137 protein-coding genes, 1 tRNA gene, 1 riboswitch and 1 other annotated feature (1 of these 140 running past the window's edge) are annotated in these 115343 nt (G+C 37.5%); of the genes, 20 read left to right on the plus strand and 118 right to left on the minus strand.

The window, feature by feature from the left end; translation table 11 throughout:
- Positions 1-84: 84 nt before the first annotated feature.
- From AC1Q6O_RS11565 to AC1Q6O_RS11575, 3 genes are all read right to left on the minus strand, one after another.
- Positions 85-720, minus strand: coding sequence for a hypothetical protein (locus tag AC1Q6O_RS11565; RefSeq protein ID WP_025114447.1), 636 nt, complete (start codon positions 718-720; stop codon positions 85-87).
- A gap of 222 nt (positions 721-942) precedes the next feature.
- Complete coding sequence (locus AC1Q6O_RS11570) at positions 943-1275, minus strand: hypothetical protein (protein WP_025114446.1); 333 nt, start codon at positions 1273-1275, stop codon at positions 943-945.
- A 13-nt stretch (positions 1276-1288) separates the two neighbouring features.
- Entirely contained in the window at positions 1289-1621 is a 333-nt protein-coding gene (locus AC1Q6O_RS11575) for a DUF1827 family protein (RefSeq protein ID WP_492401251.1), read from the minus strand.
- A 163-nt stretch (positions 1622-1784) separates the two neighbouring features.
- Here AC1Q6O_RS11575 and AC1Q6O_RS11580 point away from each other — a divergent pair, with 163 nt between their 5' ends.
- Entirely contained in the window at positions 1785-1931 is a 147-nt protein-coding gene (locus AC1Q6O_RS11580; protein ID WP_196243923.1) for a hypothetical protein, read from the plus strand.
- Positions 1932-2160: 229 nt separating this feature from the next.
- Entirely contained in the window at positions 2161-2358 is a 198-nt protein-coding gene (locus AC1Q6O_RS11585) for a hypothetical protein (RefSeq protein ID WP_492401253.1), read from the plus strand.
- Between the two features lie 59 nt (positions 2359-2417).
- Here the strand turns inward: AC1Q6O_RS11585 and AC1Q6O_RS11590 are convergent, their stop codons facing one another.
- From AC1Q6O_RS11590 to AC1Q6O_RS11735, 30 genes are all read right to left on the minus strand, one after another.
- On the minus strand, positions 2418-2669 hold the full coding sequence (locus AC1Q6O_RS11590; RefSeq protein ID WP_342550456.1) for a hypothetical protein: 252 nt from the start codon (positions 2667-2669) through the stop codon (positions 2418-2420).
- 16 nt (positions 2670-2685) lie between these two features.
- On the minus strand, positions 2686-3489 hold the full coding sequence (locus tag AC1Q6O_RS11595; protein ID WP_492401254.1) for an SAR2788 family putative toxin: 804 nt from the start codon (positions 3487-3489) through the stop codon (positions 2686-2688).
- A gap of 1 nt (position 3490) precedes the next feature.
- A complete protein-coding gene (locus AC1Q6O_RS11600; protein ID WP_492401427.1) occupies positions 3491-4378 on the minus strand; it encodes a S8 family serine peptidase in 888 nt (295 codons plus the stop codon).
- 431 nt (positions 4379-4809) lie between these two features.
- Positions 4810-5478, minus strand: a complete 669-nt coding sequence (locus AC1Q6O_RS11605; protein WP_492401256.1) for a M15 family metallopeptidase — start codon at positions 5476-5478, stop codon at positions 4810-4812.
- Positions 5475-5882 (minus strand): phage holin family protein, encoded by a 408-nt coding sequence (locus AC1Q6O_RS11610; protein ID WP_492401258.1) that lies wholly within the window; start codon positions 5880-5882, stop codon positions 5475-5477. Before AC1Q6O_RS11610 ends, AC1Q6O_RS11605 begins: the two co-directional genes overlap by 4 nt.
- A gap of 141 nt (positions 5883-6023) precedes the next feature.
- Positions 6024-6587: a hypothetical protein gene (locus tag AC1Q6O_RS11615; RefSeq protein WP_096365131.1), complete on the minus strand. Its 564-nt coding sequence runs from the start codon at positions 6585-6587 to the stop codon at positions 6024-6026.
- An 80-nt stretch (positions 6588-6667) separates the two neighbouring features.
- Positions 6668-7819 (minus strand): siphovirus ReqiPepy6 Gp37-like family protein, encoded by a 1152-nt coding sequence (locus tag AC1Q6O_RS11620; RefSeq protein ID WP_492401260.1) that lies wholly within the window; start codon positions 7817-7819, stop codon positions 6668-6670.
- A 65-nt stretch (positions 7820-7884) separates the two neighbouring features.
- A complete protein-coding gene (locus tag AC1Q6O_RS11625; RefSeq protein WP_492401262.1) occupies positions 7885-8400 on the minus strand; it encodes a hypothetical protein in 516 nt (171 codons plus the stop codon).
- Positions 8401-8620: 220 nt separating this feature from the next.
- Positions 8621-8935: a hypothetical protein gene (locus AC1Q6O_RS11630; RefSeq protein ID WP_480205180.1), complete on the minus strand. Its 315-nt coding sequence runs from the start codon at positions 8933-8935 to the stop codon at positions 8621-8623.
- 21 nt (positions 8936-8956) lie between these two features.
- Positions 8957-10531, minus strand: a complete 1575-nt coding sequence (locus AC1Q6O_RS11635; RefSeq protein WP_492401264.1) for a hypothetical protein — start codon at positions 10529-10531, stop codon at positions 8957-8959.
- An 11-nt stretch (positions 10532-10542) separates the two neighbouring features.
- Positions 10543-11406, minus strand: a complete 864-nt coding sequence (locus AC1Q6O_RS11640; protein WP_492401266.1) for a phage tail family protein — start codon at positions 11404-11406, stop codon at positions 10543-10545.
- A 15-nt stretch (positions 11407-11421) separates the two neighbouring features.
- Positions 11422-15975, minus strand: a complete 4554-nt coding sequence (locus tag AC1Q6O_RS11645; RefSeq protein WP_492401267.1) for a phage tail protein — start codon at positions 15973-15975, stop codon at positions 11422-11424.
- Between the two features lie 5 nt (positions 15976-15980).
- Positions 15981-16292, minus strand: coding sequence for a hypothetical protein (locus AC1Q6O_RS11650; RefSeq protein WP_492401268.1), 312 nt, complete (start codon positions 16290-16292; stop codon positions 15981-15983).
- Positions 16293-16327: 35 nt separating this feature from the next.
- A complete protein-coding gene (locus tag AC1Q6O_RS11655) occupies positions 16328-16798 on the minus strand; it encodes a tail assembly chaperone (protein WP_492401270.1) in 471 nt (156 codons plus the stop codon).
- A 65-nt stretch (positions 16799-16863) separates the two neighbouring features.
- On the minus strand, positions 16864-17634 hold the full coding sequence (locus tag AC1Q6O_RS11660) for a phage major tail protein, TP901-1 family (protein WP_492401272.1): 771 nt from the start codon (positions 17632-17634) through the stop codon (positions 16864-16866).
- A gap of 43 nt (positions 17635-17677) precedes the next feature.
- Entirely contained in the window at positions 17678-18121 is a 444-nt protein-coding gene (locus AC1Q6O_RS11665) for a DUF3168 domain-containing protein (protein ID WP_492401274.1), read from the minus strand.
- Positions 18118-18534, minus strand: a complete 417-nt coding sequence (locus tag AC1Q6O_RS11670; RefSeq protein WP_492401276.1) for an HK97-gp10 family putative phage morphogenesis protein — start codon at positions 18532-18534, stop codon at positions 18118-18120. The genes AC1Q6O_RS11665 and AC1Q6O_RS11670 overlap by 4 nt, the downstream gene beginning before the upstream one ends.
- Entirely contained in the window at positions 18534-18857 is a 324-nt protein-coding gene (locus AC1Q6O_RS11675) for a phage head closure protein (protein WP_492401278.1), read from the minus strand. Before AC1Q6O_RS11675 ends, AC1Q6O_RS11670 begins: the two co-directional genes overlap by 1 nt.
- On the minus strand, positions 18844-19170 hold the full coding sequence (locus AC1Q6O_RS11680; RefSeq protein ID WP_375106061.1) for a head-tail connector protein: 327 nt from the start codon (positions 19168-19170) through the stop codon (positions 18844-18846). The genes AC1Q6O_RS11675 and AC1Q6O_RS11680 overlap by 14 nt, the downstream gene beginning before the upstream one ends.
- Positions 19171-19178: 8 nt before the next feature.
- Positions 19179-19337: a DUF7302 family protein gene (locus AC1Q6O_RS11685; RefSeq protein WP_261612740.1), complete on the minus strand. Its 159-nt coding sequence runs from the start codon at positions 19335-19337 to the stop codon at positions 19179-19181.
- A gap of 13 nt (positions 19338-19350) precedes the next feature.
- Entirely contained in the window at positions 19351-20214 is an 864-nt protein-coding gene (locus AC1Q6O_RS11690; protein WP_171365569.1) for a phage major capsid protein, read from the minus strand.
- Positions 20215-20243: 29 nt separating this feature from the next.
- Positions 20244-20909, minus strand: a complete 666-nt coding sequence (locus AC1Q6O_RS11695) for a DUF4355 domain-containing protein (RefSeq protein WP_492401281.1) — start codon at positions 20907-20909, stop codon at positions 20244-20246.
- 281 nt (positions 20910-21190) lie between these two features.
- A complete protein-coding gene (locus AC1Q6O_RS11700; protein WP_492401283.1) occupies positions 21191-21673 on the minus strand; it encodes a hypothetical protein in 483 nt (160 codons plus the stop codon).
- 212 nt (positions 21674-21885) lie between these two features.
- Positions 21886-22905, minus strand: a complete 1020-nt coding sequence (locus AC1Q6O_RS11705; RefSeq protein ID WP_492401285.1) for a phage head morphogenesis protein — start codon at positions 22903-22905, stop codon at positions 21886-21888.
- Positions 22902-24311, minus strand: a complete 1410-nt coding sequence (locus tag AC1Q6O_RS11710; protein ID WP_492401287.1) for a phage portal protein — start codon at positions 24309-24311, stop codon at positions 22902-22904. Before AC1Q6O_RS11710 ends, AC1Q6O_RS11705 begins: the two co-directional genes overlap by 4 nt.
- Before the next feature lie 12 nt (positions 24312-24323).
- On the minus strand, positions 24324-25589 hold the full coding sequence (locus tag AC1Q6O_RS11715; protein ID WP_492401289.1) for a PBSX family phage terminase large subunit: 1266 nt from the start codon (positions 25587-25589) through the stop codon (positions 24324-24326).
- The gene (locus AC1Q6O_RS11720; RefSeq protein WP_492401290.1) at positions 25586-26491 is read right to left on the minus strand and encodes a terminase small subunit; all 906 of its coding nucleotides are present in this window, start codon (positions 26489-26491) and stop codon (positions 25586-25588) included. Before AC1Q6O_RS11720 ends, AC1Q6O_RS11715 begins: the two co-directional genes overlap by 4 nt.
- A gap of 193 nt (positions 26492-26684) precedes the next feature.
- The gene (locus tag AC1Q6O_RS11725) at positions 26685-27353 is read right to left on the minus strand and encodes a hypothetical protein (protein ID WP_492401292.1); all 669 of its coding nucleotides are present in this window, start codon (positions 27351-27353) and stop codon (positions 26685-26687) included.
- A 223-nt stretch (positions 27354-27576) separates the two neighbouring features.
- Positions 27577-28068, minus strand: a complete 492-nt coding sequence (locus AC1Q6O_RS11730; RefSeq protein WP_492401293.1) for a hypothetical protein — start codon at positions 28066-28068, stop codon at positions 27577-27579.
- A gap of 184 nt (positions 28069-28252) precedes the next feature.
- Positions 28253-29527, minus strand: coding sequence for a hypothetical protein (locus AC1Q6O_RS11735; protein WP_492401295.1), 1275 nt, complete (start codon positions 29525-29527; stop codon positions 28253-28255).
- 604 nt (positions 29528-30131) lie between these two features.
- Between AC1Q6O_RS11735 and AC1Q6O_RS11740 the strand changes: the two genes are divergently transcribed.
- Positions 30132-31229 (plus strand): AAA family ATPase, encoded by a 1098-nt coding sequence (locus AC1Q6O_RS11740; protein ID WP_492401297.1) that lies wholly within the window; start codon positions 30132-30134, stop codon positions 31227-31229.
- Between the two features lie 21 nt (positions 31230-31250).
- Entirely contained in the window at positions 31251-31988 is a 738-nt protein-coding gene (locus AC1Q6O_RS11745) for a hypothetical protein (protein ID WP_492401299.1), read from the plus strand.
- 59 nt (positions 31989-32047) lie between these two features.
- On the opposite strand, the gene AC1Q6O_RS11750 is transcribed toward AC1Q6O_RS11745, so the two are convergent.
- Complete coding sequence (locus AC1Q6O_RS11750) at positions 32048-32467, minus strand: hypothetical protein (protein WP_492401301.1); 420 nt, start codon at positions 32465-32467, stop codon at positions 32048-32050.
- Positions 32468-32799: 332 nt separating this feature from the next.
- Between AC1Q6O_RS11750 and AC1Q6O_RS11755 the strand changes: the two genes are divergently transcribed.
- Positions 32800-33513: a stalk domain-containing protein gene (locus tag AC1Q6O_RS11755; RefSeq protein ID WP_486417240.1), complete on the plus strand. Its 714-nt coding sequence runs from the start codon at positions 32800-32802 to the stop codon at positions 33511-33513.
- Between the two features lie 50 nt (positions 33514-33563).
- Here the strand turns inward: AC1Q6O_RS11755 and AC1Q6O_RS11760 are convergent, their stop codons facing one another.
- From AC1Q6O_RS11760 to AC1Q6O_RS11875, 24 genes are all read right to left on the minus strand, one after another.
- A complete protein-coding gene (locus tag AC1Q6O_RS11760; RefSeq protein WP_492401304.1) occupies positions 33564-33977 on the minus strand; it encodes a RusA family crossover junction endodeoxyribonuclease in 414 nt (137 codons plus the stop codon).
- A gap of 10 nt (positions 33978-33987) precedes the next feature.
- Entirely contained in the window at positions 33988-34803 is an 816-nt protein-coding gene (locus AC1Q6O_RS11765) for a DNA adenine methylase (RefSeq protein ID WP_492401306.1), read from the minus strand.
- A 77-nt stretch (positions 34804-34880) separates the two neighbouring features.
- The gene (locus tag AC1Q6O_RS11770; protein WP_492401308.1) at positions 34881-35060 is read right to left on the minus strand and encodes a hypothetical protein; all 180 of its coding nucleotides are present in this window, start codon (positions 35058-35060) and stop codon (positions 34881-34883) included.
- 22 nt (positions 35061-35082) lie between these two features.
- On the minus strand, positions 35083-35580 hold the full coding sequence (gene ssb, locus AC1Q6O_RS11775; RefSeq protein ID WP_492401310.1) for a single-stranded DNA-binding protein: 498 nt from the start codon (positions 35578-35580) through the stop codon (positions 35083-35085).
- On the minus strand, positions 35577-36281 hold the full coding sequence (locus AC1Q6O_RS11780) for an NUMOD4 motif-containing HNH endonuclease (protein WP_427534470.1): 705 nt from the start codon (positions 36279-36281) through the stop codon (positions 35577-35579). Before AC1Q6O_RS11780 ends, ssb begins: the two co-directional genes overlap by 4 nt.
- Positions 36278-36544: a hypothetical protein gene (locus tag AC1Q6O_RS11785; RefSeq protein ID WP_492401312.1), complete on the minus strand. Its 267-nt coding sequence runs from the start codon at positions 36542-36544 to the stop codon at positions 36278-36280. The genes AC1Q6O_RS11780 and AC1Q6O_RS11785 overlap by 4 nt, the downstream gene beginning before the upstream one ends.
- Positions 36541-36729 (minus strand): hypothetical protein, encoded by a 189-nt coding sequence (locus tag AC1Q6O_RS11790; protein WP_036220856.1) that lies wholly within the window; start codon positions 36727-36729, stop codon positions 36541-36543. Before AC1Q6O_RS11790 ends, AC1Q6O_RS11785 begins: the two co-directional genes overlap by 4 nt.
- Positions 36722-36895, minus strand: a complete 174-nt coding sequence (locus tag AC1Q6O_RS11795) for a hypothetical protein (RefSeq protein ID WP_492401315.1) — start codon at positions 36893-36895, stop codon at positions 36722-36724. Before AC1Q6O_RS11795 ends, AC1Q6O_RS11790 begins: the two co-directional genes overlap by 8 nt.
- Entirely contained in the window at positions 36867-37100 is a 234-nt protein-coding gene (locus tag AC1Q6O_RS11800; protein WP_492401317.1) for a hypothetical protein, read from the minus strand. Before AC1Q6O_RS11800 ends, AC1Q6O_RS11795 begins: the two co-directional genes overlap by 29 nt.
- A gap of 32 nt (positions 37101-37132) precedes the next feature.
- Complete coding sequence (locus AC1Q6O_RS11805; RefSeq protein ID WP_492401319.1) at positions 37133-38008, minus strand: DnaA ATPase domain-containing protein; 876 nt, start codon at positions 38006-38008, stop codon at positions 37133-37135.
- Positions 37938-38702, minus strand: a complete 765-nt coding sequence (locus tag AC1Q6O_RS11810) for a helix-turn-helix domain-containing protein (protein ID WP_492401321.1) — start codon at positions 38700-38702, stop codon at positions 37938-37940. The genes AC1Q6O_RS11805 and AC1Q6O_RS11810 overlap by 71 nt, the downstream gene beginning before the upstream one ends.
- 50 nt (positions 38703-38752) lie before the next feature.
- Positions 38753-39046: a hypothetical protein gene (locus AC1Q6O_RS11815; protein ID WP_492401322.1), complete on the minus strand. Its 294-nt coding sequence runs from the start codon at positions 39044-39046 to the stop codon at positions 38753-38755.
- Positions 39047-39078: 32 nt separating this feature from the next.
- Positions 39079-39279: a helix-turn-helix domain-containing protein gene (locus tag AC1Q6O_RS11820; protein ID WP_492401323.1), complete on the minus strand. Its 201-nt coding sequence runs from the start codon at positions 39277-39279 to the stop codon at positions 39079-39081.
- Between the two features lie 196 nt (positions 39280-39475).
- Entirely contained in the window at positions 39476-40213 is a 738-nt protein-coding gene (locus AC1Q6O_RS11825) for a PD-(D/E)XK nuclease-like domain-containing protein (protein ID WP_492401325.1), read from the minus strand.
- 19 nt (positions 40214-40232) lie between these two features.
- Entirely contained in the window at positions 40233-41135 is a 903-nt protein-coding gene (locus AC1Q6O_RS11830) for a hypothetical protein (protein WP_492401327.1), read from the minus strand.
- Positions 41136-41207: 72 nt separating this feature from the next.
- Positions 41208-41492, minus strand: a complete 285-nt coding sequence (locus tag AC1Q6O_RS11835) for a YqaI family protein (RefSeq protein WP_342550495.1) — start codon at positions 41490-41492, stop codon at positions 41208-41210.
- Positions 41489-41698 carry a hypothetical protein gene (locus AC1Q6O_RS11840; RefSeq protein ID WP_342550496.1) on the minus strand — a complete coding sequence of 70 codons (210 nt, stop codon included), beginning with the start codon at positions 41696-41698 and terminating at the stop codon, positions 41489-41491. Before AC1Q6O_RS11840 ends, AC1Q6O_RS11835 begins: the two co-directional genes overlap by 4 nt.
- Before the next feature lie 192 nt (positions 41699-41890).
- Entirely contained in the window at positions 41891-42025 is a 135-nt protein-coding gene (locus tag AC1Q6O_RS11845) for a hypothetical protein (protein ID WP_261612760.1), read from the minus strand.
- A complete protein-coding gene (locus tag AC1Q6O_RS11850) occupies positions 42009-42251 on the minus strand; it encodes a hypothetical protein (RefSeq protein WP_342550497.1) in 243 nt (80 codons plus the stop codon). The genes AC1Q6O_RS11845 and AC1Q6O_RS11850 overlap by 17 nt, the downstream gene beginning before the upstream one ends.
- Positions 42248-42766: a helix-turn-helix transcriptional regulator gene (locus AC1Q6O_RS11855; RefSeq protein ID WP_342550498.1), complete on the minus strand. Its 519-nt coding sequence runs from the start codon at positions 42764-42766 to the stop codon at positions 42248-42250. The genes AC1Q6O_RS11850 and AC1Q6O_RS11855 overlap by 4 nt, the downstream gene beginning before the upstream one ends.
- Positions 42767-42946: 180 nt before the next feature.
- Positions 42947-43297: a hypothetical protein gene (locus tag AC1Q6O_RS11860; protein ID WP_171365603.1), complete on the minus strand. Its 351-nt coding sequence runs from the start codon at positions 43295-43297 to the stop codon at positions 42947-42949.
- Between the two features lie 41 nt (positions 43298-43338).
- Complete coding sequence (locus AC1Q6O_RS11865) at positions 43339-43566, minus strand: hypothetical protein (RefSeq protein ID WP_193832800.1); 228 nt, start codon at positions 43564-43566, stop codon at positions 43339-43341.
- A gap of 14 nt (positions 43567-43580) precedes the next feature.
- The gene (locus tag AC1Q6O_RS11870; protein WP_342550499.1) at positions 43581-43805 is read right to left on the minus strand and encodes a hypothetical protein; all 225 of its coding nucleotides are present in this window, start codon (positions 43803-43805) and stop codon (positions 43581-43583) included.
- Between the two features lies 1 nt (position 43806).
- Positions 43807-44604 carry an ORF6C domain-containing protein gene (locus AC1Q6O_RS11875; RefSeq protein ID WP_171365606.1) on the minus strand — a complete coding sequence of 266 codons (798 nt, stop codon included), beginning with the start codon at positions 44602-44604 and terminating at the stop codon, positions 43807-43809.
- A gap of 68 nt (positions 44605-44672) precedes the next feature.
- Here AC1Q6O_RS11875 and AC1Q6O_RS11880 point away from each other — a divergent pair, with 68 nt between their 5' ends.
- Entirely contained in the window at positions 44673-45032 is a 360-nt protein-coding gene (locus tag AC1Q6O_RS11880) for a DUF2513 domain-containing protein (RefSeq protein ID WP_342550500.1), read from the plus strand.
- On the opposite strand, the gene AC1Q6O_RS11885 is transcribed toward AC1Q6O_RS11880, so the two are convergent.
- A complete protein-coding gene (locus AC1Q6O_RS11885; protein ID WP_342550501.1) occupies positions 45016-45498 on the minus strand; it encodes a hypothetical protein in 483 nt (160 codons plus the stop codon). The genes AC1Q6O_RS11880 and AC1Q6O_RS11885 overlap by 17 nt on opposite strands.
- 18 nt (positions 45499-45516) lie before the next feature.
- On the minus strand, positions 45517-45759 hold the full coding sequence (locus tag AC1Q6O_RS11890; RefSeq protein ID WP_492401332.1) for a helix-turn-helix domain-containing protein: 243 nt from the start codon (positions 45757-45759) through the stop codon (positions 45517-45519).
- A 166-nt stretch (positions 45760-45925) separates the two neighbouring features.
- On the opposite strand from AC1Q6O_RS11890, the gene AC1Q6O_RS11895 reads away from it, so the two are divergent.
- The 3 genes from AC1Q6O_RS11895 to AC1Q6O_RS11905 all read left to right on the plus strand — a co-directional run bounded on the left by AC1Q6O_RS11895 (position 45926) and on the right by AC1Q6O_RS11905 (position 48111).
- The gene (locus tag AC1Q6O_RS11895; RefSeq protein ID WP_342550503.1) at positions 45926-46336 is read left to right on the plus strand and encodes a helix-turn-helix domain-containing protein; all 411 of its coding nucleotides are present in this window, start codon (positions 45926-45928) and stop codon (positions 46334-46336) included.
- 108 nt (positions 46337-46444) lie between these two features.
- On the plus strand, positions 46445-46933 hold the full coding sequence (locus tag AC1Q6O_RS11900; RefSeq protein ID WP_342550504.1) for an ImmA/IrrE family metallo-endopeptidase: 489 nt from the start codon (positions 46445-46447) through the stop codon (positions 46931-46933).
- 2 nt (positions 46934-46935) lie between these two features.
- Positions 46936-48111: a tyrosine-type recombinase/integrase gene (locus AC1Q6O_RS11905; RefSeq protein WP_492401335.1), complete on the plus strand. Its 1176-nt coding sequence runs from the start codon at positions 46936-46938 to the stop codon at positions 48109-48111.
- A 94-nt stretch (positions 48112-48205) separates the two neighbouring features.
- Here the strand turns inward: AC1Q6O_RS11905 and AC1Q6O_RS11910 are convergent.
- Positions 48206-48279, minus strand: a tRNA-Arg gene (locus tag AC1Q6O_RS11910).
- A gap of 223 nt (positions 48280-48502) precedes the next feature.
- On the opposite strand from AC1Q6O_RS11910, the gene AC1Q6O_RS11915 reads away from it, so the two are divergent.
- The gene (locus tag AC1Q6O_RS11915) at positions 48503-49249 is read left to right on the plus strand and encodes an SDR family NAD(P)-dependent oxidoreductase (RefSeq protein ID WP_089985742.1); all 747 of its coding nucleotides are present in this window, start codon (positions 48503-48505) and stop codon (positions 49247-49249) included.
- Positions 49250-49325: 76 nt separating this feature from the next.
- Positions 49326-49994 carry a hypothetical protein gene (locus tag AC1Q6O_RS11920; RefSeq protein WP_492401338.1) on the plus strand — a complete coding sequence of 223 codons (669 nt, stop codon included), beginning with the start codon at positions 49326-49328 and terminating at the stop codon, positions 49992-49994.
- 41 nt (positions 49995-50035) lie between these two features.
- Here the strand turns inward: AC1Q6O_RS11920 and AC1Q6O_RS11925 are convergent, their stop codons facing one another.
- From AC1Q6O_RS11925 to AC1Q6O_RS11985, 13 genes are all read right to left on the minus strand, one after another.
- The gene (locus AC1Q6O_RS11925) at positions 50036-50725 is read right to left on the minus strand and encodes a YqjF family protein (protein WP_008179141.1); all 690 of its coding nucleotides are present in this window, start codon (positions 50723-50725) and stop codon (positions 50036-50038) included.
- A gap of 58 nt (positions 50726-50783) precedes the next feature.
- Positions 50784-50957, minus strand: a complete 174-nt coding sequence (locus AC1Q6O_RS11930) for a DUF2639 domain-containing protein (protein WP_008179143.1) — start codon at positions 50955-50957, stop codon at positions 50784-50786.
- 100 nt (positions 50958-51057) lie between these two features.
- Positions 51058-52572: a protein adenylyltransferase SelO gene (locus tag AC1Q6O_RS11935; RefSeq protein ID WP_492401341.1), complete on the minus strand. Its 1515-nt coding sequence runs from the start codon at positions 52570-52572 to the stop codon at positions 51058-51060.
- A 70-nt stretch (positions 52573-52642) separates the two neighbouring features.
- Positions 52643-53146: a metallophosphoesterase gene (locus AC1Q6O_RS11940; RefSeq protein ID WP_025114542.1), complete on the minus strand. Its 504-nt coding sequence runs from the start codon at positions 53144-53146 to the stop codon at positions 52643-52645.
- 12 nt (positions 53147-53158) lie between these two features.
- Entirely contained in the window at positions 53159-53752 is a 594-nt protein-coding gene (locus tag AC1Q6O_RS11945) for an XTP/dITP diphosphatase (RefSeq protein WP_089985737.1), read from the minus strand.
- A gap of 1 nt (position 53753) precedes the next feature.
- Entirely contained in the window at positions 53754-54500 is a 747-nt protein-coding gene (rph, locus tag AC1Q6O_RS11950) for a ribonuclease PH (RefSeq protein WP_025114540.1), read from the minus strand.
- A gap of 131 nt (positions 54501-54631) precedes the next feature.
- On the minus strand, positions 54632-55429 hold the full coding sequence (gene racE, locus AC1Q6O_RS11955; RefSeq protein WP_008179152.1) for a glutamate racemase: 798 nt from the start codon (positions 55427-55429) through the stop codon (positions 54632-54634).
- 10 nt (positions 55430-55439) lie between these two features.
- Positions 55440-55892, minus strand: coding sequence for a MarR family winged helix-turn-helix transcriptional regulator (locus AC1Q6O_RS11960; protein ID WP_008179154.1), 453 nt, complete (start codon positions 55890-55892; stop codon positions 55440-55442).
- Positions 55893-55966: 74 nt separating this feature from the next.
- Positions 55967-56188 (minus strand): helix-turn-helix domain-containing protein, encoded by a 222-nt coding sequence (locus AC1Q6O_RS11965; protein ID WP_004226437.1) that lies wholly within the window; start codon positions 56186-56188, stop codon positions 55967-55969.
- 188 nt (positions 56189-56376) lie between these two features.
- Positions 56377-56841, minus strand: coding sequence for an acyl-CoA thioesterase (locus AC1Q6O_RS11970; protein ID WP_492401429.1), 465 nt, complete (start codon positions 56839-56841; stop codon positions 56377-56379).
- Between the two features lie 248 nt (positions 56842-57089).
- Positions 57090-57869, minus strand: coding sequence for a succinate dehydrogenase iron-sulfur subunit (gene sdhB, locus AC1Q6O_RS11975; protein ID WP_008179159.1), 780 nt, complete (start codon positions 57867-57869; stop codon positions 57090-57092).
- A 5-nt stretch (positions 57870-57874) separates the two neighbouring features.
- Positions 57875-59629, minus strand: coding sequence for a succinate dehydrogenase flavoprotein subunit (gene sdhA / locus AC1Q6O_RS11980; RefSeq protein WP_008179162.1), 1755 nt, complete (start codon positions 59627-59629; stop codon positions 57875-57877).
- 65 nt (positions 59630-59694) lie between these two features.
- Positions 59695-60303: a succinate dehydrogenase cytochrome b558 subunit gene (locus tag AC1Q6O_RS11985; RefSeq protein ID WP_008179164.1), complete on the minus strand. Its 609-nt coding sequence runs from the start codon at positions 60301-60303 to the stop codon at positions 59695-59697.
- Positions 60304-60575: 272 nt separating this feature from the next.
- Here AC1Q6O_RS11985 and AC1Q6O_RS11990 point away from each other — a divergent pair, with 272 nt between their 5' ends.
- Positions 60576-61010, plus strand: coding sequence for a YslB family protein (locus AC1Q6O_RS11990; protein ID WP_008179166.1), 435 nt, complete (start codon positions 60576-60578; stop codon positions 61008-61010).
- A gap of 90 nt (positions 61011-61100) precedes the next feature.
- Here AC1Q6O_RS11990 and AC1Q6O_RS11995 read toward each other — a convergent pair whose 3' ends face one another.
- From AC1Q6O_RS11995 to zapA, 14 genes are all read right to left on the minus strand, one after another.
- Entirely contained in the window at positions 61101-62327 is a 1227-nt protein-coding gene (locus tag AC1Q6O_RS11995; protein WP_089985735.1) for an aspartate kinase, read from the minus strand.
- A gap of 131 nt (positions 62328-62458) precedes the next feature.
- Positions 62459-62637, minus strand: a riboswitch (Lysine riboswitch).
- A gap of 92 nt (positions 62638-62729) precedes the next feature.
- Positions 62730-64520: an excinuclease ABC subunit UvrC gene (uvrC, locus tag AC1Q6O_RS12000; RefSeq protein ID WP_008179169.1), complete on the minus strand. Its 1791-nt coding sequence runs from the start codon at positions 64518-64520 to the stop codon at positions 62730-62732.
- A 119-nt stretch (positions 64521-64639) separates the two neighbouring features.
- The gene (gene trxA / locus AC1Q6O_RS12005; RefSeq protein ID WP_008179170.1) at positions 64640-64951 is read right to left on the minus strand and encodes a thioredoxin; all 312 of its coding nucleotides are present in this window, start codon (positions 64949-64951) and stop codon (positions 64640-64642) included.
- A 127-nt stretch (positions 64952-65078) separates the two neighbouring features.
- Positions 65079-66389 carry an amino acid permease gene (locus AC1Q6O_RS12010; RefSeq protein WP_043990579.1) on the minus strand — a complete coding sequence of 437 codons (1311 nt, stop codon included), beginning with the start codon at positions 66387-66389 and terminating at the stop codon, positions 65079-65081.
- A gap of 95 nt (positions 66390-66484) precedes the next feature.
- Positions 66485-66717: a binding site (T-box leader), on the minus strand.
- Positions 66718-66869: 152 nt separating this feature from the next.
- Entirely contained in the window at positions 66870-67847 is a 978-nt protein-coding gene (locus AC1Q6O_RS12015; RefSeq protein WP_008179173.1) for an electron transfer flavoprotein subunit alpha/FixB family protein, read from the minus strand.
- 37 nt (positions 67848-67884) lie between these two features.
- Positions 67885-68658: an electron transfer flavoprotein subunit beta/FixA family protein gene (locus AC1Q6O_RS12020; protein ID WP_008179174.1), complete on the minus strand. Its 774-nt coding sequence runs from the start codon at positions 68656-68658 to the stop codon at positions 67885-67887.
- Positions 68659-68774: 116 nt separating this feature from the next.
- A complete protein-coding gene (locus AC1Q6O_RS12025; protein ID WP_008179175.1) occupies positions 68775-69548 on the minus strand; it encodes an enoyl-CoA hydratase in 774 nt (257 codons plus the stop codon).
- Positions 69549-69562: 14 nt separating this feature from the next.
- Positions 69563-70144 (minus strand): fatty acid metabolism transcriptional regulator FadR, encoded by a 582-nt coding sequence (fadR, locus tag AC1Q6O_RS12030; protein WP_025114529.1) that lies wholly within the window; start codon positions 70142-70144, stop codon positions 69563-69565.
- A 148-nt stretch (positions 70145-70292) separates the two neighbouring features.
- The gene (locus AC1Q6O_RS12035) at positions 70293-71987 is read right to left on the minus strand and encodes a long-chain-fatty-acid--CoA ligase (RefSeq protein ID WP_008179179.1); all 1695 of its coding nucleotides are present in this window, start codon (positions 71985-71987) and stop codon (positions 70293-70295) included.
- 426 nt (positions 71988-72413) lie between these two features.
- Positions 72414-72827 carry a DUF350 domain-containing protein gene (locus tag AC1Q6O_RS12040; protein WP_008179180.1) on the minus strand — a complete coding sequence of 138 codons (414 nt, stop codon included), beginning with the start codon at positions 72825-72827 and terminating at the stop codon, positions 72414-72416.
- Between the two features lie 22 nt (positions 72828-72849).
- Complete coding sequence (locus tag AC1Q6O_RS12045) at positions 72850-75216, minus strand: endonuclease MutS2 (RefSeq protein ID WP_008179182.1); 2367 nt, start codon at positions 75214-75216, stop codon at positions 72850-72852.
- Positions 75217-75234: 18 nt separating this feature from the next.
- Positions 75235-76944 carry a DNA polymerase/3'-5' exonuclease PolX gene (polX, locus tag AC1Q6O_RS12050; RefSeq protein WP_090002295.1) on the minus strand — a complete coding sequence of 570 codons (1710 nt, stop codon included), beginning with the start codon at positions 76942-76944 and terminating at the stop codon, positions 75235-75237.
- Between the two features lie 59 nt (positions 76945-77003).
- Complete coding sequence (locus AC1Q6O_RS12055) at positions 77004-77543, minus strand: CvpA family protein (RefSeq protein ID WP_012295574.1); 540 nt, start codon at positions 77541-77543, stop codon at positions 77004-77006.
- A gap of 5 nt (positions 77544-77548) precedes the next feature.
- Positions 77549-77809: a cell division protein ZapA gene (zapA, locus tag AC1Q6O_RS12060; RefSeq protein WP_008179187.1), complete on the minus strand. Its 261-nt coding sequence runs from the start codon at positions 77807-77809 to the stop codon at positions 77549-77551.
- A 135-nt stretch (positions 77810-77944) separates the two neighbouring features.
- On the opposite strand from zapA, the gene rnhC reads away from it, so the two are divergent.
- Positions 77945-78871 (plus strand): ribonuclease HIII, encoded by a 927-nt coding sequence (rnhC, locus tag AC1Q6O_RS12065; protein WP_090002297.1) that lies wholly within the window; start codon positions 77945-77947, stop codon positions 78869-78871.
- Between the two features lie 203 nt (positions 78872-79074).
- On the opposite strand, the gene pheT is transcribed toward rnhC, so the two are convergent.
- The 3 genes from pheT to AC1Q6O_RS12080 form a co-directional block, all read right to left on the minus strand.
- Positions 79075-81492, minus strand: a complete 2418-nt coding sequence (pheT, locus tag AC1Q6O_RS12070) for a phenylalanine--tRNA ligase subunit beta (protein ID WP_090002298.1) — start codon at positions 81490-81492, stop codon at positions 79075-79077.
- A gap of 12 nt (positions 81493-81504) precedes the next feature.
- The gene (pheS, locus tag AC1Q6O_RS12075; RefSeq protein WP_089985730.1) at positions 81505-82542 is read right to left on the minus strand and encodes a phenylalanine--tRNA ligase subunit alpha; all 1038 of its coding nucleotides are present in this window, start codon (positions 82540-82542) and stop codon (positions 81505-81507) included.
- Between the two features lie 393 nt (positions 82543-82935).
- On the minus strand, positions 82936-83700 hold the full coding sequence (locus AC1Q6O_RS12080; protein WP_090002300.1) for a TrmH family RNA methyltransferase: 765 nt from the start codon (positions 83698-83700) through the stop codon (positions 82936-82938).
- A gap of 196 nt (positions 83701-83896) precedes the next feature.
- Between AC1Q6O_RS12080 and AC1Q6O_RS12085 the strand changes: the two genes are divergently transcribed.
- Positions 83897-84292 carry a (deoxy)nucleoside triphosphate pyrophosphohydrolase gene (locus AC1Q6O_RS12085; RefSeq protein ID WP_090002302.1) on the plus strand — a complete coding sequence of 132 codons (396 nt, stop codon included), beginning with the start codon at positions 83897-83899 and terminating at the stop codon, positions 84290-84292.
- Positions 84293-84299: 7 nt separating this feature from the next.
- On the opposite strand, the gene AC1Q6O_RS12090 is transcribed toward AC1Q6O_RS12085, so the two are convergent.
- From AC1Q6O_RS12090 to AC1Q6O_RS12100, 3 genes are all read right to left on the minus strand, one after another.
- Positions 84300-85277, minus strand: a complete 978-nt coding sequence (locus tag AC1Q6O_RS12090) for a sensor domain-containing diguanylate cyclase (RefSeq protein WP_008179216.1) — start codon at positions 85275-85277, stop codon at positions 84300-84302.
- Between the two features lie 27 nt (positions 85278-85304).
- Positions 85305-86096, minus strand: coding sequence for an alpha/beta fold hydrolase (locus AC1Q6O_RS12095; protein ID WP_090002306.1), 792 nt, complete (start codon positions 86094-86096; stop codon positions 85305-85307).
- A gap of 150 nt (positions 86097-86246) precedes the next feature.
- Positions 86247-87596: an FAD-binding oxidoreductase gene (locus AC1Q6O_RS12100; RefSeq protein WP_090002308.1), complete on the minus strand. Its 1350-nt coding sequence runs from the start codon at positions 87594-87596 to the stop codon at positions 86247-86249.
- A 163-nt stretch (positions 87597-87759) separates the two neighbouring features.
- On the opposite strand from AC1Q6O_RS12100, the gene AC1Q6O_RS12105 reads away from it, so the two are divergent.
- The 3 genes from AC1Q6O_RS12105 (at position 87760) to AC1Q6O_RS12115 (ending at position 89658) form a co-directional block, all read left to right on the plus strand.
- Positions 87760-89169, plus strand: a complete 1410-nt coding sequence (locus tag AC1Q6O_RS12105; RefSeq protein WP_089985724.1) for a glycoside hydrolase family 18 protein — start codon at positions 87760-87762, stop codon at positions 89167-89169.
- A 117-nt stretch (positions 89170-89286) separates the two neighbouring features.
- Complete coding sequence (locus AC1Q6O_RS12110; RefSeq protein ID WP_107922400.1) at positions 89287-89454, plus strand: YfhD family protein; 168 nt, start codon at positions 89287-89289, stop codon at positions 89452-89454.
- A 12-nt stretch (positions 89455-89466) separates the two neighbouring features.
- The gene (locus AC1Q6O_RS12115) at positions 89467-89658 is read left to right on the plus strand and encodes an H-type small acid-soluble spore protein (protein WP_089985723.1); all 192 of its coding nucleotides are present in this window, start codon (positions 89467-89469) and stop codon (positions 89656-89658) included.
- A gap of 50 nt (positions 89659-89708) precedes the next feature.
- Here the strand turns inward: AC1Q6O_RS12115 and AC1Q6O_RS12120 are convergent, their stop codons facing one another.
- A complete protein-coding gene (locus AC1Q6O_RS12120) occupies positions 89709-91859 on the minus strand; it encodes a bifunctional diguanylate cyclase/phosphodiesterase (RefSeq protein ID WP_255319015.1) in 2151 nt (716 codons plus the stop codon).
- 190 nt (positions 91860-92049) lie between these two features.
- Positions 92050-92640 carry an RNA polymerase sigma factor gene (locus AC1Q6O_RS12125; protein WP_170844094.1) on the minus strand — a complete coding sequence of 197 codons (591 nt, stop codon included), beginning with the start codon at positions 92638-92640 and terminating at the stop codon, positions 92050-92052.
- 188 nt (positions 92641-92828) lie between these two features.
- Here AC1Q6O_RS12125 and sspI point away from each other — a divergent pair, with 188 nt between their 5' ends.
- Entirely contained in the window at positions 92829-93038 is a 210-nt protein-coding gene (sspI, locus tag AC1Q6O_RS12130; protein WP_008179231.1) for a small acid-soluble spore protein SspI, read from the plus strand.
- Positions 93039-93116: 78 nt separating this feature from the next.
- Positions 93117-94496 (plus strand): FAD-binding oxidoreductase, encoded by a 1380-nt coding sequence (locus AC1Q6O_RS12135; RefSeq protein ID WP_090002310.1) that lies wholly within the window; start codon positions 93117-93119, stop codon positions 94494-94496.
- A gap of 40 nt (positions 94497-94536) precedes the next feature.
- Here the strand turns inward: AC1Q6O_RS12135 and AC1Q6O_RS12140 are convergent, their stop codons facing one another.
- The 12 genes from AC1Q6O_RS12140 to AC1Q6O_RS12195 form a co-directional block, all read right to left on the minus strand.
- Positions 94537-95049, minus strand: a complete 513-nt coding sequence (locus tag AC1Q6O_RS12140; protein WP_025114512.1) for a GNAT family N-acetyltransferase — start codon at positions 95047-95049, stop codon at positions 94537-94539.
- A gap of 17 nt (positions 95050-95066) precedes the next feature.
- The gene (locus tag AC1Q6O_RS12145; protein WP_090002312.1) at positions 95067-95774 is read right to left on the minus strand and encodes an amino acid ABC transporter permease; all 708 of its coding nucleotides are present in this window, start codon (positions 95772-95774) and stop codon (positions 95067-95069) included.
- A gap of 11 nt (positions 95775-95785) precedes the next feature.
- Positions 95786-96490 carry an amino acid ABC transporter permease gene (locus AC1Q6O_RS12150; RefSeq protein WP_090002314.1) on the minus strand — a complete coding sequence of 235 codons (705 nt, stop codon included), beginning with the start codon at positions 96488-96490 and terminating at the stop codon, positions 95786-95788.
- A gap of 24 nt (positions 96491-96514) precedes the next feature.
- Positions 96515-97339, minus strand: a complete 825-nt coding sequence (locus AC1Q6O_RS12155) for a transporter substrate-binding domain-containing protein (protein WP_090002316.1) — start codon at positions 97337-97339, stop codon at positions 96515-96517.
- Between the two features lie 19 nt (positions 97340-97358).
- A complete protein-coding gene (locus AC1Q6O_RS12160) occupies positions 97359-97637 on the minus strand; it encodes a glutaredoxin family protein (protein ID WP_008179243.1) in 279 nt (92 codons plus the stop codon).
- Between the two features lie 12 nt (positions 97638-97649).
- Positions 97650-98663, minus strand: a complete 1014-nt coding sequence (locus AC1Q6O_RS12165; protein WP_090002318.1) for an LLM class flavin-dependent oxidoreductase — start codon at positions 98661-98663, stop codon at positions 97650-97652.
- Positions 98664-98709: 46 nt separating this feature from the next.
- A complete protein-coding gene (locus AC1Q6O_RS12170) occupies positions 98710-100038 on the minus strand; it encodes an LLM class flavin-dependent oxidoreductase (protein WP_043990573.1) in 1329 nt (442 codons plus the stop codon).
- A gap of 185 nt (positions 100039-100223) precedes the next feature.
- Positions 100224-101120: a LysR family transcriptional regulator gene (locus AC1Q6O_RS12175; protein WP_008179249.1), complete on the minus strand. Its 897-nt coding sequence runs from the start codon at positions 101118-101120 to the stop codon at positions 100224-100226.
- 304 nt (positions 101121-101424) lie between these two features.
- Positions 101425-102390 carry an ornithine carbamoyltransferase gene (argF, locus tag AC1Q6O_RS12180; RefSeq protein ID WP_043990574.1) on the minus strand — a complete coding sequence of 322 codons (966 nt, stop codon included), beginning with the start codon at positions 102388-102390 and terminating at the stop codon, positions 101425-101427.
- A 313-nt stretch (positions 102391-102703) separates the two neighbouring features.
- Positions 102704-104215 carry a thiol-activated cytolysin family protein gene (locus tag AC1Q6O_RS12185; protein WP_089985715.1) on the minus strand — a complete coding sequence of 504 codons (1512 nt, stop codon included), beginning with the start codon at positions 104213-104215 and terminating at the stop codon, positions 102704-102706.
- Between the two features lie 214 nt (positions 104216-104429).
- Entirely contained in the window at positions 104430-105518 is a 1089-nt protein-coding gene (locus AC1Q6O_RS12190) for a M42 family metallopeptidase (protein ID WP_008179256.1), read from the minus strand.
- A gap of 97 nt (positions 105519-105615) precedes the next feature.
- On the minus strand, positions 105616-106101 hold the full coding sequence (locus tag AC1Q6O_RS12195) for a dUTP diphosphatase (RefSeq protein WP_090002320.1): 486 nt from the start codon (positions 106099-106101) through the stop codon (positions 105616-105618).
- 105 nt (positions 106102-106206) lie between these two features.
- On the opposite strand from AC1Q6O_RS12195, the gene AC1Q6O_RS12200 reads away from it, so the two are divergent.
- Positions 106207-106599, plus strand: coding sequence for a hypothetical protein (locus AC1Q6O_RS12200; protein WP_008179260.1), 393 nt, complete (start codon positions 106207-106209; stop codon positions 106597-106599).
- A 27-nt stretch (positions 106600-106626) separates the two neighbouring features.
- Here AC1Q6O_RS12200 and AC1Q6O_RS12205 read toward each other — a convergent pair whose 3' ends face one another.
- The 10 genes from AC1Q6O_RS12205 to coaE form a co-directional block, all read right to left on the minus strand.
- Entirely contained in the window at positions 106627-106890 is a 264-nt protein-coding gene (locus AC1Q6O_RS12205; RefSeq protein WP_008179262.1) for a DUF1294 domain-containing protein, read from the minus strand.
- Between the two features lie 132 nt (positions 106891-107022).
- Positions 107023-107382, minus strand: coding sequence for a 50S ribosomal protein L20 (rplT, locus tag AC1Q6O_RS12210; RefSeq protein ID WP_004226314.1), 360 nt, complete (start codon positions 107380-107382; stop codon positions 107023-107025).
- 55 nt (positions 107383-107437) lie between these two features.
- A complete protein-coding gene (gene rpmI / locus AC1Q6O_RS12215) occupies positions 107438-107638 on the minus strand; it encodes a 50S ribosomal protein L35 (RefSeq protein WP_004226312.1) in 201 nt (66 codons plus the stop codon).
- 31 nt (positions 107639-107669) lie between these two features.
- Positions 107670-108173 (minus strand): translation initiation factor IF-3, encoded by a 504-nt coding sequence (gene infC, locus AC1Q6O_RS12220; RefSeq protein ID WP_025114499.1) that lies wholly within the window; start codon positions 108171-108173, stop codon positions 107670-107672.
- A gap of 414 nt (positions 108174-108587) precedes the next feature.
- Complete coding sequence (thrS, locus tag AC1Q6O_RS12225; RefSeq protein ID WP_036119505.1) at positions 108588-110519, minus strand: threonine--tRNA ligase; 1932 nt, start codon at positions 110517-110519, stop codon at positions 108588-108590.
- A 429-nt stretch (positions 110520-110948) separates the two neighbouring features.
- Positions 110949-111878: a primosomal protein DnaI gene (gene dnaI / locus AC1Q6O_RS12230; protein ID WP_492401433.1), complete on the minus strand. Its 930-nt coding sequence runs from the start codon at positions 111876-111878 to the stop codon at positions 110949-110951.
- 27 nt (positions 111879-111905) lie between these two features.
- A complete protein-coding gene (locus AC1Q6O_RS12235) occupies positions 111906-113270 on the minus strand; it encodes a replication initiation and membrane attachment family protein (RefSeq protein WP_492401360.1) in 1365 nt (454 codons plus the stop codon).
- 16 nt (positions 113271-113286) lie between these two features.
- On the minus strand, positions 113287-113757 hold the full coding sequence (gene nrdR, locus AC1Q6O_RS12240; protein ID WP_008176873.1) for a transcriptional regulator NrdR: 471 nt from the start codon (positions 113755-113757) through the stop codon (positions 113287-113289).
- A gap of 182 nt (positions 113758-113939) precedes the next feature.
- On the minus strand, positions 113940-114962 hold the full coding sequence (locus AC1Q6O_RS12245; RefSeq protein ID WP_008176871.1) for a glyceraldehyde-3-phosphate dehydrogenase: 1023 nt from the start codon (positions 114960-114962) through the stop codon (positions 113940-113942).
- A 205-nt stretch (positions 114963-115167) separates the two neighbouring features.
- On the minus strand, positions 115168-115343 hold the final stretch of the coding sequence (gene coaE, locus AC1Q6O_RS12250) for a dephospho-CoA kinase (protein ID WP_089985710.1). The gene runs 418 nt beyond the window's last position; the window shows 176 of its 594 coding nt (coding positions 419-594); its start codon lies beyond the right edge, outside the window; the stop codon is at positions 115168-115170.

The following is a 115343-nucleotide window of genomic DNA, read 5'->3' on the forward strand; positions in this document are numbered from 1 at the left end:
AAGCGTGTGAAATTTTACTGATCGTAAAATTTCACACGCTTTTTAATTTAGAGGTGGGTTTTGTCCCAGCCTCTTTTCTTTTATTTATTTTGGATAAGTGATATATTTAGCAACTGTTGGCGCTGAAGTGTAAGTACCACCACTAAATGAATTACCAAATTTATCTTTATAAGGTTTTTGAACAAACTTGACTACTGTTTGTACTCCCCCGATAACAGGTGTATAGGTTGTCGTCAGAGTATCACCTGCTCGTGGGTTAGGGAATGTAATTTTTGTTGATGCAGCTTGTCTTGTACCAAAGAATATAGAAAGAACCGAACCCAACATCGAAGCATACATTCCAATACCTGTGATAGCTCCTAATAGGAATAGTTCACCATCTTCAACTTTTTTCACATCCGCTGCTTTGTATGTGTATTTTTTTTCCTTTACAGCTTTTAAGAATACATTGCGATAAATAAAGTCGTACGTTTGACCATTGTTAGACTTAATATGAACTTTATATTCCCCAAAGTACGGAACTTCAAATGTGAAAGATCCCTTTTTATCATCTTGTTTATATGTCTTGGAATAAACAATTTGTCCATCTCCAGGACGTTGGATGTCAATACGACCATTATAACCAATACCACCACTACGACTCCATGATACTTTTAAACTCTTCTCCCCTGTTTGTGAAACGCTTAAATTAAAATCAGTATTTCCATTATTAATTGACATAAATAATTTCCTCCTTGTGATTGTTTAATTGGTACATCTTAATAATAGACTGCCCACAATGACCAAAACTCTGTAAAAAATACATAATTATTCCATTAAATATCTATCAAAACTCTATATAAGCAAAAAAAAATAACCAGGTACTCATTCGAGCGCCTGATTATTAGTTTATTGCTTCTGGAACTTTATAAAAATCAAATTCCTTAAAGATACTCTTGGTAATCATTTAGATTCGTTAACTAATGATTTATCTTTATCTACAATTTTTCCATCAGCTGTCCATACATACTCATCTTCACTAGACATTATATTTCTTAATTTTAATAATTGATTAACTACTACATCTAAACTCTCCACATTATTAAAAGCAAGTGTTACAGGTGCATCATTTAGGCTTAATGGTTTATCAAATGGCAATTCTGTTCCGATAGGTACAGGGTTAATTTTAGTGAATTGAATAGCACCAGAATCTCTTTCTTTACTACACCCTATACGAACACCTATATCTCCTCTGCCAAATAATATTTGAACAGAACTATTGTTTAATATTGGCATGACAAATGCTCCCTTATTTCTTTATTTTATTAACCTTTGAATTTAAATGCATAACACCACTATTTCTATCCAAATACCGGTTTACATTTTCTTCTTTTAAAACATGGTCAATTGCATACTCAATTTCCCATTCTTGAATATCTCGATAGGGATTAGAAACACTTGCATGGACTGACTTTTCACTTTCACTATGTATAATTACCGTCCCTTTGTGTTCGTATATCCTTACAATAACATCATCAAAAAAAGCGTTAGATATTTTTTCAACTAAATCTGGCCTACCCTTTGTTATTTCTTGAAATTTTCTTTTATTTGATAATGTACTTTTAAAATTTACCAAAGCCATTTTAATCTCTCCTTTAACAGAACGTTTGTTTGCATTAATAATAGAACGAACGTTTGTTTTTTGCAATGAAATAAATTGGATTTTGTGGTAAATAAATGAATTTAAAGGTTGATTTATTATATACCACGGTATATAATAAAAGTATAGAAAGGAGGTGAACAAAGTGGATTATGATAAGATTCTAGCTTACCTAGTAGCTATCGCAACAATTGCAAACTTGCTTACAAGTTCAGCGAAAAACATAAGCGATATGAAAAGTAAGAAAAAAGAAAAGCGACGCTCTCCCGGGAAGAAGAATCGTCGCAAGTAACTCTTAGAAGGAGGTTAGCGCCTCCTTCCCTATAATCTTATCACATCCTAATCATTATGAAAAACATCGGATATGTAGTTGCTTTAGCATTCGCTTTGTATATCTTAACTGATATGGTTGACTGGAAAGAGCCGAAGTTTTTTGATTACTCAATGATAGCCATCTACTCATTGTGTGTAATATTAGTCATTGTAAATATCGTTGTATATTTTATAAAAAGGAGAGGATAATGGTGCCTGATAACAAAACATCTGAAGCACAGAAACGGGCTACACAGGCTTACCGAGAAAAAAATAGAGATAAAACAAGGAAACAATCCGCGAAGAGTTCTGCTAAGACGTATATTAATAAATATGCTGATTTTGAGGACTTGAAGGAATTAAAGCAATTAATTGATGCAAAAGAAAAGGAATTACAAAGTGAATAAACACAAATTGCCCAGGCTCAAAATTAATTGAGTACCTGGGCTTTTTTTCTTACTTTTATTTATATGGATTGTATGTTTTTTAATTGGTCCTTGTAATCCCAATTTTGCGGTTTCTTATCTTCATTAAACCATTCACAGTTGTTTTCAATCCAATTATTTCGAAATTCCTCATATGATATACCTTCACTCATATCATCAAATCCAAATTGGAAACCACAACACCCACATATTTCAAAAGATGGATTTGAAAATTCATTGTAAGGCTGTTTTTCTAACCCTTCAAAACCACAAACAGGACAGATATTCGACACCTAAAATCACACCTTTCTATTGTCTATCATAATATTTCTTGCCATCTTTAGGTTTAAAGAAAGTTTTGAGATACCCATCACTTCCTAAAACTGCAAATTCATTAGTAGATTTATTGTAAAAAACTCTATCTCCATCACTTCTTTTTTTACTTAGAACATCATCACTGTCTGAACCTATTAAATCTTGCGCAAGTTCTAAGTACTCACTTTGAGAAATATTTCCAAACTCTTTACCATGTTTCTTGTAATGTTCTTTTAAAAGGTCTGTGGATTTAAAAGCTAATTTTCTTACTGCTGCTTTTATAGCTTCTTTAGAAAGCCATCTTAATGCAGCTCTAACTCCAACACTAATAATCGCTGCTATTACTACTGGTATTACAGAAGCATGTAGCTCAGTAGTGTTAAGATCCATAGTTTCACCAGTCTCTGAATCTACTAATGTTGCTATAAGTTTATCTTCATCATATTGATGTACATTTACAAAATAACTTTTATCTACTTGTTCATTATTATCATCCAAATAACTTACGTCAACACTTACATTATTTTCATCACTAGCTACAACAGAAGTATTAACAGTAGAAGATTCATTTTCAACTGTTAGATCTACTTTAACTTCTCCTTCATTGTATTCACCAACTACATTTACTTTCTCTAACAATTCTTGACCTAATTTTTCCCCAATAATTTCATTAGTAATTTCTTGTAGGTTTGAAGATTGATCTATATTTGCACTAGCTTGGGGACTATCAATAAATAAAGTCATAATTAAACAAAACGTCAAATAGAATAAGAAACCTTTTTTAAACAAAACTAACACCTCATTTTATTTTTAATAAACCATAACCATAAGAAGAATCATAACCATCTTCTCCTAAATCAATTACATTATTTTTACCGAGATTTTTTTCAAAATTATTATCTTTTAGCAGTTTTGCTATTGCTCCTGTAACATAGGCAGCTGCAAAAGAGGTCCCTGTAAAAGCAGAATAACCTCCAGTATTATCAGTTGATAATATCTTATAACCAGGTGCAACATAATCGATTTTTCCTGTAGCAGATGAATTTAATAGTTTTAAATCTTGATTAATACTATTAACTGAGATTACCCCCTCATATTTGGCAGGATAATCTACTCCAAGTCCATAAGTATTTCCAGCAGCAGCAACTATTATAATGTTGTAGTCTAAAGCACGATTAATAACTTTTTCTAAACGCTTATCCTTAGTCTGAAAACCAAAACTTACATTAATAATATCTATCTCGTTTGTAATACACCACTCAACAGCATCTATAAAATCATCTATAGTACCATTACCTTTTCCATTAAGAACTTTTAGGTCAAATATTTCTACATTTGAAACGATTCCTTGAATTCCAAAATCATTACTTTGAGCAGCTATAATACCTGCAATTGCAGTACCGTGGCCAAAATCATCAATAACTGCTTTTTCAGGTTCCACAAAATTTACTGCATTTTTTTCTGATATATTTAAATCTGGATGCGATTTATTAATACCACTATCAATTATTGCTACTTTTAGTAATTTGTGATCTGATGCATCTTCTACTTGCGATAAATCTAAAGTTGAAGCTTTAGAAACTGGTAGATTAGTTAAGTTTCTATCAGGAGAAACATTTTTGCCATTATCCTCAATTAAGAAAAAACTTACAAGTATTATACTTACATAAACAATAAATCTATAAATTAAATATCTCTCCTCTTATGTTTGAATTAACACTTGTTGACTAGTCAATATTAGCTATTGTGCTATTTAGCAAATTTTATTATTCTCGCGAGCAAATATTATCCTATCATTACCAATATATCCAATTCAATATTATATTCACGCCACTTTTTTGACGGTGTGAACGCCATTAATTTGGCGCTATTCAAAGGAAATCCGTAAATTCCGCCAAATCACGCCACTTATCCCCATATTTTTTTAGTTCTATATATACATTTATAGTGTTAACTCAATTTTACACTTGACATTTTCAATAAAAACAAAAATTATTTTTACTATTATATTAATAACAAGTTCATTAATTTGACTATTGACATACCATATATATTACTATTCATATTATAGTTTTTTGTACTAAACGCTAAACGCCCATTACCAATTAAGGTAACCTATTAAGCACTTCGTTGTGCAATGATAATTTTTAAACCTTCAAAATCTCCGCCAGTCAATATACCAGCGTCGAATTTATCAAGCCATGACTTATCAATAAGCTTTTTATCTACTGCTTGTTTGAGGTAGTCGCGTACTGCAGCTTTTGTTGTATCGTTTGTGAATTTCATTGTGCTATCATCCTTTTCTGTTGGTTTTTGTGTATCTTCAATAAGCTGTACCTTTACAGCACTACTTGTCGGAATTACTACTTGCCCTTCTAATTTATAGCCTGCAGACATCTTCCATGTCGTCGGAATTTCAAAATGAGGTGCATCATACTGACCTACTGGCCAATAGCCTCCCCAAGTGATTCCTAACTTTTTAGCAATTGCCCCAACCTTTGAAAGAGTAGAAATATCATATAAATTTCGTGGAGGTGCTACAGCGATATCCCAAGCTCTACGTGAAGTGTGATTACTATTTCGTGTCCAAGTAACTACTTGTCCTGGTCTTGTTCGACCTTGTTCATACAAATAATTCTGTCGTCCTTGGCTACGGTATGTCTCTGTGATGAAAATGAAGTCTATATCTGCCTTGTAGCATTCTTGAAAGAGCAATTGACAGGCTGTTTGTGCGGCTGCTGTTAATTCGCTTAGATCTCGACATGTTGTTGTTACACTTGTACTCATTTTGCATTTTCCTCCTTCGCATTGAAGATTTCTAAAGCTTTTTTTACTGGTGCAGGCATGTCCACTCCGAGTTTGGCTGAATTTTCCCCTAAGCTTACTAATTCGTTTAAGATGAACATCAATACCACAGCATCAGGAATAATTTGCCCAATTGAAAAGCCTTGGTCTTGAAGTACTAAATAAATTAAGTTAGCTACTACAATCCAAACCCACATCATGCCTTTTTTAATGATGCCTTGATAGCCACGCTTGCTACTGATTGTTCCCCAGTTAGCAGCCATACCTGATAGAAAATCGATTGCATTAAGAATTAAAAGTACCGTCATTAATAGCCCCCAACCGCCTACAAGCCACGACACTACTCCGCCTATTGTGCTAAGTAAAAATTTAAATGATTGTTCCATTTATCCACGTCCTTTGCCCTTTTTAGTGAAAATAAAAAACCATGAGAAGCATCGAGGTTCAGTACAATGTACCGTTGCCCATCTCGATTGCTCTCATAGCGCATAATAAAAGCACCCACAATAAAGGGTGCTAGTAATTTATTATTCACTGATTTCTTCAACTATCTCTGACATTAGTCGATTAGAAAAATCGAATTTCTTTAATAAGATACTAGTAGAAAATATCTTCAAATGAATCCAAATGTCTGTTAATAAAATTCTTATTTTACGCTCATTATCAATTTGACCTAATTTAGACTCTATCATTCTAACATTGATTTCATGTCCTTTTAATAACTCATTGCTCAATCCAGTTTTTAATTTAGAATATATATTATTATCTTTACCATAGTCTAATTTATGAGCGAACCCATTCCTTACCTCATTTAATTTCAAAACTGCGTCATAAAGAGGTTTATCCATAATTCCTAAACTATACACTATGTTTAATTTATTTTTAAAACCTTGGAAATTAGGGTACTTAAAAATAGATTGTATTATAGTATCTAATTCTTTTTCAGCGTATAAGTGCATTCTCAAAGTTACTAATAACGTATCTTCTTTTTGCATTTCAGTAATAATTTTTTCTTTTTCTTCTTTACTATTCATTAATTTAAAAGTTATTAATTCACTTACTTTTACATAAATCCTTAAATTTTCTTCCATATTCCACCTCCAACTATAATAGTAATTTAGTAAAGAACCCAATGCAATGCCTCAAAAAATAACGCTAGCTTATGCTGCTTTTACTTCTTCAATTCATATTTGAACGCATTAATCTCTCGTCTCATCTTACTTATGAAGGTAGGCTTATCATTATCAAACACGACCTCAATCTTTCGTTTGCCGTATTCATATATTTCTTTTACAGCAGTTATTCGTGTATCCATCGTGACACCCCATCCTTTATCACGAACAGTAACCACATCACCTACGTTGAAATCTTTACAGTAAATTAATCTTGATGTAGTAAGTATCTGCCCACCTAAGTAAATCTCTTGAGCATGCTCAGATAACTTTTCGTTACCACGCTTGTTTAAATCAGCTAGAACCTTTTCAACCGGACGTGGGTTTCCCTCATCATCTTCCTCTGATACATCCCTGGCATCCACAAACATTTCATATCGGTCAGCACCTACAGCATCACCAATCGAAATAATTCTTCGCTCGACGCCTTCACCCTGACCTGCTACGACTGCGAAGTTCTTATAATCCAAATCACTTTCGGTGTATTCGAGGGATTCAATCGTCTCGAATTCCGTTGAGAAAATAGCTTGTGGCAGCCCCGTTTGATTGGCTGCTAGGTTTCTTCCTTCTTTCACAACGAATACAAAACGTTTATTTTTCAAATCAAGCTCAATGTTCCAAGCTAATCCATGAAGCTCTGATAATTCCGTGAGCTTTTCATTTAATGGGTCATACCTTGAGTTTTCTTCAATGGCTGGACCCTTGTTTCGGTTAACACCTAGCACTAATCGTGGAAAGATACGAGCTGGATCACTCGGAGTTATCATCTGCGTGTTCACAAAATGACGCATTACTGTTTCTACATTACCTGTTACACTTTCATGGGTCTTTCCTGCTACCGGATAGATAAGTCGCTGAGACGTGAATGTTTTTAATGATAAGGCTTTAATGCTCCAGTTCTCCGTTTGCTTGCCGTTTTCATCTAACTCAATTTCTCGATGCCTGATGATGTAAGCTTGATCTAATCGATTGTAAGGGAAGATGATATTACCTTTAATCAATTTATCAGCATGCTGTAGGTAACGATTGATTTGAAGCTCTAGCTCTCCAATACCTGACCATGAAATACCTATTTGAGCTGATGAGTATCGGTCAACCTCACCTAATAAGTTAAAATCATCATCAATGATTCGTAATGGGATATTTTGCATGTGGTCACCTTCTTTCACATAATAAAAGCCCTCCACATTAACTGTGAAAGGCAAACTCCTAAGCACTATTTATCCTCTGATATCTTAGCTACTTCTCTTACTTTAATAAGTAATTCATTAATTTTTAATACATCCTGAGCTGAATAATAAACCATTTCGTATAAATCTTGGTGCTCACTACTTAATAAATTTTGAATTTGTTCAGAATCAATTGAACTCCAATATTTACTTCTTGCTTCTTCAAGTAACGATAAATTACCATAGTAAACCAATAATTTACTTATATCTGCACTTGGTAACTCACCTCTTAATTTCACAATTAAGCTTTGATACTGTTCTGATAAATTCGTGTATTTATTTTTTATGGGTAGTTTACTATCAATTCCTTGTATATTCAAAGCATCAATGGATTTTTGAAAATCATAATAAATTATGCTTGCAACTTCAATACTCTCTTGTTTTGACTCATATTTAACAAGTTGTATTGAAAAAAAGTAAGTCAATAAACTACCAATTACTACCCCTAAAACTACTTCTGAAATTGTTTTTAATAAATTAAGAGAGTCTTTCTTATTACTCATTTTTAATCCTCCTTTCGCCTTTTTCCACAATTCGACAAAAAAGAAAGGATTTCCTCTATCTTTAGACATAAAAAATAACGCTAGCTTATGCTGCGTTTACTTGTTTACTATTCATCTAAAATTACTTGTTTGTAAGGTGCAGGTACATCTTCAACCGTAATGCGTTTCATTTCAATCAAAAATATATAACCTCTTAATTTTGGTGCGAATACTGTCTCCATTAGGCATCACCTCCCGCAACTAAAATTGTTTCCCACAGATCGGCTACACTACCTTTTAGTGCTTGATTCTCCTTTTCTAACTCATCAATTTTCTTTAGAAGTTGATAAGCTGGTACAATCTGCTTTGTTGTAGATGATGCAGTAACGTTTCCATCTTGGTCTACTCTATCAACAGTAATAATAAATTCAAGTTCCATACCGATATCGAAACTATCACTCTTAGCAATGGAATGACCTTCAACCACCGACTCTGGCTCTGTTTCGTGAATTTTAATCACTAACTTTGTATCATCATCGTATTCTAAATAAAACATCTTATTCACTCCTTTTTCTTGTTATACTTGCACGACTGTACCTAACGGATTTGAAGCGAAACAGATAGCAAGTACATCACTAGTTGCCCACGTATCTGGATTTGTTCTCCCACGGGCGTATAATTGCACTCGATCACCATTATTTATATCAAAAACCTCTGAATAGAAAGTACCTGAACTACTATTATTGTCTCTTATAATACCTTTTGGTACGCCATTGATATATATTTGACCATAGACATGTTCATAACCTTTTCCAGTTCCTGAGCCATACAGATCAAATGTAATTCTGACTCTGCCACTGAAATTACATATAATTTCTTTGATTTTTTTAAAATCGCTCGTGTATTGCACTGTATACCCTACTGATGCTACAACAGCCGCATCACCAACACTAGGCGTTGGTGAACCAATAAGATTACCTGTTACACCATCAATAGTTACACCATTCTTGATGTTACTAGGAATCAATTGAGATAAATTCAATGTACCTGACTTCACTCCATCAGGTGAACCAAACGTCTTGCCTTGTCGTACATCGTTTGCTGTAACTGTTCCATACTCCCCCCCTTCATCCGCTAAGAGAAAAGATGCTCCATCATAAGTGACAGAGTATATTCCACCAGCTTTTAAATTTCCGGCACTTAATGCAATACCACCATTTTTTCTGAGGGGTTTGGCACCTAGACCATTAACATTCAAAGTGGTTGCCCCTGTATTTGCTGTAGTATTTTTAAATCGTAAGGTGAATCCTTCTGTTAAAGTAGCCGGTGCAGGCGTTAACGTGACAACTAACGTATTTGTACCCGTTGCAGTACCATAGTTATTATGTTTAACTAAATCAGCTATATGTGGGTTAACTGTTTGCTCTAAACTCGCTATTCTAGCTGCTAAATTAGCTGCTACATTTTCATCCAATATATCTTTAATCGATTCAATCCAAGTTAAATATTCTTGTTTCTGAATTGCTTGCCACGTCTCAAAATCATTTTTCTGTTGTAATTGCCATGCTTCCATATCATCTTCAAGCGTCTGTTTCTTGAGATTAAACCAATAATCCCACTGTTGCTGAAACACGCTTGTAGGCACGCTAATAAGCGAATAAACGATACCACATAAATCTTCTTTCATACGTTCATCTACAAGTTTTAGAGGCTCTAAGGAAGATGTATTTTTGGTTAGTCGTATTTGTGCTAACGACAATTCAAATACGTACTGATCTCGTTGCAAATACGGAGGTACTGGGTTGGTAGCTGATACCCCTTCTTTTACAAACAGTCTGATGAATCGAGCGTTATTTCGTTTATCCAAACGCAAGACAATACGGTCAATGCGGTCTAAGTTTGACTCAGGTAGACCATGCGTTAAAAATAATGGTGTTGTATTTTGATATTGATACCCTTGTATTAATGCCTCACCAGCCTCTACATACGTCTGCATGGTGCCTGCATTTACCTTTACTTGTAGATTAGGTGTGCCGTTCTTGTGTAACAGCCCACTAGACAGCACATTACCAAAGTAATCGGCAAAGTCACTCGCATAGTGCCAACGTTCATCACCTGGTGCTGAGTTAAAAAACTTAAATATTTCAGCCACTTTAATCCCTCCTAAACTGCGTTATAGCGCTTGTGATAACTGATGTTTACAATTGCTCCTTGGACGTCATTATCAGCCGTATAATTGATGTCGTTTTCTCCTAGCTGAAGTTTAAAAAATACACTGTCTAAATGGAGCCAGTTTATAACGTTTCTTCGAGATCCATCTTCATCAACGAATTCAACCGATTTTGTTCCTGGTGTTGTATCTATCACCATCTTTTCACCTTCAGCGAGTGTTTGGTTGACCTTAATGAACTCACCAGTTGTTATATTTTCGATTTTCGGGTTGGTTGCAGGTCCATAAAACTCTATATAAAGTGGTGCCGCAACATCTCCATCATTGTTTATGATTCGTCTATCTCGTTGCATCCCCATCTGAAAAGGACCACTAAATGGGAACTGAAATAACGGTTTGAATGCTGGTTCTTCCTCGATTTTTAAACTGCGCCAATATGGATCTGGTGCTACGAAATTGATCATGCCTTTTTGTAATGTTTTAGCCCTGCCTTCACCATCCGGGAAAATCGGTACACTAGATGCGACTACTAAAATTTCGCGTACTAAGTATTCATTTTCATAACGTAGAGTGCCTGGACCCAACTTAGGATTGACGATACGTGCTAATTCTGTTCTCCGTCTTGATACCGTTTCATATCCGCCCTCGTCTACTGCATTAACAATAAGAAATGTAATATCAATTGGTCGTTCCTCTAGCAATACATCGATTAAGGTGCTCCCATCTTCGTACGGTACCCGTTGTATTTGTAAATTGGCTGGCACATCACCAAGTCCTGTAATTTCTTGCAAATAAAAAGGAGGACAGCCAAATGTGACGGACTCTCCAAAGCGATTTGTGTATGTGACTGTCTCCACAAGACGACCTCTCCTTTATCTAAATGGTATTTGTTGAGCAACACGTTTCAATTCCCGTGCATTTTCTGATGGGCTTAATGGCGTTGGTGAATGTAAGTTCACCACTTGATGTACTCCTCCACCATTCGTACTTTGTCCACCTTCACCATTTACATCAACATCTACTTTTACTTTGTGTTCAATCTCGGTTTGAATGGCATCGATGGCACCATTGATGTCGTTAATAATATCGCTAACTTCAACGTGAGGTTGAATCCATTCAGCTACTCTTTCAGCAGCTTTAATGGCATCCGATTTCATATCAGCTAGACCGATAATAATCCCTTTCACCAAGTTATGACCAATCATCTTTTTACCCCAACGGCTCGGGCTATGAATATCTAGCGCTCCTTGAATAGTAGCTTTGATACTATCTGCAATGGATTGAGCTTGTGCAAGTAAATCAGGCGTTAATTCTGATAACCCTTGTTGCATACCTTTAATAACATTACGGCCAATCTGAGGCATTGTAGCAACCATCGCATTAAACTGATTGACAGTACCTGTACGCACTTCTTTAATTTTGTTGGCCCATTCCGTTTTATAGGTATCTAACTGCGTTACTGTTTCAGCTGTTAATTCTTCAATCTTTTTAGCTGTATCTTCTTTCATCCCAGTTAACTCTAACTCTGCTTGGGAACGTGCTAGGTTAGATTTCTCTTGCCATAATGCTACATATTCAGCAAGTTGAGTAGCACTCAATGTATTTAAGGCTGCAATCTCAGCAGAAGCAGATGGACCTAACGCTTGTAGTTCAGATAATAACCCTTGGTCAATTCCTTTTGCACCTAACGCTTGTAGATTAGCTGCCCATTCTTTAAATGCCTCGTTCTGCCCTCTCAAGTTATCGATTAACTTTTGTCCTGATACTGCTGCTTTCTCTTCCATTTCATCAAAAATACCAGCAACACTATATAAGGACTGAGTCCGCGATTTAACTGCATCCTCATATTCTTGAGTAAGTGCTTTGGATCCATCGATTAACTTTTGATTAGCCTCTTGAATCTTGGATGTATATTCTTCATTGAGAGATAACAGTTTTTCATGAATTTCTTTCTTTGTTTGTGCTACTTTTTCTTCGTAGTAAATACGTTCCTCACTACCTGCTTTGTACTGCTTCATGTACTTTTCATAAGCTGCTAGTTCCTGAGTAAGTGACAACTGATTGAAATTCTTTTTACGCTCAATGTAATTTTTCTCTTTTTCAAACTGCTCTTTGGCAAGTTCGGCCATAGCTTTGTTGTAGTTATTTTGCGCTTTAATACGTTCTTTCGTATTTTCCTTAAACAGAGTAGTTGCATACTTCCAGTACCCTGCTTGTTGTTCAGTAGACCATAATTCAAGGGATTCTTTGTTAGACACATACTGCTCTAAAGCTTCTAACGTTTCAGCTTGCGACTTACTTCTTGCTTTTGCCAGTGCATCAGCTTCTTGTTTGGCTAATTTCTGACGACTAGCTGCTGCATCAGCCAAGATGTTGTTAATTCGTAGTTGTTGAGCTTTAGTGTTTGTTTGCGTCTTTTTAGATGATGATGCTTTGATAACTGAAATTTGTTGTTCAGTTTTACGGTCAAGATCAGCACGTTTCTTAGCATAATCTTTTTGAATGGCAAGAGCATTCGCACTTGTATTGGACGTTGAATTTTTAACAATATAATTAATGTTATCCATCGCGGATTTTGTTGTTGTAATAGACTTACTGAAATCAGGGATAGCCTTACCAGCCATGATATTCGTTGCCTTTTGAACCACATTAGTAGCAGAGTCGATACCCTTAGCGACACCGATGGGAATCCATTTAGCTAAAGCAATCATGACGCGTGATGGTGAATGGATGCCTAGTTTTTTTCGTAGCCACTCTGGTAGTAATTCAGCTAGCTCCATAACTTTTGCTTTTACCTTGCCGAACCAGTTATTGATCCCTGTTACTAAACCAGCTACAATGTATTCTCCAATCTTCACTAGACTAATGTTTTCTAGGAATGATTTAGCTGCATTCCATCCATTAACGACAGCCGTTTTGACATTCTCCATCGCTGTTGAAACAGTGTTCTTAAATCCATTCCATATTGTTTCAATGACATTTTTAATGCCATTCAGTATTGTAGAGACTGTATTTTTAATGCCTGTCCAAATGCTTTTGATAACGTTGGCAATAGCATTCAATACGGCTGAAATGAAATTTTTAATCCCATTCCAAACTGAACGGACCAGACCAGTGATGCTTGTAAACATATTATCTAAGAATGAAGCGATGCTACGCCAAATACTCATGAAAATCGATTTAATGCCTGAAAGAATGGAATCAAAAAACGACTTTATCCCTTTCCATATAGCCTTAATCGATGTTCCCATTCCGGTGAAAATAGTATCAACGGTATTTCTTATAGTAGCTAAAGTGTTCGTAAAGATACCTTTAATCGTTGTCCAAATGCCTTGTAGGAATGTTTTTGCAGTGGAACCAAACGCTTTAAGTGGTCCGAGTAATTTACCTACAAAGTAGAGGTTCACAACACCCCATACAGCTTGTAATGCTCCGACTAAGATTTGCTTAACGCCATCCCATACACCTTTCCAATCTCCTTGGAACAAAGATGTGAACACCTTTACAATACCTAGAATTATGTTGACTGCACCCTTAATGACATTCATTATCGCGTCCCAAGTAGAGACAATCAAAGCTTTCACAACAGGCCATACGAACTTCATGATAGCTCCAATGACTGTCATAGCTGTTGTCACCACATCCCCAATAAACTTCCAAATTGTAGATGCAGTTGCCTTAATGCTTTCTTGATTTTCATTCCAAAATGACGTTATCTGTGTCCAAACTGACATGATCGAGTTTTTAATTGCTGTTACCGCCATGGATATCCCTGTTTTAATTACTTCCCAAACGGCTTGAACTTGTGACCTGAATTTTTCGTTAGTTTGATATAAGCGTACTAAGATTGCGATAAAAGCGACTATAGCTAGAATGACTAAACCTACTGGATTTGTAATCATACCAAACGCTTGAATAATAGGTCTTGAGAAGTTTTTAAGAATACCACCTATTTTCGTCATTGTTCCACTAAAATTAGTGAACAGTCCCCCAACACCCTTTAAAGCTTTCCCTACACCACCTGTAATGGCAGGACCTAATCCTTTAAAAAGCTCTCCAAACGCAATAATATTCGGAACAACCGCAAGTAAAACTCCACCAATTGAAATAAAACTTGCTATTAGAACTCCTATCATTCTGTTACTTTCCATTCCACTGTTCATGAACTCTAGAATACTATTCACAATATTCATCAGCCCTGCACCAACTGGAGCCATACCGATGCCCAAGTTCACTAAAAAATTAGTAAGGTTACCGATTAGTTGCAAAACACTAGGAGCTGTTTGCTGTACGTAAGATAAGAATGTTTGGAATCCTTGGTTTTGTGAAAGGCTAGCTGACCATTCCTTAAATCGCGCCATCATTGCGACAAGACCATCCATCATACCTGATGATGAACCAGCAAATGTACTAAAGAAATAAACTATGCCTGCTGTCGCATCTCTGAAGATTGCTCTAATCTTTGGCATATTTTCATTTACATAATCCATAAATGATTGGAATTTGGAACTACTCGAAAGGCCATTAGACCATTCCGCAAATCGTGCTGTCATTTCTTCAAAGCCTTTTGCTGTCGATGCTGTCAAAGGGGCAAATGCCACTAACATACTTGCTAGCCCTTTAAATAGGTTCCCCATTGATCTCGTTACTGTTTTCAGCATTGGGGCCCCTGTTGTGTTCAAGTAATCTAGAAACTTCTGAATAGGTGGTGTGCCAATGGCTGTGTTCAGTTGCGTCATCAAACTAGATACTGCCTGAGCACTTGATAAGAATAATGGTCTTAACTTCGTTAATAGAGTGTTTGTTATTTGCATGGCACTCGTAAATGCATTTAATACTGGCTTTTCTGTTTCTTTTACAAGCGATTGATACGTTTTCTTCATGTTGTCGAAAGAAGATTTGGCATTCATTTGAGCTGACGTTAATTTTGCATTTTCATCAAACAACTTTTTAATGGTTGGTATTGCAACTGCCGCAAATGCTCCAGCTGATACACCTGCACTTATGAATGCTCCAGCTAAAGCAAAGGTTGAACCTGCTATTGTACCGATCATTGGACCAAGGTTAGCAATAGCTACTCCAATATTCGCTATAAGTGGTGCAATCATCGGTAAAACAGCAATCAATGAGCCGGTTAGGGTGTGTTGCATCAATTCACCAAAGGCACGAATATCTGTGGCAATACGTTGTATCTTTCTTTGGAAGTTCTCTATTCGTGCCTCTATTTTAATGACGACCCTTTCTCGAACTAATGTAGCTATTCGCGCTCGAATTTCGGCCATACGACGGTTAAACTCGGATACATCTGCTCCAACATCTACGTTCACATCATTTGCAGTAGTACGTATCGTGTTTTGGACTTGTCGCATACGAGCCATAAATTCTGTGATACGTGCACCAATACGCGCTGTAAAGTTACCGTTCATCTACCTCACCCCTTCTTATTAAAGTTTTCAGCCCATTGTTTCATCGCTTCTTGTGCCTTGGCATGTCGAGTTGTATCAATTTTCTTCGACTCTTTCCACGCATTATCACCGTCAATAATTCGCTTGCGAGCACTTCTAGCGTCAAACAAGTCCTTCTCAATGTTCAACTTTTTCTTATTAGCAGCGATACGATGAAAAATAGCCATACGAGCCATGTTTTCTAAGTCGTCAACATCTTGGAGAAGAGCACCTTTTTTAAATGCTTTGTACTCATTAGGCGTCCACGACATAATGAGATCTACATCGTAAATCTTCATGTGTTGTGCAACGTCTGTAAGTACTTCCAGCCATTCTAGTCCGTCGACTCGGTTGTTTCGCCCAATAGCTCTGCCTTCGCGTCCATTAGCATTCGAATGCCCTTCTCGTTCTCGGCTTTCTCCTCGTCTGATTTGCCCATTGTTTTGAATAGCTCTAAGTTCTTCCAAAACGTCTTCACACTTTTTTTGAAAAAACCCGATGCATTGATTTCTTGGAAAGCCTCTTTGAATAATTGATCTGTGTCTCCGTACTCATTAATACGATCCTCTAGAGCTGCTTCAATATCTGCAATACTTGGACGCTTTTGCAAATGTGCTAACCCACAGTCCCAAAACGCTTTTAATGCATCTAAATCGAATTGTAGAAGCCCTGTATAGATACCGTTAAAACCACCAACTTCATTTCCACTCTCGTCTGTTTGGTTGTAATTTTTATCTGCTAGATTTTTAAACGCAAAACCAAATTTCGCCTCTTGTTGTGTACCTGCAATTGTTAATGTAGCCATGTTATATAGCCCTCCTAATGTTGTTTTTTAAGTAAAAGAAAAAAGCACCCCTAAGAGTGCTTTGATTAGGATGCAGTGACTGTTACAGCGACTGTCGTTGTTTTGCCACCACTTGCTGTTGTAATAGTAATTGTTGCTGAACCTTCGGCCACACCTGTGATTAATCCAGCAGGTGTCACTGTAGCGATTGCCACGTCACTAGAAACGAATGTAACGTTTTTATTAGTCGCGTCTGCTGGCAGAACAGTAACTGTTAGCTGACGAGTGCTGCTTACTGCTACAGATGTTGTTTGTGGAGTAACCGATACACTATCCACTGGAGCACCTTCCGTTTGATCTTTACCAAATTCCCCTGTTTTCTCTCCAGGTGTTTCGAAGCCATACGCTGCAAATTCAATTACCTCTTGTGGAAGTTTAGGTAATTTCCCTTGTTTCGATTTACCGATGACTTGTAATGTTGCAGAGAGCTCTTGGAAACCATCACCTGGTGAAGACTTCTCCACCGATTCAACTAATGTGTAGGCAAAATTTGCATCATGCGTATCATCATCATTTACTTTTAAATCAACTTCCCACACTTTTAATTGCTTTTCATTTCGAATTGCATCGAGAATTGCTTTTTGTCCAGGATCATTTTTATCACCATAAGCAGTGATTTCGAATGACTCACTTGATTGCCCATAAGCTAAAATACGTCCAAATTTAGTTTGCTCATCTACTAATTCACTCTCAAGTGAGTAACTATTTTCAGTAAGATTCCCGATTAAGAAACCATCTGAGCCAAGTGCTGCGTCTGCTAATTGTACGAGTAAGACCGTGTCTTTACCGTTTTGCATAAGTGTTTTCCCTCCTAAAATAAAAACAGCCCATTTAGGACTGTCAGATGTTTTGTACTTTATATTGAATTGTTAGAATGCCATGCTTTACACCAGGGCTGTTATCGTCAATAACACGAGAATCACCTCTTGTGATACTTAATACTCTCGCACCTGGTATCGAGTAGTTTCGAGCCATTAGAGCCTGCTGACAAGCTGTTAACATCTCATACGTTTTACGTTTGCCACTGTAATCATCGTTATCCTTCCACCATGTGTGTATCGTAAAAGTAATGGTTTCGATATTACTTGTTTTGGTATCAGATGGGCTCGTGTAAGGCTCTGAGATTGTTACGTATGGATACGGTGTATTTTCATCGACTGCATCATAAACACCAAGATCATCTTCATCTTTTCGTGTAATGGATGTTAGAACTTCACAAGCCGTTAACTTTTGATAAATTACCTTCTGCAATTCAAAGAAAGGCAAGGCATAATAATTACTCATAAGCCTAATCGCCTCATTTCTCTTTCGAAGTATTCTCGACCAGCATCTACAGCAGGGCCCCAAAATGGTTGAGCTCTCATACCTTCGGTGGTTACATATCGACCTAGTTTTGTGCTGAAATATGTCCATGGTGTTCTACGGCCATTTCCCGAAACACTATAGATACCGGTTCCCCATTCCACGTACACTGCATAATGGACCCCTACTGAAACGACCGCATTGTATTTACCTAGCATCTTCATTTCGATTGAATCACGTAAGCTACCGTCATCAACAGGAGCTAAAGCCTTGGCTTGCGCTTGAATAAGCCTCGCTGTCTCATATACGATGTCTGACACTTTATCGAGTAAACCTTCTTCAAACCTTAGTGCCGCCCTTAATAATCGACGTCCACTGAATGTAATCCTAGCCATTATTCTGTCACCAACTTTAAGGCAACACGCATGATTTCTTGTTGACCACCTTGATCTTCGGGACGGCCAGCGAAAGCATAAATTTCACCCTCATACCGTAATCGCATACTCGATGTTAAATCGGTTCTGTAGGGATAATACATGTATCTTTGCAATGGATTGCCGAGTTGTTGAGAGTAATATTGCTCTTTGCTCGTTGGCGTATCTACAAAAGTTTCTAAGGTATCAACTAGCACCCATTCAGTTTTAAATCCTCCTGCACCGTCTGATACCTTCTTCTTCTGTACTATTTCAACTTCATGAGGAAATTCATCGTAATGCATGGAATTTCACCTTCTTGTAAGGGCGTAAATATGTCCATATTGCTTTAGGAAACTCGTTATCATAGGAATATGAAACAGTCCCCATTACACGCCCTTTTAGACCTGTTGATTGTGTATTAAACTGAATTGCTTTAGCAATGAACAAACGAACGCCCTGTGGCATTTCGGACGGTTCCCACTTACCATTACAATGGTCTTTCGCTACATCAAATAAAATAGGAGCCATTGCACGATAAAATCCATCATGCTTAGCTCCTGTTACATTATTCATTTGCTTTAGCTGATCTATTTCTTCTTGTGTTGGTTTCCACATAAGATCACCTACTTTTCTACTTCGTCGTCTGACTCAGATTTCTTGGTAGATACACGTTTAGGCTTTGTTGCTTCTACTTCCTCAAACTCATCAGTACGTAAAAGACGGGCACCGTGTTCATCAGTGACCGCCCATGTGATATCTGTTTTTAAGTTTTTAACTAACACGAATTACCCCTCCTTATTCTGGACGTTTAGCTGATAATACTGCTAGCGCTTCTGGACGTGTCACTTTGGCACCGTATAGATGTAGACCTTTTACTGCATCCGCAAAACGTTTTTCAGGGCGGTATCCTTCAACCTGTGCTGCTTGTTCAGCATACGTCCAAGCCATATTATGACCAGCGATAACTTTTGAGTTTGCTACAACACCAGAACCTGTGGCTACAGAAGGTGCATTGTTAGATTTCATTAATAAGAAGCCCGCTGCTCGACCTACAACCCCATTTAATAAACGCTCATCAGCCGGTAAAGAACCTGACCCAACGAAACGATCATCTTTTAACAATAAACCTTCAAACCAAGGTGGGAGAACAGCAAAACGACCTTGTGTGGGTACGTTTGATTCATCAAGTTTTGTTGAAAGATCCACTAAATATTCGTAAGCATTTTCCTTTGTCACTTCAATTGGTGCTGCATCTGTACCAATAGTGTTTGTAGCATGTACATAATGTGAGGCAATAAATTGGTCAGCAACATTGGATAGAGCATAGGCAGCCTCAGCCATTGCTGCGTCCATCAACTTTGGGTTTTGTTGAATTTTATCAAGATCATCAATCTGGAAATTGAAGAATTTTGATTCTGTAATTTGTAGTGAACGTGTGTGATCTGTTAACTCTTCTGGATCACCCATATTAGAATTTTTCGTATAGTCTCCAATTGTTACAGCACCAATACCGTTGATTTTTACTGTGTCACCATAAGCCTTGATTTCACCTTCATAATCTCGATTGATTACACCTGTTTGTCCAAACACTAAAGATTTTTGTAAGTTGTGTAATAGTCGAGCTGACCAGATTGTTGGAATAAAGTTTGTAATAGCCATAATGTAATTTCCTCCTTACCGATAATCGGTTATAGTAATTTATTTTTAACGATTTCATCCCAGTTGGCATTGATTTCTTCAGTAGTCATTTTCATAACAGCTTCTTTTGTCAATGTAGTGGTTTGACTAGGTTTTTGTGGTGGTGGTGTCCCACCATCTTTGAACCGTTTGTCTACCTCTGCTTGTACAGCAGCATTAAACTCAGCTTCAAGGATTCCTAAGTTTGCTGTAGTCTTTTCTGCATCATCACCAACAAAGAAATCTACTAATTTTGCTGGTAAACTCTTTTCTGTTGCAGTAGACAACGCTTGATTAACTAACTTTTCGCGTGCAGCTTCTTTTTGAGACTGCTCAAATTGTGCTTTTAACTCGCGTAGCTGTTTTGCTTCCTCTGATTCAGGCGGATAACGCTTAGCAATCTCTTCTTCTAATTTCTTGGGTAGAGTTTTAGTTTCGTACGTTTTAATAGCATCCGTTACACGAGTATCAGCAAATGACTGTAGATAGCTTTTACCTTCTGCATTTTCTGCTAGAAAGGCTTGAACAGACTCAAGCGTCAACGTAGCCCCTTGACCGTTTCCTGGTGGTGCTGGCTCCGGTGTAGGTTCAGGCGTCGGCTCTGGATTTGGATTTCCTGCAAAGTATTGAATATCTGAAGGTAAAAATGTTTTTAAATTAAATGGATTTTGATTCATAATTTCCTCCTTGCCCAATTTAGTTATTCGTATGAATCCCTAAACTGTTCAATAGTGTATTTGTTCTCGTTCTTTATAGCGTCTGCGAGAAAAAGACAAAAGAAAAAAGCCACTCAAAAAGAATGACTCGATTACTAAGTAATAAAGTTGGATTAGTTTACTGATAATAACCTTGATATGAGACAAATATAAAAAGCTTGTTTTGAGATTAATGATTGTCAAAACAAGCTCTTATTAAATGTAGAAGTTAAAACCCATGTTACAGGGATATCGTTTAACTATTAAAGAGGTGAAACTACAAGTTGATAGTATTCATCTGGCGTATAAATAATGTTGTATGGCGAGTATATTCCAATAACATATTGTGGCACAGTACCATCACTTTTTAAGCCAGGAATGTTTAAATAAACATTTTGGTAGAAGTCTCCATTGTCTCTAGCTACTTCAACATATTTTCCATTTATTTTTTCCCATACGGCTACTCCATAATTATATCCGCCATCAGGAACTTGCAAAGCAATTTGATAGCCATTAGGGTTAGTTCCATATTCAAATTTCCAATAATCGATATCATTTACTGAACTTATATAACCTCTATTTATAGCCTGATCAATATTATAAGTCATAACCACACTGCCAGTAGTCCAGCTATCGTTTGGTTCTGTTTCCCACTGAATATAATTCGCCGAGGCCGCTGAGGCACCTGTGGACATTAAAAATATCGTGAGTAACGTCGTAAAAGAAAATGTATAGAGTTTCTTCATTTTTAAAACCTCCTAATATATTGTTTGGGTGACCAATCAATACTAGATTACCATTTTATATATAAATTAGGAAGTATTTTACTTATAATAGTTGTAATATTGCATATTATGTTGTAATTAAATAGGAGATTAAGTCAAAACTCTATCTATATTCACTGCGAAATAAGGCTTATTTAAATAGTTGTTAATAGTTTTACTCTATAGAAGTACAATCACTCCTCACCACTAAACTGTTTCCTCCAACTCCCGTAACTCACGAATGGTATCACAACGCTTGGAGGCTTAACCTCTTTGTACGCTTTGTTGAAAGCTTGCTTATAGGTAAGCCCTAAATCAGACATATAAGTTTCAATACGAGCAGACAATTGCTTTTGGTAAGTATCGTCCATGTAGTCTCTGCCTCGTCGATATTCAGGTAACTTACCGTTAACCATGTAAATCGTATGGCAACGGCACTGAATATCCATCGATGCAATGCCCCATAACCTAGGAGCTTTTGATTTCCAATTACCGTAATGGTAGTAACCATCTTTATCAGCTTTCTGGCCGTCTAACTTACTATGCGACTTCCTCACTCTGGTATCAAGCGAGGACATCCATACTTTGGTTAGCCCTACTGTTTTGCTTGCCTGTTCTTCAATGGCTAAATCAACCTGCGATCTAACTCGGCCACCTTCAGTACGAGCAACTAGGATAGCTTTCTTTCGGGTCCATCCCATAGCGTTCTCAATTCTTATAGCCATGTCGGTGTAGCTTTCTCCAACTTGTAGGCTCTGTGCTATCTCGATGTTTAACCGCCTGATAATGTCGTTCCTGTGTGCCTCAAAGACTTTCGGTAACGTCAAAAACTCAACAGGATTAGTTAACGCTGCCTGTATCACTTCAACAGATGGTATTTTAAAGCCCATTTCCTCATCTGTAGACTGCTGTAAGAGATAAGCCATCAATAAGTATCTCTCGATGTAAAGTCGCTCTTGTGAAGCTTGTATGAGCTTTATTATCTCTTTGTAATCAGTATTTAGCTGTTGAGCTATCAACTTCATCTCTTGATTAAAGCGATTGTACTTGTTTACGTCAGTCCATGTAGCTTCGCCGTTTCTGCCAAACTTCCGATGCATCTCCAACATTTGCGCGAGAATAGACTTTAGACGACGTGCAAATACAACCTCAATGTCTCTCTCTGCTTTGACTTCCAAATCATCTAAGATTCGATTGATTTCCTGTTGATTCATGAGTCATCATCCTTTGAATCATCTTCATCCAATGGCTCTAACTCCTGTCCATACACTCTAGCATCCTTCTGCATTTCTTCTAGTTCATACTCCACATCATCAACAACAGACAACTTAGAAAGGCGAGTACGCTCTGATACTAATCCTTTTAACGCTTGTGAAGCTTGAGCCTCGGAAAGCAAATCAATAGGAATGTTCCGCTTGTACTCATACCAAACTTTCAAGTAATCGTCCTTTGAACAAATACCTTTTTTGGCCCATGCACTACACAGCACCTTTAATTGATAACGTAGAGCAGTCGTAAATTTTCGCTCCATCGTCTTACATTTGTTCTCAAGTGCCATAAGCTTATATTTCATTGCTACGCCAGTAGCATTACCTGCAAACGATTCATCACTGAAGTTTACACTCTTTGCTAACCGCATGATATTCTCTTCAAGTCGGTTTAAATGGTTCTCAATCATTTGATCATTAACATCTTTAGTTAGATATTTAATTTCATCATTTTCACCCATCAACTCAAAGATGCCAGTTCGAGCAACCTTCTTCGCATCTTCGTCATCCATCCCCATTCCTTTAAGAACCAGATAGGCCAATCGGAACTGTTCAATTTCATTTGATGCATCGGATAGCGTTCGATCATAAGCGTCGATGAGGTTATACACCTTGTCTGCATCACCCTGTAATTCCTCATTATTGGGAACTCCGAATAAAGGGCAATAGTCGAATAAGTGTTTACGTTCATCTTTCAAAACAAAAGGTGAATCAGCATCAGCTCGAGTATAGAGTCTTTCAGTTGTTGCATCGTAAAACACCAGCTGCTCAATCTCTACTTTTTCTCCCTCAACATCTAGTTCAGCGCTTTTGAAATATCGCAAGGCATATTTCGGCTCGCTGACTTCCGCTGTTTCCGAAAGGATAATAGTTTCCCACGGATCAATGACTGTTGCTCTTTCATTTCCATCTGTATCAATGTAAAGCAGTCGTGCTGAATAACCGCAAATAGCTGTTTTCTTGCCTGACTCACTATCAAGATCATCAACAGAATTACGCAAATTAAAAAGCTCAATCGCCTCGGATAATTTATCATGGCCTTGAGCTTGCTTGTCTACTACGTATGAAATTGGATTACCGAACATGTAGCCAACCTTTGTATCTACTATTTCAGCATCTAAAGGATTATTAAGCGTATTGTTCACCTTGTCGTCAACACGGACCACATTGTCATTACCTTGAGCATAATCGGTTGGTTTACGTGTTAAAATCGGTACTGCGGATAGTTCAGCTTTGTAACGATTGTAGTTGAGTAATCGCTTGTTGCGTTCAGCTTTAGTTTCTGAAACGAGCTTATCAAGTAATAAAGGAGTAATGCCTTTCTCGTCGATATAAGCAATGTATTCGTTCACTTTACCACCTCCTTATTTTGAATTGACACCTTTCACACTTGCAACATCATAATCATCCAGCCCGTACCACATTGCTGAAAATGTGTGCGGATCAATATTAAATTCGTCTTCATAGATTTCATCAGTTTTAGGATCTTTCTTGAAGGTAAGTTCCTTCAACTCCCTAATTGTATTCACACATAAATCAGAACAAATGATTCGCTTGAAACGCTTCATCTTCTTTGTATTCTCTACGCGCGTTAGCTTCTTACAAGCAAACATACGAAAGCCTCGTTGCTTGTAGTAAGCAATTGTTTTCGGCTCCGCATTATCAGCTTTAATTATTGATTTCTTGAGTCCTTCTTCCTCGAGCTCATCGGCAGTTTTATCGTCAGTCATGCCTCGTTTGTAATACTCCCAATAGATGTATAACCACTTCTTCTCATGGTCTACAACCATACGTAAAAGAGCATTGTATGAATCGACAAAACCGAAGTCCATACCGTTTTTTCTTATTGGTTTTCTAATCGCGGCTATCTCAGCCATTACCTCATCATGAGGCTTTGTCTCAAACTGTGGAAGCACTAATACTCCATTGACACCGAAACGTCCTTTACGTGCAATCCTATAAAGATCAGGATCATACAGCTCCATCTCATCAAGTTGTTCGATATAGCTTGCAGGCAAAAATAAATTATCATCAGCTGTTGAGTGGTGATAATATGTGTTATTCACTATGATTGTTCTTAACTTGTAAAGTTCTTCATCATCTAAGACAAAGTAATCTTCCACCTCATTCTTAAAGAAATGCTTGTACACCCAATTCCCTTTAGAAACTGGATTGGTAGAGAGAATAATGAACAGGTCTAATGTTGGGTGTCGTAAGCGCCCTAGCAACTCTTTAAAACCTGCATACTTAATCTCACTACATTCCTCCAACCAAATGAGAGAAATATTATTGATGGATTTTAGCTTTTCAGGCTTATCCATGCCTCGGAAGATAATCTTAGAACCATTCGGGAACTTCACAGTCATAGGTGATGAACTCGTCTTTATCTTGCCCGATAACCCTAAGTCCTCAATAATCTCTGTAAACAAAGAAAACGTACTATCTCTGTGTGTATCGTAAACTTCACGAACGACAAGAGCTGTACGTTTTTCTTCAAGTAATTTTAAAAGTATTTTAAGTGCTACATGATAGGACTTTGAAGAACCATACCCTCCGACTAAAAGTTGAGTTTTGCAACTCCAGTCGAAAAGGAAATCGTCAAATCGAGGATTAATTTCTTTCTCCATCAATCCTCACCCTTTCGTTTGATGACAATCTCGATAGGTCCGTCATCTTTATTATCAAGTTTTTCAATTTCTGCTTTCGTCTTGTTGATATTCAACTTGGCTTGCTCATTCTGTAGCTGCTTACGTTCATTCTCTTTGAGTAAATCAGTATATTTCGCAAGGAACGCAAATGCTGCCATCTTATCAGCGAGTTTAACCTTGAACATGCCGTCTTTACCCTTGGATAATTCGGTAATGAGTGTCCCGTCAATCTCTTCTGAATGATGCATTGAGAACTTTGTGTACGTGTATGGTACTACTTCTGTTTTCTCAAACTTCTTTGAACCATCAGGATTATATTCAACTGATGTTTCTGTCGCTTCTGACTCGACTTGAGTAAAGTCTATGAAGTCCGTTATGTCAGCAAAAGCAATAGCTTTGTACTTCTCTAGCACATCGAATTTATCTAAGTCTAAACTTTCGAGCCTTTGCCTTTTCAGCTCAGCAACTGTTTCTTTCACCTTAGCCTTACTTAGCAACCTACTACCATTTGCCATAGCTGTTTGATAGCTGCATTCATACACCTTTTTATATGCACTAGTAGCGTTCAGTGAACGAACGTAATACATACAAAAAAGCCGTTGCTTATCAGTTAGTCCGTCATCACCTTCTAATTCCAAGGTAGTAACTTCTTCTGATTCAACGACTTCTTTTTCTTTGGGCGCATCCTCTTTTATGGATGCAACCTTTTTAGTTTTGGTTGCATCCTTTTCAGTTGCATCCCTAGTCCATGGATTACCGTTTTTAGAATCTCGGCTCTTTTGGCTCTTAATAGTACCTAAAGGAACATCATGCTTTTCAGCAAGCTTAGCTAAAGTAATTTTTGTGGATTCCCATTCCTGTTTAATATCATCCCAATTAGCCATATCTCATACACCACCACCTCCATTATCATTTGTTTTGTAATCAATACGTTATGGCAATTTAACCTTTCAATATAACTCTTTCATAACTTCAAAATATGTTTTATCATCAAACAAGTATTTAGTACTTTCTCAGGTAATCTGTCTGGAAAATCAACAATACATTTAATGTTTGATTCCTTCCCATCCTTCAACGTTAATTTTTATTTTCAACTTTTTTATCAATCTCTTTTTCTAGGACATCGTACTCAAATTTATAGGAATAGTACGCATTTAAAGTTGCCTTATAATAAAACCAAGTTTTAACGAATTCATAACAGTAATAAAAAATAAGAAATATAATAGATAAAAGCATAATCTCTTTAATATTCAAATTATTAAACTTCATATTTTTTAAATTATCAAATGTCGATAATATTTCATTTACCAAAATATTAGTATCCGAATTTAATAAAAGGCCTAGTAAAAGCACAATTATCGGAACTGGAACAAGACTCTTCAGTATATCAATTTTCGTTTTAATTACTTCTAAACTTTCAGCATAGAGCATTGATAAATAATAAAAATTATTTTTAGGTGACCTACCACCTATTACATTTTCCTCGCTCTTGATTTCGTAAATATTACTAGAACGATTTAAATGCACTAACAGACCCTTATATGAAAAATAATTTCTTACAACAATATAAATAATTACGAAAATAAAAAATACTTTAAAGACCTTATTGTCTAAACTGACTATCTTTGGAATGATGTCATTAAAAAAGAAATACATAATAAACAAAATACTGATGCTTAAAACAATATTTATAGTCACCCTTTTTAAAACATAGTTTCTATTAAACTTTTTATAATCATCTTTCATGTATAAAATCCCCTTTGCATTATTACAAAAAACAAACGTTTGTTCCTTTTATTATACATTAAGTTATTTCAATTAATAACAATAAATGAAGATATTTTGTAATATGTAGTATTTTTTGTCTTTAAACATTTGAAGCTTCACTCTCAAAAGTAAGTACCGATGAATCAAAGGGGAGGAAACTGCTCGATACTCACTTTTCAGGGCAAAAGAAAAACACCTCCATTTATCGAGATGTTTGTAATACCATATTATTTTCTACATTCGCAACAGTGTGGAATATTTCTTTTCTGTACATTTTTCCATTTCCACTACGAAAAAATCCATTAATAGTTACATTTTCACCAATTGAGTAACCCATGTCGATTAACTCGTGGTTTAAATCCTTAACTAATACAAAATAGTAAACCACATCAGACATTTCTACTTTTTCCCTGGTATCACTCCCTTTTATAACTAACTCAGTTTCTCCCTTGTAAATACTAAACCCACGACCTATTACAGTGATTGGTACTGATCTTTTGTTAAAAAGTTTTATGTTATACTTTGGAAATCCACTATTATTTTCTACTTGGAAATAAACCTCACCGGATTGATAACTATTCATAACAACCGCCCACAAGCTAATAGAAACAGCAAAGAAAGTTAATATAGCTAAAACAATATTAACAATTACACCAATAATTGACCATTCTTCATTCGATAATCCTAAAAGCATTTTTATCGTCACCTCCCAAACCAATAATAAACCAGAATATGAAATATATGTAATAACTTTTTGCTCTCAAAACCACACCAAACTCTGCCCTCTCAACTCATAGTGTTTTGGCTGTTTGATGCAGTTTTCAAAGCAAAATAAAAGCCACGCTCATAAGAACGCGACTTTAAAAAACTAAATTTGATTACTTACCGTCTGTAACTGTTGAGATACCACGTTGAAGCATACCTGCAAATCCTGCCATTGCTCGGTGAGCAGCAGCTTCACCTGTACGAGAATAAGCCACGATTACAGATGAACCATTAGTTGATTCTGTACCTACGAATACTGTTTCGCCAGCTGTTCGTACAGCTTTATCTAGGGCTACTAAGAAAGTCTGGTCACCATTCCATGCTTGAGCATATAAGTAACCCGTTGTGCTAGCTGTGTGTGTAGCAAGCATGTCGTCAATTTCTGTTCGAGAATAACCTAAAGCTACAACTGCTTGAATAGTACTTTCTGTTAACTTTTTACCTGTAAAGTCAGCTGGTTCACTTAGTTCATAAGCTTTCTTGTTTGGTTGAGCGTCAAATACACCTTTGTAGAAGTTACCGATTTTCTTCGAGTCACTGATTAGTCTGGATCCAGGAATTGTTGATAAAGACCCTGTGTAAACAATACCGTGAGCTAACCATGCTAGACCCATACCGACATAGCTATTATAGCCTGATGACGGGAAGAACTTACGACCGTATTTTGGAGGAGTATTAGCACCACCGATAGCAATCGATGCTTTAGTTCCAGTAGCATCAAGAGTTGCACATTTATCAAAAACATAAGTACCAAATTTATATAACGCATTATACTTTGGATACTGTGATGCAGAAGTATGTGATGTAATTAAATCAGAATATAATGCTAAACCACCTGCATGTAGGATTGGTCCATTTAGCGCAAAATTTCCGTACTTCTGATTTCTCCAACTATTAACTGCTAAATCTAAAGCTGCATAGTTTGGATTTGAAGAACTATCAATCCAAGTTGCAATTTGATTTGCCATCGAAATTGTAGCTGAAGCCACTCGACTTTGATCAGCTGTACCTAAACTGTAATAAACACCTTTACGAGCCATAACTAAACCGGCTAAAACAATACCACCTGCTGGTGAACCACCAAGGTTAGCATTAGTTGAAAGTAAGGACTGTCCAGAGCTATTTTTTAAACTTTCCATTGCTTTTAATGTAGCAAGGATTGCTGTTTTCGCATTATTTTTCACTGAAGTTGTTGTTGATTTATCATACAGACTAGTTAGAAATTGTAGTTGATTTCCTAAACGTTGGAATCGTAGATCCACACCTTGATTAGCACTGCCTGTTCGAATTGCTACCACATTTGAATATGTTGAATTGTAAGATGTACCTTCAGGGAATTGTTCATTAAAAAATCTTGTAGCTTCAGTTAATGTATTAATTGTTGTCATGTTTTCTTCACCTCATGTAATTTTTTGTAGGATCCTGCTTTGTTGAACTACACTTTGATTCCTCCTTGTAAATAATTGAACAATCCTCTTTTTTCAATAGAAAAAACCACTCATATATTTGAGTGGTTTGCTGTATAAAGAGAATTATGTCCAATACGATTTAGAACTGTAGCATATTTAGCCTTATATATTAATTAAGATACCTAATCTCTTAAAAAATATGGGCCGGCCATGTATGTCATGCTCCGAACAAGTTTGCTCAGCGCGGGTCGGTCGTCGGTCTGTCTTTCCCTAATATTTAGGTTTATAAAAATACCAAGTGAAGAAACATTTACCTGTCCGACCTCCCCTCCATTTTACACCGGATATTATTTAAAATGATACGTTTGGAACATCTGGAACATCTGGAACATCTGGAACATTTGGAACACTTGTAACACTAAATTTGTTCGTTATGAAACTTCTATTTCTTTTCTAATGTGGGTATATTAAATATTATAATCATTAATGAGCATTTAGTTAATTCCTACAGTTGGAGTTTATTATTAAATTTTGCTATAATGCGATTTGACGTAAAAAAATTACGGATATTGAGGTGTTTCATATGTTAAAAAAACTATCTGTCACAAATTTCAGGAATTTTGCGGATGAAATCGTAATTGATTTCTCAAATGTCAGAGATTATAAATTTAACGAAATATGTATTAAAGACGGATTAATTAATAAAGGAATTATTTATGGAAGAAATGCAGAAGGAAAATCGAATCTCGGTAAAGCTATTATAGATATTCGAAGTAATTTAGTTGATGATCATCCAACACCTAAAAATAATTTTTTTAATGCCTTTTCAAAAAAGGAAGAAGCTATTTTTAAGTATGAATTCTTATTTGATAATCGAAGTTTAGTTTATTTTTACAAAAAAGATGAGAACTGTGATTTAACTTACGAAGAGTTACACATTGGAAACATTAAATTATTCTCATATGACTTTATAAAAGAAGATGGTGACCTTGAAGAAATAAACTCATACGAAGAAACTAAAAATTTAAATTTTAAATATTGGAAAAAAAACAAGTCAATTCTAAGGTACATCATAAATAACTCAGATGGAATTGATATAATTGATAAATTAATGGATTTTGTAAATGGAATGGCAATTGTAAGACCTTCAGACAGAAGCTTATCCTTCATTGGCCCACAAGTTGTTAAAAATGGAGGAATTATAAATTCTCTAATAGAACAAAATTTAGTTGGAGACTTTCAATCCTTCCTAAAAAATGCGGGGATAGATATTCCTCTAATGGAGGATATTAAACCGGATGGGCAAAAAGGACTTTATATAAAATTCAAACGACCTATTGATTTTGTATCTTATGCCTCAAGTGGAACATTAGCCCTTTTAGGTATTTTTAGAATACTAAAGTCTCTAGATTCTATCAAATTCCTCTATATAGATGAATTTGACGCAAATTTTCATTTTGAGTTAGCTGAGTATATCTTAGATTATATTAAAAAAGAAGTTCCTATTCAAACTTTAATTACTACACATAACACTGATTTAATGAGCAATAAATATATGCGTCCTGATTGCTATTTTATATTAACTAATGGAAAATTACACTCTATTCCAGAAACAACTATAAGAGAGTTAAGACAAGGTCATAATTTAGAAAAACTGTATCAAAGTGGTGAATTTAACTAAATAATAAGGAAGAGGATTATCATGTCAGATGTACTTTTAATTGTTGAAGGAGCAAGGACTGAAAAAGATTTATTTGAACAATTCTACAAACTGTATAATAAACAAAATATCAGAGTGGTTTCATTCGGTGCAAATATTTATCACATGTATAATGGAATGAAAAAATCTTATTTTTCAGCAGTAAATCCAGGAAAAGTAGACTTCGAAAGTTTGGATTTAGTACTTTTTTTAAACGAATACTTAAACCTACAGAAAATAAATTTAATAGACCAAAAAGATTTTACTGATATAATTTTAATATTTGACTTCGATCCTCAAGACCCTAGTTTTTCTGCAGAAATTCTAACAGAAATGTTAGTACATTTTAATGATTCCAGTGATAAAGGTAAACTATTTATTAACTACCCAATGATGGAATCTTATAAAGACTATAAATGCATTGAAGATACTGATTTCTTAACAAGCACAGTTTCTTTAGATGTTTTAGTAAAAAAAATAGGAAGAAAAAATTTATATAAACATCAAGTAGATAATAAAAGTTTTATTAAACTCCACTCCAATATTAATAAAGACATAGGTAATTATTTATTAAAAAGTAATGTTGAAAAAATTGAATTTTTATTAAACTGTAAACACCATGATAATATTTATATTGATCTCTTTACCCACCAGAATTCAGTATTTGAATCTAGTAAAGAGATTTACATATTAAACAGCAGTATTTTGCATTTATACGATGAATATGGGGAAATTATTTAATACACCCTAAAAAACGACTTTATTGTAAAGTCGTTTTTTAATTTAACAAATTCCAAAGGTCACACCAACATCATACCTAGAATACGTTCTCTCACTCGCTGTACGCTTGTGTGACTCATATTAAGCTTTGCACCTATCCAGCGGAAAGGCATGCCTTCTAACAACCAATAAAGTACTTCTTGCTCTATATCACCGGTTACCTTACTTGTTAAATTTTGAACCATTAGTAATTCATCTTTAATTTTGTTAATACGTACTTCTCGCGATGCTCTGATTTGAACATGAGCATGTACTGGATCACTTATGCTTCCAGCGGCTTTCGGCATTGTAGCCTCAATACCATATTGTGCTGTAGATGCAGCAAACGTTAATGAATCAAGTTCATCCTTCATTCGCATGTACTTACACATGTTGTCATGGTAGTTTTTAATTGCCTTGTCTAATTGGTAGCGATTTAGTTGTGTTCTTTCTTTTAACATAGGTTTGCCCTCCTAAGTTGTGGTATAATACTAATGACTAAGCCATTATTCAAAGGGCATAACCAATTCGAGCTGTAGCGTGTGCAAACGCTGCGGCTTTTTTATTTTCTTTAATGGTTCATTCGATTCAATAAAACTAATATCTATAAACAAAGCAAACACGTATACCTTCCTTATTTTTTAAAAAATATTAAACTTGCTAAAATTGTCCAATACATTATAATAATATGAGTAAAAAGGTTCTTTAATTTTATTAACAAACAACGAATAAAGAACCATTACACTTAAGCAATATGTCTCATTCAATTAGATTTATGGAGGATTAAGAATTTATGAAAAAAAAATTAATTGGTTTTTCTGTAGCTGGTGCGCTTCTATTAGGAAGTGCAGGTGTTTACGCTAGCACCAATAGTAAGACCCTAGAAGTGTTCTATAATATTAAAAATATAAAAATTGACCAAGTTTCTAAGATGCCTGAAGAGAAACCTTTTACATACAATGGTACTACTTATGTTCCATTACGCTTCATTAGTGAGCAACTTGGATCTCCAGTGGAATGGGATAGCGCTAATCAAACAATAAATATTGGTAAAACAAGTGATAAATCTGCATTTTATCCTGGAAGAGATTTTGAATATATGAACTACCAAAATAGTGATGGCTATAAAGAAGTTTATAGTTATTCATATAACAAGAATACCATCTCAGATAATATTGGAAATGAATATAACAATTACATTACAATTTCAACAGGTAGGTTTGCTGACTGGACACTAATTGAGTTTCCTTTGAATGGTCAATACAACACTTTTAAAACTACTTTAGGTTTGACCGAAAAAAGTAAAAATTTATCAGGCGAAGCAAAATTAGAAGTATATCTAGATGAGAAAATAATTGAAACCTACACATTCACTGGTGGTGATATGCCAAAGAATATTGAACTAAAACTCAAAGGTGCCAACAAAATTGGCTTTAAAGTAAGCAAAAAAGATTCTCCTCGTGTAGAAGCTGAGATTGGTCTATTTGATGCGAGATTCTACAAGTAAGTAAGAATAAGGGAGGAGCATAATCCTCCCTTTGACTTTCTTTAGTACCGTTAAGGACCCCATTCAATCATCACCTCTGCCCTCGGATTATCCGAATACCACTTAAGAGCTATTAACTCTGTCACTTGGCTGTCATCACGCCATATAACCTTACTTAGACCATCTTTAATGCCTTTTGCCAGATTATCGATGTCTGGTTTAGTTGTTGGTCGTAACTCTCCATTTAACGCCTGCTGTATCTTTTTCTGGCTATTGCTGATAGCTTTTGGCATTTTACGATAAATATCGATAGTTAGCTTTATATCTTCTGTTATTAGTGTTTCTGGCGCTATTTGTGAAGCTACCAATTTTACAAATGATTTATAGTCTTTGGATTCCTGCGGATCGAATGTGCCGTTTCGTGTCACTCGTGGTCGTTGTTGTGCCTGTACATCTCCTGGTATTTCAAATGTGAGTACGTTCATGTTTGCCCTCCTAAACGATTTCAAAAAGCGATTCTTGTATATAGCCTCTCTCGATGATTTGTGGATTTAACCAAAGGCTTTCACATTTCTCTTGTGCTGCCTCAGTAGTGGCCATCTTCGAAATCCTTGTCCATCCTTGCAAAATGTCGTTATACATATCGTTGTTATAGCCACTTATCATGGCATAACCTTTGTGGTACATTAGTGCGTTTAATAATATTTCGTGCTGTCCATCTGTCATTTCGTGAGCATAATGTCGCTTTGTACGAGTGCTTAATAGATAAGGTGGGTCACTATAAATCAAACAATCTTCTTTGTTGTAACGGCCGATTAATGTTGCAGCATCTTGATTTTCGATTTGAACATTCTGTAATCGCTCAGTAGCTTCTAAAACGACAGCTGGTAGCTTACGCCAATCAGGTAAAGCACTGAATGTTGTTGAGTCTACGTTATGCCGCCATCCTGTACGGTCACTCGTCTTACCTCCACGTGCCATCCAGCAACGAACTAGGAATACTCTAGCTCTCTCTAAATCACTTAAGTGGCCTAGTAAAGCCTCAAATGACTGGTTGTATTCTTGCCTAGAATATGGAGTAAGTTTAATGTGCTCGGCCAGCTGTTCAGGCTTTTCCCTAATAACTTTGAACAGATTCACGATGTTACCATCAATGTCATTAACTGTTTCTATTTTGGAAGGTTGTTTGTTGAATAACACTGCTCCACTGCCAAAATGTGTTTCGAGATAAACATTGTGCTCTGGCATTTGACTAACTATCCAGTCAGCTAAGTTCCACTTACTGCCCACGTAATTTAAAATCCTTTTCATTTCTTCACATCCTTATTAGCACTCTTATAAGTCTGCTGATAAAACAACTTAATGCAGTTCTACCAGCAGCGTGTATGTTATAAACTAACTTGCTCATTATCTGTTTCGAATGACATTAGTACTTGATATGGTCTTGAATGATACGGAAAGTGATTAACTTTACTAGCTACGTTCCAACCTCTTTCCTTCTCATCCTCAATCATTTGTTCTAATTCTCTTGATGTCCTAGCCTTGGTGATTTTCTTTAGTGGTACCATTTTTATCACCTCGATTATTTATTTAGAAAGGGAGATCATCTTTCGAGACTTCAATTGGTCCCTTACTATTAGCAAACGGATCTTCATCCGTTCTTGTATAACTTGGCTGGTTGTTATTACCGCCATATTGCCCCTGTGAACTGCCTTGATGCTGTCCACCTGTATTTGTACTAGATTCGTGGTTTGATGTGCCCTGCGAGCTTCCTGTATTGTCAGAACGAGCATCTAAGAACTCGATACTATTTGCTATGACATCGGTAGTGAAAATTCTTTGCCCTTGTTGATTTTCATAACTACCAGTTTGAATGCGCCCAACAACACCTATTCGACTACCTTTCTTTTGATAGTTTGCTAGACTTTCAGCAACTTTATTAAACACAATGCAATTAATGAAATCTGCTTCATCCCTTTTCATTTCTCGATTGACTGCTAATGTGAACCGAACTACCGGGACGCCTGACGGGCTATACTTGAGCTCCGGGTCCTTTGTTAATCTGCCAATAAGTTGTGTTTGATTCAACTTCCCAGTCCCTCCTTAAATTCTCTTTTGTATTTCTTTACTGTTGTTGTGCTGATGTTATATTTTTGAGCAATATCAATATTTCTGGATCCTTTCTTAAATTCAGAAACTAATATTTCATAAGGAACTTTAGTTCTAACTTCCTTACGGCTCCTTATTGGTATTCCGTGTTGTTCTAATAGCCTTTTAATTGTTTTGCTATCAGTTCCAATTTTTTTCGCAATCGTATTACATCCACTGTTTCTATCTTCTAGATAAGCTTGGATTATCCACTTTTCTTTATTTCTGATAGAACACTCTCTTTCTCCTGAGTGATAGGCATGAACAAGATTTTCTGAATGCGTACACCATTCTAAGTTGCTTACATCATTGTTAATAGGATTAGAGTCAATGTGATTTATCAACTCTTTACCTTCAATCTGTTGAATAAAAGCAGTGGCAACTAATCGATGCACTCTAAACATCTTGTTTTTATTTCCTGGTTTAACTAATGTCACTCTCATGTAACCTGTTGTTGTTTTGGTTTGTTTTAATATGCGACCTTTCATGTAACAGTGGATTTTGTTCCCTCTATAAACTGGTCTATCTAAAGATCGAACTTGCCCTTTACTACTAACTTCATACAGCCCTTCATAACCAACAACAGGTTTCCAAATCTCATAATCTTCAAAATGAAATGCCAGTTGTTCAGTTAATGTCATGCCGAAACCTCCTTGAAATACCGTTTATTGAATGTTGTATCGAAAGCCTTGATACTGTAATTCATATCCTCCATCAAACTTGGGAAAATGAATGTTTTCATCCCTTTTGGATTCGAAATATATACTCCATAATCCACACCATTTAATGATCTGAATGGCGCTACACTAAAACCATTGGATTTGGTAAATCCTTTATTAATCAACACATCTTTATAAGCTTGAGCTTTTTGGATGTTGTTCTTTTTTCTCTGACGTCGTTTCATGCAGCCTTCGCCTCTTTCATTTTTTCTATCACATAATCCAAGGCATCATCTTGAGTATTGAAGTTTTTAAGCTTCTGTAATTCTTCAAGCTTCCGATAAAACCCCATTGCGTTTTCCGTATCCTTATGTTTCTTGTAAAGGCCAACATGTATGATCATCTGGTCGATTATGAATTGTTCATTCATGAGCTTCACCACCTAAAGCTTCTTGAGCAATTTTGTAAGTAGTCGTTTCCCAACCTTCCATAATAGGCGCTTGGTCTTCCATAATTTCTTCTAGTGCTTTACGAAACTTTTGATTTTCTTCTTCAGCTCGTTTCAGCTCAATGAACCGTTCCATTTCTAGTTCCATATAAACTTGTCCCATTGATCAATTCACTCCCCACTAATTTGTTAAAAGCCTCACGGTTGCCAGTAGCCAAAGCTATGTCGATGGCATTAGCGATGTTAAACGCTTCAATTTCGCTCATAAGCTTGTCCATTTCTCTTTCAAGTTGCTCTCTTTGAAGTTCATTAGCTGCTTTTGCTACATCGTTTACAAGCTTCCAAAAGTCCATCCCTTCACCCTCCATCAAGGGGCTGTTGCCCCTCACTTTAATCTGTAATTCAGCGATAAATCCTTATCGATTATTAAAAAATATCGTTTACACATCTGATAAAGCCTTGTACCTAGCGCTTCATCTAGTAGAATCATTTGATCAAAATCTAATTCACTGCTAAGGAAAACAGGCATTTTATTCATGTACCGATAGTTAACCACTGAATAAATCTGTTTTATCTCCCATGAGCTAGCTTGTGGTATCTTTACTGGCTTATTGTCTTTATCCAATACAACCTCACCGTTACGATCACGTTTGTTTACAGGTTTGAATAAATCATCAATAAATAAAATATCCACTTCTTTCATGCGGATTAGCTTCGCTTGCAGCTTTTCGAAGTCGTCTCGCAAGTCATCAAACCCTTCAACGTAAGGGAAATACAAGACAGACTTTAATTTCTTTTGCATCATGTTGTTACTAAGCGCTGATAACAAATGTGTTTTACCAAAGCCGGGTTGTCCAAGTACTGCAATACCAACAGCCATCTCCTCAGCCTCTGTAAGCCCTGTAATCGGCTTTTCAAAATCCTTAAAGTATTTCATCGCTAAATCCTTCGCTTCAACCACTAGACTGGATTGCCCCTCCGTGTAGTAGTTTGCAAATGTCATAGCTTTAAAGTTATCTGTGATTTCACTGGCCTTGATTAGCTTGTTAGCAATCTTTTGCTTTTCGCATGAACAATCAACCCATATTTGAAATGACTTGCCGTAAGTAATTTTTCTTTCATCCTCATCAACCTTCATTTCAAAGAAACCACCAACATCTTTGCATTTAGGACAGGAGAACTCTTTATGCTCATTCGTTGCTACTTCGTCGGGTGATAATTTTAGGTACTTCTCTTGTATTTTTTGAATTACTTCCTGCATGGGATCCACTAATCTTCACCTGCCAATCTGCATACTTTTTTACACCAAATTCTTTACGCCAGTTATCTAGTATTGAAAGAATGTATTTAAAGCTTCTCGCACTGTTTGCGCCAGTAAGCATTGCTTCAATAATTAGTTGTGGTTCGTAAAATTCCAAAGCTTCATGTATGTTGTTACAATCTGCTAAAGTAGCAACTCGAACTTTACTTTCAAATAGTTGTTTAATCGGTTCGAAATTCGGATTAATGACAGGACTGTCAGTCTGTCTGTCTTTTGTATTATTAGTTGTATTATTAAAGACTGTATTATTATCCTCGGCGTTTTCACCTATAGGGGTATCGGTGTTTTCACCTAGACCCTCTTGTTGTTTTCGACTAGGGGTATCGGTGTTTTCGCCTATAGGGTATGGTTGCCTTACCAGCCGAATAATACGTTTTTCAATTTGCTTTGTGCCCTCTTTATATACCAGTTGAACCGTGATATATCCCTTATCTCTCAAACTCGAAATCATTTTGGAAATACGGTCTTTTGATAGTTTGAAAAAGTCGGCTAAATACTCATTAGAAGCGAAACACCCTTGTTCACCGTCTAATGAATCAATTTCTACCAGTAGTACTTTTTCCGACCACCCCAAGTCTTTTGCCAGCCATATCTCTTTCGGAATCCACACTCCCTTGAAATTTCTCTCAGCCATTTGCCCTGACCTCTCCTTCTGTCGCAATATTCAAATTTTTAACTGTAGACTTATTCATCATCACGAATTAAATGCTGTTGTACTCTTGATTTAGGCAAACGCAACATAGTCACTAAGCCGAAATCATCCAGTGCGTTTTGTCCCTTAATCGCATCTTCCGGTACCCATACTTCTAATTTGATTCGATGGTAGCCTTTGCTTTTACCTGTTTTACTTGGAGCATGTACTGAACAGTTACCTGACATTGGTGCTAGCACTAACATGCTATCAGGATTGCTATGCTTTACTTGTTTTGCTACTTTCGTTACTGTTTCATCAGTTACATCAAAAATTACACTTCTCAATTTACTATCCCCTTTACATAAATTTGATTAAATCATTTTTGGTAATCTAAAATATCTCCCACACTACAATTCAGTACCTTGCAAATTGCCTCTAAATCTTTTATCTTCACACTATTTGAACGGCCATAATACAGTGTTCTTAGCGTTGTCATTGGAATGTCTGTCCTAGTGTGGATGTCTCGTATTTTTAAGCCACGTTCAGCCAATAAAACAGCTAGTCGAATTTTAATCATTGCTACCTCCTATAACAGCCCATCTTGCCTCTCACAAACCGCAAAACTACCACTAACCTTGAGCACCCTATAATTCGGGTATCTAGTCATGTATTGCAGCACCAAACGTCTGAGTTCATCGTTATCCTTCGCCTGCTCAAATATCCAAGCAGGCAGAAGGACTTTGTGGGGTACGTTATTCATCCAATTGCACCGCCTAATCTAATAGATACTCAATTTCGAATGTGCCATTAAGTTTCTTAGTCCCTCGGCAAAATTCGCACTTGTCGCATCGATGTGCATTTTTACGTCCTAACTTTGCATCTATGATGCTTGGTAGCATCGATTGAACATATTCTTTCTCGAAGTCGAAACGGCCTGAATCAAAGTCTAAAACGGCTTTATCAGGTGGTGATTCTTTTGTAACTGCCACAATATATGGAGCATAGTAACGACCAGTGTTTTGAAAAATGATTTCTCGATACACCCACATCTGCAGCACATAATCAAAGGCTTGTACAAACGAAACCCAAGTATTATATTTTTCGCTCCAGTAACGCTTTCGAAGCTCTTGCGTGCTCTTTAAATCACTAAAGAATCCACGGTCATGATTGATGTTATCGACTTTGATTTTCCACTCTACTCCGAATAATTCACCTGTATAAATGACCTCTTTCTCGCCCTGTAAAGCAAACATGCAAAACTCGTCATTTTTGATGGTTTCAATCATGTCATCAGCTTTTTCATAGTCCTTATACTTGTTGCCACGATTGTTAAAAATGGTGTTGTGGTTCTGTTCTAGAAATTCAGTAAATGCCATATCACTTTCAAAGGCAGCATGTAAGTACGAACCAACCATTAATGCTGTAGAAGGAGGACGAGTAAAATCGCCCCTTACCTCTGCAAATGTTCTAGCTTCACATTCCATAGCGCTCTTAAACTGTGACACTGACATGTAGTTCTGATTTGCCTCATTAGAGTGATAGTTCTGGCTGTTCAATTGGAATGTCGTTTGGAGCATCTGATTTCACCTCTGTTTTCGGCTGTTCTTGTTTTTCCTTATTGAAATCAGCAGCAAGGTCACTTGGTTTTTGTTTTCCAACATCTTTATCAAACCAATCTTCAACTTTTGACATGCCATCACATAATGAATTGTAGATTTTACCTAAATCAATATAGTCTCTTTCAGTAAAAGCATTGATGTTATAACCAAATCTGTCCTCAATCATTTCCTGAGTAACCTTAAAGTTTTCTTTTAGGATTTTTAAAGCGTTAGCTAAACGATCTTTCAACGGCTCTGAGTTGTTACCTTCTAATGTTAGATTGCATTCTTTAACAGCCATTTCTACTACATCACCAGGAATAACTCCCATAATGCATGCACGTAATCTACGAGCTCCATCACTAGCGACACGTTCGTATATATCTCTTGGGTCAGTTAATGTCTTTAAACCATTACGTGTTCCAACAGCATGTTTCACTGTAAACACTTTTTCCTGACGCACATTTGTTTCTAGATCCCAGCAATATGCCATTGCCACTGATTCACCGTTTTTTTGCTCTAGTTCTTTGATTCCGAATGAAAGATTTCCCCAATTTTGTGCCAAGACTTCTGCTAGTCTAATAGACGGTCCTGATACCATTGTTTTACCTTTTGGATAGTTATACGTTGCAGTCTCAGCTAATGACTTTCGTTTACAGGCATCTAAAATACGTCGCTCTGCTTCTATATAATTTCTCGGAAACTGTTTTGCTAAGAAAATAGCACCTTTCACTTCTTCCATTTCGCGAGAAGCACTAGCTTGAGCTAGCGTTCCTCCTGCTTGAGGTTGTTGGTAGGAAGTCCGATTATTGTACTGTTCTGCTAAGTTACTCATTGAAATTCCTCCTGTAATGCGCTATAATTGCGCTAAATATTTGATTTGTAAGCCACTATTCCGAGTAGTGGTTTATTTTTTTGTATGAGCAAGTCCATACTGCTCCTCCACATAAGCAATAACCTCGGTATCATTCATGTCATAAGTTGATTCATCCCTATATCCAACAGCCAAATAATCACTGATATTATCGATGTGTACTATCGCATCACCGATTTCAAAGAATACGTCACCACAGGCTATGAAACTACCGAAATCATCGTGCATTTCAAAGCTTATAGAAGGCTCATAATGTGGCGATGGATATTCAATACGACCAAGTACCATTGGGTTTTCTACTTCTAGCAAAGCACTCACGCTATCGCCTCCTTCTGCTTTCTTAAAATTTCTGCATAAGTTGCTGTAACATAACTTGTGTAGCGTACATTACCCTCAACAGCCACTAAAGTAAGAATGATTCCTGTAAATTCACTAGTAATGTCATACTCAGCAAATCGCTCCTCAAAATCTTCTGTATCCAGCCTTATCTCACGCATTTTTGGCTTAAATTGAGCAATACTCATATCTTCACCTCTTTCTGATGGCATCCCATCAAGCAACTTACAACGGCAAAGCATAACCGTAGGGAGACGGTGCTGTAAGCTGCTTGACGAGGGCGAGATAATTCTCGCAATCATCTGATTTTGTGATATAATTGGTTTATCGATTCTATATCTTTTTGGCTGCTTAATTCTGAAGAAATTAAGTAGCTTTTTTTATTGCCAATATGTGATGATGATTGGCACTCCGATAATAAGCATCGCAATAACAGTACTGATGCAAAACTTTCTGTGTGATTCTGGTACATCGTCCTCTGGCAAGTAAAAATAGTTATCAAGCCATTTCCACAACCTTCTTCACCACCTTCGCCTTTTTCCCTTGCAAGTTTAGTTCATCCGTAATTGACCACAATCCCTTACGTCTATGAAGTTTTTCAAGGTGTTCCAGTGAATTATGTAGGTCTCGCTCTAGTTGTTTTGCTATGTCTGTTTCACCTTTTCTTGCTAGCATTACGATTTCTATTGCTAGATCTTCGATACGTCTATTTTCACGTTCGATTTGTTCATCTATATTCATTTGATAAATCCTGCTTTCTGTAAGTACTTATAGTGATCCATCCAAACCCCTGTGTAGCTAATGCCAAGATGCTCTGTAGTAACTGCGATAAAGTTCGCTAGTGCTGTAGCTGCCTCAACTGCCTCCTCGATCATGTCCATGATGTTCTTCCTTTCGAAGTGTTCAATAGCATCACCAGGTTTTGCAAGACTTGTACTAGTTATAGAATCCAAGGCTTCTTGAAGTTCTTCTATTGTTTTCTCACGTACACTACACCTATGAAGGTCTACATTTGGTCCGTTTAACCATATTGGTCCCGTACCTGTATATTGATGTTGTACAGCAAGCGCAAACTTGGGATCATCGAACTTCTCTACGATGCTTTTACTTATATCTGCAGGGACCTTACTACGGCCATTTTCGTATTTGGAGATAGCCTCTCTCCCTACTCCAAAATCAAAACCGAACCGTAATTGTGTTTCATCTCCCCTAATCTCTTTCATTACCTCGCCAACTAAATTTCCAGTAACAGTCATATTTCCATTCCTTTCTTTTTTGAATAAGTCACATTTCATAGAAAAGTTAACTTGTAAGAGACCGCACTTTGTATAAATTCTCTGTATAATAATGGTTAAGAGGTAGATTTGCCCCTACCTCTTAGATTTCTACTAGATTGGTAGTTTGATTTATCTTGAGGCCATTTGCCCTGGCCTCTCCTATGCTCTTAATAATCTAAGACTTTCATTTTCACTCACATAGATACCAAGACGTGAGTTCATGTACATTACATTTTTATCTCGCCATTCCAGCACTTTATCCCTTGGATAACGAGCTGTTAGAGCATGACATTTAGGAAATCCATCCATGCGGATGATCTTTTCTACAGTTGGTAACTCACACTGAAATATTTGAGCTACATGTTCTTTTTTTAAGTTTGATGGTAGAGATAATTCAAATCTCATACTTTCTCTACAATCTTCTACACCTTGTTGATACGCTCGATGTAAAAAATCAACTAGCTCCGCTTTAAGTAGCTCCGCTTTTAATTCTTCGATTGTTAGATTCATAGTTTCGCCTCCAATCTCAGGCGCTGAAATAGCGCCTTCCTCTATTTAGACTCTCGTTCTTGATGCTTTAATACATCGGCGATAGCGTAATAAATTTCCTGTAATTCATCCGGTGAAAGAATTACACCAGCTACACCAACTTCTTTAAAATTGCTATCCATATCTCGTAAAACTACGTGAATGATACCTTGTTCACCATCACTTTCAAGTTCGAATAAAGTGTGACTTGCTGGACCTTCTATCGTTACTTTTACTTCTTTATTACTCATTGGTTAAACCTCCATTAATCTATTTGTGGGAATACGCATCCTAAAGTCGTTAAAACATAATCCATGACACTTTCTAAATGTTCTTCACGGCTTGCAATATAATCGCGCGTCCCATGCTCATCTATAATTTTTGTTGGGTAAGCTTTGCGCCTATCGCATAAAACGCTGTTCATAATGTCGCAAACCTCTTGCAAAACTTCTGACTGATCCTTTGTAAGAAGATTGACTACTCTCGACATATCACTTCACCAACTTTAATTGCAATTGCGTGTTGTAATGTTCGATTCCAAGGCGCATTTCTGTTCTTGGTTGCCACATAAACAAGAATTTCATACCATCTTCAAACTTGTTTTTTGGTAGATCTCTAAATTCATTGATATCAAAATAGTCTTTGAACTCACCCCAACATGCGGAGAACAACTTTTTATTCAAATGTTTGTACGCGTTACTTTCTTTGCCACCAAGTGCTTCATATACTTTCTCTGCAACTTTTTTTCGGATTACTTTTGCTTGTGAACTTGTGATGTGAAGGTTGTCTCGTAATTCCTCGATGTCAGCCTTAACCTCTTTCACTTCCGTTTGAATTGTTTGTACCGTTTTACGTGTTTCAAGTGCTGCTTCTAAAGCCAGAGTAATAGGATCATGCGGTTGTTGTTTCGGCAAGAATGCCTCTGCTAATACTTCTTTAGCTTTAAGTTGATATTTCACTAGATTTTCAACAGCCTTCGGGTTATTTTCTTGCATCGATGGCGTAATAGAAATCTTCGCTAACCATAATGGAAGGAAATCTAATTCAATACACAAAACATCTTGAATACCGCCGTTTGTAGGGAGGGTTAAATTTCGCCCCCCTTTAGAAAGCACTAAATCATTTTGAATTTTATTACGCTCGTTCTTGATTTGGTCACGTGTTAAGCCTATTCCTTCGCACGCCCATTTGACTGCTGCATAAATTTTTCCGTCTGTAATTTTAGCTGCTAATAATTCGTGTTCACCAAACGGTACTAATTTTTGTTCAACTACTGTTAATTGATTCATGATAAAACCTCCTATGTTTTAGAATTTTCCAATCTGCTAAACTATTGGTAGATTGGAGGTGAAAATATATGAAATTAAATTTTGATGCTATGCGCGAGTTAATGTTTGTAATAGAAGAACAACCTAGCAACATAGATGTTAATGTAGTTGTCTTTGACTCTCGACTTGAGCGATTTGATAAAAATGAACTTGGTTATGCTATTGAAAAATTAATTGAATCTAATCTTTTGAACGGACAAGTTGGAAAATCGAAAACTGGCACACAGTTACTTATTCATTCAATCAGTATAGAAGGTCATCAATTCATAGATGCAATCCGACAAGATACCGTTTGGAATAAAACGAAAGAAACTGCTTCCAAAGTGGGTGCGGCCACTATTAGAGAAATCGGTTCGATTGTGTTTGGTTCTGTCAAAGAATTGTTTTAAAATCTAAACCTTTGACTTTGGCGTAGAATTTTACTGTCACTTCGGAAATGTTATTAACATCTGATTTAATGGTAACGTCTATCAACTTTTCAACTTCCATACCATTAATAAAGAAACCATTTTCGAGTGACACTACGTCATAGTCAAATTCGTCGAAGCTATAACGCGGGTACTTTTTAACCAACCCACTAACATCCTTTTCGTTTAAGTAGCCAGCAGCAATGAGTAAGTTAATATAGCTTACTTCCTCATTCTGTTCACTGATTTTCCTAAGTACTTGTGAGGTTGGTGCGTCAATTAATACCCCTTTTTTCAAACAAGTTAAATGATTAAGTGAAAGGCCTATTTTTTGGGCAAATTCATAATCTGACGTTTCTCCTTGTGCTGACTCAATTAAATTAATCAAATTCATTGTTTCACCACTTAGTATTGTCTCAGGTGGCATCTCTTTTAATTTCTGTTCCACATTCACACCCCTTTTTGCTTATGCAATTTTATTGGAATCGCAATTTGCGATTTCGATATCAAAAAAAATTTCATCCAACGTCACACCGAATAGCTCTCTTATTTTTGGTAGATATTTAGTTGGTAAAACACGATGACCGTTTTCGATTTGACAATAGTAGTTTGCTGAAATGCCAATTGATTTTGCCACAAATTTTTGCTGGATACCTCTTGTTTTGCGCAATTGTTTAAGGTTGTTTTGTACAATTGGTTTTTCTTTCATGATTAACACCCCCTTAATTTTCGCAAATTGCGATTCGATTAATTACACTTTAACATCGCAAAATGAGATTGTCAAACTTTTTTATCACATTATGCGAATATTTATATAAAAAATCGAGAATTGCGATATTATTTATAATAACGATTACATAGAAAGGTTGTTTTTCATGGGCGAAGATATTTTAGCTAGACGCTTAAGAGCGCTGCGAGAAGAACATGGTTACCTCCAGAAATTTGTTGCTGATAAATTAGGTATTAAAAGCAATACTTTGTCCGGATATGAAAACGGAACAAGGTCGCCTGATCCATCAATGTTATCTGACTTAGCAGACTTGTATAATGTCTCTATAGACTACCTATTAGGAAGAACGGATAATAAAGAAGCTTTACATAAACAAGCTGGTATATCGGACGATGATTACAACAGCCTTAACCCATACCAAAAAGAAGTTATTAATTTCTTTTTAACTAGAGAGAATTTGTTTTTCAAAAACCAACCTGAAAATTTACTTGATGCTCTAGAGCAATTCGAAATTTATTACGAGGTGTGGAAGAAGCAGCAAGAGAATAAGAAGTGATTTTACATTTTTATGTAGGTTTTCCAGATATTTAAAAAAATTCGCCTTTCCAATGGTGGATTTTTTTGTTAACATAAATAGAACATACGTTTGCAAAAGAGGGATGATATGATTTTTGTTTATACTCATTTAGAAGACTACATAAAAGATTTATTCACTAGCATTAATGTGATGTATCCAAAGCAATTGGATCCAATGATAATTGGCCATAAACTCGGCTACGAGGTCATTTACTTACCTATTGATTCAGTAAGTTATGACAACATCATTTATATAGACTCACGATTATCCGAGCAGGAACAATGGCAAGAATTTTGCCATGAGTTAGGCCATGTAATCTCACATTCTGGCAACCAAACAAAAACACCTCCTTTGTTTAGAGAGTACCAGGAATGGAAAGCAAATAATTTTGCTCTACAAGCATGTGTACCAACATTCATGCTAAATAAAATCAAGCTTCCTATAAATGAAGAAAAGGCTATTAATAAAATTTCTCTACTATTTAATGTTGAATACGATTTCGCACAAAAAAGGCTTAATCATTATCTTAACAATCATTTTTTTAGCGATTGTACTCTTCTTGAAAGGAGCTGTTAGCAGTGGGATATGTACAAAAAATAAGTAAAAATAAATTCAAACTCATCGCAGATTTAGGTTATCGAGGTAATCGCCGTATTCGTAAAACTAAAAATATAGAAGCCAAAAGCGAAAAAGAAGCGATGCGCCAACTAATACTGTTTGAAGAAGAAATGAAGCAAAATAAGGATGTTTATTTTAGTGATATTGAATCAATTACATTAAATCATCTTTTTCCACGATGGAAAGATAATTATGCTAAACAACATTATAGTGCACGATCTTTTCACGATAACTGTACGCATTTAGAAAAACGCATCCTCCCTATTTTCGGTGATATCAAATTAAAGGATATTAAAAAAGTAGATGTAGTGTTTTTTGTAGGTGATTTACAGAAGAAAAAACGAAGATTAGACGGCAAAGAAAGCGAGTTAGCCCCTTCCACTGTTCATAATATTTACAAGGCGTTCGCTAGTATTATGAATGTAGCAGTTGAATGGAATTTAATTGAAGAGAGTCCTTGTAAAAATATAAAGCTACCAAAACTAAAATATGAAGAAGGTAAGGCCTACAGCGAGGAACAAGTTAAATTATTGTTTGAACGATTAAATAATAGAGAGACTGCTGAAAAACGCTTGTTAGTTGAACTAGCCGTGGTAAGTGCTGCTCGACAAGGTGAACTAGTTGCCATTGAAGAAAAACATTTAAACGTCGAAAACAATACCTTATTAATAGAACAAGCTTTAGTTAATTTAACTGGAGATGGAATTATCGTAAAAGAAACAAAAGGTAAAAGAAAACGAGTAGTTACTATTCCTTCAAATATTATGAATGATTTAGTAACGCTGGCTGCAGTGAAAAAATATCAATTAGAAGAGGTTGGCGATGAACGAGTATGGGAAGGACATACTTTTCTTTTTTCAAATGATTTTGGTAAACCTTATCGACCAGATTCAATAAGTCAGTGGTGGGATCGTTTTATGAAAAAGAATCCTGATTTACCTAGAATTCGTTTTCACGATTTAAGACACACTTCTGCTACCCTTTTGATTCATGCTGGTGAACATCCAAAAGTTATTCAGTCGAGATTAGGTCATTCAAATATCACAACTACCATGAATACTTATGGACATCTTTTACAAGAAACAGATCAGCGAGCAAGTTCCCACTTTGATAAACTTTTTAATGATAAAGATTGATTTGGGCACCTCTTGGGCACCAAACAAAGAATTATACATTCTTGCATAAAAATAAAAAGCCTTACAACCGTTGTGGCTGTAAGGCTTTTATTGACGTCCCAGGAGGGATTCGAACCCCCGACCGACGGCTTAGAAGGCCGTTGCTCTATCCTGCTGAGCTACTGAGACATGATGTCGTTTCTTATGTATTCCATAGGAAGGACAATACTTATTATATGTATTATATGGCGTAATGTCAACATTAATTTTACTATGTAGGCAAGGTTTCCCTCATCTATGTTTTATCATATGTTTTCACCATATAGATTATACCATTTTTTTACCTTATCGATAGGTCGAACATGAAAATTTTTGTTAAAATATTGGCTAGAAATCAATGGGAGGTATGTAGATGTTTAAGGATGCTGTTGTAGTTGTTACTGGTGGTGCACAAGGAATAGGCAAGGGCATTGTGCTAGCGTATGCACGACAGGGTGCGAAGGTGGTTATTGCTGATATCAATAAGGGATTAGGTCAGCAATTAGAGACGGATTTGGTCGATCAGGGCTTCTCTGTCATCTTTGTTCCTACGGATGTGGCGAAGGAACAGGATATTGTTTCATTGATGCGACGAGCGGTCGCACAATATGGGTCGATTCATATATTCATTAATAATGCTGGAAAGTTTCAACATACATCCCCTTATGATATTACGTGGGAGGAGTGGAACGATCTCTTGCAAACGAATTTAACAAGTGCCTTTTTCTGTGCAAGGGAGGCTGCGAAAGTGATGAGGCACAATGCCAAAGGAGGCTCGATTGTATGTCTAGCCTCTACACGGGCTGAAATGTCTGAACCTTTTACTGAAGCCTATACCGCTACAAAAGGTGGGATTGTGGCATTGACTCATGCTTTAGCACGATCGTTTGGTCCTGATCAGATTACTGTGAATTGTATTTCGCCTGGGTGGATTGAGACTGGCAATTATGAGGAACTTCGTCCGATTGACCATGCGCAGCATTTATCAGGGAGAGTGGGTGTGCCAGAGGATATTGCTCAAGCATGTCTTTATTTAACAAATCCGTTGAATGATTTTGTTACGGGCATTAACTTAACGGTCGACGGTGGGATGACGAAGAAAATGATGTACGAGGATTGATGCTAGATCTCCTCCCTTGGCCTTCTTTGCTTTCATACATAGAGCTACCTGGGAGTATGCTAGTGTAGGAAAAAGAATGAAAAGGAGTGAGGTTTTGTACCCTTATTCAAATGGGTTTTCATTAAGCCAATTGTATCAATCCCCCTCTACGCAATACACAGCACCGATTCGTCATTTTTTACGTTCAGCTGATAATCGACGCTGTATTAGTAAAGCAGAGGCGGATTATATGGCGATGAATCGGCTACTGTGGATGGAGCATGTAAATTGGACACGGATGACGATTATTAGCATCGTTTTCAATTTGCCCGATTTACCCTTTGTACAGCAGCGTTTGTTACGAAATGCAACCGATTTAGGGAATTGCCTCCGTCCCTTTTATGGTGACTCTATAGCAGATCGATATGCAGCTTTAATTAAAGAGCATCTTGTGATTGCAGCTCAGTTAGTGACTGCTGCTACTAAAGGAGATACAGCGACGGCTGAGGCAAAAGAGAGAGATTGGTATCGTAATGCTGACGATATTGCACAATTTTTGCATACGATCAATCCTTATTTAAGTATGGAGGCCGTACAAAAGATGTTTTATATGCATTTGGCTTTAACAAAGAATGAAGCTGTGACCATGATTCAAAAAGATTATCAAGCTGACGTGGACATATTTGATGAAGTTGAGGCTGAGGCACTTGCCATGTCAGATATGATTGCCGGCGCTATTGTCATGCAATTTTGTTATCTCTTTTAAAATAAAAACAGTTTTTTTCTCTCACTTACAAAAAACAAGGTCTATTTTTGTATAGATCTTGTTTTCCGTTGTTCAATCACTGGAGGAAAAACTTTTGCCTCTTTTGTCTTTGCATAATGTGCAATGGGTCGTGTCCCTTGAAAGGTTCCCTTCATAAAAGAAGCTAACGTATTGCTTTGAATCTTTACTTCAGCTTGTTGTAAGTCCCACGGTGTATGTTGAATATCAATACGAAATAATGTATCGTTCCATTTTGCCCATGAATGGTAACGTTCTACAAGCCATTGGTCAAAATTAGTTTGAGTGTTGTTCCCTATTGTATAGGACACCCTCAATCTTTCATCCAATGTTTTATAATAGCTCGTATAGGTGTTGTCATTATCCCTTTGCTTTCCTTCAATTTTTGAGTATCGATAGGGTAAGCTGACTAATGCCGTTATTTTTGAGAAGACATAATTAGTCACATCTAAATGAAAAAAATAGATTCCTTTCTTGCCCTCAAATTCTACATATGTTCGTACATTCAATTGTAAGGAAGTATTCAAGCCAGGAATGGGTGGTAGAAATCGCATGCGATGCCTATGGACTTTAAAAAGTACCGCACTTACCCAGGCATCTTCTGCGAATAGATCTAGCGTCAGTTCTGGAGGTATATGTTTTTCTAATTCTGGGGGTGATACTGGCCAATGTAAAAATAGGACATCCTGCCATGTCTGTGCTATCATCCACATAGTAAAACTCCTTTCTATGCCCATTTTTTCCTAGAAAGGAGTTATTCAAACAATATAGCTATTTTTGAATCTGCTCAGCCGCTTCTATTTCTACATAGCGATAATATAAATTTCGTAATTCAGATTCTTTAAATAACCCTAGATGACTTTTAAGTTGTGGATGTACTAAAATGCCATGTGTTCGTAGCTCTTTTACAAACCAACCTTTTGAATATTTATGCACCGAATCCATTCTCCTTTACCTTTATTCATACATAGGGTATGCGTTTGGTTTGTGTAGGGTGCCATTGCACAATAAAAAAACGAGAGGAGCCATTCCTCTCGTTGTCTACTTATGTGCCACAAAAAGTTCGATAAGGTTGATTAGACGGTTCTGGTAATGAAGCATATTCCTGTTGTTCATGCGTGTGGGCAAAGGGCTGTGCCAGAGCTGTCACTAATTTATTCATCACACTATAGTCTCCCCGCTCTACAGCCGCTTCCAATGCCTCCTCCACCCTGTGATTACGTGGAATAATGGCGGGATTATGCTGACGCATCAATTGTTGTGACGTGTCTTTTGTTTGTGACTGTCTTGCTAATCGTGCAAGCCATTTTTGATGCCAGTCTTTAAATGCTGACGACTTCCATAACGAGGTTTTATCGATTTGGTCAAAGCTTAGGGCGATGAACGTATTAGTATAATCCGCTCTGTCCTGTTGCATGAGCTGTAAAAGTTCTTCTATAAGCTTCATATCCTCTTGCTCTTCATCGAATAACCCTAATTTTGCTCGCATTCCTTTCAGCCAGTTTTGAACGTACAGCTTTGGATATTGTTCTAAGGTAGCTTGAGCAAGTTCAATGGCTTGCTCTTGATTTTCATGAATTAAGGGAAGTAACGCCTCTGCCAAGCGTGTTAAGTTCCAACCACCAATGTTTGGCTGGTTACCATACGCATAACGCCCTTGTCGATCAATTGAACTGAACACTGTCGCTGGGTCATAGGCATCCATAAAGGCACACGGTCCATAATCAATGGTTTCCCCACTGATGGTCATATTATCAGTATTCATGACCCCATGAATGAAGCCCACTAACTGCCACTTTGCTATAAGTGATGCTTGTTTTTTAATGACTTCCTGCAATAAATAAAGATAGCGATTCGTGTCACCGTGTTGATTTGGGTAATGCCGTTCTATGGCATAATCTGCTAAGATTTGGAGTTCTTCATCTGTACCCCATTGTGCTGCATATTGAAAGGTCCCTACCCGTAAATGACTGCTGGCAACTCTCGTAAGGATAGCGCCAGGTAGATCAGTTTCACGGATAATCGTTTCACCTGTACTCACTACCGCTAAACTTCGGGAAGTGGGAATCCCCAACGCAAACATCGCTTCACTAATGATGTACTCCCTAAGCATAGGCCCCAATGCGGCTCTTCCGTCTCCACCACGAGAATAAGGTGTTCTGCCAGACCCTTTTAGTGCGATATCCATGCGTTCATTTAAGGGTGTTATTTGCTCGCCATATAAAAGAGCCCGTCCATCACCTAACATATTAAAATGTCCAAACTGGTGTCCTGCATAAGCCTGCGCAATAGGAATACTACCATCAGGGGCTTTATTACCAGCTAATTCGGCTATGCCCTCTTCACTTTTTAAAGCTTGACTATTTAATCCTAGTGACGCAACTACCGCTTCATTTAACAGGACTAATTCGGGTGAACGAACAGGGTTTAACGTCATACCGGAATAAAAAATACTTGGTAGTTGAACATAGCTATTGTCCATTTTCCAGCCAATTGTCTTTTCCATATTTTCTCCTTTGTTACCTTTTCTATTTATTTTTTCTATTTCAACATCATTCATTCCTAGTCAATTTTACCACCCCATATAAAAATCCGCTTACTTGAAGAGTAATGCGGATTTTTAAGTCGTATTAATTTCGTTGGAAAGTATGACTTGACATACATTGTTGATCATCCGTCCAAAATTCCACTGTAAAAGTCGAATCTTCTATTTCTAGCACGGCAAAGCTTTTTTCTTTGCGACCCCGTGGCTTTAATAAGCTTCCTGGATTAATAAATAAAACATGATCCATCATTTCAGCCCCGAGAATATGAGAGTGACCAAAACAAACAATTTGGGCATTCAATTCTTTTGCCCGATAGGTTAAGGACAGCATGGAACTTTTCACATTAAATAAATGACCATGAGTCACCAAGATTCTTACGCCATCGACTGTAAAAATTTCTTCCTCAGGAAAAGCTTCCTCCCGATCACAGTTCCCTCGTACTTTTTTCATTCCTTTTAATGCATCATGTACATAAGGAAGCTCACTATCACCACAATGTATGCAAACATCTATTTCAGGATAAAAATTTCTAACCTTGTCGATCACCTGACTGTCGCCATGTGTATCGCTCATGATAAGTATTTTCATGAATACCACCTCTTATTTAATAAGATTCGGCAATTGCTCCTTCAACTTACGAATAGCATTACCTCGGTGAGAAATAGCACCTTTTTCTTCTGGCGAAAGCTCAGCCATCATACGATTTAGACTTGGAACAAAGAAGATTGGATCATAGCCAAAGCCATTCGTACCACGTTTCTCATGTGCAATCACGCCCTCACAAGTACCAAATACAGTCGTCGTTTCAAAATCTGGACCTGCAATAGCAATACAGCAGCAGAATCGAGCGGTACGTTTGCCATCTTCAACACCTTGTAGGTTTTCTAGCAGCTTCACCATATTAGCTTCATCATCATGATCACCAGCATAACGTGCAGAGTAGACCCCTGGCTCACCATTTAATGCATCTACTGCTAAACCACTATCATCAGCAATCACAATGGTACCAAGATTTTTCGCTAGGGCTTCTGCCTTTAAGATTGCATTTTCTTCAAATGTTGTACCTGTTTCTTCTATTTCCATGTCTGGTGCTACTTCAAACATTGTGACAACTTCATAACCAAGTGGGCCAAATAATGCTTCGAAATCTTTGGCTTTTCCTTTATTTTTTGTTGCGATCACTACCTGTTTCATATTATTTCCCTCCGACCATGTTTGCTTGTTCAGCAAGCGCTGTTTTTTGGAGCTCAACTAATTGCTGGATGCCTTTTTCACCTAGTGCTAATAAATCATTCAATTCTTCACGAGAGAATGTTGCTTCCTCGCCAGTACCTTGTAATTCCACAAAGCGACCTGCACCTGTCATAACAATATTCATATCAACAGCAGCAGCCACATCTTCTACATAATTTAAATCTAAAACAGCACCCTGTTCTTCCACAATCCCTACACTAGTTGCGGCTAAAAAATCGGTTACAGGAAACTTGACGAACGGCTTTTCTTCCGCAAATTTAGCAATTGCCTGTGTCATCGCAACAAATGCTCCCGTAATAGAGGCTGTACGAGTGCCACCATCTGCTTGAATCACATCACAATCGATCCATACCGTACGCTCTCCAAGAGCCTCTAAATCGACCACAGCACGTAATGCACGCCCAATTAGGCGTTGAATCTCCATTGTACGTCCATTGACCTTCCCACGAGATGATTCACGCGGTGTACGTTGAGCTGTTGCACGAGGTAGCATCGAATATTCAGCTGTGATCCAGCCTTTCCCTTGCCCGCGTAAAAAGCCAGGCACTTTGTCTTCGATTGTTGCTGTACAAATTACTTTTGTATTTCCTACTTGAATTAAGACCGAGCCCTCTGGGTGTAATAAATACTCCCCATCCATTTTTACAGGTCGCAGTTCATCTGCCATTCTTCCATCAAATCTTGTCATATTTATTGTTCCTCCTAAAAACTTTCGCGCCCTCATCTTATCATAATTTATTTCTTCAAAAAAGTACTCAATGATTATGTAAAATGCTGAAAACGGCAAAAATCAGCCTAGCCCATTGCTAAGCTGATTTTTTATTTTAATGTAATGCGTTTTATGTCGAGAGTACCTTGCTCCAACCAATTTTCAGCGATTGAACGGAAAATTGGAACAGAACCAGTTGCAAAAAATTTATGAGCAGGCACTGTATTTGCATTTGCTAAAGTGCCATTATAAGCTAGCATTTCTTGAACATCCTTTGCTGTTTCTTCCGCAGAAGATAAAACATTCACTTCATCTCCTACGACAGCTTCAATTTGTTTTTGTAGAATAGGGTAATGTGTACACCCTAAAATAACCGTATCAAATTGTTGATTTTTCAACGGCTTTAAGCCTTCTGCTATTAACTTCGTCGCAAATTCACCTTTATATTCGCCACTTTCTACAAGTGGAACGAAAGTTGGACAGGCTAGTGGAATAATATGTGTTGACGTATTAAGTGACAGTAAGGCCTCTTCATATGCACCACTTTTAATTGTTCCTTCTGTTGCAAGCACAACGACTTCATGTCGCTTCGTTTTCTTTACAGCTGCACGTGCGCCAGCATTTATAACGCCTAGTACCGGAAAAGGCATATTTCTTTGTAAACTTTCGAGTGCTACTGCAGTCGCTGTATTACAAGCAATAACGAGCATCTTAACATTCATTTTTTCTAGCGCTTTCGCCATTTGCCAAGTGAAGTTCCGTACTTCCTGACGGCTTCTTGGACCATATGGACATCTTGCTGTATCGCCAATATAATAAATCGTTTCGTTTGGCAATCGCTTCATAATTTCTTTTGCTACGGTTAACCCGCCTACTCCTGAATCAATAACGCCTATCGGGGCATTCATACTTTCCGCCTCAATCCTGTTTCATGTGTACATGTAGTTTTTCTAGGTAGCTTGATAATTGCGCGACTTCTTGCTCATCAAAACCTACAAGCATCTCTTGCAAATATTGCTGTCTTTTTTCTATAACCTCTTGAATAATACGTTCGCCCTTTTCGAGAAGATGAACAACAACGACACGGCGGTCATTTTCATCACGCATACGCTTGACTAATTCATTTTTCTCCATCCGGTCCACTAAATCTGTTGTCGTGCTAAAAGCTAAATATAAACGGTTTGATAATTCGCCAATTGTAATATCACCAAGCTCTTCTAACCACTGTAATGCAACAAATTGTGGCGGCGTAATCGCATAGTCGGAAACAATTTCTCTTCCCTTTTGCTTCACGATGGCCGCTATATAGCGTAATTCCTTTTCAACCGTTGCAACGGTTTCAGGTGAGTGTTTTGTTACTTCATCCGACATATAACTATTTCACTCCTAAAAATACGTTGAATAGTTCTATTTTGTCGTTTTTTTCACGAAATAGCAAGTGTCCATTAGTCTAATTTAAATTCTTCTAAGCGTAACAGCTCAATTAACGCCTGAGATCGATTTGTTACACCTAGCTTTTGAATTGTATTGGAAATGTGATTTCGCACTGTTTTTTCACTAATACCAAGCTGCTCTGCAATATCTCTCGTTGTTTTTTCAGCTAATAAAAGCGCAAATATTTCACGTTCTCGGTTCGTTAATAGAGAACGATGATGAGAGCCATTCATTCAGTTACACCCTCCTCCCCCGCACGTATTGTAACTTATGTTAAGGGGCTTGAAGCGGTGACGGCTATTTGCATGATTATTACATGTTTCCTTAAAAATTTCGGAAATTGCTTCGACATTTTCATAAATTTTATGTAAAACATAATTCCTACTATTCTCATAATTATTTATGCAATAGCCCTACTCACTTAATGAGGGATAATTTCCAAACTAATCCAGTGCGCTCTTTCTTCTTTAGAAATCGGTACACTTTTACCTGTTCGAGGGTCCATTTGCACAATTGTTCCTCGACCTGTGAAGCACACTTCATCCCTTTGATTTTTTGCTAAATAATGAATATCCATTGATGAACTTCCAACTTTCGCTATTTTAGTGTAAATTCGTAGCACGTCATCAAAGAAAACCTGCTTTACATAATCACATTGTAAATCTGCTACAATCGGTATACTCTTTACATTCTCATCAGCTACAGATGGCATTAAAATACCTACATGTCGGAAATAATCAATTCTTGCCTGTTCAAAATATGTAAAACTTACCGTATTATTCATATGTCCATACATATCTGTTTCTGAAAATCGTACTCGTGCCTCACTATAAAAGGAAAAACCCTTTTCCCACTCTTGGAAGTCTTCAATATAACTTGCTTTCATATTAGCACCATCCCCTATAATTAATTGGCCATCTTTTTTAGTTTGGTTCAGACAGCCCATAAATAATGAATACAAATTCATTATAAAAGAAAATGCTATATTATCATAGGAAAAACCAAAATTCCCTTATTTTATTGCTACATCTCTTTTCTTTCTATAGTATGGTTTTTCCTTGAACTATGCTAACTATGTTTATATCACAATAAAAAACTCCCTCACACTAAGTGTAAGGGAGTCAGCTTGTCCGATTAGTCTACGAAGTGGTCAGAACCGAAGAAGTTACGGAACATTTGCACTGTAGTAGCACGGTTTAATGAAGCGATTGATGTTGTTAAAGGAATACCTTTTGGACATGCAGCAACACAGTTTTGAGAGTTACCACAGTTTGCAAGGCCACCATCGCCCATAATAGCATTTAAACGTTCATCTTTAATCATTGCACCAGTTGGGTGAGTGTTGAAAAGACGTACTTGTGATAATGGAGCTGGCCCGATGAATGAAGCTTTTTCAGACACGTTTGGACATGCTTCCATACATACACCACAAGTCATACATTTAGATAATTCATAAGCCCATTGACGTTTACCTTCTGGCATACGTGGACCTTCACCTAAATCATAAGTACCATCGATCGGTACCCATGCTTTCACTTTTTTAAGCGCGTTGAACATACGTTCACGGTCAACTTGTAAGTCACGAATAACAGGGAATGTTTTCATTGGCTCTAATTTAATTGGCTCAGTCAATTGGTCAACAAGTGTTGAACATGATTGACGTGGACGGCCATTAATAACCATTGAACATGCACCACAAACTTCTTCTAAACAGTTCATATCCCATGATACTGGCGAAGTATTTTCACCATTTTCAGTAACAGGATTTTTTTGAATTTCCATTAAAATAGAAATTACGTTCATACCATGACGGTAAGGCACTTGGAATTTTTGCCAGTAGCTATTTCCGCCCTGTGTATCTTGACGTAAGATTTCAACTTTAACCATTCTTCCAGTATTAGCTGCGATTTGCATAACTTTTAGTCTCCTTTCGCAGAGTAGTCGCGTTTACGTGGTGGGATTAGAGAAACGTCGACTTCTTGGTACGTGATGATTGGATTACCAGTAGTTGGGTCAAACTTCGCCATTGTTGTTTTCAAGAATTGCTCGTCATCACGGTTAGGGAAATCAGGTTTATAGTGCGCACCACGAGATTCATTACGTAATAATGCACCTTTTGTCATTACTTTCGCAAGCACTAACATATTTTTAAGCTGACGTGTAAAGTGAGCGCCTTGATTACTCCATTTTTGCGTATCGTTGATGTTGATGTTGTTCCAACGCTCAGTAAGGTCATCAAGTTTTTTCAATGTATCTTCAAGCTGATCATTGTAACGTACTACAGTCATTGTAGCAGTCATCATTTCACCAAGCTCTTTATGCAGTAAGTAAGCGTTTTCTGTGCCTTCCATTTTCATGATAGCATCCCATTTCGCTTGTTCTTCTGTTACGCGAGCATCGTAAATCTCTTGTGGAATATCTTCTGCATGCTTTTTAAGATGTTTTACATAATCTACTGCGTTTGGTCCTGCAACCATACCGCCATAGATAGCAGATAATAATGAGTTCGCACCAAGACGGTTTGCGCCGTGTTGAGAGTAATCACATTCACCTGCTGCAAATAGACCAGGAATTTCAGTCATTTGGTTGTAGTCAACCCATAATCCACCCATTGAATAGTGAACTGCTGGGAAAATTTTCATAGGTAATTTACGTGGGTCATCTCCTACGAATTTTTCGTAGATTTCGATGATTCCACCAAGTTTAACGTCCAACTCATGTGGATCTTTATGAGAAAGATCTAGGTATACCATGTTCTCGCCATTGATACCAAGTTTTTGGTTTACACAAACGTCGAAAATTTCACGTGTTGCAATATCACGTGGCACTAAGTTACCGTAAGCTGGGTATTTTTCTTCTAAGAAGTACCAAGGTTTACCGTCTTTATAAGTCCAAATACGACCACCTTCACCACGAGCTGATTCTGACATTAGACGGTTTTTGTCATCTCCAGGAATCGCTGTAGGGTGAATTTGGATGAACTCACCATTCGCATATGAAGCACCTTGTTGGTAAACGATAGAAGCAGCAGAACCTGTGTTAATAACAGAGTTTGTTGTTTTACCGAAAATAATACCAGGGCCACCAGTCGCCATAATAACAGCGTCTGCACGGAATGATTTAATTTCTTCTGTACGCATATCTTGCGCTACGATACCACGGCACACGCCGTCTTCATCGATAATAACACCAAGGAATTCCCAGTGCTCATATTTATTTACTAAACCAGCTACTTCATGAGAACGAACTTGCTCATCAAGCGCATATAGTAATTGTTGACCAGTTGTTGCACCAGAGAAAGCTGTACGGTGCATTAAAGTACCGCCAAAACGACGGAAATCTAATAATCCTTCTGGTGTACGGTTGAACATAACACCCATACGGTCCATTAAATGGATAATGCCAGGTGCTGCATCACACATACCCTTAACTGGTGGTTGGTTCGCTAAGAAGTCCCCACCATATACTGTATCATCAAAGTGGATCCATGGAGAATCCCCTTCACCTTTTGTATTTACTGCACCATTAATTCCGCCCTGCGCACAAACAGAGTGTGAGCGTTTTACAGGAACTAATGAGAATAAATCAACTTCAGTACCAACTTCAGCTGCTTTAATCGTTGCCATCAGACCGGCAAGACCACCGCCGACAACAATTACTTTGCTTTTCGCCATGATTATTTCTCACTCCTCTTAAAAAATTGCAATGATTGCATGTGCTCTATCGTAGCTCTATTGAATTATACGAAAGCTAAAATAGCAGCCACACCAACTACACTTAGAATTACGAAAATGATGTTTGTTACGTAAGTAGCAATCTTTTGAGACTGAGGAGATTGTACAATACCCCAGCTTACTAGGAATGCCCATAAACCGTTAGATAAGTGGAAAGTTGCTGATAAAATACCAACAATGTAGAACCCAAGCATGAATGGATTAGCAACAATATTCGCCATCATGTCGTAATCAACGTGTGTTCCAAGTGCTTTTTGAATACGAGTTTGGAAAATATGCCATGCAATGAAAATCACTAGGAATACACCAGTGAAACGTTGTAATGAGAACATCCAGTTACGGTATGTGCTGAAACGTCCTGTGTTTGGTGAAGCAGTGAATGCAATGAACACTCCATAAAATGCATGGAACATCAATGGAATATAGATGACAATCCATTCAACTAGGATAAGGAATGGAATCTTTTCCATTACTGCGGTAGCATCGTTATAACTATCTGCCCCGCCTGTTGCTGTAAAGTTAATGAACAGGTGCATCGTTAAAAACAGACCTACTGGAATGATCCCAAGTAGAGAATGTAAGCGACGCCATAAAAACTCTCGATCTTTCGACAAGACTGTTACCCCCCTTAGTACTTAAAATAGCACAACAAAAGAAGTCATCATTTTGTAAATGATACTTCATTGACTGTGTATTTCATCATGGTACAATATTATGACATGTTTATTGTACTCTCAAGAGCTACGAGCGTCAAGGCAACTCGGAGTTTTTCATAGAGCTTATTAAAGAACTAATCTAGTGCATAATGCGTCGTTTTTTCTCGAAAAATCTACCATTACTTTATTAACGCTAAATTATAAGAAAATTCTAAGAAAGAAGGATAACAATGTTAAACACTCCATCTCCTACAATCTCATCCTTTGGTTATGAGATCATTCGCGATCATATTCTATCTTCTATACTCGGTAAACATGAGGATGATGTCCTTTATTGGGCAGGTAAAGAGCTTGCGCGCAAGTTTCCATGTAAAAGTCAAGACGAACTAATCGCATTTTTCGCAGATGCCTGTTGGGGTACATTAGAGCTAATGAAAGAATCGAAGGACGGACGTATTTTCCAGTTGACAAACGACCCTGAAATCTTGCAAATCAAACAACGCAGCTTCAGACTTGAAGCAGGATTTATAGCTGAACAGATTCAGCTAGCTAAAGGCTATTTAACAGAATGTTATGATGAAAAACGTGAAAAGCAACATTACGTTATGTTTACAGTCAAATGGGACGTGAAGGAACGAATTATGCATACGATTCCAACAGAGTAACAAAAAAGGATTGTCTCCCCATTCAATAAACGGGATGACAATCCTTCCTTTTATTTCGGACAATTACAGAAAATGCTGTTTCTTCTATTATTATATGTAAAGAGCCTGCTCTAAATTAAATTCATCATGCAATGCATTTGCTGCACGAATCATTTCATTCTGTGGTACTACAACAGACACTTTAATTTCTGAGGTGCTCACCATCTTCACAGGGATATTCTCACGACGTAAACGATCGAACATGCGAGCAGCGACACCTGGATTCGAGACCATACCGGAGCCAACTATCGAAACTTTCGCCAATCCAATTTCGAAATCAGCAAAGCTAAAGCCAAGTGATACTTTACTATCCTCTAAAACACGTAAAGCTTCTGCAAATTCTTCTTTCAAAATCGAAAAGGACACAGTTGGTTTTAATCCATCAATGATTGCTTGAACAATGATATCCACGTTGATGCGATTTTCAGCAAGAGTTGAAAATATATCCGCTAATGAAGCATGTGAATAAGCATCATACCCAATTGTTAAACGAATAACATCTGATTCAAAGGCAACACCACGCACTACTAAATTTTTCTCCATCTCTACTTCCTCCTTCAATAAAGTACCTACTGACTCCACTAAACTAGAGCGTATGATCACTGGCATTTGGAACTTTTTAGCTAACTCCACTGCACGTGGATGAATGATGTGTGATCCTAAATGTGCTATCTCTAACATTTCATCATAGGAGATTTCCTGTAGTTTTTGTGCCTTTACAACAAAGCGTGGATCTGCTGTATACACACCATCAACATTCGTGTAAATGTCTGTCCGTTCAGCATCTAATGCAACAGCAAGTGCAACGGCTGTCGTTTCGGTTCCACCTTTCCCAAGCGTTGTTATATTTTGGTCATTGTCAATGCCTTGATCTCCAGCAATAACGACGATTTGTCCTTGCAGCAAATGTTCATCAATACGGCTAACATCGATATGATTGATCCTTGCATGACTATGCATATGATCCGTGGAAATGCCAGCCTGCCAGCCTGTTAGTGACACCGCATTATAGCCAGCTTCTTGTATTGCAATGGCAAATACGGAGCTTGATAACTGAGAGCATGAAGATACAACTGCATCTAATTCACGTTTTGACACATCATCCGTGAAATGAAGTACGCTCATTTTCACATCCTGTATCGTTTGTCTCATCGCACCAACTACTACTACCACATCGAATCCTCTATCTCTTTCAGCAATTGCTTTTCGTGCAGCCTCTTGAATTTGTTCGGGCGATGCTAAAGCAGCCCCTCCAAATTTCATTACTATTCTAGACATTTCTTTTGTTCTCCTTTCCAGTCATGTAATTCACCTAAAATGAGGTGTAAAACAGCCTCTAGAAAACTAAAAAGGCAGCCTTCACAAAACGTGAAAGCTGCCTATAACATGTACAATAACGAAACTTGCGCATGTGTGATAGCTCTCCGAAACGTTTAGAATCGACAGTCTTACATTTTTTAAATGCAAAACCAGTACAACAGCGGAAACAACAATGCTGTACTTCGGCAAGGTCCCCTTTCACGCAATGTCTTAGGATTTGTTCATCCTCTTTTGCGCTACTTTTGAATCTTGCACCTCTATCATCACCTTAAAAGTGATTATATTAAATTTTTCCGCCCTCATATAGCAAGTGGGCTAATAACATTGGATCATAATGTTATTTACAACCTTAGCATATGTCTATTCCTTTGACAATGTCTCCTGCTGAAAATAGGCATAAATATGATTTGCTAAATTAGCTGGCATCCCAGCTTCCTGTAAAGCTAGCTCACTAGCCTCCCGTATTTTCTTCACGGAACCAAAGTGTTTCAGTAACTGCTGTTTTCGTTTTGGACCGACACCTTCGATTTGATCCAGAACAGACTGTATAGCATGCTTTTCATGCTGTTGACGCAAGAAGGTAATCGCAAAACGATGGACTTCATCTTGTATTCGTTGTAATAAATAAAAACCGTCACTTGTACGTTTTAAGGCAATGACCTCTGGCGGATCACCAAACAATAGCTGGGATGTATTATGCTTGTCATCCTTTGCTAAACCAGCAATAGGTATAACTAGTCCTAATTCATCCTCTAATACTTCACGCGCAACTTCCATTTGACCTTTACCACCATCAATTAGCACTAAATCTGGTAATGGAAGACCTTCCTTCAAAACACGAATATAGCGTCGACGGATTACCTCTTGCATAGCACCATAATCATCATGCTTGGCTGCTGTACGGGTTTTATATTTGCGATATTCCTTTTTGGCGGGTTTGCCATCAATAAAAACAACCATTGCAGATACGGCGTCTGTTCCATGCATATGACTATTATCAAAAGCTTCAATTCGTAATGGTGTCGTTATGCCCATTGCATCACCAAGTGCCTCGCATGCACCAATAGTACGTTCTTCCTGTCGTTCAATAAGTTGGAATTTAGCGGACACTGCAATTTCAGCATTTTTCGTCGCTAAATCTACCAACTCCTTTTTTTGACCTCGTTTTGGCGTAAGAACTTTGATACCTAACAATTCCGTTAAAATGGCACCATCAATTGCTTGTGGAATAAAAACTTCTTTTGGCTTAATATGTTCTGGTTTTTCATAAAACCGTCCCACAAATGTTAGGAACTCTTCCTCTGCGTCTTGATAGATCGGGAAAATAGAAACATCTCGCTCGATCAGTTTACCTTGCCGAACGAAGAAAACCTGAACACACATCCATCCTTTTTCCACAGCATAGCCAAAGATATCACGGTTAGTAGTGTCACTTGATACTATTTTTTGCTTCTGCATAACTGTATCAATATGGGCGATTTGATCACGAAACTCCTTAGCTCGTTCAAACTCTAAGTTTTCGGCAGCCGCAAGCATTTTTATTTCAAGCTCCTTTTTGACTGCCTCCACACCGCCGTTAAGAAACTTCGTCATATCCTCAATCATTTCCTGGTAAACATGACCATCAATTTGTTTCACACAAGGTGCTATACATTGACCCATATGATAATACAAACAAACTTTTGAAGGTAGCTGCACACATTTTCGTAGTGGATATAAACGGTCCAACAGCTTCTTTGTTTCACTTGCCGCATAGGCATTGGGATACGGTCCAAAATATTTAGCCTTATCCTTTTTTACTTTACGTGTCGTAATTAGACGAGGATGTTTTTCATTCGTAATTTTTAAATATGGATACGTCTTATCATCTGTTAACATGACATTGTATTTTGGATCATGCAGTTTGATGAGATTCAGCTCTAAAATGAGTGCTTCAATATTCGATGATGTCACGATATACTCAAAATCTTCTATTTCGCTTACAAGTCTTTGCGTTTTACCTTCATGTGTTCCTGTAAAATAAGAACGAACACGATTTTTCAGTACCTTCGCTTTACCGACATATATAATTGTCCCCTGTCGATCTTTCATCAAATAGCAGCCAGGCTGGTCTGGTAGAATATCCAGTTTACGCTTGATTAAATCGTTCATTACCTACCTGCCCCCTACGTAAGATTCCCCTCAATGAATCATTTTTATCTTTCCTTATTATATAACGAAAAAAAGCCGAACACATCAATTGATGGTCCGGCTTTTGTGAACTTCATTCATTACGCATGTTTTGCGATAAATGCTTCTAAAGCTTCTTTCGGTTGGAAGCCTACAGTTTTGTCAACTAATTCTCCATCTTTAAATAATAATAATGATGGGATTGACATGATTTGATACTCAGCAGCAGTACCTTGGTTATTATCTACGTCAACTTTTACAATTTTAGCCGCACTACCTGCAGCGTCCATTTCTTCAAGAACTGGCCCAATCATTTTACAAGGTCCGCACCAAGCAGCCCAAAAGTCCACTAATACTAACCCTTCTTTAATATCGCTTTGGAACGTAGCATCTGTTGCATGTACAATTGCCATTTGAAATCCTCCTTAAACTTACTATGATTGTAGTATAGCATGGATAAATTCACTTGAGCGAACAATCTGCCTGTAATGTATTTTTTATGAAAATCCGTGTTGAAAAATTAAATGCTATCGATTAATTCTATTGATGACGGCCTTTCCATAAATAAGTTAACGTAATGAAAATGTAGATTGCTAAAGTAATACCTGTCACGATTATTGAAGTGGTAAAAATAATACCAATTAAGATCGTACTCAACGCAATAATCGCTATCCAAGTAGTATAAGGGTACCATTTCACTTCATACACACTTGAGTTGGATGACTGTTTTTTTCTTGATTTTAAATGGGCTATTGCAATAATTAACCAAATAAATAATACAGTATATCCAAGTGACCCCATTAGAAAATCAAACGTCTTGCTTCCAGCATATAACGAAAAGATGACACCTACATACAATGCTAAAGTACACATCAAAATCGCATATACGGGAACATTTCTTTTGGATAATTGAGCAAATATTTTAGGGACACGACCGTCTACCGCTTGCGTATAAAGTACACGGGATGAACCATAAAGGCCCGAATTCATCGAAGAAATAATGGCAAGTAAAACGACAGCATTCATAATATGATCCGCGCCAGGAATTCCGATCATTTTAAATACCATGACAAATGGACTTTCTGGTACTCCATTCACTTCATTCCAAGGAATCAAACTAACAATAATAAAGAATGGCAGTAAATAGAAAGTAACAATTCGGATTAATGTACTGCGCACAGCTTTTGGGACTACCTTTTCAGGATTTTTTGTTTCAGCTAATGTAATCCCTATGATTTCCGTTCCACCATAGGAATAGATCACCACAAGCATAGCTGCAATCAATCCCATTGATCCATTTGGGAAAAAACCACCGTGAGAAGTTAAGTTAGAGAAACCTACAGCACTATGATGACCAAATGAGACAAGCAATAAAATGAGTCCTGCAATAATAAATACAATAATAACTGTAATTTTAATCAATGCTAGCCAATATTCCGTTTCAGCAAAAATCTTCACAGATAACAGATTAATAGCTGTCACTAGCACCGAGACAGATAACGCCAATATCCAAATTGGATATTCAGGCAGCCAATATTGAATAAAAATAGCGGCCACTACAGATTCGGCAGCAATATTTAATACCCACATCTTCCAATAAATCCAGTCTAAAAAATAAGCTGGATATTTACCTAAAACGGATTCAACTAAATCTCTAAACGTTCTTGCCTCTTTATTGCGGACTGCCATTTCTGCAAGACCTTGCATAACAAATAGTAAAATAATGCCCCCTAATAAATAGGCTATGAGCACTGATGGACCTGCCATATCGATGGCTGCACTACTTCCTTTAAATAATCCTGCGCCAATAGCACCACCTAATGCCATCATCGTAATGTGACGCGAGGTCATTGTTCGTTTTAATTGTTGCTGATTGTTCTTTTCCACTTTCCTACCTCCTAAAAATCAAAAAAGGCATACCGTCTGTTCCTTCATCATCAAATGAAAGAAGAGACGATATGCCATAAGCAAACCGCGGTACCACTCTAATTGGCTCAATATGAACCCAACTTAAAACCTTGTAACGAAGGTTAATCGTCAAACAAATAGAATAATCAGACAATTCCATTTATCTTACCACTCCTAGGCAAGTTCAAAGTCTTATTGGTCTGCGTTGCACCAACCCGCAGCTCTCTTTACCGAATAATGAGCTTTTACTACTCCTAATCTTTGCGTTTAAAAACATTATGATTGTAAATTTAATGATTATTCAACACTATAATCGCAACTGTTAGTTATGTCAATATTTTATTTTGCGATAATTTTCAAATAGCAGTTACTTGCTTAGAAAATGAAAAAAGCAGGAAGGCTCATCCCTTCCTGCAATAACCTTTATGCATTCACTTTTAAAGCCTTAAATTCCTCAATTAGAAGCGGAACTACTTCAAATAAATCTCCAACGATTCCATAATCGGCTACTTTGAAAATATTTGCTTCAGGATCTTTATTGATAGCAACAATGACTTTAGAGTTTGACATTCCTGCTAAATGCTGAATAGCCCCTGAAATACCAGCAGCAATATAAAGATCAGGCGTTACAACCTTACCAGTTTGACCAATTTGCAGTGAATAGTCACAATACTCAGCATCACATGCACCACGTGATGCTCCTACTGCACCACCTAGTAAATCTGCAAGCTCTTTTAGTGGCTCAAATCCTTCTTCAGATTTTACACCACGGCCACCAGCAACTACTACTTTTGCCTCTGATAAGTCAACACCTTCTGAAGATTTACGAACAACCTCTTTAATAATTGTGCGAAGGTTTGTAATTTCTACAGTAACTGCCGAAACATCTCCTGTTTTACCATCAACTTTTTCTAAAGGTGCAATGTTATTTGGACGAATAGATGCTAATACAATTCCGTCTTTTACTTTCACCTTTTCAAAAGCTTTACCCGAGTAGATTGGTCGGATGAATACAACATCATCGCCTGCGCCTTCAATTGTAGTAACATCAGATACTAAACCTGCTTGTAATTTACTTGCAATTTTTGGCGATAAATCTTTCCCATTTGCCGTATGGCCAAAGACAATGCCAGCTGGCTTTTCTTGCTCAATAACAGCTAGTAGTGCTTGACTATAGCCATCAGATGTATATTGTTTTAAATGTGGGTGTTCCACCGTTACAACTCGATCAGCACCGTATTCAAATAATGGACCTGTTAAATTTGCTACAGCATCCCCTAAAAGTACCCCTACAACCTCGCCACCATCAGCGATTTGTTTTGCAGCTGCAATTGCTTCGAAAGAAACATTACGTAAGCTTCCTTCACGAACTTCACTTAATACTAATACTTTTTTTGACATAGCATATTCCCTCCGTTACCCTTTAAGATTCGATTTTTTAAACTACTTTTGCTTCTGTGTGAAGTAGATTTACCAATTCTTTTACTTGTACAGAAAGGTCGCCTTCAAGAACACGGCCTGCTGCTTTTTGAGCTGGTAAGAAGATATCAACCGTTTCAATCTTCACTTCTACGTCATCTTCATCGATATCTAAATCATCTAATTCAAGCTCTGCAAGCGGTTTCTTCTTCGCTTTCATAATACCTGGTAGAGATGGATAACGTGGCTCATTTAAACCTTGTTGAGCTGTTACTAACAGCGGTAAGGAAGTTTCAATTACTTCTGAATCTCCTTCTATATCACGAACAATTTTTGCAGAAGTTCCATCAATCTCAAGCTTTGTAATCGTTGTTACATAATTAATATCTAATAAATCTGCAACACGTGGACCCACTTGACCAGAACCACCATCAATCGCAACATTTCCTGTTAAAATTAAATCAGCATCTTTATCTTTTAAGTATTCTGCTAATAGAAAAGCAGCAGCATTTTGATCTAATTCATCTAAATCATCTTCCGTATTGATAAGCACTGCTTCATCAGCGCCCATTGCTAGCGCTGTTCGTAATTGCTTCTCAGCATCCTCGCCGCCAATTGTTACTACCGTCACTTTACCGCCAGCAGCGTCACGCACTTGGATTGCTTCTTCGATGGCATATTCATCGTAAGGGTTAATAATGAATTCTGCGCCGTCCTCTTGGATTTTACCACCCGACACAACGATTTTTTCTTCTGTATCAAACGTACGTTTAATTAATGCAAAAATATTCATATATCCATACCTCCTGGAACGTTTTATAATTCTAAGTAAACTTATAAATATTATATATATTTAGTTTCAATAACATCGATAACATCCTTGCTCGTTACTATCGACATATGGGAAATTTATTTGCCAGTAAACATAGGCTCTCGCTTTTCAATGAATGCTTGAATTCCTTCTTTTGCATCTTCTGTGATGAATACTGTGCCAAAGGATTTCGCTTCCGCTTCAATCCCTTCATAAAATGAAGCATGCTTTGCATATTGCAAGGTTTGAATAGCTGCCTTCAAAGCAATTGGGCTCTTCTTGGCAATATTCTTTGCAATATTTAATGTTTCCTCTAACAGTGTCTCTTCTGAGAATGCACGGTTTGCTAAGCCCCATTGCACAGCTTCTGTACCGGAAATCGGTTCGCTCGTAAACATCATTTCAGCAGCCTTTGCTACACCAACATAACGTGGTAGTCGTTGCGTACCGCCGAAGCCAGGAATAAGGCCTAATTGTAACTCAGGTAAACCTAGTTTCGCTGATTCCGTCACAAAGCGCATATGACAGCTCATTGCTAGCTCAAGCCCACCGCCTAATGCTGCACCATGAATAGCTGCGATAATCGGCTTAGGGAATGATTCCACACGCTCAAATACTTGCTGTCCATTGCTAGCTAGCTTCGTAAACTCTTCTCCAGATTCTACCCCAGTAAATTCTTTAATATCTGCACCTGCAGAGAAGAAACGGCCTTCACCATGAAGTACAAGGACTCTTACAGCATCATCATGTTCTACAGCATCTAGCACAGAATTTACTTCTGCAATAATACCGCGAGATAATGCATTTGCTGGTGGACGTGCAATTGTAATATTTGCTACCCCATCTTCCACTTTCCAACTTAGAAATTCCATTTCTCCACATCCTTTTAACCTTTAATGGCGTTCAGGATTAATGCCTGAACCTTCGGAACCTGCTCCATCAAATCATATCGATAGTCATTCATAACCCACGACGTAATAGTTTCATCGATTGTTCCAAAAACCATTTGACGTGCCAAGCGTACATCCATCGTTTGATTGAACTCACCTGAAAGCATACCTTCGATTAAAATTTGATCAAGTAAATGTAAATACTCACGTAATACTGAATTAATTTTTAGTCGTAAGTCTTTATTTGATTGGCGAAGCTCTAATTGTGTGACGGTTGCTAGGTATCGATCTGTCGCTAGAACATTAAAATGATTTTCAATCATTCGGGAAAGTTTGTCTTTAGACGTATTCCCATTTTCTATTATATCTTGTAATGACTCTACAAAAACAGCCATTTTTTCATTAAAGACAGAAATTAATATATCTTCTTTATTTTTAAAATATAAATAGATTGTTCCATCGGCCACCCCAGCCTGTTTGGCGATTTTCGATACTTGCGCTTGGTGATACCCATTTTCCGCAATAACGATGACAGCTGCATCAATAATTTGTTTATATTTTGGCTTATCTCGTTTCACTTTTATATCACCACCTAAAAAACATGCGCACGTCAACATAATCAAGTATGACGTGAGAACCTAAAAAAATATGAAAATATGAATGGTCATTCATTCATATTTTCATATTATATTTTACATCATTGCTTGTCAATACTTTACCACGTATTTATTTCGCTTCTTTATTCGCCATTTTTGTTTTTTCTTCATCCACTAATGTACGGCGCAAAATTTTCCCAACGGCTGTTTTTGGCAGCTCATCTTTAAATTCATAATACCGTGGAACTTTAAATGACGCTAGATGCTGACGGCAATATTTATTTAATTCGTCTTCTGTAATCGAATATCCTTCTTTTAAAACGATATAAGCTTTTACCGTTTCTCCTCGATAAGGATCAGGTATACCTGCTACAACGCATTCTTGAATTTCCTCACGCTCGTATAACACTTCTTCAACCTCACGAGGGTATATATTAAAGCCCCCTGCAATAATCATATCTTTTTTACGATCCACTACATAGAAATAGCCTTGCTCATCCATATAGCCAAGATCTCCTGTTAAAAACCAGTCATCTGTAAATGTAGCGGCCGTATCCTCTGGGCGATTCCAATAGCCCTTCATCACTTGTGGTCCTTTAACTGCAATTTCACCAACTTCACCAACTGGCAATTCTTCCGTATCCCCTGTCCGCAAAATAATCGCTTCTGTATTTGGCCAAGGTAATCCTATTGAGCCAATCACCCGCTTGCCCCAAATTGGAGTAGCATGTGTCACTGGTGATGTTTCAGTTAATCCATAACCCTCTACTAATTTTCCACCTGTTACCTCTTCAAACTTCTCTTGCACTTCAATTGGCAATGAAGCAGAGCCACTTAGGCAGGCCTTAATAGATGATAAATCGTAATTAGCAATGTCTGGATGATTTAATAAACCGATGTATAGGGTTGGCGCACCAGGGAAAAGTGTTGGCTTTTGCTTATCAATTGTCTTTAATGCAGTTTCAGCATCAAATTTCGGTAACAGCACCATTTTATTTTGAGTGAAGACTGATAAAAGCATAACAGTTGTCATACCATAGACGTGGAAGAATGGTAGGATACCCATAATGACCTCATCACCGTGCACACATTTATACATCCATGCATCACACATTGTCGTATTGGCGATTAAATTTTTATGGGTTAGCATGACTCCTTTAGGGAATCCGGTTGTTCCACCTGTGTATTGTAGTAATGCTAGGTCTTCTTCAAAATCAAAAGGAATATGATCCATTACCTTGATTGGTGCAGAACGCATTATTTCTGAAAACAAATGATTTTGTCCACTATGTTCAACCTTGACACTAAAGCCATATTGCTTTTTTTGAATAAATGGATAGACTAAATTTTTTGGGAATGGTAAATAATCTTTGATGGCTGTCACAATGACATTTTCTAGGGCGGTTTCTTTTATAATTTTCATCACTCTTGGGTACAAAATATCCATCACAAGAATAACTTTTGCACCCGAATCTGCCATTTGATATTGAAGCTCACGTTCAGTATAAAGTGGATTTGTTTGTACGACAACAGCACCTGCATACATGGCACCGTAGTAAGCGATTACACTTTGAGGCGAGTTAGGTAACATAATTGCCACTCGGTCTCCCTTTTCCACACCTAATGATTGTAAATAGTTTGCGAATCTTAAAGCAGACTCATATAGTTCGGTGTACGTCAAATCCTTCCCCATAAAATGAATCGCTACTTTTGATGGATTCTTCTTATAGGCGCGTGTCAAAAACTCTTGCACTGGAATTTCCTCAAACGTTAAAGACGATGGTACTTCTTCAGGATAATTTGCTAGCCATGGTTTTGCTGTCATACGTCCTCTCCCCTTTGTCCCAAACTTTGTCAATTCTTAATTTTATTATAATGAAAAAGAAATGCACTTTCAAACAGAAAATAGAAAATAAACGCATTTTCGATTAATTATTATGCATTTAACAACATTATTATGACTAATTCTAAATAGGATTTGTATGGGTAGATACGATGAATACTCATTCATTCTCTCGTTTTTCAGATTAGAAATAACCTATATATTGCTATATTTGAAAAACAATTTTTCCTATCAGGGCTTTAATAGGTTTAGTTGAAGCCACCTGCTATAAGCTCAATAAAAAACGCATCCTTTAAAAAGGATGCGTTAATGTGCTTAAATAGTCATCATATAATAGACGCCCACTGCCAAAAATGCGATACAGACAATGATTAGTACCTTTGCTAATTTTTCCATGTCATGACACTCCTATGCAATACTTGCCCCAATTACAAACGATAGACCAACTGAAATGGTAAAGGAAATGAAACCAACTGAGCGATTATCATTGGCAATCTCTTGATCAACATTAAAACGAGGTGTCATAAATTCAAATAAGAAATAGGCAACAATTAACAACGTAAAACCAAAAAGACCCCAGCCAATCATTTCACTTAATGTACTATGACGAGCAATAGAAAAACGAAAAATATTACAAATTCCTAGTATTTTTCCGCCTGTTGCAAGTGCCACAGCAACATTACCTTTTTTAATTTCTTCCCAATTTTTATACTTCGTCACGACTTCGAACAATGCCATCGACACGACTAAACATAACACAACAACACTAAAGTATCCTGCCGTTTCGATAATTGGATATCGCCAAAAGCCAGAATTCAGCATTTTTCTCCGTCCCCTTTATAGCTTATTTCAATTCAACAACTGTGACGCCTAAGCCCCCTTCGCCGGCTTCACCAAAACGGAAGGATTTCACACGCTTATTGTTTTTCAAATAGCTTTGAATACCTTGGCGTAAAGCCCCAGTACCAACACCATGGATAATAGATACCCGACCATAATTCGCAAGTAATGCATCATCAATATACTTTTCTGTTCTTAAAATTGCATCTTCATAGCGCTCTCCACGCAAATCCAATTCTAATTTCACATGGCCATTTCGATTTTTTACACCAGCTGTTCGTACAATAGGCTCTTTTTCAGGTTTAATATACTCCAAATCACTATCAGAGATTTTCATTTTTAAAATTCCCATTTGGACAACCCATTCAGTATTCGATACTTTTTCTAACAAAGTACCTCTTTGACCATAGCTTAACACCTTTACCTCGTCCCCGACAACTAAGTTTTGCGCACGGGCTTTTACTTGTGCAGCTTTTTTTAGTACTTTATTATTGTCAAGCGGTGTTGCTTCTTCCAAACGCTTACGCGCTTCAATTAGCTCATGCTCTTTAACAACTTGGTCGGCATTTTTTCGCATTTCTCTCAGCTCAGCAATAATGCCTTCCGCTTCATGTTTCGCTTCTTCTACAATTTTACGAGCTTTTTCTTTAGCTTTCTTATCAAGTGCCTCTTTACGCTCATCATAGGCTTGTAATTTATCTTGCAGCTCTTTACGTAAGCTCTCTGACTCTAACAATAATGCATGGGAACGCTCTGCATCATCTTCAGATTGACGACGTGTTTCCTCTAATGAAGCAATCATCGATTCAACCTCATGTCGATCTGTTCCTGTGAAGCCTTTAGCACGCTCAATAATGGTTTCAGGGAGCCCTAAGCGACTAGAGATTTCAAATGCATTCGAACGTCCAGGAACACCAATTAGTAGACGATAGGTAGGACTCAATGTTTCTATATCAAATTCTACACTAGCATTGGCAACACCAGGTCGATTATAACCGTATGCTTTGAGCTCAGGGTAGTGAGTCGTTGCCATCACACGTGCACCACGACCATGTACCTCGTCTAAAATAGAAATGGCTAAAGCTGCCCCTTCTTGTGGGTCTGTACCTGCTCCTAACTCATCAAAAAGAACAAGTGACTCATCATCAAATTTTTGTAAGATGTCGACAATATTGACCATATGAGATGAGAATGTTGAAAGCGATTGCTCTATAGATTGCTCATCACCAATATCAGCAAACAATTGTTTAAACACAGCAAGCTGAGATCCATCCAATGCTGGTACTGGTAACCCAGCTTGAGCCATTAATGTACACAAGCCCACTGTTTTTAATGTTACCGTTTTACCACCTGTATTTGGACCCGTAATTACTATTGCCGTAATGTCTTTCCCAAACTCAATATCGTTTGGCACAGCTGTATCTATTGGTAATAGTGGGTGGCGTGCACGAACAAGGCGGATATAGCCATCCTGATTCATTTTAGGCATTGTACACTTATTGGCTTGGCCATACTTGCCTTTAGCTAAAATGACATCGATATCCCCTAATACCTTTACTAAGTTAAATAAATCTGGTGCTACATCTTGCACCATTGCGCTTAATGCTAGTAAAATTCGTTCAACCTCAGCCTGTTCTTTCATTTTCAAACGATGAATTTCATTATTCGCTTGGACAATAGAATCTGGCTCAATGAATAAGGTTTGTCCAGAAGAAGATTGGTCATGAACGATTCCACCATAATGATGACGATATTCTTGCTTAACGGGAATAACAAAGCGATCATTCCGAATTGTAACAAGTGTATCAGATAGCATTTTCGATGCATTACTGCCACGGATTAAGCTCTCCAATTTAGAGCGTACCTTTGCTTCCTCCGAGCGTAAGGATTGGCGAATAGTTCGTAAAGTTGTACTAGCCGAATCTAAAACAGCTCCGTTATCATCAATACAGTTATTAATTTCATGCTGTAATCCCGTTAATACAGGCATTGTTTCCTTTTTGGCGATAAAATGGGGAATTTCAATCACTTCATCGGCTTCCAAATCCTCAATAAAATTGCGAAGAATTCTACTAGCTCGAATTGTACTAGAAATTTCCATTAGCTCTATCGCCGCTAACATGCCTCCTATTTGGGCACGTCTTGCAGATGGTCGAACATCAAATATTCCACCCATCGGTACATTACCTTTTACACGTAAAATGGATAAACCTTCGTCCATTTCTTCTAATAGTTGTACTACTTTATCAAAGTCAGTCTGTGGTACAAGCTCCTCGATGGCTGATTTCCCAATTGAAGAAGTACAATAGGTAGCCACTTGTTGCCGTACTTTATCGTATTCTAGTGTTTTCAATGCGCGTTCTGCAATCACTGAGAACACCTCCTCAACCTATTTATTTCGTCGTATGAACGCCTCAAATTGTTCACGCGTCCATGTATTCACAATCAAATCTTTTGGTATCCATGCTCTATTGGCATAGCGAACTCCAATATCCATAAAACGTAGATGTGCGGTATCATGCGCATCCGTATTAATCGCTATTGGCACACCTGCTGCTAAAGCCATCTCTAAATGTTCAACACATAAATCAAGACGATATGGATTAGCATTTAACTCTAAAATTTTACCATATTCCTTCGCCCAGGCAATTAACTGTTGCATATCAGGATTATAGCCATCACGATCTTCAATAATTCGCCCTGTAGGATGGGCAATCATATGGACATAAGGATTTTGCATAGCTGTCAGTAGACGTGCCATAATTTTTTCCTGTGTTTGTGTAAAACTTGAATGTATAGAAGCAATTACAAAATCTAATTCACGCAAAACTTGATCATCAAAATCTAAGCTACCATCCGGTAATATATCCATTTCTGTCCCTGAAAATAAATGAAATTCTGGGTGAGCTTCATTAAATGCCTCAATTTCCACTCGCTGTTTTTCTATACGCTCTGGTGTTAAACCATTTGCGACTTTTAGAAATTGGGAGTGATCCGTAATAACGCTATATTGATAGCCACGCGCTAGTAATGCCTGGCCCATTTCTGCAACAGAGTATGCACCATCTGACCATGTCGTATGCATATGCAAATCGGCCTTAATATCTTCTAGTCGGACCAATTTTTGGATATCCTCTGTTTTGTCAAATTCTACTGTCCCTGTACGCAAGCTTGGTGGAATCCAAGGTAAATCAAAATGAGCAAAAAATGCCGCTTCATCTTGAAATGTTAGAACAGTTCCATCTTCCTGCTCCACTCCATATTCACTAATTTTTTCACCTCGCGCTTTTGCAAGCTGGCGCATGCGTACATTATGGTCCTTAGAACCTGTAAAATGATGCAAGGCAGTCGCATATTCCGTATCCTTCACTAAGCGAAAATCAACGCTTACTGGCTCATCTAAGTCCAAGATCACCGAAATTTTTGTATCTCCTGCTGCAACGACTTCTTGGATGGCTAATGTATTTAATAATTGTTCACGGACTGCCTCAACCGCTTCTGTTACAACAATAAAATCAATATCTTTACTAGTTTCCACTGCACGACGGAAACTTCCAGCTACAGAAAAACGTTCCACTTCCTCCATACTATCTAGAAGGGCCTCTATTTGTAAAACCACAGGCTCTAGCTGCCAAATGGGTAGACGCTCAGAGCGATTAGCTAAATTGGCAAGTTCCTTTAAAATTTTCTCCTCTGTTTTGGCAGCAAAGCCAGCTAATTCACGTACTTTGCCCGCTTCACAAGCCGCCTTTAAGCTTTCTGCTGAGTCGATGCCTAGCTCTTGGTGAAGCTTGGCTATCTTTTTTCCACCTAAGCCTGGCAACTTTAACAATGGCAATAACCCTTTAGGGACAATCTCTTCTAGTTCCTTAAGCAAACTTGACTCACCTGTTACCATCAAATCCTCAATAACAGCAGCCGTCCCCTTGCCAATTCCTTTTAGTTTTGTCACATCATCCATTTCACTTAATGAACGCTCGTCTCCTTCAAGTGCCGCAGCTGCTTTTCGAAAGGCGGATACCTTGAATGGATTTTCACCTTGTAATTCCATATACAGAGCAATTTTTTCGAGCGTGCGAATAATGGTTTTTTTATTCACCAATAATTCCTCCTATCGTAAAAACACTTCTCTCCAAACAGAGAGAAGTGCATAGTTGACTATTGCATATAAATATACCACCAGTTTTGGAACATCTTTGTAATGACCGGTGTATGCTCTAAAATAAGACCACTTAACAATGACTTCGACATTAAATTTTGTATGCTATCAATCGGTAGCAGTGCGCATACATATAGCAAAATAAACATAATTAAATAGTTTTCAATCATGCCGAATAGCGCTCCAAGCCAACGATTTACTGTGTTCAGTACAGGTAAATAAGCAATAAAATCAAAAATCGATGCCACAATTTGCAATGTTATTTTTACGGCAAAGAAAATTACCGCAAAAGCAATTACACGATAGAATGTGCGGTCTAAATCTAGACTGTCTATCACGACACCAAGACTACCTGTATCAGTAACTCCTGGATACGGAACCCAAAATACAAATTTTTGTGCTAATGGCTTATAATAAATATACGCAACAATTAGGGCTACTATAAAGCTGACAATGTGCATCATTTGTACAATGAAACCACGTTTTGCACCGACACCAATTCCAGCTAACAGTACCACTAATATGATTAAATCTAACATTCTCTTCAACCCTTTAATTTTTTCAATTCTTCTTCCAGCTGCTCCAGCCGCTCTTTTAATAGTAAATGATCATGTACTGTATTTACTGCTGTCAGAACAGCAAGTTTTGTGCTATCAAGTGAGGGATTATGTACGTTCATCTCGCGCATACGGTCATCAACAATCGAAGCAACAAGTCGCATATGGCCAATGGATTCCAAGCCGACCATTTTATATGTATGACCATATATTTCCACAGAAATTTTATTCTTTTCTTGTTTTTCCATAGTCGCACCCTCCTATAAATTCGATACATGCAAGATTTTTTTGGCTTGCTAGCACCATCACACAAAAAAGCTATTTATTATCATACCATGAAAGGTATAAAATTGTGAACAATGAGGACAGAAAGGATCGATTAAATGTCAAATATTGTACTTTCCATTTCAACAAATATTCAAAAAGAGGTGATGGCATACTATGCATCCAATTATATTGAACGCAAGGCTGCTGGTGTAATCTTCGCCGCAAAACTACCAGATACCTCCATAACCATGTATAAATCAGGAAAATTAATGTTTCAGGGTGGTGGAGCTGAACGTGAAGCTGCCCGCTGGGGGACCATTGAAAAAACATCGAACTCGAAAGCATCTAGTATTGGAGCAAAGGGTGATACACTACCCGACCAATTTGCAACGATGTCCGTATTAGGCTCAGATGAAACAGGCACTGGTGATTATTTTGGCCCTATTACAGTAGCTGCCGTATATGTACCTGCCTCCAAAATTGAACTGATCAATGAGCTTGGTGTCAAAGATTCAAAATTGTTATCGGATGATTACATGCGGAAAATTGCTCCTGATTTACGCGCAGCTTGCGTTCATAGTGTTCTCGTCTTACGCAATGAAAAATATAACAGCTTACAGGCAAAGGGCTACTCCCAAGGGAAAATGAAAGCCATGATGCATAACAAGGCACTGCAAAACACACTGACAAAAATGGCTCCTGAAAAACCTGAATGTATTTTAATTGATCAGTTTGCAGAACGAGGCGTTTATTACAATTACTTAAAAAACGAACGAGAAATTGTACAGGAAAGCGTGTACTTTTCTACTAAAGCCGAGCAATTACATGTAGCCGTGGCTACAGCATCCATTCTAGCTCGTGCTGCGTTTTTAAAGGAAATGGATCGTCTCAGTGAAATAGCGGGTTTAGAGTTAATGAAAGGGGCCTCCAACAAGGTAGATGTGCAAGCTGCACGTATTTGGCGTAAACAGGGCGAAGAATTTCTACGCTCCATTACAAAATGGCATTTTGCTAATACAGAAAAAGCGAGAAAGATGATTTAAAAAACATGAAGCTCCAAACGAAAAAGATTGTCTAGATGACAGTCTTTTTTCTTTACCAAAATAAAGTAAAGGCGTTATTTCCCATGAGAAAGTCATTATCCTTATGACCGTGTAAGAAAAATGACAAAAGCCATCGAGAGTAAACTTCTCGATGACTTTTGACTAAGTCTGAGACTATCTAGTACGACAGTCTTTTTATAATTTTAGCGTACTTCTGTACCATCGATTGTAGCAATTGCTTTTAGTACTTTATTGTGTGCAGCTACTACTTCTTCGTCTGTTAACGTGCGTTCTGGGTCGAAGTATGTGAGCGAGAATGCTACGGATTTTTTCCCTTGCTCCATTTTCTCACCCTCGTATACGTCAAATACGCGGATATCCTTCAATAATTTCACACCAGCTACATTAATAGCTTTTACGACTTCGCCTGCAGTTGTTGTACGATCCATAATAAGCGCAATATCACGAGACATCGCAGGGAAACGAGGTACTGGTTTGTAGGAAAGTGGCGCTTCTTGATCAGTTGCATTTAATAGAGCAACAAGGTTCATTTCCATAACATACGTATCTTTTACACCCCATGCCTTTTCCTCTGCAGGGTGTAGTCCACCAATAATACCCACTTGCTCGCCATCCAATACTATACTAGCTGTACGACCTGGGTGTAATCCATCAATTTGTGCTTTTTCAAATGAAATGCGATTTCTTAGGCCAAGCTTGCCAATAACACCTTCTATTACACCTTTTAAGACGAAGAAATCTACGGCTTTTTTCTCGCCTTGCCATGCGTGATCTAGCCATTTCCCTGTAAGGACTACTGCAAGATGCTCTTCTTCGAAAGGTTGCCCTTCCTCCGATTGACCAAGGAATACTGAGCCGATTTCATATAGAGCTACACTGTCTGCTTGGCGGGCAACATTATAGGCTGCTGCTTCAATTAAGTGTGGAACTAGGCTTTGTCGTAATGTAGAGCGTTCTTCACTCATAGGCATTAGTAAACGAGTGACTGGTTCAGCTTTCAATGCAAATCGTTGTGACAGCACATCAGATGTTAATGAATACGTCACAGCTTGATACAAGCCAGCACTCTCCATATAATTACGAACAACACGACGATTAGCTTGATAAGCTGTTAAACTACCTACTTGTGTAGCACCCTCTGGTAATGTCGTTGGAATCTCGTCGTAGCCATAAAGACGAGCAATTTCCTCTACGATATCCTCTTCGATTTTAATATCCTGACGACGTGTTGGTGCATCAATAATTAATAAACCATTTGCAGCTTCTACTCCGAATTTTAAGCGCTCTAAAATAGAAAGCATATCCTCTAATGCGATTTTCATGCCTAAACGTTCGTTAATAAAATCTGGTGATACGACAACACGCGCTGGTGTTTTATCTAAATCGTCTACCACACATGTACCTTCCAATACTTCACCACCAGCTAATGCAGCAAGTAATGTTGCAGCACGTTCAGCTGCAGGTAAAACACGATTCGGGTCTACCCCTTTTTCAAAGCGGGCAGATGCATCAGATCGAAGGCCAAGATGACGAGATGTTTGACGCACTGTTAAATCGTCGAAATAAGCCGATTCAATGACAACAGTCGTTGTAGAATCTGTTACCTCAGAATTAGCACCACCCATTACACCAGCAATAGCAACTGGCTCTTTGCCATTCGTAATAACTAAATCTGACGCTTTTAAGGTACGTTCTTGGTCATCCAAAGTTGTGATTTTCTCACCCTCCGTTGCTTTACGAACAACGATTTCACCTGTTGCTAGACTATCATAGTCAAAGGCATGAAGTGGTTGACCATATTCCATTAACACATAATTCGTTACGTCCACTACGTTATTATGCGGGCGTACACCTGCTGCCATCAAACGATTTTGAAGCCACATTGGTGACTCCCCAATTTTGACGTTTTTCACAACTTTTGCGACGTACATTGGGTTTGCTTGCATATCTTCCACACGAAGCTTTAGTAAATCCTCTGCTTTTTCGCTGGCAGCTTGATAAGAAATATCTGGATACTTTACTTCCTCTGACAGGATAGCACCCACCTCATATGCTACACCTAGCATTGAAAGGGCATCTGATCGATTTGGTGTTAAACCAAGCTCTAGCACTGTATCTCGTAAGCCTAGAATAGCCAGTGCGTCCGTTCCTACTTGCGCATCTTCTGGAAGTACGTAAATGCCCTCAGAGTAAGCTTTAGGTACAAGCTTTCCTTCAATACCTAGCTCTTGTAATGAACAAATCATGCCATTTGATTCATGTCCACGAAGTTTAGCTTTTTTAATTTTAATACCGCCTGGCAAATGGGCACCTGGGCGAGCCACAATTACTTTTTGACCAGCATCTACATTGGGAGCACCACAAATAATTTGTTGAGGCTCTTCTTCACCAACATCCACTTGACAAATATTTAATTTATCGGCTTCTGGATGTTTTTCCTTTGATACCACATATCCGACTACAACTTTTTCCATTGCATTTGCACGATCAATGACTGCGTCTACTTCAATTCCTGAACGTGTAATTTTTTCTGCTAATAGCTCAGGTGCTAAGTCCTGTGTATTGACATAATCTTTTAACCATTCTAATGAAACTAACATGTTTTATCCCCCTTACGCCTCTGTTCGCTCGAATTGTGATAAGAAACGAGTGTCACTCGTATAGAAATGTCGAATATCGTCGACACCATATTTCAACATGGCAATACGCTCTGCACCAATACCAAATGCGAAACCAGAAACTTTCTTCGGATCATAGCCAGCCATTTCTAAGACGTTTGGATGAACCATACCTGCGCCTAGTATTTCAATCCAGCCAGTGCTCTTACATACGTTACATCCTGCACCACCGCATTTAAAGCACGAGATATCCATTTCAACAGATGGTTCTGTGAATGGGAAGAAGCTCGGACGAAGTCGAATTTCACGTTCAGCACCAAACATTTTTTTTGCTAAAGTATCTAAAGTTCCTTTTAGATCACTCATACGAATATTTTCGCCAATTACTAAACCTTCAATTTGCATAAATTGATGTGAGTGCGTGGCATCATCATTATCACGACGGAATACTTTTCCTGGACATATGATACGAATAGATTCACCTTTTTTAGCTTCCATAGTACGAGCCTGTACAGGCGATGTATGAGTACGTAATAATATTTCCTCGGAAATATAGAACGAGTCTTGCATATCACGAGCGGGATGACCCTTTGGTAAATTTAATGCTTCAAAGTTATAGTAGTCCTTCTCTACTTCAGGACCCTCTGCAATTTCATAGCCCATGCCAATAAATAAATCTTCAATTTCCTCAATGACACGTGTCAATGGATGGCGATTCCCTACTTTTATTTCACGTCCAGGTAAAGTAACATCAATCGACTCACTTGCTAATTTTTCAGCAATAGCCGCTTCTTCAAGTACAGCAACTTTTGACTCTAATACTGCCGTTACGTTTTCACGAACATTATTCACTAAAGCACCCATTTTTGGTCGCTCTTCAGCTGATAATTTACCCATTCCTTTTAATAAATCAGTAATAGGTCCTTTTTTCCCTAAATATGCAACACGTACTTCATTTAATTCTTTTAGACTTGCTGCTGCTTCAATTTTAGCAAGTGCTTCTTGCTCTAATTGTTTTAATTGCTCTTCCATGTTAAAACCTCCTTAGAAAATTAACGCCTGTTTTTAGGCATAAAAAAACTCGCCCCTAAAAAAGGGACGAGGACATATTCGCGGTACCACCCTAGTTATTGCAAGGCCAATATCCTTACAATCACTTCATTCACATAACGACTTGATAAAGCCGGCTTACCTTTACAGCATCAAGCTGGTCCCGGTAGCTGCTCGCGGGCTGAATTCAAAATTGCATCGGTACGGCGTTGGCTCTCAATCTCCGGCCACACGCTCCCTGTCGTCCATTCACAATCTTTACTACTTCCCGGTCATAGCATTTCATATTTAAACTTACATTTTAGAATTGATTATACAATAACGATCAGTTGCAAATCAAGGGGCAACTAGCGGAAACCCGCATGATTCTGTCAGTTATTTCACAAAACCATATAAAACTATACCAGTTGCTACAGCTACATTAAGTGATTCAGCCTGACCAAAAATTGGAATGATTATATTTTGGTCTGTCATTGCTAAAAGCTGTGGCTGAATACCACTACCTTCATTCCCCATAATAATCGCAAATGCACCAGTATGCTGAATGTCGCTATATGGCACGGCGTCTTCATCCAATGCCGTACCAAATACTGGAACTCCCTGAGCCTGTAAAAAGTCTACACATTCCGTTAACTCTTCACGTACTACAGGGATGTGGAAATGTGAGCCTTGTGCAGCTCGTAACGTTTTAGGGTTGTAGACATCGGCACAGCCCTTCCCTAAAATAACGGCATCTAATCCAGCTGCATCGGCTGTACGAATCATCGTCCCAATATTGCCTGGGTCTTGAACAGCATCGATCAATAACACTTTACGCCAAGATGCCTTTACTTCCTCCTCTAATGCAGGCTGTTTACAAATAGCAAAAACACCTTGTGACGTTTCTGTTTCCGCAAATTCCTTCGCTACTACTGACGTCACCTCTACAATAGCAATGCCATCAATTGGCCATAGCATCGGTAAATCTACACCTTCACGTACAATAATTTGCAGGACTTGCTCTTTATTTTTTAATGCTTCTTCTACAAGGTGAAAGCCTTCCACTATGAATTCACCTGATCGTTCCCGTTCTTTTCGTGTTGTCGCTAATTTTTTCCAATATTTCACTAGCGCATTTTGCGTAGATTCGATTCTCTTCATTGCTACCTCTTACCGCCTTTTTCCTATATATTGACCATTATTATACCTTAGTAAATACTAAATTTCATAGCTATGTGAGAAAACTGTTTTTTTCTAGGACAAGTGTAATTTTAATGCTGTGTCTAACAACTCCACCATGTTATAATGATACATACTTTGTAATAATTTTACAGTATCGAGAAAAAAGGTGATCAGGATGAAAAAAACAATACATGTAGTTGGTGCCATTATTGAAAATGATCAACAAGAAATTTTCTGTGCTTTAAGAAATGCCCATATGGTACTCGCTAATTATTGGGAATTCCCTGGCGGTAAAATTGAACCCGGCGAAACTCCCCAGCAAGCACTTTATCGAGAAATCCTTGAGGAATTCAACTGCGTCATTCAAGTTGGTGAGCCAGTGACCAAAACTCTTTATGAATACGAACAATTTTTTGTTCACCTAGAAACTTATCTAGCCACTATTATTAAAGGTACTCCACAAATATTGGAACACGCTGAAGCAAAATGGGTTCCTCGTCAGCAATTGCTTAAGCTTTCTTTTGCACCTGCCGATTTACCTTCCATTGAAAAATTATTAGCGGAGCCATAACACATATTTACTTCATATCAAAAAAATGAGTCACTTGGTTACGACCATTTTTTTTCGATGCATACAAGGCATCATCCGCATTTTTTAGCAATGTCGTACCAGTATCTTCTGATGTGACGGTTGCCATTCCAATACTTATCGTCACCTGACCAGCTGGCCAATGATCTAACGCAACTGTTTTTCTAATTTGCTCCCCTAACTCTTTTGCTGCGGCAATCTCAGTTTCCGGTAAAATCATGACAAATTCCTCACCACCATAACGAGCAACGGTATCTTCTTTACGCGCTCGTTGTGTTAATAGCTGTGCCAATTGAGCAAGAACATCGTCACCTACTTGATGTCCAAACGTATCATTAACTTTTTTAAAATGGTCAATATCAAGAATACATAGTGAGAAAGGCTTAGCTGATTCATAATAACTATTGAGCTGTTGTTCAAGTTTATCTTGAAAGAATCTTCTATTTTTCAAACCCGTAAGTTTGTCTGTCTCCGACAATTCAATTAAAGTAGCATTCACGGCTAATAATTTTGCCTGTTGTTGTTCGATTTCTACATGAATTTGCTCCAAATTGGCTAATGCCTGTTCTTTTTCTTGGTAGGCTGCCTCTAGCAGCTTTTTAGCTGAACGTAACTCTTGTTCATAATCAATACGCTTTTGCATTTTGACTAAAATACAATCAATTCGCTCTACCGTATCTTCCTTGTACAATCTAGCATTCATTAGAAATGGTATAGCCATCCCTTCCTTATGTTTGAGATGAATAAACAATTCCTCTACTTGCTGTTCTAAATTTATCATCGGATAAAAATACGAGTGAAAAATTAATTTATTAGCAGTAGATAGAAGTACCTCTAGATGTTGTTGCAGCAAATCTACCTGCTCAAAGCCTATCCAATTTAATAAGGTGTGATTGACCTCTGCAATTACTCCTTCGTGAGTGATGGAAAGAAAACCACATGGCGCATCATTAAGTCGTTGTTCCATTTACAATAATCCTTTCATTATTCTTCCCTACAAAAAACCCGTAATACACTGGATGGTTTCATTTGGGTGACTAATGTGAGGGTAATGTCCTTTCGCTTCCATTAAGCTAAAAGTACTGCCTTTAATATGTTTATGTAAATAATCTCCTACACTTATAGGCACAATACTGTCCTCAGAGCATTGGATAATTAAAACTGGGACTGTTACCTTTGATAATTCATTTCGATGATCCGATAAAAATGTTACCTCGGCAAATTCTCTCGCAATGACAGGATCTGCAGATTTAAATGTTTGTTTGAGCTCATCCGTTAATGCTGGATTTTCAGGATTGCTCATTGCGATAGGAGCCATATAACTTGCCCAACCAGCAAAGTTCATTTCCATCATATCTAATAATTCCGAAATATCACTACGCTCAAATCCACCCATATATTCACCATCATTTAAATAACACGGAGAAGGTCCAATCATAATCAATTTTTTAAAGTATTCAGGTCGTTTGATGGATGCAAGTAATCCAATCATAGAACTAATAGAATGCCCTACAAAAATACTTTGCTGTAATTTTAAAGATTCAATAACATCCAATAAATCTTGCACGTAGCCTTGCAAATTTTGATATTTCTCTGATGTATAGGCATTTTTATCTGAGCTTCCAGATCCGACATAATCGAATAATATAATTTTATATTTGTCCATAAATGCAGGCGTAATAAAACGCCACATGTTTTGATCACAGCCAAAACCATGTCCAAAAATAATCGGTTGATCTCCTTGTCCAATTACTTTCACATGATTACGAACAACAATATTTTCCATCCTGCTAACTCCTTTTTAGAAATATATGTAATAGTTTTATTGTGACCTTTGGTCCTGTAATTATCAAGATTAATTTCCACTTATAGATTGGACATGCTTTCACTATAAGAAGAGAGCAGCAATGCGTCCGCATACTGCTCATCTTATAGACTATAACCATTTGCTAATAGGCGGAATACTTTGCGGAAATTGAAATACATTAAATGGATCATATTTTGTTTTCACTTCTCTCAACCTTCTAAAATTACGACCATAATAGGCTGTTGGCCAATCTTGAATAAATCGATCGGGGAAATTGACATAATCGCCTGTGGTATATGGAGATAAAGCCCTCCGTATGTCCTCCACCCATTTTATATTTTGCCTTTCATCATCTGGGTTTTTCCAAGAGGTATTGTATTCTTGAGCCATTATGGCATTTCGGTAGAAATAGGCTGTGTGATTTGGAGCAATTTCACTGACGGCTCCTCTTAAGGATTGCTGCCAAATTGTCGTATTTGGATTAGGGGCATGCGTTAAAAATTCCTTCATTCTCTTAATGGCCTCAAAAGGAAGCGGTCTCTCAATAAAAGAACCTGATCTTTTATAGAGCATTGGTTGATTACCACTTGGTAGATCAAAAAATTCTACTGCCTTTATATAGGGTACTTCCTTTATCCATATATTTATTGGTGAACCTGCCTTTCTTAATGGTCGAAGAAGTTTTTTTAATTCCGCTGTGGAACCCACAAATTCTCCTTGAGATACGATCTCCCCAACTTCCTTCGTCTTTAATTCAATTTGTGATGTCAGACGACTATCAGTAAATGGAGCCCATTTTTGCCATGTATCAAAAGCAAGCTCAAAATCACTCCATCCCCATGTGATGGAAAAGAGCGAAACTTCACTGATAGCATGGAGCTTGAATGTTAATGAAGTGACAATACCGAAATTCCCACCACCGCCACCACAACTGGCCCAAAAAAGGTCATTATTGTGTTGCCTATTTGCTTGGATCATTTTGGCACCATCCTGTCCACTTGCAATCACTATCTCTATTTCGAGGAGATTATCACAAGTTAGCCCAAAAAGTCGTGACAGCATGCCAATCCCTCCACCAAGGGTTAAGCCAACTACGCCAACGCTACTTTCTGTACCAGCAGGTATCGTTACACCTTTTTCCCATAATTCTCTGTATACCTTTCCTAAATTGGCACCAGCCTCGATTTTGACCGACATGTCTTGGAGATTAATAGCGATATTATTCATGTCACTTATATCAATAACAAGACCCTTATTTAATAACGAAAAATTTTCATAGCTATGCCGGCCACTGCGAACCCTGAAAGGTTCATTGTTTTCCCTTGCCCATTTTATGGCATTGACCACATCTTTTGTTCTTTGACAAAATACAATTAAACTCGGATACTTGGAATTATTTAAATTATTATTCGTCCGCGCTTGTTCATAATTCGGATCTTCAGGAGTAACGATTCTACCTGTAAGCTTCGCTTTCTTCACCTTAAACCCCTTCCCCATCACATCTAATTTATGTCATATCCTATGCTAGGTATCCTAGGGAAAGAATTTGAAGCTTTAAGCTTTTGCATATCTCTTATAAAATACTCATTTCATCATTTGAATCATATGATGCAGTAATGAACTATCATTTAGGAGGTGTTCTATGATTATTCATGTAGTAAGTGCTGGGGAAACGCTTTGGTATATTGCCAATCGTTATGGGGTATCTGTGCAATCTATTACCCTGTTAAATGCGTTAGCTACACCAGATCAATTAGCCATCGGACAATCACTTGTTATCCCTTCATCGTATACCACTTATACCGTGAAAAGCGGAGATACATTATGGTCGATTGCCCAACAATTTGGCGTTCCGCTACAAGCAATCATTGCAGACAATCATCTAACGAACCCTGATATGTTAACACCTGGCACTAAATTAATTATTCCACCAGTCGTTCATATTGTGCAGCCTGGTGAAACTTTATGGCAAATAGCTCAAAATTATGATACGACCATCCAAGCAATTATTGCTGCAAATCATATTAACAACCCTAATATGATTTATGTTGGTGCTCAATTAATCATCCCTAGAAAATTACCACTTATCGAAGTAAATGCTTATTCTTACCAACCACCTGAGGAAGCAATTGATTCCATTAATGCTGTTGGTCATCTACTTACTTATTTTAGTCCTTTTGCTTATAAGATGAAGGAAGACGGTACATTACAGCCTATAAATGATGAAAAAATGATAGCAGCTGCACAGGCTAAAAACATCATTCCTATGTTAACACTCACTAATTTTACTTCAACAGAAGAAGGCTCTAATTTGGCACATGTTGTCTTGTCCAATGAAGAGTTGCGTGTCAAAGTCATGAATAATGTTTTACAGGTGATGCAAGAGAAGGGCTATCAAGTTTTGAATATTGATTTTGAAAATGTTTTGCCTGCTGATCGAGAAAATTACAATGCATTTATCCAATTAGCAGTGGATATGCTACATCCAAAGGGTTATCTCGTATCAACTGCACTCGCACCTAAAACCAGTGCAACGCAAGTTGGAACGTTATATGAAGCACATGATTACGAGGCACATGGTCGAATAGCAGATTTTGTAGTTTTGATGACGTATGAATGGGGATATCGTTTTGGATCTCCTCAAGCCATTTCCCCCATTAATGAGATGAGAAGAGTTGTTGAATATGCACTTACAGAAATGCCTGCGGATAAAATTTTATTAGGCTTTGAGCTCTATGCCCGTGATTGGTTATTACCTCATGTCAAAGGTCAAGAAGCCGAGACATTTAGTCCACAGGAGGCTCTTAATCGAGCCATTAAATATGGTGCCACCATCCAATATGACCAAACAGCGCAATCCCCATTTTATCGTTATGTCGATGAACAAGGAAGAAATCATGAGGTATGGTTTGAAGATGCGAGAAGTGCACAAGCTAAATTTGACATGGTCAAACAATACAATCTTCGAGGAATTAGTTATTGGGCTTTAGGTTTCCCATTCCCACAAAATTGGGTACTTTTAAATGAAAATTTTTCTATAAAAAAGCCTTAATTTTTTTATTGTGCACGCAACTAATAAAGATATGCTACATTTCCCGATTTTTTCCCATGATAAAAAACTCATTTCAGAGCCATATTAAGATATACCAATTTGAAAGGAGCAACTCACATGGGAAGAGACAATAAACAAGGTCAAAGTAACAATAAAGGTTCATTACCTCAAACGCCAAAAAACCAGAAAATCGCCCCTAATAAGATTAGTGAGGAATTTTCTCAAGAGTTCATGGAGCTGATAAATACAGTAACGCAAAAACAGCACAATAAGAAGCAAAAATAAGGGGGGCTTCAGTTGGATTTTCAACGTGCACATGAAATTGTCGCCTCACCGTTAGAATATGAAGTGAGCTATAATGGCGTTTCCGTTTGGATCGATAAAATCCATGCTGATGAGAAAACAGCGACTGTTCTCCTACGTCGTTCTTTAGGGGAAAGTTCAGATGTGGATATATCCGAACTTAAGGAAGAATATCTCGTTCACTAGAAAGGAAAGAACCTGCTTCATTTTTACCTAAGCAGGTTCTTTGCATTACTTTACATACTATAATGTTCTTTATATTGAAGCTGCGTTAAGACTTCATCTACATGGTGGTGCAAATCATGAAAGGTTTCCGAAATTTGCTGAGGTGAAATCGGTCTACTAAATAAATAACCTTGAATATAATCACATCCACCTTCCATCAGAAACGACAGCTGCTCAACCTCTTCGATGCCCTCCGCCACAACCTTCAAGCGTAAATGCTTCGCCATCGAAATAATCATCGACACAAGAGCCTCATCATTTGGATTATGTTGAACATTTCTCACAAAAGTACGGTCAATTTTTAGACAATCAATGGGAAAATCCTTTAAATAGGATAAAGATGAATATCCTGTTCCAAAATCATCGACTGCAATTTGAATACCTAGCGCCTTTAATTCATGCAGAAGCTGTGTCATTTGATCAATATTCATTGTCATACTTTCCGTAATTTCTAATTGCAAATAATGAGCATCTAATTTCGAACGCTGTAATATTTCACCCACCATTTCAACTAAATCCTGTTGAAATAATTGTCCAAGTGAAAGATTAACAGCCACTTTGATTGGAGGTAATCCTTGTTCTTCCCATTGTTTCGCTTGCTGACAGGCCGTTTCTAATATCCATTTGCCAAGAGGAATAATGAGACCACATTCTTCTGCAATCGGAATAAATATTTCAGGTGACACAAATCCTCGATTTGGATGTTGCCAGCGCACTAATGCTTCAACTGACTCAATCGCACCACTTTTTAAATTTACCTGTGGTTGATAATCTAAATAAAATTCGTTATTGGCTAACGCATTATGTAAATCTTGCTCTAACAATATACGTTCTGCTATTCCTTTAGACATGTATGGCTTATAGAAAAGAAATCTTTGTGGTATTTGTCTAGACTCTCGCATCGCTAATTGGGCATGCATCAATAGCTCTTCACCCGTCCATTTTTCCTCCTGTAAGGCTATTCCCATATTTAAATTGCCATTTAACGAAAATAATTGTACCTGTAAAGGTTTTTTCATAGCACTTTTTAAATTCAAACAAAATTGTAATAGCTCTTCAATTGTCTTTACATGATTAATATAAATGACAAATTGGCCCTCTTGTAGTTTGGTCGCAAAATAATGCGGTGGTAAGATCGTTTGTATACGTTCTGCCACTAGCTTCATCATTTTATTAGAATGACTAATCCCTATGGAAGAACGAATGGCTGCAAACCGATCAATTTCAATGGCAATGACTGCCTTTTGATGTCCATTTTCATGTAATTTTTCTTTTAATGTTTTAAGTAATAAATGCTCATTTGGTAATAGTGTAATATCGTCATGATAGGCTTGGAATTGTAGCTCCCGTTGTGATTGTTCAAGATCCTTCTTTATTTTTAAAAGTTGTTGAAATGGTTTTTCAACAGATGTATAATAAATAGCCTTTAAGAAAAAGTAAAATGCTAAAAATTGATAGATAAGGGCGGAGAAATCCCATATCGCATGCGTATCTTGGCTTATAATGAAAAACGTATCACTTACAATGAGCGAGATAGCTGCACTGATGAGCCACATGGAACGCTTTGGCATTTTCTTCAAAAATCTACTAATAATGTTTATCGTTATCAGTTGAAGAACAATAGAAAATAGGTGTACGATATTATCAATATGATCTATCCATTGCACTGGCAATAATTTTGGTGAGATATATACTAGGAGAATACTTGCTATAACAAAAAGTAGAGAACCACTATAACTAAGGATTCGATGCTTCATTGTTAATTGTTTTTTAGGGTATAAAATAATGAATAAAAAGCCGAGTGATAAGTAAAAACGTATTAATATATGTAAAGTATCCTCCATAAAGGCCCATCTGATGGAATGATTATGGCTAAAAAATAAACTGACTAATTCAAGTAATGCTAAAATAAAAAACACATTTCCTATGTATAAAGTTTGATTTGATAGTAAGTGGGAAAAAACTAAATACGATTGTATGGCAATTGCCATCGTAAATACAATAATTAATACTTGTATAATCAATTTTAAATTTGTATAAATTTCACCTTGAAAAACACCGTATATTTGATTGCTAAAACTTAATAATGGTATCACCAGCAGTAATGGTAATACCATGTACCAAACCTCTTTTTTATCGATCTGATTAAACCATTTGCCCAACACAAACCCTCCATACTACTATGTAAAAAAATCGCTAGGTATTTTTAACTATCACAATTGAATAATTTATGTAAAATTGTATTTTTCTTTGACTACTTACAAATCATAACACTTTTATCGTAATTTGTATGCATTCAAGTGAAGTATGCTAATATTCATTTTATTACAATATTAGCATACTTTTGATATATTATTGCTTTTTTCTCACTTCAAAATCCTTATTTCTTAACTTCTTAATGATTCTTTGCCTTCTTTTTTTACTGGCTTCTACTGAAAAACCTAGTAGATTAGCGATGTCTTGATCACTGAGATCTTCTACATAATATAGGTATAAAATGCTCCTTTCTACCTGTTTAAACTGGCACATCAAACCTTCTAGAAAGTTGGAACTTTGTGGATAGTTATATTCCTCCCGCTCAAGCTCATTACGAAGAAAATCAAGGGTTTCATCATCCACTATTGCTATTTTCTCTACATAGTTTTTTTCCTTTATTAATTCATTTAATAGTTCTCCTTTTATTGCGGAATAAATATAACCAGATAATTGTCCTTTTGATGGATCTGCCTTTAGCCATGCCTTCCAAACAGCAATAGCCGCTACTTGACGATAATAATCATAATCTTTATAAATTCTCAAACTTGTAAGAATAGAGCTAATCATCGGTTGCACGCTTTCCAAGACTTCCTCAAATGATTGGGTAGTTGTGAGCTTTCGATTGTTACGAAGGGTCACTTGTCTCTTCCTATCGACTATGCACAGTCTAATATTCCTAGGTGACATTATCTTAAACTGGATATTTCTCGAAATCGAATGTTCACTTTTATCATTTAATCGCTTAATATGGTTCAAATTCCTCTCAGTATTCATCATAATTACAGCTTATTTTTGTAAATTTGATATATTTTCTTTGGCATTTCGTACATATTAAAACGATACTTGGACAAATTACTAGTAAGGAGGCGAAATAGATGAATTTTCAAATTAGAGATGCGATTACAGCCAATGTACACGGTCAATCTGCAGCAGAAATTAAAGACATTGTTGAAGATGCCATTAGCCGTGGAGAAGAGCATTTACTGCCAGGACTTGGGGTATTTTTTGAAAAATGGTGGAAGCAATCAAGCTCCACTGAACAGGAAGCATTCGTTCAAAAGTTAGAAAAAGCATTTGCAAACTGATTTTTTATAAGCAATGCATTCCATTTCCAATAAATGCATGATAATGTTTTACTTATCAGAAAATTTGGAGGGATTGGAATGACTGTTGCAGTAGAATTAATTATCAATCAACTCAAACAGGTATTATTAGAAGAACAAGTGTCAACAAACGAAACGGTACGACAGCTACATGGTAAGGATGAATCCCATCATCCGATGAGCTTACCTGATATCGTTGTTTTTCCCCGTTCCACCGCTGATGTCAGTGCCATCTTAAAAGTCGCGCATGCACAACGTGTTCCAGTTGTACCATTCGGTGTTGGCTCAAGTCTTGAAGGAAATGCAATTCCCATAGCAAATGGTATTTCAATTGATTTCTCTGAAATGAATGCTATTTTAGAAGTTAGACCTGAAGACCTTCTTGTAAAAGTACAGCCAGGCGTCACACGTTCACAATTGAATAAAGAATTAAAAAAGCATGGGCTACAATTTACAGTGGACCCGGGTGCAGATGCCACACTAGGTGGTATGGCAGCTACTAATGCTAGCGGCACTACTGCAGTTCGCTACGGTGTGATGCGGGATCAAGTTCGCGATTTAGAAGTAGTACTGGCAGACGGCTCTGTCATCCATACAGGAAATTTGGCAGCGAAGTCCTCATCTGGCTATCATTTAAACGGTTTATTCGTTGGCTCAGAAGGTACGCTTGGTTGCTTTACAGAACTTACACTGAAAGTATATGGAATACCTGAATTTGTGACCGCAGGGCGGGCTGTCTTTAATACAGTCGGTGATGCTGTCAGTTCCGTCACAGCATTATTACAAACAGGAATATCAGTTGGTCGGGTGGAATTGGTCGATGAGGCCTCCATTCAACAAGCCAATATTTATAATGACACTGCCTTTAGCGAAAAGCCGACACTCTTTTTAGAGTTCCATGGAAATGAAGCAGGTATGCATGCAGACATAGCATTTGCTACAGAAATTTTTGAGGACTTTCATTGCCTATCTGTTGAGTTTGAACACGATAATGCTGGACGTAATAAGCTTTGGGAAGCACGCCATTCATTGGCCTATGCTTATATGCATGCTCATCCTGGTAAAAAGCTTATGTCGACAGATGTTTGTGTTCCTATTTCCATGCTTGCAGAAACTATTTTATATGCTAGGGAGCAACTAAATACTGTTGGACTAGCAGGAGGAATTGTCGGGCATGTAGGAGACGGTAACTTCCATGCGCTGTTAATGTTAAATCCCGATGATGCGGAGGAGCAGGCAACAGCCGATCGCTTCAACGAGCACATCGTTCAATATGCTCTACTTCGTGGAGGCACATGTACAGGAGAACACGGTGTTGGAATTGGCAAGATGAGATATCAGGCAACTGAACACGGTAGCTCCCTTGCTGTCATGAAAAGTATTAAGATAGCACTTGACCCCCTTAACATCATGAATCCAGGGAAAATTTTCTCCCTATAGCCATAAGAAACCGCTGATTCCAATAATCAGCGGTTTTTATTTATAAATCATAACGGAAGCTCTTTACTAATATATCTCCCTTATAAAATTCCTTCGACTCGTCTCTTACAAAACCTAATGATAAATAAAGATTAATGGCAGCCTGCATAATATCTCCTGAATGCAAATATAGGGCTTGATCCTGTCTCTTTCTTGCAAAGGAAAAGCTTTCCTGTAATAATTTCTTGGCCACTCCCTGCCCTCTCCCTTTTGGATGGACCCCCAATAAACGCACGATGGTCGATTGAATATTAAGCTCAGGCAGCCCATATGCTTTCTCCGCATCGGTAAATAATTGTAGTCCTCCTAAAATCTCATCCCCTCGCTTTGCAACTAGTATCGTTTCGGCGTTTGGATTGCCAACGGATGCTCGAATATCATTTAAATACGAAGCCCAGTTCTCTGGGTCCTTATAATCCTTTTCATATTGCCCATAGCTTTCTACTAAAACCTCAAGATAATTTGCATAATCTTCCTCTTGTAAATGTTCAATAACAATTTCCGCTATTGTCATATATTATCCCCTTTCTACTATAAGCCACTTTTACTATAGGCCGTTACTCTTTTTTCAATACGATGTGAGATCCATTCTGTAATAATTGAAATCCCCCAATAAATGATACCAACCGCAATGAAAGCCTCTAAAAACTTCAAGTTCACAGAAGCAACAATGTTCGCCACTCCTGTCAATTCTTTAATCGACAGAAAAAAGGCTAATGATGTAGCATGTAAAAAACCAATAAAGACATTCGTAAAGTTAGGAATGGACTTACCAAATGCTTGGGGTAAAATATAACGTCGCATTGCTTGTGTAAAGGTTAAACCTATTGCATACGCCGCTTCCAATTGCCCTTTCGGTACACTTAAAATACCAGAACGAATAATTTCCGATGCATAAGCACCTGCACTGAATGTTAGTGCAAGTATGACAAAAAATAATATTGGAATGGAGCTGGATTGAAATGATAAGTGGAAAATATTGGACACAACATCGACTAGCATGGGTAATCCAAAATAAACAAGCATGATATGCATTATAATAGGTGTGCCTCTGAAAAAGGAAACATAAAAATTTAAGAAGGGTGTCAAAAATATTATTTGTTTTATCCGCACAAAGGCTATAAGTATTCCTATTACAATACCTAATAAAACAGGTGTAAATGTCATGAATAGAGTTAGCGGTATTACTCTACTAATTTCTCGTAAAGCCACCAACACAAATGCAATATCAATGGTCATAGTACTTCCCCCTAATGAGTGGCAACTTCTTTTGGCATATAGCGGTTGAAATAACGTTCATTGAATTTGAATATTTTTTCAAGAATTATGACAATCGCAAAGTAAACGATCGATAATGCCACATATATTTCAAATGCCCGAGTTGTGGACGCGATTAAAGCTTCTCCACGCCCAACCATATCCATTACACCTATGGAAAAAGCGAGTGATGTATCTTTTAACGAACTAATCATTGTGTTCGCTATATTTGGAAAAGCAACGCGGATTGCTTGTGGGAAAACAATTCGCAGAAAAGCCTGAGGACCGCTTAATCCCACACAATAGGCTGCCTCCATTTGCCCGCGGTCAACAGTTAATATAGCTGCACGAAATATTTCAGCAAAGGCTGCCGCATTGCTCAAAGTATACGTAATAATGACAAAATACATCGCATCCATTCGAGTAACATCAATATGAATGAGCTTGAGGAGTGCTGGTACACCATAAAATACTAAAAACAACTGCACTAAAATGGGTGTGCCACGAATAAATGAAATATAAATTGTAATAAGTTGCTTTAATCCCGCTACGTTTAGAAGCTTTGGTATAGCTAGCATAATTCCAAGCACCATACCAAAAAGTATGGAGAACACTAGTATTTCAGCTGTTACTGGTAAATACTGAAGCAATGTCGGAAGTACTTTCGCAATAAGTACGAAATCAAAATTATTATCCATACTTCTTTCTTCCTTTCCTGATTGTTAGAAGTCTACTGTGTAATCATCTCCTAACCATTTCTTACTTAGATCGCTAATCACTCCCTCTTTCTTTAGCTCAACAATGGCCTCATCTAGACGCTCTTGTAACTTCACTTCATCCTTATTTAATAAGAAATAAACCTTCGAATTTAATAATGCATCCCCAACGACCTTTTGCTGTGCCTCATTGCTTTCGTTATAGTATTTCACCGCAAAGGGTGTCGTAATAATGGCATCAATACGGCCACTTGCCAGTTGATTATTCACATCGACTGAACCTGAAGAATAAACGATATTTGCGCCTAAATGATGGTCCTTATTATATTTTTCAATAAAGACAGCGGAGTTACTTGTTGGCGAAACGCTAACATTCTTTCCTTTCAAATCTTCAATAGATTGAATCTCATTATTCTTTTCATTAACGGTCACCTTTAATGGGAAAACGTTATAGGGTTCTTTATTAAATAAAAATTTTTCTTCTCGTTCACTATTAACTTCCATTTGATGGGCAATAAAATCTATTTTTCTTGTTTCTAAACTTAGTAATAAATTTGAAAATTCCATTGTTTTCAATTCGAATTCATATTCAGGTAGCTTTTCATCGATTGCTCGAACTAGTTCTACATCATAGCCAGTTAAGTTTCCTTTTTCATCTATAAAACAAATATTTGGAAATTGTGTACCTGTACCGACAATAATTTTTTGGACATCTTTCCCACCTTGTGCTGTTTTTTGTTCATTTGAACCTCCGTCCGATATTTCTGAACTCGCACATGCTGTTAATAGCGTCATCAGTAAAAGTAACAGCAAAAACAATATTTTTTTCATATATTTCCCTCTCCTTCTTCTATATATGTGAGGGTAAGCCCACGGCAAGTGCATTCTTTACATGCTCTAATCCAATTTCTGTTATGGCTCTATAGACACCACTTTCACTCGAGCCAATTTCCACAATCGGCACATAACGAACGCCATATTTTAAGTCAAGAATGTCTCTAAATGTATCATTATTAGTTACATCGACTGTTTTATAAGGAATATGCTGTTCATGTAAATACGCTTTTATATCATCACAATAGCTACATCCCTGCTTCGACCAAACAATGATATCTCTTGTCACTGTCATTAATTTTCCTCCTTAGCTTACCGTTACTTGCTGCTGTAGCTTTAAATGAATAGGACTTAAAAGCTCAAAGGAGCGTTGCCGTTCAAATTCCTTTCGTACAGGCGTGTGCAAAATGAATTCATCTATTTGATATTGCACGTGAAAATGATCTAGTAGATCTTTAATTTCTTCTGGCGACCCATAAACAATATCCGCATCATATTGTTTGACCGTATATGCCTCTCCAGATTCCTGCCCAAATTTTTCTGCTAGCTCTACTGATTGTAAAGTCAATGTCCTACCGCTTGCTAAATGAACTTTTGTAATTTTTTGGTCTTCTATCAAGCCTTTTGCCTCTTTATTTGTCGGTGCTGCAACGGCTGCAATCGAGACAGCAAAGTGACCATTTGGATGATGTTCACGATAAATACTAGACGACTGTGCCAATAATTCATTGTCGCTATTAATAAATCGGGCAAAGACAAATGCAATACCAAGTCTCCCTGCAAGTTCTGCACTTTGCGGACTTGCCCCTAATAAGAATAGAGCCGGCTTTATTTTTGGAATGGGTGTTGCTTGCACGCCATGAAGATCATGATTCGTAGGTACATTTTGTTCAATTAATTGCTGTAAAAATGTTAGTCTCTCCTCAAAGTCCTCTCCTTGATTGAGCGTGCCATATTGTAAAGCTTTTGTAGAAAGCGGTAAACCACCTGGTGCCTTCCCAATGCCTAAATCAACACGCCCCGGCTCTAATGATGCAAGAACATGAAAGTTTTCAGCTACTTTGTATGGACTGTAATGCTGAAGCATGACTCCACCAGACCCAATGCGAATAGACGCGGTTTTTGCAAGTAAATAGGATACTAATACTTCTGGAGATGACCCTGCTAGTGCATCCGTATGATGATGCTCCGATACCCAAAAACGTGAGTAGCCTAACTGCTCCGCTTTCTGTGCCAATGCGACGGTTTTTTGTAAGGTTTGCTCATTTGTAGCTTCATCAATAATTGGACTTTGATCTAATATGCCTAATGTATAACTCATACACAGCCTCCTTAATTTCACTTATTCAAATAAATTTACTCGGTTTTTAGACAGACTGTTTGATGTATCGGCTTTCTTTAAATGGCAAACCTAAATTCCCACGCAATGTATCTGCTTCATAGTCTTCTCGATAAAGTCCTCTAGCTTGTAATATCGGTACTACTTTATCAACAAAATCTTCTAAGGCACCTGGTACCGTTACACCGATTATGAAGCCATCTGCGGCCTCCTGCTCAAACCATTCCTGTACAAGATCTGCCACCTGCTCTGCCGTTCCAAAAAATGCTGTTTTAGGAGTCGCCTCACGTAAAGCGACTTGACGTAATGTAAGTCCCTCCTGCTTAGCATAGCTTTTAATATAATCAGTCGTACTTCTAAAGCTATTGGCTCCAATATCACCTAGCTCAGGAAACAGTGCGTCCACATCATATTGTGTAAAATCATGATGATCAAAATAACGTCCAAGATAAGCCAAAGCACGGTCAATGGAAACTAATTCAACAATTTCCTGGTATTTTGCCTCTGCTTCCTCAACTGTATCGCCAATGATTGGGGAAATACCTGGAAAAATCTTTACCTCATCTGGATTTCGCTCAAATGCTGCAATCTCTGCTTTTACTCTTTTATAAAATTTTTGAGATTCTTCAATAGATGCTCCATGTGTAAAAATGGCATCTGCATCCTTGGCAGCCAACCGAATCCCGGCATCAGATGCACCAGCCTGGAATATAACTGGCTGACCTTGCTTTGTTCGTCCAATATTAAGTGGACCTTGGACTGAAAAATACTGCCCTTTATGATGTAGCGTGTGCAATTTTTCTGGATCAAAAAATTGGTCGTTTTCGGCATCTGCGATAAAGGCATCATCTTCCCATGAATCCCATAAACCTTTGACAACCTCTAAATATTCTTCAGCGATTTGATAGCGTTCTGCATGACTAGGATGTTGTTCAATCGTTTTATTGTAGTTCAAAGCAGTACTTTCTAAAGGAGTAGTGACAACATTCCAGCCTGCACGCCCTGCACTAATATGATCTAAAGAAGCAAACTGGCGTGCCACTGTGAATGGTTCGCTATAGGAAGTCGATACCGTTCCAACTAACCCAATATTGTTAGTTGCTACAGCCAATGCTGATAATATCGTAATAGGCTCAAAACGATTTAAAAAATGAGGAATCGATTTATCATTAATAAATAAGCCATCCGCAATAAAAGCAACATCAAATTTCCCTTCCTCTGCCTTTTGTGCCTGTTGAATATAAAAAGGTAGGTTGACACTTTGATTGCTCGCTACCTTGGGATGACGCCAACTTGAAATATTACCACCTACCCCGTGAATAATTGCTCCAAAACGAATTTTGTCTTGTCTAGCCATATCCATTCCTCCTCATTTTTATTTTTTACTAAACATAGTGGTTAAGTATGTTTTAGTGTTAAAAAAATATTTATTTACGATCACTCATAAATAAATTTGGATTGAGAATGATATTACAGTTCATTCAGACAATTTGCAATAGGTTCAGTAATAGAAAAAATTTAGCGTTTATATAAAAAATTTTATCACTCCACCATTTGTACCCTTTCAAAATCCTTCGCTGTATGACAGATTGTCTCCCAAAAAGCTGAAGTCAATGCATCTTTATTTTTATAAGTTAGGAAGATATGTTGATTCATATCCAGTAAATGCTTGATATCTACTTCAATAAATTCGCCGCTTTCAAGTTCATTTTTGACACAAAGCTGTGGTAAAAAGCTAATATAGTTTTTTGTGCGAATGAAAGCCTTAGCGACCTCTAAATGGTCGGTTCGAACCTCTATATTGGCTGCTACACCCTTTATGTCGAACATTTTATGCACATAATTCCAATCAAACGCTCCACACTCAAAAAACACCAGCTTCTGTTGTGCCAATTCTTTCGCTTCGATGCATTCATATTGTGGTAATGGGTGTTCACAATGCTTCACAAGCTTCACCGCATTATCTAATAATAACTCGTTGAATATCCCTTCTCTGTGCACATACTGAATAAAAGCTACATGAATTTGGTGACTCTCTAATTTCTCTAATAGAGTAGCTGTTGAACCTGTCACCAATTGAAAACGTAAATTAGGAAATTGTTCTTTCCATTTAGGCAACGCATACGCTAAAAAATATTGGGCTGTTACGCCATTTGCACCAATACATACATCATCTGTTTCCTGTGTCTTTTCCAATTGCTTCTTTCCTTGCTGAAATGTTTGTACGATTTGAGTCGCAAAAGGTAAGAAATCTTTGCCTTTATCTGATAAGGTTACACTTCGTCCCTCTCGATAAAATAACTCAACCCCTAGCTCCCGCTCCAATGATTTGATGCGTGCAGTCACAGTCGGTTGAGAAAGAAACAAGGCGCTGGCTGCCTTATGCGTACTCTTATAATGGACAACATATAAAAAAGCCTCGATATGATCTATATTCATGTGAATTCCATCCCTTCACTCCTTAGTTACTCTATTATATAAATAATTCTTTATATTCTCTATATTTTATAGGAAAACTTAGTTTTTAGTCCTATACCCCTCGATACAAAAGAAAAAAGTAACCCAGCGTCTCCCAGGTTACTTAACTATGTAGCGATGTAGCCATCCATCTTGACAACAAGCATCGCGCGTGGTGAACATCCCTCTGTCTGTCAGCCACTGTATGTTATTCACATAGGCACCCTCTGTTGCCCATGTAAACTCTATTTATTGTACTTCTCACCCCGAAAATAAAGGTCACATTTTACGCTAGAATCGATGCAAGAACTGCTTTCTGTGCATGAAGTCGGTTCTCAGCTTGCTCAAAAATATAAGAATTAGGGCCATCAATAACAGATGTTGCCACTTCTTCCTCACGATGTGCTGGCAAGCAGTGCAGAAACATGTAGTTCGGTTTTGCATACGCTACAAGCTCATCATTAATTTGGTAATCTGCAAAATCTTGCAAACGTTTTGCTGCTTCTTCCTCTTGCCCCATTGATGTCCAAACATCTGCATAAACAACATCTGCATTTAATACCGCTTCCACAGGGTCATGTGTCACCAGAATCGTGCTGCCATTTGCCGCGGCAATTGCTTGTGCTTTAGCGATAACTTCCGCATCACATTCATAGCCCGCTGGTGTCGCCACAGCTACATTCATCCCAACATGTGCTGAAGCAACTATTAAAGAATGTGCTACGTTGTTGCCATCTCCCACATAGGCAATTTTAAGCCCCTTTAAAAAACCTTTGTTCTCTGCAATTGTTTCTAAATCCGCTAAAGCTTGGCATGGATGATAAATATCTGTTAATCCATTGATAACAGGAATAGTTGCATGCTCTGCTAGTTCCCTCACCATTGCATGGGAATTTGCTCGGATCATAATGCCATCCAAATAGCCTGATAAGACATGTGCTGTATCGTAAATGGATTCACCACGACCTATTTGTAAATCGCGCGCATGCATAAACATACTTTTTCCACCTAGCTGATTCATACCGACTTCAAATGAAATACGAGTACGCGTTGAATGTTTTTCAAAAATCATACCAAGTGTTTTGCCTTCTAATAATCTTGGGCATTTCCCCTCTTTGGTAATCATTTTAAGCTGTGTTGCTAATTCAATAAGTTCTGCAACTTCTTGACTTGTATAGTCTAGCAAAGTTAATAGGTCTTTTCCTTTTAAACTAGAAACTAACTTTAGCTGTACTTCTTCGAGTAATTTCATGGCCTTCGCTCCTTGTATCATTGCTGTTGAAATCAGTATAACATGCATAAATATAAAATCAAATGAATTTTTATAATTTTATTAAGGAAATATTAAATGTGACAAAAATTCGTCAATTTGAATATTTATTCATATCAACCATTTTTACGATTGAATTCTTTGTAGAAATTCACTGAAAGAAAGGGGTTAAGAATAAAGAAAGAAAAGGGAGAGCAGTTATTGAAAGAATTTGAAAGCGTTAAAAACCTCCTAACAATAATTTGTTAGGAGGTAAAATTTCTTTATACATGTCATTACCTTTATATATTGCTACTTACTCGATACTACCTGTTGGGTATAATGTAGTTCCTCCAATGGAGACTTTGATTTCATTAGACATTGGAACATTATATTCATCAATAACCGTTCTCCACCATTCCCATGCAAGACCTGTACATTCTCTTGCATAAATTCTTATATTTTTTGAATTAGCCGGAAGCGGTATGACTGTAGAGAAATGAGCGGTTTTGTCCTTCCAATTGCCATCCCAAGTTTTATGGGTTAATACTTCATTTCCATTTTCATCATATGAGAATTCGTCCCAAGCTACTTCAAATTGAGCAACGTATGCACCATAATGATCGAGGATGATCTTTCCTTTAGAATATTCCGTAGCTGTCGTCTCGATATAATCTGTATTATTATGAACAGCAGCAATTGAATGATCCTTTAAGAAAACACTTGTATATGAGATTGGATAGCCTGGATTTTTAAGACTAAATTCTCCATTATCTTTAATTACTTCTCTAATATCATTAAAGTCCTTTGAGACAATTTGATTATGCTTTTGTGAATCTCCGCCTAATACTACAGCCGTAAAGGAACTTTCCTCAAAAATATCCTTGTATTGTGCACTAGTTTCTACATTCGTATTAGCATTCTTCAGTAATGCTTTAAAAGCAGCTTGTACATCCTTACTCTTTGAGCTTGTTTCTAATTTCACATAAATGGTTCTCCCATAGGCTACATTCGACACCATAACAGGAGGGGCATCATTGTTTACTCCTTTACGAGTTAACTCTGCAAAATTAACGCTATCATCGAAAAGGTCTGATGGATTGTTAGGCAATTCAGCACTTACGGTATAAAAAATCTGTTTGTATGCCGCAACCATCACTTTTTTCTCTCCATTCGCAATCGCATTAAAGTCAATCCCCAGCGAATTGTCGAGAACTTGAGCGTTTACATTCAAAGCGCTTGCTATTTGAGATTTGCTATAAACCATAGATTCTGAATATTGTAGTCTTGCAGGCAAAGTATGTGTTGTGGAATACTTCTCACTCCAAGTAGACACTAACTCATCCACTGCACCAGATACATTTCCATATGTCGGATTATCCACAGTCAAAGTATTTTCCCTTTTCATACCAGGTAAATCAATGCTAATATTTAATGGTTTTCTTTTAGCCACCAATAAGCTAGGTTGATTGTCTACAAAAGCTTGGTTGGCAAGTTGTAATGCTCCTGGATATGTTCGATTCGCCATAGAATCAATAATTGATATATCCACTGGTGAGGTTGTCAGTGATTTCTTGTTACGCTCCACCACTATAAATTTATCATTTGAGCTAACTCCTTCTTTAGGAACAAAGCTATCAACCCTGTCACCATTCACTGCTAATATTTCCCTGTTGTTGTAATTCAAGTTTGCTATACCCGTATCAATATCACTAGAACTATTAGTATCAAGTGTTTCAGCTAATGAAATACTTGGATAAGTTAGAAGGCATAAACTAATAGATAAACATAGTAAAAACTTGATTGTTTTTCGAATTCCCAAATAAATCCACTCCTTTTATAGGAAATTATACCATATAAAAATAATTTTTAAATATAGTATTTTCGTTTCATTTTCATCGTGCTCATAACATGTACTTATGATTAATATTCATAACTATTATGTTAAATCGTTGCGATTCCTTTTTTAATAAAAAAAGCCTCCTAACATTTTAGTTAGAAGGCAAACCGCATGTAATTCTATTTAGTTTTTTTCCATTCAATTAATCGAATGTAATTTTATTGACTGCATCTCGATCTAATTTTTTAATGACTTCCACCATTAATTTTACGGCATTATCATAATCATCACGATGTAGGATACCTGCATGTGAATGAATGTAGCGTGTCGCAATACCGATGGATAATGCTGGTACGCCATTTGCTGTTACGTGGATAGAGCCAGCATCTGTACCACCGCCAGCCATTGCTTCAAACTGGTATGGAATATTGTTCTCGTCCGCTACGTCTAATACGAATTCACGTAAGCCACGGTGTGATACCATAGATGCATCATACACAACGATTTGAGGGCCTGCACCCATTTTACTAGTTGATTCTTTAGCTGTTACTCCTGGAGTATCTCCCGCTACACCTACATCAACTGCAAATCCAATATCCGGTTGGATTTTATGTGTTGCCGTTTTAGCTCCACGAAGTCCAACTTCTTCTTGCACATTTCCTACTGAATAAAGAATATTAGGATGTTTTTCATTTTGTAAAGCTTTCATTACATCAATAGCAATGGCACAACCAATGCGATTATCCCAAGCTTTTGCTAATAGATATTTTTCATTTTTCATCACATTAAATTCGAAATATGGTGTTACCATATCGCCAGGACGTACGCCCCACTCAAGCACTTCATCTTTAGAAGCGGCACCAATATCAATAAACATATCTTTAATGTCTACTACTTTATTGCGCACATCAGCAGGTAAAATATGAGGTGGTTTTGAACCGATAACCCCAATTACTTCATCGCCTTTACGTGTCGTAATTGTAACGCGCTGTGCTAGCATAACTTGGCTCCACCAGCCACCAACTGTTTGGAATTTGATAAAGCCTTTGTCATCAATTTGTGTAACCATAAAGCCTACTTCATCTAAATGTCCTGCCACGACGATTTTAGGACCGTTTTCATCGCCTACTTTTTTAGCAATTACACTACCTAAGTTATCTGTTTCTACAGTATCTGCATATGGTGCAATATATTTTTTCATGACCTCACGTGGTGCACGTTCATTGCCTGCAATACCATTTGCATCTGTTAAATCTTTAAACATTTGTAATGTTGGATCTAGTTGTGTCATCCTTTTGCCTCCTACGTCTTGTATCTATTTTATTATACTTCGTTTACCGAAATATTCCTAGCTTAATCGTCTGAAAATTGGTGTATTTCTTAATTATTTAATATCCTGTCCGTTGACGATTATAATTTTCCTCGTTTTTTTCAATATACGCACGAACTACATCTTCGAAGGTAAAACCAAGATTGTACGCAAGTAAACCATAGCATTGCCAAATTGCTAGATATCGATCCTTTGTCGGTTGTTGGATAAATGCTAAAATAGCACCTTGTGTCTCTAAAAATGTTGCTGTTAAATGTCTCTGTTCTTCTATCACTGGCCACTTTTCGATTGTTGTATAGTTCTTTAATAAGCCTAAGGAAAGGATAAAATGAATAGAATCCACATATTCTTCTAAAATGACTTCTCGTGCTGATGGCCCTTTTGTGCTCCAAAATTTAAAGCAGCGCGTTTCATTGGCTAGCTCAGCTAGCTCTACCATTAATGCTAGTCCTTTTTCTTGAAATACATCTTGCTGAATATTTTGAGTTTGCTCAATAAAATCATCCAGCTCTTTTTGCATCATAAACAATTGTTGTATATTCATTTTTTTCTCCTAAATTTCTAAAAAATATTTAAATAAAAGTGAAACTATTTGACCTCCCTAATCGTATAGGAAAGAATAACCTTTCTTCAAGGGGGAAATTTAAACATGTTGCCGTTACTTATTCGACTTGCTGTAATTGCGCTTATTATTTATGTATTTTATAAAGCGATTCGTTATATAACTGATCCTAAACGCAAACTTGATGAAGCCTATGAAAAAGGCCAATATTACTTTTATGATGACGTTAAAAACGTCCGGAAAAATTTCTTTATTTCCTATAAGGGTGCTCTTTTTGAAGGCGAAAAATACTTAGGCACCACTGAGGATGCCTTCGAGGTTGTCACTATTTTTGTTGGTGCACGTGATACTGCAACATTGCAGGGCTTTACAAAAGGCGACTTTGAATATTTACAGCAAGAAATTCTATTGAATTATCCAAGTGCGAAAATCAATTGGAAGCAGCCCATTGAACAGCTTATGCGTAACACATCCTCTTGATGAGGATGTGTTTTAAAATGTTTTCATTTATATCCAAAGCTGTACGATAATAAATATTTGGATGGCTGCAAGTAGAGGAAATCCAAATGCAAAACTATTATGGCGTGTTTTATGACGGAATAAATACATGCCAAGCACTCCGCCTACTGCCCCTCCTACGATGGCTAGTGTAAACAAAGTACGCTCTGCAATACGCCATTCATGCTTTTTAGCACGTGATTTGTCCATACCCATTAAAATGAGTAACACCATCGATATAATACTCATATAAGCTAATAATGCTTGTCCCATTCTCTACTCCTTTATTAACAAACGTATATTATTAATCTAACACAAAAAAGACTGATGGAAAAATCCATCAGCCTTTTTTACACCTGTCGCATCCGCTTTCGGTGGAGAAATAATATTTAACTGGGTCAAATATTATTTAGCTACAGCTTTTTTAGCAGCGTCTGCTAATTGAGTGAATGCAGCAGCATCAGTTACCGCAAGGTCAGCTAACATTTTACGGTTAACTTCGATACCAGCAACTTTTAAACCGTGCATTAAACGGCTGTAAGAAAGACCGTTCATACGAGCAGCTGCGTTAATACGAGTGATCCATAATTTACGGAAATCACGTTTTTTCTGACGACGGTCACGGTATGCATATTGACCTGACTTCATTACTGCTTGGTTGGCAACTTTATATAATGTATGTTTTGAACCATAGTAACCTTTAGCTAATTTTAATACTTTTTTACGACGTTTGCGCGTCACTGTTCCGCCTTTTACGCGTGGCATATGAATTACCTCCTGCTTTTCATTAAAAAATGAATGTTAGTATTTTTGTAGTCAATTATTTCATGTAAACAAGTAAAGATTTGATGCGTTTGAAGTCACCAGATGAAACGATGTTTGCTTTACGTAGGTGACGTTTTTGTTTCGTAGATTTGTTAGCGAATAAGTGGCTTCCATAAGCACGGTCATATTTTAATTTACCTGAACCCGTTTTTTTGAAACGTTTCGCAGCTCCACGGTGAGTTTTCATTTTTGGCATGTCGAATTCCTCCTAAACTGTTCGTCTAATATTATTTCTCGTTCTTTGGTTGAAGAACTAAGAACATGCTTCGGCCTTCCATCTTCGGTTTTTGTTCTACCGTTGATACTTCAGCACAAGCTTCAGCAAAACGATCTAACACACGTTGACCAATATCTTTGTGTGTAATCGCACGACCTTTGAAACGTAGGCTACATTTTACTTTATCGCCTTTTTCAAGGAATTTAATCGCATTACGTAACTTCGTTTGGAAATCATGTTCATCGATTGATGGGCTCAGACGAACCTCTTTCATTACGATGACCTTTTGATTTTTACGAATTTCACGGTCTTTCTTTTGCTGTTCAAACTTAAATTTACCATAGTCCATGATACGAGCGACTGGCGGCTTGGCTTGAGGGGCCACAAGGACAAGATCCAAGTTTACACGAGTGGCGATTTCTAGCGCTTCATTACGTGTCTTTACACCAAGCTGGTCACCATTGTGATCGATTAATCGAAGTTCACGTGCGCGAATGCCTTCGTTTACATACATGTCTTTGCTAATAGTAATCCACCTCCAAGTAGTTGTCGCGAATACATGGTTTGGGCAAAGCCTTGCCCGGTTGAACGGTACATCCTCTTGTCATGTCCATAAAAAAAGGACGGACATTTTTGAAGATGTCCGCCCGCTATATGTGCATGCGCAAGTCTACGCAAAACAATTCAACGTGTCATACCTGTTCACAGCCTTTAAAGCGTTGTATCAGGTGAGAAGCGGGCAGCCTCTACTTCAACCACAAACTTTGTATTCATTAACCTTAATTATATTAGCATGTATATGATAAGCTGTCAAACACTAATTTTCTTATCATACCTAGATTGACCTAATCTTAAATAATTTATACAACAGCAAGATTCATTTTATACAAAAAACCTCACTTATGCAAGTGAGATTTTTTATGAAAGATTATTTTGTAATTTCCGCTTTTATAGCTGCTAGGAAATTCTCAAAGCTAATTGTTTCGGAATCTTTAGAGCCATAACGGCGAACATTTACACCATTAGCTTCAACTTCTTTATCACCAATGACAAGCATATACGGAATCTTTTTCATTTGTGCTTCACGGATTTTATAGCCTAATTTTTCTTCACGATCATCCATTTCCACACGTAAGCCCGCTGCTGTTAATTGCTCTTCAATTTGTTTTGCATAATCGAAGTGAGCTTCATTCGATACTGGAATGACTTCTACTTGCACTGGAGCTAACCAAGTTGGGAATGCACCTTTATATTCTTCAATTAAGAATGCAACGAAACGTTCCATTGTTGAGACAACGCCGCGGTGAATTACGACTGGACGATGTGGTTTGCCATCTTCTCCAACGTAACTTAAATCGAAACGTTCTGGTAATAAGAAGTCTAGCTGAACAGTTGATAAAGTTTCTTCTTTACCAATCGCTGTTTTTACTTGCACATCCAGTTTAGGGCCATAGAATGCTGCTTCACCTTCTGCCTCGAAGTAATCTAAGCCAAGCTCATCCATTGCTTCTTTTAACATGCTTTGTGCTTTTTCCCACATAGCATCATCATTGAAGTATTTTTCAGTATCTGCAGGGTCGCGATACGATAAACGGAATGAATAATCATTTAAATCGAAATCTTTATACACCTCTAAGATTAACTGCACTACTTTTTGGAACTCTGCTTTAATTTGGTCTGGGCGAACAAAGATATGTGCATCGTTTAAAGTCATTCCACGTACACGCTGTAGGCCAGAAACTGCTCCTGACATTTCATAGCGGTGCATTGTACCAAGCTCTGCAATACGTAATGGTAAACTACGGTAAGAATGCATGCTATTTTTGTAAACCATCATATGGTGAGGACAGTTCATTGGACGCATGATTAATGTCTCGTTGTCCATTTCCATTGGTGGGAAAATAGAATCTTGGTAATGATCCCAGTGACCTGAAGTTTGATAAAGCTCTTTTGAACCTAATACAGGTGTATAAACATGCTTATATCCAAGAGATAATTCTTTATCGACGATATAACGCTCAATAACACGACGAATTGTTGCACCATTTGGTAACCAAAGTGGTAAACCTTGGCCCACCTTTTGAGAAGTTGTAAATAGCTCTAATTCCTTCCCGATTTTACGGTGATCACGTTCTTTTGCTTCTTCTAGCATTTGTAGGTGATGTTTTAATTCTTCTTTTTTGAAGAACGCCGTACCATAAATACGTTGTAGCATTTTGTTATCAGAGTTTCCTCTCCAATAGGCACCTGCTAATGATAACAGCTTGAATTCGCGAAGTTTACCAGTAGATGGTACGTGAATACCACGGCAAAGATCGAAAAATTCCCCTTGATAATAAATGGACACTTGCTCATCTGCAGGGATTGCTTCTAGTAATTCTAGTTTATATTCATCGCCAATTTCTTCATACATCGCTTGTGCTTCCGCACGACTTACATTTTTACGTTCTACCTCTAGATTTTCAGCAATAATTTTTTTCATTTCCTTTTCAATTGCTGGTAGATCTTCGGCAGTGATTGGTGTAGGAGAATCAATATCGTAGTAGAACCCACCATCGATAACAGGTCCAATACCAAGCTTTACATCAGGGAATAAACGTTTAATTGCCTGTGCAGTTAAGTGGGCTGTTGAGTGACGTAAAATTTCAAGTGCTTCTGCATCATCTTGTGTGATAATGGCAATGGCAGCATCTTCTTCGATTGGTGTTTTTAAATCTACTAATACACCATTAATTTTACCTGCGTAAGCTTTTTTTCGTAAGCCAGGGCTGATTGATAAGGCTACGTCATCTGTTGATGTACCTTTTACAAATTCCTTTACAGCACCATCTGGGAAAGTTAATTTAATCATTTCTGACATATTCGTTACACTCCTTTGTTATGGTTGAATACATAATGATTGATGAAATGTTGACTAATGAATCAAGTGATACGGCTGCTTATATGAGCGCTCTTCAACTCGAATTGAGCGAGATCTCTCCACAAAATAAAAAAAAGCCCCGTCCCTCAGGAAAGGGACGAAGCGTATGCTCGTGGTTCCACCCTTCTTCCTTCCGACTTATCAAGTCAGACGAAGCTCAAGGCTAGCTAACGGGCTAGGGACCGGCGAAAGATTATCCCTTTCGCTGCTCAGTAGGTAGTAAATGATGCGTTCATACTAGGAAGCTTTCAGCCGTTGACTTCCCTCTCTAGAAGCTGATACACAAAATTCATGTCCTCATCAATGCATATTGATATTTAGTATATGAGTCAGTATACGCTCGATTGTCGAAAAATGCAACTACCAATGTTACATCCTACGGTTATTGCCACGCATTTCAATTGGCTCTGTTAAGGCTTTAATACGCTCCATTATACGGCCCGCCTTGACAACCTCAATATCACCTTTTTGCGATTGGGCTAAATGGTGCTCTAATTCTCCATAATTAAAATTAGATGTAATAAACGTTGGCAATTGTTCAGCCATTCGATAATGGAAAATAGTCCCTAAAATTTCATCCCTTGTCCATGCGGTCATTGTTTCTGCCCCTAAATCATCGAGCATTAAAACAGGAGCCTTTTTAATATAGTCTATTTTTTCATTCAATGTATTATCGCCAATAGCATTTTTCATTTCCCGTAAAAATTCTGGCACGAAGACAACAACTGAACGTATTTTAATAGACGCTAATTCATTGGCAAGTGCACCAAGTACAAAAGACTTCCCTACGCCGAATTTACCGTATAAGTAAAAACCTTTTGATGGTAAATGACCTGATTCTTTTGTCGCTTTAACAAATTGCGCTGCTTTTTGGGCAATCATCACTCGAGACTCATCATCAATACTTAAATCGTGAATCGTTGCTTGAAGCACATCTTTGGGCATATGCATACTAGCAATCATATTCGCGACATCCCGACGCTCTTCTTCTCTAATTTTTTGCTCACAGCGTACATAATCAATTTCAACTGTATTCCGAACTACCCTTAAAGTAGGAAGGAAGCCTTTTAAATAGTTTGTACAATGTTCTGTGTTATCACAACCACAGCATTCCGTAGATTGACTAATAAATTCATGAAGTTTAGGTAAATTTCGTTCAATATTATCATAGCTTAATTCATCTGCATGATGTGCTAGAAATTCTTGTACGCGCGGATTTTCTAAAATTTCACGTCGCATGGCTTCATAGCGTTCTTGAAACGAGGGTACATTAATAGCTCGTTTTAATGGTCCATTTATAGGTTCGATTGTTGCTCACCTTCTTTACTATTCACTTTTCCCTAGCATCTCTAATATTTTTTGACGTTCTTTTTCAAAATCTATCGTGCTAGAAGTACTTTCCTCTTGTTTCTCATCACGTTTATAAAACCACTCGGGGACTTTTTCTTCTCGTTGATGTCCTGAACGTCCCTTAGTTCGCTGGCTCGTTTTAGTGGTTGTTTGTGGTTTGTTTTTCCAAGTTGTATATTTATCATGCTCTTGGCGTGCAAGTTCCATTGCTTCTTTAGCAGTTTGGATATTTTTACGAACCCAATGATCCGCAATTGTTTCCACATATTTTTTAGGTAACTTCATATCCGTTGTTAACATAACATACTCAAGTAACGCATTGACTACCCCAATCGGCATGCCGTGCTGCACAATTAAACTTTCTGCAAGTTGTACAGAGGTTTGCAAAGGTTCTTTCCCATTATTAATGTCACGCAACACTTGAATAGGAGCCGTAGTCTCTAAATAGTGTTGTAGCTCCTGATCCTTTGATTTTTGTCCAGTTTCTTCTACTGGCAACGGCTCGCTAACTCTCGCTATTTTTGGTGGCTCTTTTGACATCGTTAACTTATAGAAATCAGCAGCTGCCTTGCGTAAGCGCTCTTGTGAAATCCCTAAATCATCGTCCAAAGCAAGAATCACTACTTTTTGCATATCAAGCGCTGTTAAACGATATAAAAATGCCAGCTTAGCAATAGCCTCACGAACTTCTAATGTCAGTAAATTGGATGGCACCAATTGCTCAGATAAACCTGCTTGCAACAGATCGAAGTCAAATTGCTCCAAATAAAAAGGATACACCCTTTGTTGTTTATCCTTACGATTCGTATCCACTTGTAAATCTGATGGAATATTGGAATGAACGGGCTTATAGACATCTATAAAGGCACGAGATACATCTTTAAAATCCGCGTCCCTCACAGGGTATATAAAACGTTGACGTAAATTACGATATGCCTGCTCTCCAATTTTGCTAAATAAAAACATCGACAACAACGGGTCTTTCATAAAGCTTTCCGCATCTAATGGGCGCTGTAGCTCATATAAAAAACTTCGCTCACCAGCATTTTCTTTTTTCCATGTACGTAGTAAACCAATCGCTTCAAGGGCTATACGTGCCTCAAACACTTTACCAATAGGCAGACCGAGCACATTCATTAAATAATAATGTGTCATTTGCGTCTTTGGTATCTGTTCTGCTTCTGCCCATAAAGTTAAATAAAGGCTAATAGGGTCTGAGCCCGTTAACGGTTGATAGAATAATGTTACTAATTGACGCTCTTGAGTAGAAAATGCATGAGGTAGACGAATGTCAAAAGGATCGCCAGGCTGCAATTCCTTAAATAAATGAATCAACGTCATTCATCCTCTCTATTTTCTATGATTTCTGCTCCGTTTGACGTTGAATAATATCTTTAATCTCCTCAATAAAGACATTGATATCCTTAAACTGTCGGTAGACCGATGCAAAACGGACATAAGCCACCTCATCAATTTTGGCTAAGCGATCCATTACCAATTCACCGACATCTTCTGAGCGTACTTCTGAATTTCCAATACGACGAAGATCTTTTTCAATCGATAGGACAAGTTGCTCCAGTATATCAAGCGCAACTGGGCGTTTCTCACAGGCACGAATAAGTCCACGAAGTACCTTTTCACGGCTAAATTCCTCTCGTGAACCTTCTTTTTTCACTACAACTAATGGGGTCTCTTCAATTTTTTCAAACGTTGTAAAACGGAAGCCACATGACTCACATTCACGACGTCTACGAATTTCTTTATTATCATCTACTGGCCTCGAATCCACAACACGCGTTCCGTTAAATTGGCAAGATGGACATCTCATATAATTACTCTCCTGGTTTACAACAATTTAATATTTCTATTATAACAAATTTCCTACATATAAGAAAAGTGCATTCACGTAGTGAGCTCATGATAAACCTAATGCACCTAAAGTACAAGGAAAGTTTTTTAAAAAAAGCACATTGAAACCAGTTAGATTTCAATGTGCTCAAAATGAAAATATTATGCGTTTACCGTTTCTAATGCATTAGCCACTTTTTTCACTAGGTCAACAACGCGTGCAGAGTAACCCCACTCATTGTCATACCAAGCAAGTACTTTTACTTTACGGTTACCTAATACCATTGTGGAAAGTCCATCAACTGTTGATGAGTAAGTCGTTGTGTTGTAATCAGAAGATACTAGTGGCTCAACTGAGAAATTTAAAATGCCTTTCATTGGACCTTCTGTTGCAGCTTTTACAAATGCTGCATTAACAGCATCAACTGTTACATCTGTATTTAAATCTACTACAAGGTCAACTAAAGAAACATTTGGTGTTGGAACGCGAAGTGCCATACCATGAATTTTACCTTCTAACTCAGGTAAAACTAATTTTAATGCTTTGGCAGCGCCTGTAGATGTAGGAATAATTGATTGTGCACACCCACGTGCACGACGTAAATCTTTATGTGGATTATCTAAGTTCTTTTGATCGTTTGTATAAGCATGAACAGTTGTCATTAAACCATTTTCAATACCAAATGTATCATTTAATACTTTTGCAACTGGTGCTAAGCAGTTTGTTGTACAAGAAGCGTTTGAAATTACATCATGTTTAGCAATATCAAGTTTGTCATCATTCACACCTAAAACAATTGTTACATCTTCGTTTTTACCAGGTGCTGTTAAGATAACTTTTTTCGCGCCAGCTTCTAAGTGCATTGCTGCTTTATCACGCTCATTAAATTTACCTGTAGCTTCGATAACGATATCAACACCCATTGTAGCCCAAGGTAATTTTAATGGATCTCGTTCGCTAATAATTTGAACACGTTTACCATTTACAACTAAAGCATCGCCTGCTGGTTCTACTGTACCTTCAAATGTTCCGTGATTTGTGTCATACTTAATCAAATGTGCTAACGTTTCTGCTGGATAGCTAGCGTTAATAGCAACAATATTTAAATTTTCTTGTACGATCGCTTGGCGGAAAACCATACGTCCGATACGTCCGAAACCATTAATAGCAATTGATACTGTCATTTAAAAATCCTCCTGTGAGTACATACTCAGATTAATTATATACTTTATGGTGATTAGTATAACACAATTTTAAAAAAGATGAACATTAAATAGTCATATTATAAAAGTTCTTATTTTCTGAAAAATTATCTTTTATTATGGCATTTGCCCATAAAAAAAATGTGTAGCAAGATTTACTTGCTACACATTTTTAGCTTGAAACACTTTAAATTACACCCCAGAAAGCTAGAATTTTCTTTAGTTGTTCCTCTGTATTTTCCAGATTCTCATTATTATAAATGACCGCATGAGCTCCCTTTTCTTTGACAGACATAGGCAACTGTGAGTGCATGCGTGCTAAGGCATCCTCTTTTGATAAATGATTGCGTTCCATTAAGCGTC

It is taken from the genome of Lysinibacillus sp. GW823-FHT06C08, assembly GCF_058795135.1.

Coding starts and splice junctions, on each gene's coding strand:
- AC1Q6O_RS11565 (WP_025114447.1), bottom strand. CDS start 720: ATGTCAATTAATAATGGAAATACTGATTTTAATTTAAGCGTTTCACAA.
- AC1Q6O_RS11570 (WP_025114446.1), bottom strand. CDS start 1,275: ATGCCAATATTAAACAATAGTTCTGTTCAAATATTATTTGGCAGAGGA.
- AC1Q6O_RS11575 (WP_492401251.1), bottom strand. CDS start 1,621: ATGGCTTTGGTAAATTTTAAAAGTACATTATCAAATAAAAGAAAATTT.
- AC1Q6O_RS11585 (WP_492401253.1), top strand. CDS start 2,161: ATGGTGCCTGATAACAAAACATCTGAAGCACAGAAACGGGCTACACAG.
- AC1Q6O_RS11605 (WP_492401256.1), bottom strand. CDS start 5,478: ATGAGTACAAGTGTAACAACAACATGTCGAGATCTAAGCGAATTAACA.
- AC1Q6O_RS11610 (WP_492401258.1), bottom strand. CDS start 5,882: ATGGAACAATCATTTAAATTTTTACTTAGCACAATAGGCGGAGTAGTG.
- AC1Q6O_RS11615 (WP_096365131.1), bottom strand. CDS start 6,587: ATGGAAGAAAATTTAAGGATTTATGTAAAAGTAAGTGAATTAATAACT.
- AC1Q6O_RS11620 (WP_492401260.1), bottom strand. CDS start 7,819: ATGCAAAATATCCCATTACGAATCATTGATGATGATTTTAACTTATTA.
- AC1Q6O_RS11625 (WP_492401262.1), bottom strand. CDS start 8,400: ATGAGTAATAAGAAAGACTCTCTTAATTTATTAAAAACAATTTCAGAA.
- AC1Q6O_RS11630 (WP_480205180.1), bottom strand. CDS start 8,935: ATGTTTTATTTAGAATACGATGATGATACAAAGTTAGTGATTAAAATT.
- AC1Q6O_RS11645 (WP_492401267.1), bottom strand. CDS start 15,975: ATGAACGGTAACTTTACAGCGCGTATTGGTGCACGTATCACAGAATTT.
- AC1Q6O_RS11650 (WP_492401268.1), bottom strand. CDS start 16,292: ATGAAGATTTACGATGTAGATCTCATTATGTCGTGGACGCCTAATGAG.
- AC1Q6O_RS11655 (WP_492401270.1), bottom strand. CDS start 16,798: ATGGCTACATTAACAATTGCAGGTACACAACAAGAGGCGAAATTTGGT.
- AC1Q6O_RS11660 (WP_492401272.1), bottom strand. CDS start 17,634: ATGCAAAACGGTAAAGACACGGTCTTACTCGTACAATTAGCAGACGCA.
- AC1Q6O_RS11665 (WP_492401274.1), bottom strand. CDS start 18,121: ATGAGTAATTATTATGCCTTGCCTTTCTTTGAATTGCAGAAGGTAATT.
- AC1Q6O_RS11670 (WP_492401276.1), bottom strand. CDS start 18,534: ATGGCTAGGATTACATTCAGTGGACGTCGATTATTAAGGGCGGCACTA.
- AC1Q6O_RS11675 (WP_492401278.1), bottom strand. CDS start 18,857: ATGCATTACGATGAATTTCCTCATGAAGTTGAAATAGTACAGAAGAAG.
- AC1Q6O_RS11680 (WP_375106061.1), bottom strand. CDS start 19,170: ATGTGGAAACCAACACAAGAAGAAATAGATCAGCTAAAGCAAATGAAT.
- AC1Q6O_RS11690 (WP_171365569.1), bottom strand. CDS start 20,214: ATGGCTATTACAAACTTTATTCCAACAATCTGGTCAGCTCGACTATTA.
- AC1Q6O_RS11695 (WP_492401281.1), bottom strand. CDS start 20,909: ATGAATCAAAATCCATTTAATTTAAAAACATTTTTACCTTCAGATATT.
- AC1Q6O_RS11700 (WP_492401283.1), bottom strand. CDS start 21,673: ATGAAGAAACTCTATACATTTTCTTTTACGACGTTACTCACGATATTT.
- AC1Q6O_RS11705 (WP_492401285.1), bottom strand. CDS start 22,905: ATGAATCAACAGGAAATCAATCGAATCTTAGATGATTTGGAAGTCAAA.
- AC1Q6O_RS11720 (WP_492401290.1), bottom strand. CDS start 26,491: ATGGCTAATTGGGATGATATTAAACAGGAATGGGAATCCACAAAAATT.
- AC1Q6O_RS11725 (WP_492401292.1), bottom strand. CDS start 27,353: ATGAAAGATGATTATAAAAAGTTTAATAGAAACTATGTTTTAAAAAGG.
- AC1Q6O_RS11730 (WP_492401293.1), bottom strand. CDS start 28,068: ATGCTTTTAGGATTATCGAATGAAGAATGGTCAATTATTGGTGTAATT.
- AC1Q6O_RS11735 (WP_492401295.1), bottom strand. CDS start 29,527: ATGACAACAATTAATACATTAACTGAAGCTACAAGATTTTTTAATGAA.
- AC1Q6O_RS11740 (WP_492401297.1), top strand. CDS start 30,132: ATGTTAAAAAAACTATCTGTCACAAATTTCAGGAATTTTGCGGATGAA.
- AC1Q6O_RS11745 (WP_492401299.1), top strand. CDS start 31,251: ATGTCAGATGTACTTTTAATTGTTGAAGGAGCAAGGACTGAAAAAGAT.
- AC1Q6O_RS11750 (WP_492401301.1), bottom strand. CDS start 32,467: ATGTTAAAAGAAAGAACACAACTAAATCGCTACCAATTAGACAAGGCA.
- AC1Q6O_RS11755 (WP_486417240.1), top strand. CDS start 32,800: ATGAAAAAAAAATTAATTGGTTTTTCTGTAGCTGGTGCGCTTCTATTA.
- AC1Q6O_RS11760 (WP_492401304.1), bottom strand. CDS start 33,977: ATGAACGTACTCACATTTGAAATACCAGGAGATGTACAGGCACAACAA.
- AC1Q6O_RS11765 (WP_492401306.1), bottom strand. CDS start 34,803: ATGAAAAGGATTTTAAATTACGTGGGCAGTAAGTGGAACTTAGCTGAC.
- AC1Q6O_RS11770 (WP_492401308.1), bottom strand. CDS start 35,060: ATGGTACCACTAAAGAAAATCACCAAGGCTAGGACATCAAGAGAATTA.
- AC1Q6O_RS11780 (WP_427534470.1), bottom strand. CDS start 36,281: ATGACATTAACTGAACAACTGGCATTTCATTTTGAAGATTATGAGATT.
- AC1Q6O_RS11785 (WP_492401312.1), bottom strand. CDS start 36,544: ATGAAACGACGTCAGAGAAAAAAGAACAACATCCAAAAAGCTCAAGCT.
- AC1Q6O_RS11790 (WP_036220856.1), bottom strand. CDS start 36,729: ATGAATGAACAATTCATAATCGACCAGATGATCATACATGTTGGCCTT.
- AC1Q6O_RS11795 (WP_492401315.1), bottom strand. CDS start 36,895: ATGGAACTAGAAATGGAACGGTTCATTGAGCTGAAACGAGCTGAAGAA.
- AC1Q6O_RS11800 (WP_492401317.1), bottom strand. CDS start 37,100: ATGGACTTTTGGAAGCTTGTAAACGATGTAGCAAAAGCAGCTAATGAA.
- AC1Q6O_RS11805 (WP_492401319.1), bottom strand. CDS start 38,008: ATGCAGGAAGTAATTCAAAAAATACAAGAGAAGTACCTAAAATTATCA.
- AC1Q6O_RS11810 (WP_492401321.1), bottom strand. CDS start 38,702: ATGGCTGAGAGAAATTTCAAGGGAGTGTGGATTCCGAAAGAGATATGG.
- AC1Q6O_RS11820 (WP_492401323.1), bottom strand. CDS start 39,279: ATGATTAAAATTCGACTAGCTGTTTTATTGGCTGAACGTGGCTTAAAA.
- AC1Q6O_RS11825 (WP_492401325.1), bottom strand. CDS start 40,213: ATGTCAGTGTCACAGTTTAAGAGCGCTATGGAATGTGAAGCTAGAACA.
- AC1Q6O_RS11830 (WP_492401327.1), bottom strand. CDS start 41,135: ATGAGTAACTTAGCAGAACAGTACAATAATCGGACTTCCTACCAACAA.
- AC1Q6O_RS11840 (WP_342550496.1), bottom strand. CDS start 41,698: ATGAGTATTGCTCAATTTAAGCCAAAAATGCGTGAGATAAGGCTGGAT.
- AC1Q6O_RS11850 (WP_342550497.1), bottom strand. CDS start 42,251: ATGAATATAGATGAACAAATCGAACGTGAAAATAGACGTATCGAAGAT.
- AC1Q6O_RS11855 (WP_342550498.1), bottom strand. CDS start 42,766: ATGACTGTTACTGGAAATTTAGTTGGCGAGGTAATGAAAGAGATTAGG.
- AC1Q6O_RS11860 (WP_171365603.1), bottom strand. CDS start 43,297: ATGAATCTAACAATCGAAGAATTAAAAGCGGAGCTACTTAAAGCGGAG.
- AC1Q6O_RS11865 (WP_193832800.1), bottom strand. CDS start 43,566: ATGAGTAATAAAGAAGTAAAAGTAACGATAGAAGGTCCAGCAAGTCAC.
- AC1Q6O_RS11870 (WP_342550499.1), bottom strand. CDS start 43,805: ATGTCGAGAGTAGTCAATCTTCTTACAAAGGATCAGTCAGAAGTTTTG.
- AC1Q6O_RS11875 (WP_171365606.1), bottom strand. CDS start 44,604: ATGAATCAATTAACAGTAGTTGAACAAAAATTAGTACCGTTTGGTGAA.
- AC1Q6O_RS11880 (WP_342550500.1), top strand. CDS start 44,673: ATGAAATTAAATTTTGATGCTATGCGCGAGTTAATGTTTGTAATAGAA.
- AC1Q6O_RS11890 (WP_492401332.1), bottom strand. CDS start 45,759: ATGAAAGAAAAACCAATTGTACAAAACAACCTTAAACAATTGCGCAAA.
- AC1Q6O_RS11895 (WP_342550503.1), top strand. CDS start 45,926: ATGGGCGAAGATATTTTAGCTAGACGCTTAAGAGCGCTGCGAGAAGAA.
- AC1Q6O_RS11900 (WP_342550504.1), top strand. CDS start 46,445: ATGATTTTTGTTTATACTCATTTAGAAGACTACATAAAAGATTTATTC.
- AC1Q6O_RS11915 (WP_089985742.1), top strand. CDS start 48,503: ATGTTTAAGGATGCTGTTGTAGTTGTTACTGGTGGTGCACAAGGAATA.
- AC1Q6O_RS11920 (WP_492401338.1), top strand. CDS start 49,326: ATGAAAAGGAGTGAGGTTTTGTACCCTTATTCAAATGGGTTTTCATTA.
- AC1Q6O_RS11925 (WP_008179141.1), bottom strand. CDS start 50,725: ATGTGGATGATAGCACAGACATGGCAGGATGTCCTATTTTTACATTGG.
- AC1Q6O_RS11930 (WP_008179143.1), bottom strand. CDS start 50,957: ATGGATTCGGTGCATAAATATTCAAAAGGTTGGTTTGTAAAAGAGCTA.
- AC1Q6O_RS11935 (WP_492401341.1), bottom strand. CDS start 52,572: ATGAATGATGTTGAAATAGAAAAAATAAATAGAAAAGGTAACAAAGGA.
- AC1Q6O_RS11940 (WP_025114542.1), bottom strand. CDS start 53,146: ATGAAAATACTTATCATGAGCGATACACATGGCGACAGTCAGGTGATC.
- AC1Q6O_RS11945 (WP_089985737.1), bottom strand. CDS start 53,752: ATGAAACAGGTAGTGATCGCAACAAAAAATAAAGGAAAAGCCAAAGAT.
- rph (WP_025114540.1), bottom strand. CDS start 54,500: ATGACAAGATTTGATGGAAGAATGGCAGATGAACTGCGACCTGTAAAA.
- racE (WP_008179152.1), bottom strand. CDS start 55,429: ATGAATGCCCCGATAGGCGTTATTGATTCAGGAGTAGGCGGGTTAACC.
- AC1Q6O_RS11960 (WP_008179154.1), bottom strand. CDS start 55,892: ATGTCGGATGAAGTAACAAAACACTCACCTGAAACCGTTGCAACGGTT.
- AC1Q6O_RS11965 (WP_004226437.1), bottom strand. CDS start 56,188: ATGAATGGCTCTCATCATCGTTCTCTATTAACGAACCGAGAACGTGAA.
- AC1Q6O_RS11970 (WP_492401429.1), bottom strand. CDS start 56,841: ATGAAAGCAAGTTATATTGAAGACTTCCAAGAGTGGGAAAAGGGTTTT.
- sdhB (WP_008179159.1), bottom strand. CDS start 57,869: ATGCAAATCGCAGCTAATACTGGAAGAATGGTTAAAGTTGAAATCTTA.
- sdhA (WP_008179162.1), bottom strand. CDS start 59,629: ATGGCGAAAAGCAAAGTAATTGTTGTCGGCGGTGGTCTTGCCGGTCTG.
- AC1Q6O_RS11990 (WP_008179166.1), top strand. CDS start 60,576: ATGTTAAACACTCCATCTCCTACAATCTCATCCTTTGGTTATGAGATC.
- AC1Q6O_RS11995 (WP_089985735.1), bottom strand. CDS start 62,327: ATGTCTAGAATAGTAATGAAATTTGGAGGGGCTGCTTTAGCATCGCCC.
- uvrC (WP_008179169.1), bottom strand. CDS start 64,520: ATGAACGATTTAATCAAGCGTAAACTGGATATTCTACCAGACCAGCCT.
- trxA (WP_008179170.1), bottom strand. CDS start 64,951: ATGGCAATTGTACATGCAACAGATGCTACGTTCCAAAGCGATATTAAA.
- AC1Q6O_RS12010 (WP_043990579.1), bottom strand. CDS start 66,389: ATGACCTCGCGTCACATTACGATGATGGCATTAGGTGGTGCTATTGGC.
- AC1Q6O_RS12015 (WP_008179173.1), bottom strand. CDS start 67,847: ATGTCAAAAAAAGTATTAGTATTAAGTGAAGTTCGTGAAGGAAGCTTA.
- AC1Q6O_RS12020 (WP_008179174.1), bottom strand. CDS start 68,658: ATGAATATTTTTGCATTAATTAAACGTACGTTTGATACAGAAGAAAAA.
- AC1Q6O_RS12025 (WP_008179175.1), bottom strand. CDS start 69,548: ATGGAATTTCTAAGTTGGAAAGTGGAAGATGGGGTAGCAAATATTACA.
- AC1Q6O_RS12035 (WP_008179179.1), bottom strand. CDS start 71,987: ATGACAGCAAAACCATGGCTAGCAAATTATCCTGAAGAAGTACCATCG.
- AC1Q6O_RS12040 (WP_008179180.1), bottom strand. CDS start 72,827: ATGCTGAATTCTGGCTTTTGGCGATATCCAATTATCGAAACGGCAGGA.
- AC1Q6O_RS12055 (WP_012295574.1), bottom strand. CDS start 77,543: ATGTTAGATTTAATCATATTAGTGGTACTGTTAGCTGGAATTGGTGTC.
- zapA (WP_008179187.1), bottom strand. CDS start 77,809: ATGGAAAAACAAGAAAAGAATAAAATTTCTGTGGAAATATATGGTCAT.
- rnhC (WP_090002297.1), top strand. CDS start 77,945: ATGTCAAATATTGTACTTTCCATTTCAACAAATATTCAAAAAGAGGTG.
- pheT (WP_090002298.1), bottom strand. CDS start 81,492: ATGTTAGTTTCATTAGAATGGTTAAAAGATTATGTCAATACACAGGAC.
- pheS (WP_089985730.1), bottom strand. CDS start 82,542: ATGGAAGAGCAATTAAAACAATTAGAGCAAGAAGCACTTGCTAAAATT.
- AC1Q6O_RS12080 (WP_090002300.1), bottom strand. CDS start 83,700: ATGAAGAGAATCGAATCTACGCAAAATGCGCTAGTGAAATATTGGAAA.
- AC1Q6O_RS12085 (WP_090002302.1), top strand. CDS start 83,897: ATGAAAAAAACAATACATGTAGTTGGTGCCATTATTGAAAATGATCAA.
- AC1Q6O_RS12090 (WP_008179216.1), bottom strand. CDS start 85,277: ATGGAACAACGACTTAATGATGCGCCATGTGGTTTTCTTTCCATCACT.
- AC1Q6O_RS12095 (WP_090002306.1), bottom strand. CDS start 86,096: ATGGAAAATATTGTTGTTCGTAATCATGTGAAAGTAATTGGACAAGGA.
- AC1Q6O_RS12105 (WP_089985724.1), top strand. CDS start 87,760: ATGATTATTCATGTAGTAAGTGCTGGGGAAACGCTTTGGTATATTGCC.
- AC1Q6O_RS12110 (WP_107922400.1), top strand. CDS start 89,287: ATGGGAAGAGACAATAAACAAGGTCAAAGTAACAATAAAGGTTCATTA.
- AC1Q6O_RS12125 (WP_170844094.1), bottom strand. CDS start 92,640: ATGTCACCTAGGAATATTAGACTGTGCATAGTCGATAGGAAGAGACAA.
- sspI (WP_008179231.1), top strand. CDS start 92,829: ATGAATTTTCAAATTAGAGATGCGATTACAGCCAATGTACACGGTCAA.
- AC1Q6O_RS12135 (WP_090002310.1), top strand. CDS start 93,117: ATGACTGTTGCAGTAGAATTAATTATCAATCAACTCAAACAGGTATTA.
- AC1Q6O_RS12140 (WP_025114512.1), bottom strand. CDS start 95,049: ATGACAATAGCGGAAATTGTTATTGAACATTTACAAGAGGAAGATTAT.
- AC1Q6O_RS12145 (WP_090002312.1), bottom strand. CDS start 95,774: ATGACCATTGATATTGCATTTGTGTTGGTGGCTTTACGAGAAATTAGT.
- AC1Q6O_RS12150 (WP_090002314.1), bottom strand. CDS start 96,490: ATGGATAATAATTTTGATTTCGTACTTATTGCGAAAGTACTTCCGACA.
- AC1Q6O_RS12155 (WP_090002316.1), bottom strand. CDS start 97,339: ATGAAAAAAATATTGTTTTTGCTGTTACTTTTACTGATGACGCTATTA.
- AC1Q6O_RS12160 (WP_008179243.1), bottom strand. CDS start 97,637: ATGACAGTGACAAGAGATATCATTGTTTGGTCGAAGCAGGGATGTAGC.
- AC1Q6O_RS12165 (WP_090002318.1), bottom strand. CDS start 98,663: ATGAGTTATACATTAGGCATATTAGATCAAAGTCCAATTATTGATGAA.
- AC1Q6O_RS12170 (WP_043990573.1), bottom strand. CDS start 100,038: ATGGCTAGACAAGACAAAATTCGTTTTGGAGCAATTATTCACGGGGTA.
- AC1Q6O_RS12175 (WP_008179249.1), bottom strand. CDS start 101,120: ATGAATATAGATCATATCGAGGCTTTTTTATATGTTGTCCATTATAAG.
- argF (WP_043990574.1), bottom strand. CDS start 102,390: ATGAAATTACTCGAAGAAGTACAGCTAAAGTTAGTTTCTAGTTTAAAA.
- AC1Q6O_RS12190 (WP_008179256.1), bottom strand. CDS start 105,518: ATGACACAACTAGATCCAACATTACAAATGTTTAAAGATTTAACAGAT.
- AC1Q6O_RS12195 (WP_090002320.1), bottom strand. CDS start 106,101: ATGAATATACAACAATTGTTTATGATGCAAAAAGAGCTGGATGATTTT.
- AC1Q6O_RS12200 (WP_008179260.1), top strand. CDS start 106,207: ATGTTGCCGTTACTTATTCGACTTGCTGTAATTGCGCTTATTATTTAT.
- AC1Q6O_RS12205 (WP_008179262.1), bottom strand. CDS start 106,890: ATGGGACAAGCATTATTAGCTTATATGAGTATTATATCGATGGTGTTA.
- rplT (WP_004226314.1), bottom strand. CDS start 107,382: ATGCCACGCGTAAAAGGCGGAACAGTGACGCGCAAACGTCGTAAAAAA.
- rpmI (WP_004226312.1), bottom strand. CDS start 107,638: ATGCCAAAAATGAAAACTCACCGTGGAGCTGCGAAACGTTTCAAAAAA.
- infC (WP_025114499.1), bottom strand. CDS start 108,173: ATGTATGTAAACGAAGGCATTCGCGCACGTGAACTTCGATTAATCGAT.
- thrS (WP_036119505.1), bottom strand. CDS start 110,519: ATGTCAGAAATGATTAAATTAACTTTCCCAGATGGTGCTGTAAAGGAA.
- AC1Q6O_RS12235 (WP_492401360.1), bottom strand. CDS start 113,270: ATGACGTTGATTCATTTATTTAAGGAATTGCAGCCTGGCGATCCTTTT.
- nrdR (WP_008176873.1), bottom strand. CDS start 113,757: ATGAGATGTCCATCTTGCCAATTTAACGGAACGCGTGTTGTGGATTCG.
- AC1Q6O_RS12245 (WP_008176871.1), bottom strand. CDS start 114,962: ATGACAGTATCAATTGCTATTAATGGTTTCGGACGTATCGGACGTATG.